Here is a 112,364-nt window from a genome sequence, read left to right on the forward strand (position 1 = left end):
CCGCGCCGAATTCGAAGTCTGAGTTCTCCATCCACATCCGATGCATGATGATTGCCAACTTGCGCGCAACCGCAACCAGCGCTTTCTTGGTGCCCACGCGCTTGGTGAGCTTTGCGCCCCAGGATCGCAGCGTGGACCATTTCTTAGTGAGGCGCATGTGTGCGTTAGCTGCCTCATAGAGCGAGTGACGCAGCAATCTGTCGCCGCATTTGCTGATATGCCCGGATCGATCTATCTCACCCGATTGATAGATCCGTGGCGTTAACCCGAGGTGCGCCGGCACGGCCTTCGACCGTTTGAAGCGGGATGGATCATCAATGGTGGCCTTGTATGCCAGGCTGATGATCGGACCGACGCCCGGGATTGTCATCAGCCGCTTGCAAACATCGTCCCTTCGTGCCCGTTTCCCCAGCTGACGGTCGAGCTCCTTGGCCTGCTTGCGCATCATGTTGCGCGCTTCAACCAGTGGCCAAATCGCAGCGCGAAGCTCTGGCAGGTCCGCAACCAGCTCTTCCACCTTCGCGGCGAAGTTGCATCGATGTATCGCGCCGAGCTTCAAGCCATAGACCTTGAGAAATCCCCGGATCGCCTGCTCGATCTCGAGCATATGATCGATGAAGGTTTTTCGCGCAGCCAGCGTGGTGCGCAAGAGCTGCGACTCCCGGCTTTTGACGTGTACCGGCTTGAAGTGGTCCAGGCGCATCATATCGGCGATGCCACGCGCATCATTGCGATCCGTCTTATTCGGGCGCGATGACAAGAAGCGATGTGCGTGCCGGGCTTCGATGCATACCGCATTGAAGCGGCACTCCGTCAACGCCCCGTACAGCCATTCTGCCAATGGACATGCTTCGAGGCCCACGAGCTTGATCTTCTTTCGGTACGGGGTCAGTGCCTTGATCAGTGCCGCCGGCTCGGAGAGCGACTTACCTTCCCAAACCAAGGTTCCATCGGCCTCGACGATGCAGATCGAGATCGTCCTCAGCGATATGTCCAATCCTGCGAAGAGGGCCATGATCGGTCTCCTTGTTGCGATGAGCCAACCGAACCCCAGTTTCAGGGCGACCGAGAGACGGGGATCGGATTACCCCAGCTACCGCGGAGCCCGCGGCACGCGCATGCCCTCTACGGCGCTTGAGCGGGCGTTGCGGGCAAGAGGCCGCGTCGATGGCCTACATGGCGATACTGGCACCGCCGCTGGTGTCGACGCTCCTGCCGTCGGTCTGTTCGCGCCTCGGATACCGATCCGCCAGGACGCTCATCCTTGCCCTCTGACCGGAGACCCATTTCCCCGCCTAAGCTTCTGGGATCATGTGGCAGGCGTCGCCTTGGCGGCAACCCGCGCGAAGCGCGGGTCCTCCACTTCGTTCCGGCCCTGCGGGTGCCTCAGGCTCCAGCCCGCCACGATCCCCTGCGCGCCGGCGGGGGAATAGGCCTCCGCCGGATCAACGTAAGGATGAGCATCATGGCTACCATCGGATACGTGACGAAGCGCGAGGACGGACGCTACGAGGGCGAGCTCAAGACCCTCTCCGTTCGTGCCGACATCACGATCATGCCGGTCACCGACAAGGCCGCCGAAAGCCAGCCCGACTACCGGGTGCTCTCGCGCGGCATCGAGATCGGTGCCGGCTGGCTCCGTATCGGCCAGGTCTCGGGGAAGGAGTACGTGTCGCTGTCGATCTCGGCTCCCGAGTTCGGCTCGAAGACACTCTACGCCAACCTCGGGCGGGCCGCCGGCCAGGCGGACGCAAACACCTACGCGTTGATCTGGAACCCCTAGCGGGTTCCGCCTCCGCGCCGCTAACGCGGCGCGGAGGCTCCCTTCTTTATGTCGCCCGCCAGCCTCCCCCGCCCACCCACCCTCGGACGCTTCTGCTTCGTGCTCCAGGCCGGCCGCTGACGGTGATCCGCGAGCGTCCGGGCCACGCGTTCGCGCTCCATGATCGGTGCGTGCTCGGCCGTGATCGTCCGGTTGATCGCACACTGCGCGTCGCGGTGCTGTTGGCCGCCAGCCACATGACCCTGTCGCCCGCGAGCCACCATGATGCTGTGCGTCTGCTCGTCGTGTTGTCGTCGTCCGCAGTTCCTCGCATCCGACTCCGGCCTGTATCGCGAGCGGGCCTTCCAGGGACGCGCTTGCCTCCTTCGGCCCTGCGTCGAGACCAATCCACCCGGAGGAAGTTGCGGGAATTCTGAGAGCCCGTTTTCGGAGATCAGGATAAAGGACTGACGTCATCTAGGCGTCAGAGCCTTAGTTTCAGCGTGTTGCTCGACGTCATCGAAGTGCGCATGACGTCACCGCACGAAATTTTCCTGTGCATTCACCACACTGCTTGACGCTATATTGACGTTTGAGCCGTCCACGCCAACTCGTTCTCTTAGCATCGCAATTCGAGAGAGGCGATATGGCTGAGAACGACGTCGATCCCAAGCTCGGACGCATCCGCGATGCCCGCCGCTCGCGGGCCGAACGCCACGCCTCCCTCGTGTTCCGCAAGGCCGGGACATACGGCGCCCGCGCGCTTCGGCACAAAGGACACGTCGCGCCGGGCAGCCTCACGCGCGGCATGGGCACGGGGCTGCGTGCAGCTGCCGGCCTGATCGCCCCTGGCAGCCGGCGCGTCATCGTCAAGGCGCGCTACACGCGCATTCTCAATGGCGACCTTGGCGCGGCACGGGCTCATCTCAGGTACATCGTGCGCGACGGCGTCATGCGGGACGGAGCGCCCGGACAGCTCTATGACGCGAGCGGGGTCGATGTCGACGGCAACGCTTTTCTCGACCGCTCGGCCGACGACCCGCATCAGTTCCGCTTCGTCGTGTCGGCCGACGAAGGATCTCGGCTCGCGGACCTGAAGCCGTTCATCCGCGATCTCATGGGCCAGATGGAGCGCGACCTCGAGACCAAGCTCGACTGGGTCGCCGTCGACCACTTCAACACCGGGCACCCCCACACGCACGTCGTCATCCGCGGCCGTGACGATCAGGGGAAGGATCTCGTCATGGCGCGGGACTACATCGCCCATGGCGTGCGCGCCCGCGCGCAGGCGCTGATCACGCTCGAGCTCGGCCCCGAGACGGAGATCGAGCGCATCCAGAAGCTCTTCAACGAGGTCGGCCAGGAGCGCTGGACTCGTCTCGACCGCGCGCTCGTCACCCGCGCCAAGGACAACATCTTCGTCGTCACCTCCGATGTTGAGGAGGATCCGACGCAGCACACCTTGCGTGTCGGACGCCTCAAGACGCTGGAACGGCTCGGGCTCGCGGAGGAGCGCCGGCGCGGCGTGTGGGCGCTCGATCCCAAAATGGACGTCAAGCTGCGACAGCTCGGCGAGCGCGCCGATAAGTTCAAAATGATGCAGCGCGCGCTCACGGAGGCCGGCATCGAGCGCGGCGCCGCCGCCCTGGCACTGTTCGAGCGCGGGCCGCGCAAAGCGCCGCTGCTCGGCAAGGTTGTCGGCGTCGGCCTCGTCGACGAGATCTCCGACCAGACCTGGGTCGTGATCGATGCAGTCGACGGCCGCGTACACTATGCCGAGCTCGGGCGCTTGAAGCCGGCCGACGTGCCTGTCCGTGGTACTCTCGTGTCGCTCGCCGGCGACGGACTCGACGGCAAGCCGTCACCCGTGCCGAAAGTGCAGGAGCTATCGCCGGTCGGACTGCAGGAGCAGGTCGCCTACGACGGTCCGACCTGGCTCGATCAGGGGATCGTTGCCCGCTGGCAGCCGGAGCCCGGCCTGCCGGGTTTTGCCGCCGAGGTCCGAGCCGCCATCGCAACTCGGGGACGGTGGCTGGAGGAGCGCCAGCTCGCCAGCCACTCCCCCACCGGCCATATCCAGCCGGCCCAGAGCATGATGCGCACGCTGCGCCAGTCGGAGACCGAGCGCCTGGTACAGTTTATGTCGCGCCAGCTCAAAAGCAGCTACGCACCTGTCGAGCCGGGCACGCGAATCACTGGCGTCTACGAGCGCGCCATCACGACACCCAGCGGCAGATTGGCTGTTATCCAGCGCGAGGACACATTCACGCTCGCGCCGTGGCGGCCGGCGCTCGAGCCGTTCCGAGGCCAGGCAGTTGTTGGGATGATCGGTCCTAACCGGGTGACCTGGGGCTTGGATCGCGGGCGGGCGCTCCCAGGCCCGAATTGATAAGGCAACGCACTTGCAGTCGCTTCAAACCTGGTGCCACCGTATCGGACGTTCAATCGGGCCCGTAGAAGATTGCTGCCGAGGCGGGTAGGTTAACGAAGACTTGAGCGGACAGAGTCCACGCTCAGGCTGATGCGGCCTCGGGACCGCGTTGTGAGCTAAAGTGGAACAAATATCAGCGGCTGGCGGAGCGTCATGCAGTTCACGACCACACGCATCATTGTGAGCATGGTGAGCGTCTTCCAGGAGCCTTACCTGCAGCTCGGCGTACAAGCCAGCGATGTGATGGAGCAGTTTTATAGAGCAATCCAGACACCCGACCGTATCCCGTTGAGGGATCTGATCACATCGGGAGGGACCTCGTACGCAGATCTGAGACTGACACTCAACACCTTCAGAGGCGGCGGACGGATAGACATCACACCGGGCGCACTCATCGTGGAGTTGAAGGATGTAATCAGCGCAGCCGGGCACGCCGAGGTCGCCAAGGAGCACCTCCAACTCTGCGAAGACACCGCGCGAAAAGCGCTCAAGGGGCTCGAGATCTCCGAGCGACTTATGCGCGCCGGCATGTGGGTATCGTGCGAAGGTGGCCGGCCCGCCATGGAGGCATTCCTTGAGGAAAAAGGCAACGCGGCGTTGAAGCTCGAACAGCCGCCTTACAGCGCCTTAAAAAAAGAGTTCACACTTCAATTCAGCGGACTTGATGCCGCAAGAGCGACAAAGATCAGCCTTGCCTTGGAGCGATCGTCAGTCGCTGACGCGGACCTGTTTGTGCAGTTCGAGCACACGCGTTACGGTAGCCCGACACTTGCAACGACGGTAACGGAACAGTTCGAGGCTGCCGAGACAGAGCTGCAGGCTCTGATGGGTCACATGGGACTGGAGCCAAAGAAAGACGATGCAGCGCAGCCCTGAGGACAATCGGCAGGTTCGCAACGGTAAGGACGTATCGCTTCCGGTTACGCGACGTGGCGGTGGCCTCGCCAACACCAATCCCCTTGCGACCTGGGGCTCAAGCTCCTCCGAATCCGAGCTTGGTCCCTACGCCTTCGAGCGGGCGTCGCCATCCGCCTTCGTCGAAAAGGTGCAGGAGGGATATGAAAGGAGATATGCTCTATTCGAAGTGCACCCAGACCTCATGGTGCGGACGTCTGGGGCGATTTTTGCTCTACAGGTCAAGACCGCTCAGCCGAATGCAAGTCCGAGAGCAGCAGGCCAAGTCGTGCTGTTCAGAAAGACTATGGAAGAGTGGGGTTTTACTGGACAAGAGGCCGCAACACTGCTCGGCTTCGAGTCAGCTTCTGACATTCAAGACATTTATGAGGGTCGCAAGCCCGTTGGCCATCGCGATGCGAACGATCGTTTGCGAGCCGTCTTGCGCATCGCCGCGGATCTGGACGCGCTCTATCAGGACGCCGCTGTCATTCGGGACTGGTTGAGCGAGCCACAGAACGACCTGGACGGCGCAACGCCGCGCAGCTTGTTGCTCGAAGGCTCGATGGAGAACCTGCTGCAGGTCAAGTACTACGTCGCGCATTTGTCTGGGCGCTAGCGAATGCTGGAAAGCCTGGCGAGAGTCGCCGCAAGCCATCAAATCTTGCGCCTTGCGAACCTGACCCACGTTGCCGCCTTTGCAGCCAAGAAGGGGCTAACGATCGATGAGGTCACCGACGTCATAGCATTCGAGCGTGATGACGTGACCAAGGAGCTCATTGAGAGCCCATTTCAGAGAAAGGCTGTGCTCGGCAACAAATTCGCGCCGTCATCGCGGTTCTCGGATGGAGAGTGGCCAGTCTTCTACGCGGCTATTGAGCGTGATACGGCCGAGAAGGAGAGCAGTCATCACTATGGACGGAAGGCCGCCGGTGACGCGACGGCGCAGCGGCCGGTGCACTACTCGCTCGTGCGTTGCACCTTCGAAGGGGAAGTCATCGACTTGGTGGCGAAGCTCGGCGATTGGCCGGAGCTCGTCAGCGAGGACTACACCTTCTGCAATGGCCTCGGCAAAGAAGCGTGGGACATGGGGCTCGGGGCCTTCCTCGCTCCTTCGGCAAGACGGCCCGGCGGTACGACAGTGCCGGCATTTGTTGCCAAGGCACTCTCAAACCCAGTCATTGTATCGACTGTGACGCTCTCATACGACAATGGCGGCACGGTCGTCGAATACAAGAGCTTACCCGCCTCTTGACGGTCGGCGTGTCGTGTACGAGGTGTCTGCTCGGCGAACACCATTGGCGTACCGACATAAGTACTAATGTTGGGCGTCTTGCGGTTGCGGCCAAGCCCAACCGTGCGATCTCGACCCAGCCGGCGATAGCGCGATGGCCGTCTTGACTGCGCGCGCCGCGTTCGCCCAGATCGAGTTGACAGCGTTGTGGCCACACCTCGGCGATTTCAACGAGGATCTCGTTGCATTCGGCTACGACGCATTGTGGACGAGCCTTTGCCTCACTCGTCTCAGGAGGTCGCTGGCTATTTGGCGCTGTAGCTGCGTCACCCAGGCCCAGGGAGGATACGGCCCGGGCCGCCCCCCTTGGACTGTCCCGGGACCGCTGTAAAAGCCGCAGTTCTTAACCTTGATCCATAACTGTTCGACCATCGGTGGATAGTAGGGAATGATGGTGACAGAGAAGTATTGTCCACTGGCGCGATTAAAAGAGTTTGCCGGGGCGTTCCAATGAAGCAGATGACGCCGAAACAGCAGTCTCGAATTGCTGAGCAGTATGGGGCCATGGTCGCCGGGCTCACCGATGAACTGAAAACAAAACTGGCCAAGGCATCAGTAGCCGAAAGTAGCGAAGCCGCATTGTTCCGGACGGTGATGGCCAAGCGGGTTGTGGAGCCATCTGCCGAGCTCCCGCCTCTGCCCATGGAGGATGCCGTCGATGAGCGCATCATCGTGGTCACAGCCGGCGCCCGTCCCGTCGCGCGCATACGCGACAATCAGGTGACAACGGAGTTCATCGGACCGGATAGCAAGTCCTGGGGCAAGGTCATCGATGCAAGCAGGAACCTGATCAATCGTGCGATCCCTGCGGTCGGCCGAATTGAGCTCAACAACAGCGACTATCCCTGGGCCGGAACGGGTTGGATGATCGAACCCGGGATCATCGTGACCAACCGCCATGTCGCGGAGGTCTTTGCCAAGGTCGATCGGCGCACATCTCGGCTGATGTTCAAGCCGGGGCTCACAGGCGGGGAGGTGTCGGCCGATATCGATTTTCTCGAAGAAGAAAACCGTCTCGACAGTGCCGAGCATCCAATCACCTCGGTGCTCTGGATGGCGCCCTCGACCGAAGCGGACGTCGCATTCTTGCAGGTGACCAAGGCAGCCGGCCTGTCTCTTCCGGATCCCATCGAGCTTATCGACCATATTCGGCCTGACCAGATCATCGCCGCCATCGGGTATCCCGCAAGGGACCCGAGCATTCGCGACCAGGACCTCGTGCTGAGCATCTTCGGGTCCGATGTCTACGACAAGAAGCGGTTCTCGCCGGGTAGAGTCATGTCGGTCGATGGTCATCGCATCAAGCACGACTGCTCGACACTCGGCGGCAACTCCGGCTCGGTCTTGCTCGAGCTGGAGACCGGCCGCGCGATCGGGATTCATCGCGCCGGGCTGGTGGACGACTCGGCCAATCTTGGCGTGACCGCTTCCCATTTGCGGTCGCTGCTCGCCCGCATCCCGCGCGGAGGTCGTGTGCTCCCAAAGTCCCCGCCGCGTGTGCACGGCAGCGAGGAAACGCAAACGCCCCCACTGCCGCAGCCAATCCCTGAGGGCTTCCGGATGAAGCTCTACGTTCCGATCGAGATCATCGTCAATGTCGGATCGCCAGTACAGCACCCGACCGCACCAAGTGGCGCCGGAACGCTCCGCCAAATCATGCCCTGGCAAGGCGACAGCCTCGAAGCGGCGCTGCAGGAAGCAAGAATCCGGTTTGCGTCCTACCCCGGCGTCATCAGCATCCGGCCGGGCTATCGCTTCAAGAATCGCTGGATCACGGACGAACGCGTCGTAGTGATCGAGATGAAGGAGAAGCGCGCCTTTGGCGACCTCATGGCGACGGGCACAGCTCCCCTACCCCGCGAGATTCTTGGCGTCGGAGTAGATGTGCGGACGGCACGCTGCCGGATCAGCTGGAGGCGCTCGGCGTCGATCTGGCCGTCCTCGAACGTCCGGCTAGGCCGGCCGCCTATACCGAGCCTCCGGGCTACGACGACGAGGACTCGGAGATGGCCTTGGCGCCGGTGAAAGAGAAGATGTCCGCGATCTTCCACGTCAGTCCCGACGCCGGGTTCGCCAACCTCAAAGCTTTCCTGCAACGGGTCACCAAGAGCCTCACGGCGACGATCTACGAATGGCAGCCCAATCACATCAGCGACGTCCTTGAAGCCGCCATGAAACCGTCCGGGCGCTCGCTGCGCATGGTGACGCAAAAGAGAGGCGTTGGAAATTCGGACGCTACCGAGACGGCCGTAGAGGACATGAAAGATCGCCTCGGGCGCAAGTTCAAGCACGTGTGGGCGTCAGTTCGCGGTCCACAACGCCTCATCCCGGACTCCTATCACATCAAGGTCGCATCTCGGGACGGAACGGAGCTGTGGCTGTCGAGCGGGAACTGGAAAGAGTCAAACCAGCCGGTGAACCCGACGAGCGCCACAACACTGCGAAAATTCAATCGCGAGTGGCACGCCGTCGTGACGAATGAGCGGCTCGCCACGCTCTTCCAGAAATACATCGAGTACGACTTCCGCCAAGCGACTCGGTTTCCGTTGGAGGAGCGCGAAGCCGTGGGCGTTCCGGACATCGAGCTCTTCGTCCCGGACGATGCTCTTGCCGAGAGCCTGGAGCGGGTGCCCTTGGTCACCTATGATGATGAGCTCATCATCGACAACGAAGTGCTCGATATTCAACCCCTGCTGACACCGGACAGAGACAGCGAGGGGCAGCGCATGTTCATGCGGTTTGCTACCGATATGGTGCAGCGGGCGGCCCACAGTCTCTACATCCAGAACCAGTCATTCTCGCTGACGGACGCGAATAACCCAGAATTCGACGCCTTCTTCGAGGCGGTGAAGCAGAAGCAGAAGAGCATCGAGGACGTTCGCATCATCTTCAGGGACGCCCGCGATTACGGTCGCCCGAGCGACCTCGAAAGGCAGCAGGCCCTCTTAGAACGCCTGAAGGATGCCGGCTTCGACGTGTCTCCCGATGCCATGCGCCTCCAGCCGAAATGTCATACCAAGGGGATCATTGTCGATGGCAGAGAGGTGCTCCTCGGAAGCCAGAACCTGACCAACGGTGGCAGCCTCTTCAATCGGGATGCCAGCCTCCTCATCCGGTCGCCTAAGGTCGCGGCCTTCTTCGAAACGATCTTCCTCTACGATTGGGAGAATCTCGCTCACAATGAGGCCGACGAGCGCGTCGGCGGTATCCGCCGGGCTCTTCCCGGAGAGCCTACGCCACCCGGCTTCAGGCGAGTCAGGCTTTCCGATCTATTGGCTGGCGCGTGACACCTCGTGGGTTGCGCATCCGTAGTGAGCCCGAACTGTCCATCTGCGCGTTGAAGCTTCTCGGTCTCACGTTCGAGCGTGTCACGACATCGCCGAAAGTTAGTTAGTTCATTTGTTCTAACTGACAAATGCGCAGCGCACTTTCGCAAGCCGGCACACCTGCTCTTGGCTTATGCGCACGCTAGTCCGGATCGTGGATACGGACATTCGTAACCATACAATTGCGGCGTTCGTGTTTCTTTTGGGCGCCTTCGCGGCCGCCTATGGCGGCCGCTATCGGGCCCTACCTCGCGGTCTGCGGCCGCTCGCCCGAGCCCCGCACGGCGGGTCTCGGCCCTTCGGGTTACGGTCAGCCGGGCGCGGACCATGACGTCACGATGTTTCCGGTGCACAAAAATCCATGTCGTTGATCAACCGGCCGCGAACACAACGCGTTCATTCGACGGCCAGCGGCCGGCTGCCGCGGACAGAGTCAGAGGAAAGCTGCGGTCGGCGCGACGGGCTGAAGGGGTGAGAGAGAGGCTCTCGCCGGCCCGTCGCGGAGACCCGCGATGTCCAGATCGACCAAGCGTGCCCGTTCCAGCGACAACCGGACGAACTTCTACGACGACATTACCAACAAGATCATCGGCGAGCTCGAGAAGGGCCGCTTTCCCTGGGTGCAGCCCTGGGGAACGCCCTCGGCCAAGGCGCAGCTCGCCATGCCGAAGAACGCATCGACGAACCGAACTTACGCCGGCATTAATGTGCTGATCCTCTGGGGCGAGGTGATCGAGAAGGGTTACGCCGGCCAGAGCTGGCTGACCTACCGCCAGGCCTTGGCGCTTGGTGGTCACGTGCGTGAAGGAGAACACGGCACCACCGTCGTCTATGCCGACCGCTTCATTCCCGATGATGCGAAGCGGCATGCCGCGCGGAGCGGCGGAGAAGCACGGGCCATTCCGTTCTTGAAGCGCTTCACGGTCTTCAACACCGATCAGTGTGATAGCCTGCCAGAGAAGTTCGCAACGGCCGCACCGCCTCCGCCGCCGGGCACCATTGAGCCGCGCGTCGAGGCATTGATCAAGGCGACGGGCATCGACTTCCGCATAGGCGGCAATCGCGCCTTCTATGCGTCTTCCGCAGATTACGTGCAGGTGCCGCCGCCGGCTGCGTTCTTCGAGCCGATCAATTGGCACCGCACCGCGCTGCACGAGCTCGGTCACGCCTCGGGGCACAGCTCGCGACTCAACCGCGACCTCTCGGGTTCCTTCGGATCGCGCAAGTATGCCTTCGAGGAGCTCGTCGCCGAAATGAATGCTGCTTTCTGCTGCGCTTCGCTCGGCATCTCGCCAACGGTGCGGCACGCCGACTACCTCGGATCGTGGTTGGACGTCTTGCGCGAGGACTCGCGCGCGATCGTCCGTGCCGCCTCGCTCGCGAGCAAATCTTCGGACTACTTGCTCGCCTTCCTGCCGGAAGAGGACGATGTGTGCGTGTCTGGACGGAGGACCGCGGCATGATCCTCCTCACACCGGAATTGCGCGATCGCCTCTTGGCCAACGGCCGATTTCGCGACGCCAACCACGTACCGGTCGTCAAGTTCTTCAATCCTGTCGGTGCGGCCACGTGGCTCGCAACCGAGCTCGACGAGGACGGCGACACGCTCTTCGGCTTAGCGGACCTCGGCTTTGGGTGCCCGGAACTCGGCAGCTTTAGCCTCATCGAGATGGCGTCGGTTCGTCTTCCGTTCGAATTAGGCATCGAACGCGATCTGTACTTCGAGGGCGCGTTCCCGCTCTCGGTCTACGCCGAAGCAGCGCGGCTGGCTGAGCGTATCGTTTTCGATACGCACCGGCTGCAGGAAGCCCAGGCGGCACTGCGTGAACGCCGGTGACACGCCGCGCCATCCGTGACTAGCGGTTGATCAGCCACAGAATGAGCGACAGCACCAGGCTCACGAGAAGCCCCGTCGTGATCGGCGCGTAGAACGAGAAATTCTCGCGCTCGATCACGATCTCGCCGGGCAGCCGGCCAAGGCCCAGACGTGAGATCCAGGGCCAGAGGAGCCCGATCGCAACGATGGCGAGGCCGATGATGATCAGGGTTCGCGACATACCCGAGACCGTATCCGCGATACGATCATGCCGCGAGGAGAATTCACACTCTCACGGGTGCGGCCGCTGGCTGCCGTTCCCTGCGGCGGCCAGAGGGAGAGAGTGGTCGGGAGCTTCGTGGCGGGTTGGAGGTCGAGAGAGAGTCTCTCGGCCGCCCGCCGTGGAGAACGTCCATGACCAAGCCAAGATCGAAGATTGCGCTCAGCGCCTCTCGCGACATTCCGTTCAACAAGCTGGTCCTGAGCCAGGCCAATGTCCGGCGTGTCAAGGCCGGCATCGCCATCGAGGAGCTGGCCGAGGACATCGCGCGGCGCACGCTCCTGCAGAGCCTGACCGTGCGTCCCGTGCTCGATGACGACGGCAACGAGACCGGCGTGTACGAGATCCCGGCCGGCGGCCGCCGCTATCGCGCGCTGCAGCTGCTCGTCAAGCAGAAGCGCCTCCCGAAGACGGCGCCCATTCCCTGCATCGTTCGCGCCGTAGACACGGACGTTTCTGCCGAGGAAGACTCGCTCGCGGAAAATGTGCAGCGCGCGCCTCTGCATCCGCTCGATCAGTTCCGCGCCTTCATGGCCCTGCGCGAGAAGGGACAGTCCGAAGAGGAGATCGCGGCCGCCTTCTTCGTCTCGGTCAATGTCGTGCGTCAGAGGCTGCGGCTGGCCGCTGTCTCGCCGAAACTCCTCGACATCTATGGCGAGGACGGCATGACGCTCGACCAATTGATGGCCTTCACCGTCAATCCCGACCATGAGCGGCAAGAGCAAGTGTGGGACGCGCTTCAGCATTCCTACAACAAGGAACCCTTCCACATCCGCCGCCTGCTGACCGAGGGCGCCGTGCGCGCCTCCGACAAGCGTGCCCAGTTCGTCGGCACCGAAGCCTATGAGAAAGCCGGTGGCACCATCCTGCGCGATCTCTTCGAACCCGATGACGGCGGCTGGCTTCAGGAACCACCCCTGCTCGAGAAGCTCGTTGCCGAAAAGCTCGAACGGGAAGCCGACAGCGTCCGTGCCGAGGGCTGGAAGTGGATCGAGGTGGTGACCGAGCTCCCCTACGGCTACGGTCATGGCCTGCGCCAGCTCAGTGGTCGCGAGGTTCCCTTGACCGACGAGGAGGCCGCGCGCCGCGACAAGCTCCAGGCCGAGATCGATCAGCTTGAGGCAGAATATGCTGATGCTCCGGATATGCCCGAGGAGGTGGACCGGCGCCTCGGCGAGATCGAGACGGCGCTCGAGACCCTCGATGAACGCCCCCTCGTCTATGAGCCGGACGACATCGCGCGCGCCGGCGCGTTCGTCAGCATCGACAGTACCGGGACGCTGCGCGTGGAGCGCGGCTATGTTCGGCCAGAGGACGAGCCACCGGTCAAGGATGAGGAAGATGAAGACGTTCGCCCGCGCATGACGTCGACCGGAGTGGATGTTGACGAGGAAGACGATGCTGCCGTCGACGAGCCCGAGAAAGAGGACGGCAATCGCCCATTGTCGGATCGTCTCATGACCGAGCTGACTGCACATCGCACACTGGCACTGCGGGAAGCCGTCGCCAACGATCCCGACGTCGCGCTCCGCGCTGCACTCCATGCGCTGTGCCTCAAGCTCTTCTATCACTACGGCTTCGACACGTGCCTGGAGATCGAGGCGAAGAGTGTCCTGTTCGGCCACACGTCCGGGCTTGCGGACACACCGGCGGCCAAGGCGATCGACGCGCGGCACAAGGCCTGGGACGAGCAGATGCCCGAGGATACGAGCGATCTGTGGGATACGTTGGCCGAACTCGATACTGATAGCCGGCAGGCGCTGTTCGCCCATTGCGTCGGGCTCACGATCAATGCCGTGCATCAGCCCTATGACCGGCGCCCGAAGGCGCTGCGTCATGCCGGTCGCCTCGCGTCCGCGGTCGCGCTCGATATGGCAGCCGCCGGCTGGAAGCCGACTGTCGATGCGTTCCTCGGCCGCGTGACCAAGGCGCGCATTCTCGATGCCGTGCGCGAGGCCAAGGGCGAGAAGGCGGCCGAGCGCATGGTCCATCTCAAGAAGGCCGAGATGGCCAAGGAAGCCGAGCGGTTGCTTGACGGCACCGGCTGGTTGCCCGAGCCCTTGCGCACTGCTGGCGCAGGAAGCGCCGCGACGAAGGACGTCGAGCAAGCGTCGCATGTGATGGCGGCCGAATAGGACCGCTCACATTCCCATTCCATCCTTGCCCGGCCTCGTGCCGGGCATTTTCTTTCGGAGTACCGCCATGACCTATGGCACCTATCTGCGCCTCGAGATCACGGTTCATGCGAGTTGGCAGACTGTGGTTCGCGCGGCCGCCAGGAAACTGAAGCCGGAAGCACGCCGCGATCGGGCCAAGCGCGACATCCGGCATCGCTTCTACCGGCAGATGCTCGACTATCACCGCGAGGCGCAGGCGATCGTCTCGTATTGGCGCTTGTGACGCCCACATAGAGATGATCATGGGCTCTTCCGCCAACGATCTGGCACACCGCCTCGCGCGCGAGGCCGAGGCTGTGTGCCGCCAGTACCTCTCCAACGGTCGGCGCGTGGGGCGCTATTGGATCGTCGGCGACGTGCGCAATACATCAGGACGCTCCATGTATGTCCGGCTGTTCGGCCCGGAAAGCGGCAAGGGCGCAGTCGGACGCTGGACTGATGGCGCGACCGGGGAATATGGGGACCTGCTCGACGTGATCCGTGAGAGCTTAGGCCTCGTCGACTTCCGCGATGTGGCTGATGAGGCTCGACGGTTCCTGAGCCTGCCGCGCTTCGAACCCGATCGGCAGCCGCGGACCCATGTCGCCCCGGCACCGACCGGCTCACCGGAAGCGGCGCGGCGGCTGTTCGCCATTTCGCAGCCGATCGCCGGCACTCTGGCCGAGACCTATTTGCGCCATCGTGGCATCACAGGACTGCAGGACGCACGAGCGCTCCGCTTCCATGCACGCTGCTACTATCGTCCCGATGACGGTGGCCCGACCGAGACGCGGCCCGCGATGATCGCCTGCGTCACAGATCCGGACGGTTGGATCACCGGCGTGCAGCGCACCTGGATCGACCCATCCGGCCGGGGCAAGGCGGTGATCGAGACGCCGCGCCGGGCCATGGGGCAGCTCCTCGGCAATGCCGTGCGTTTCGGTCTGCCGGGTGGGGTGATGGTAACCGGCGAGGGTATCGAGACGGTGCTGTCGTTGCGGATGGCACTGCCGACGATGCCGATGCTGGTAGCCCTCTCCGCGGCTCACCTCTCCGCCGTCCAGTTTCCGGATGCGGTGCGCCGGCTCTATATCGCTCGCGATGCCGATGACGCCGGCAATGGCGCCGTGGCGACGCTGACGACCCGAGCGGGGGCTGCCGGGATCGAAGTGATCGCGCTGACGCCACGGCTCGGCGATTTCAACGAGGACCTCGTCGCCTTCGGGCTCGACGATCTGAGAGCGAGCTTGCGACCGCAACTTTCACCGGACGATGTCGTCCGCTTTCTTCTCGTGGTGACGCCTGGGCGCGTGTGACGCGCGGTGTGGGCAGGCACGGCTCCGGTCTCTCGGCGACACGGCCGCGCCCGGGCCTTCCTAAGGGGCGATCGGGCCAGAACCGGCCGCAGCCGGAACGGCTGCGCGCGGCCGGAGGCCGCGCTTGCGTCCTCCGCTGCGCTTTGGCCCTGCGGGCTGCGCCCTTGGGTCCTTACCGCGACCGGTCCCGGCTCCCTTACGCCGGAAGGCCGCGATGGGCGCGGCCTCGCTTCGAGAGGACATGATCCATGACCATCCATCACCTCACCGACGACACCGCGTCTCAGACAGCCCATCTGCTCGAAGAGCTCGCGCTCTATGGCTATAGACCGTTCAGCGATGAGCCCGATCCGCGTCCATTGCCTGAGCCGGCAAAGCTGCAGGGTGCCGTCGCCGATGTGTTCGACGCGTTGGCGGCGACCTTGTCCAATACGCGCCTGGAGCCGGACCTTGAGACCCTGCTGTGGGGCTTCGTCAATATCTTCCACCGTCGGATCGACAGGATCGAACGTGAGCTCGACAGCAACGAGGCTGCGCAACGTGCGAGCCAGCGCGAGCAGGACGGCTCCGAGGTCCGATCGGTAGAGCTGGAGCGCCTTATTGGTGAAGGCGTAACGCTGCTCGAGCGTCGCAGCAGCTTCGAGTTCCTGCGTGATACCGCAGCCGAGCTGTTCAGCGTCCACACGGGCTCAGTCTGGCGTCCCCGTGCCGGTTCGATGGTCAATCGCACAATGTTGACCGCGGCGATGATCGATAGCCGTGATTTCCTGGCAGCAAAGCGCCGAGCCGAAACCGAGGTCATGATGCCCAAGGGCCCCAAGGTTGCCCTGTCGGGCGGTCTCGATTTCAACGATCATCACGCAGTCTGGGACCGCCTCGACAAGGCATATGCGAAGCATCCCGACATGGTGCTTTTGCATGGTGGTGCACCACGCGGTGCAGAGAAAATCGCCGCGTGCTGGGCCGATACGCGCAAGGTGACGCAGATCGCCTTCAAGCCCGATTGGGTCAAGCATGCCAAGGCGGCGCCGTTCAAGCGCAACGACGCGATGCTCGCGGTGCTGCCGATCGGCGTCATGGTCTTTGGCGGCAACGGTATCCAGGCGAACCTGGCCGACAAGGCGAAGACGTTCGGCATCCCGGTCTGGCGGTTCGATCCGGGCGGCGCTTAAAGCGCCGCCTTTTCCATTTGCGTATTGTCGATTTCTCCGCGTGCCTGTTGCGTGCAAGGGCATCCGGCAACGTCTAGCGTGCGAAGAGGGTGCACTGATACGATAGTGGGCGGTAAAGGTGTGCAACGGCCCCTGTAATGACGGCAAAGATCATCAGGCTCGATCAGTATCGGATTGGCGTTCGCCATCACGTCAGCGATCAAGCATTTCCCCAACTCTACCGCATCCGAGGTTTCGATCACGACCTTGTCGACGAAGGGACTGCTCAGGAACGGCTTGTACCCAGCGAGCGGCTCGAACCACCCGTTTACGGGCTCAGCGATACAAGTCACCGTTCATTTGACCTTGCCAATCCAACAGCCGAGGCCATCACGGCGCTCACCCCCGAGATTGACAAGGGTGCATTGTCGTTCTCCACCGCACCACACCCGAGCGTGCGGAAGCCTACATCGATTGCGTTGCCGATCATCGCCCGCTGCCCTACGTGTCCGAGGGCCCGATGCGTTGGCAAACCGTAGAAGGCATCTTCACGCTCCTGCATCGTCCAGGCCTCGCCGACCGTCCGGACCACCTTCTCATCTACGTGACGAAACGGCCGATCGCAGAGGGGCCCTTCACCGGCATGCTGGAGGACGTCCACCACATCGTCTACTCGGATGGCACCGTCAGCATAGACTCTGACGTCCTCGTTCCACCCGACATGTGATGACCCACAGTCCCATGGGACAGCAGCGCGACGGCACTCTCGCCCAATGAAGAACCAATTATTTCGTACCCCGGTCTCCGTGGTCGCTTCCGCCGGATTTTGGGCACCGCAGTCGCGATCCCAGGTCCTGCTCATCCCACGATCAACGTCGCCATCAACTCCGATAGCGCCTGGCGCTTGCTGGCATCCTCGGACTCGTGACACCACTCGTGGATGACCTGCGACGATAATGTGGGCGTTGCCCCAAACTGTAAAAGCCTCTCGAGCGACACGCGGGCACCTGTCGGTGATCGCGCCGGTGCCGCATCGAGAGCAAGATACGTATCGTAGCCGTCGGCCAATGCATTCAGTGCTGTCGTCAATACATCATACTCGAGCCAGAACCCGGCGATGACGACGGCGGATCGGTTCTCGTTCTGCAGATCCTGTGTGAAAGCGCCGCTGCTCCAGAGCGAGGATAACGGGCCTGCTACGTAGCTACGGTGCTCTGGAAGATCAGATATAGTATAGTTTCGATCATCCGGGCTCACGGTTCGCATTAGAACGAAGATCGGTACTCCAGCGACCCCTGCTGCGGCGCTCAACGCGCGCAAGTTGCGCTGATAGCCGCTGCGCACATCCTCACTGAGCACACCATGATCGTCCTCGCGGCATGTGATCAACACAAGCGCGGTGACCGCCGGGTCGATCAGCGGTGTGTCGCCCTTGGATCTAAGTCGAGGGCGCTTTGACATGGTGAACCATCAGGTGAAGGACTCTACCCCAATCTGGAGGAGTTCTCGCGACTCAGGACAGGTAGCAAACGACCCAACTCTTGAAGCTTGTGTGCTCATGGCACCCAAGCAATTTGTGCATCGTCTGGACTACTGCAGGCATTCCTCGACTGAGCGGTACTCGAGACCTTGCGCTATTGCCACAGGCTCGCACGTCACCGCTCCGCCGATGACATTGACGCCTCGGCGAACATAAGCATCGTCCAGACAAGCTTGTTTCCAACCTTTGTTCGCAAGCGCCATCACGTAGGGAAAAGTCGCATTGTTGAGCGCCATCGTCGATGTTCTCGCGACTGCGCCGGGCATGTTGGCGACGCAATAGTGAACGATGCCATCAACAACATAGATTGGCTCTGCATGCGTCGTGGGGCGCGACGTCTCGCAGCATCCACCCTGATCGATGGAGACATCGACAATGACCGCTCCGGGCTTCATCATGCCGAGTATGCTACGAGTGATCAGCTTGGGGGCCGAAGCTCCCGGGATCAGCACGGTGCCGATGACGAGATCCGCGCTCTCGATCAGTTCCGAGATGGTCTGCGCGTTGGAAAAGGCCGTGCGGACCGCGCCACCGAAGCGCGTATCGATCCGCTTGAGTACGTCGTGAGAGCGATCGAGGATCGTGACGTTCGCCCCCATTCCCAGGGCGATCATCGCGGCATGCGAGCCGGAAACGCCGCCGCCGAGAATGAGCACGTTCGCCGGCAGCACACCCGGGACTCCGCCCAGCAGCACGCCGCGCCCGCCATTGGCCTTCTGGAGCGAGTGGGCGCCAACCTGCGGGGCAAGACGACCCGCGACTTCCGACATCGGCGCAAGCAAAGGCAATCCACCGCCCGGGGAGGTAACCGTTTCGTAGGCGATACAGACTGCTTTGGAACGTATGAGGTCTCGTGTCTGATCCGGGTCGGGCGCCAGATGGAGGTAGGTGAAGAGAATCTGGCCCTCGCGCAGGCGCCTGCGTTCCTCCGGTTGTGGCTCCTTGACCTTCACGATCATGTCGGATTGCGAGAACACTTCCTCGATATCCCCGGTCAACCGGGCGCCTGCTGCGGAATATTCAGCGTCGGAGAAGCCAGAACCAGTGCCTGCATTGTGTTGCACCACAACCCGATGACCAGTTCGGGTCAACTCGTTCACGGTCGAGGGGACAAGGCCGACCCGGTATTCGTGGTTCTTGATTTCCTGAGGAACGCCAACTTGCATTGCAGTGCCTTTCGCAGTGGAAAATAGTCCTTAAACAAGGCCTCACCCCATGGTGGGGATGACGAAGCTGGCGCCATCCTTGATGCCGGAAGGCCAGCGCGAGGTCACGGTCTTCGTCTTGGTATAGAAGCGGAAGGCATCTGGCCCGTGCTGGTTGAGATCGCCGAAGGACGAGCGCTTCCAGCCGCCGAAGGTGTAGTACGCCAGCGGCACTGGGATCGGCACGTTGACGCCTACCATCCCGACGTTGACTCGGCTTGCGAAATCGCGCGCGGCACCACCATCCCGGGTGAAGACGGCGACGCCGTTGGCATATTCATGGTCGTTGCAGAGCCGAAGCCCCTCCTCGTAATCCTTCGCGCGCACCACCGAGAGCACCGGGCCGAAGATCTCTTCCTTGTAGATGCGCATGTCGGGCGTCACCTGGTCGAACAGGCAGCCGCCGACATAGAAGCCCTTTTCATAGCCCTGCATGGTGAAGCTGCGCCCGTCGACGACGAGTTTCGCGCCTTCCTTGACGCCGATATCAACGTATTCCCGGATCTTCGCGGCGGCGGCAGCGGTCACGACAGGGCCGAAGTCGGCGGCGGCATCGGTCGAGGGGCCGATGCGGAGGCTCTCGACGCGGGGAACAAGGCGCTTAACCAGCTCGTCCGCCGTCTTCTGCCCCACTGGTACCGCGACCGAAATCGCCATGCAGCGCTCGCCAGCGGATCCATAACCGGCGCCGATCAGCGCATCGACCGCCTGATCCATGTCGGCATCCGGCATGATGACCATGTGGTTCTTGGCGCCACCGAAGCATTGCACGCGTTTGCCGTTCGAGCAGCCACGCCCATAGATGTATTCTGCGATCGGGGTCGAGCCGACGAAGCCGATCGCCTTGATGTCGGGATCGTCGATGATCGCATCAACCGCTTCCTTGTCACCGTTGACGACGTTGAAAATGCCCGGAGGCAGGCCCGCCTCGATGAAGAGCTCCGCTAGCCGCAACGGCACGCCGGGATCGCGTTCCGAGGGCTTGAGGATGAAGGCATTGCCAGCGGCGATGGCCGGGCCGGCCTTCCAGAGCGGGATCATCGCCGGGAAGTTGAACGGCGTGATGCCGGCGACGACGCCCAGCGGCTGGCGCATCGAGTAGATGTCTATGCCCGGTCCGGCGCCTTCCGTGTACTCCCCCTTCATCATCTGCGGTGCACCGATGCAGTATTCGATCACCTCTATGCCGCGCTGGATATCGCCCTTGGCATCCGCGACCGTCTTGCCATGCTCGCGCGCTAGGATATCGGCAAGTTCGCCATTCGCCTTCGCCGCGAGTTCGAGGAACCTCATCAGAACGCGCGCACGCCGCTGCGGGTTGGTGGCGCCCCAGGCGGGCTGCGCGACCTTCGCATTGATCACAGCTTCAGTCAGTTCGGCCTGCGAGGCCAAAGCGACCTTGCCCCGCATCGAGCCGTCCATCGGCTGGCAGACATCGGCGAAGCGCCCCGATTTTCCATCAACACGCTTGCCACCGATGAAATGTCCGTAGGTGATCATGCTGTAGCCGCCAATCCGTGAGTCAGGAGTTCACGCAGCGCGCGCCAGTGCGTCGCCGACTAGCGACGCCATCGTGTCGATGTGGGTACTTTCGACGATCAGCGGCGGAGAAAGAGCGATGATATCCCCAGTCACGCGGATCAGCAGCCCGCGCCTGAAACAATCGACAAACACATCATAGGCGCGTGCACCGGGTGCGCCGTCGCGCGGAAGCAATTCGATGCCTGCGACAAGACCGATGGTGCGGACATCGACGACATGCGGAGCCTCGGCGAGCGCATGCATGGCGTTGTGCCATACCTGTTCAAGCGTTGCTGCTCGTGTCAGAAGCCCTTCATGTTGGTAGAGATCGAGCGTCGCGATGCCGGCTGCGCATGCCGCCGGGTGGCCGGAATAGGTGTAGCCGTGGAAAAGCTCGATCTGGCTCTCAGGCCCGGACATGAGTGCGTCATGCACCTTGCGGCTCGCGAAGACCGCGCCCATCGGGACGGCGCCATTTGTCAATCCCTTGGCGGTCGTCATGATGTCCGGAATCACGCCGAAATGTTCGGCGGCGAAGGGCGATCCCAGGCGGCCGAACCCGGTGATCACTTCGTCGAAGATTAAGAGGATGCCGCGATGATCGCAGATCGAACGGAGCCGTTCGAGATAGCCCTTCGGAGGAATCAGAACGCCCGTGGATCCCGCCACGGGTTCGACAATGCAGGCCGCGATGGTCTCAGCGCCATGCAGGGCGACAAGCCTCTCGAGATCGTCGGCGAGTTCCGCGCCATGCTCAGGCATTCCGCGGACGAAGACGTTTCTCGCCGGATCGTGGGTGTGCCGGAGGTGGTCTGTTCCGCCAAGTTGCGGAAAAGCCCTGCGGTTGTTGACCATGCCGCCGACGGAGATGCCCCCGAAGCCCACACCATGATAGCCGCGCTCTCGCCCGATCAGCCGCGTGCGTGTGCCCTGACCAATGGCTCGCTGATAGGCGAGGGCAATCTTCAGGGCTGTATCGACCGATTCCGAACCGGAACCCGTGAAGAAAATCCGGTCGAGCTTGTCGGAATCGCGACCCGGAGCGATTCCAGTAAGGCGCTCTGCGAATTCGAAGGCAATCGGGTGGCCCATCTGGAACGACGGAGCATAGTCCATGGTCATGAGCTGGCGATGGACCGACTGCGCGATCTCGGGCCGTCCATGTCCAGCATTCACGCACCAGAGGCCGGCGGTGCCGTCGAGGATGGAGTGGCCGTCGAAATCTCGATAGTGCATCCCTGAGGCGGTCGAGAGCAGGCGAGGCGCCGCCTTGAATTGCCTATTTGCCGTGAACGGCATCCAGTAGCTCTCAAGGTGCGGTGCGTTGTTCAGGACGTGTGTGTTCATGTCGTCAGCCGATGATCAATAGGTCTTCGTATCGAGGGTGCCGACGGCACGATCGCTGCGCACGGAAGCAACGACGGCTTCCAGATCGCGGAGGTAGCGATCGGCGTTGTCAGCGTGAACCGGATTGATCATGAGATGGATTGCCGAGGGCTCCACCGATCGCCCAACGAACCAACCCTTTTCGCCTAGGCGTTCCGCCACGGCGTTGATGTCGAGATCAGGGTCGTTGGATCTGTAGAGGAAGAACGAGAGCTGGTTGGGCTCCACGACTTTGAGGCCGTTGATCCGGTTGATACCTGCGATCAGATGCTTCTTGGTCTCGAAGATTTTCCGCGCCGCTTCGAGATAACCCGTCTTGCCGAGAAACTTCATCACCGCCCAGGCGGATGCGACTGGTGCACCGGCGCGAGTGCCGAGGAAGCTTTCGGTCGCATAGTATCCCCGTGGCCAATTGGCGAACTCGAAGATCTGATGCTGCTTCATCTCCCCGGAGCGATAGAGAACGAGAGAGGCACCTTTCGAAGCATATCCGTATTTGTGAAGGTCAACGGACATGCTCGATACGCCCGGCAGCGTAAAATCGAAGGTGGGAATATCGTCGCCTAGTTCGCGCAGGAAGGGACCGAGCATTCCACCCACACAGGCATCGACATGCAGCCAGAGGTCGTGCTGCTGCGCGATGCGACTCAATCCTTCGATGTTGTCGTAAATGCCGTGTGGGAAAGAAGGCGCCGAACCGACGATCAGGATCGTGGATGGATCGATCTCCGCTTCAAGACGATTGAGATCGGCTCGGAAATCATTCCCAAGCGATACGCGTACGACATCGAGATCGAGGTAGGATGCGGCCTTGTCAAAGGCCGGATGCGCCGACCACGGCACGACGATCTTCTCCCGGCCCTTCACCGTGCGGCCGCGTGATCGGGAATACCCCCGTGCTGCCTTCACCGCCTGGAAGATGCTCTCCGTACCACCGGTAGTGAAACTGCCAGCCGCGCCTTCGGGCGCATTCAGCAAGTCCATCACCATGTCGATCACGTCGCGTTCAAGCTGCTGGACGCTCGGGAAAGCCTTTCTGGCCAAGCCGTTCTCGACGAAAAAGCTCTGATAGGCCTTCTTCGAGACTTCATGGGCTTCCTCGCTTGCCCAATACACATAGAGCGGGAGCGTGCCCCTGCGCCAATCGTAGTCGCCACGTTTTGCCTGCTCCATCTGGCCCGAAAGCGTCTCCCAATCTGAACTATTCGGGGGAAACAGGGTTCTTGGCCTGCTGGCGGGCGTTTGGAAGGGGGAGGGCACATCCAGCTTCTCGGCCATATTTTATGTCCTTTTCGTTCATATGATATCACAAAAATTACAGCATATGATCACATAACGCAAGCAGGAATCGGCCGTCGGCGCGGTCTGCTTCTTGTCCGAGCCACGAGAAAGCTGATGTGCGCGCCGATGCGCTCGCCGGCGCGCAGCAAGATCCGGTCTAGGTAGCCGGTGACCGGGAGGACCGATTCGTTCTCGTGCATGGAAGCCGCTCGTCTGCGGTCAATCGCTGAAATCATCCAGCGGCCAAATCGGCCGCCGCACATTGCAATAGGGAATCCGGCTGACATTTACCGTGCAGACGACGACCCGCTGTGCCTTGCCCTCGATGCCGAACAGCTTGAACTGCCCTCGTTCCTCGGTCTGATTCGCGATCGAGCAAAGGATGATGTCGATCCCGCCTGCCCGAAACATCACGCTGGGCCGAGGCTTGCCGAAGTGCCGGTAAAATAGGGGCCGCGCCGCGCATATAGCGCCCATCCGAGATCGCGACGACTTCTCCCTTGAGTTTGAGCGGCTGCGTTTGCGGGCGAACCCCGCGCCGAGACTAAGGCCAAGCCTAGGAGGGCCCCCGGCTGCCCCGCCAGTCGAAATCGTTCTGCTTGAGTTCTCGCAATTCCTGCAGGATCACTTTGCGCGAAATCGCTAACGACTGCTCGATATCACGTCGGCACGAGGAAAGCGACCAGGCGAACGATTTCGCACTCTCTTCTCGGGATAGCCAACCCATAGCTGCTGCATGAGCTTGATCGTGATGTAATATATTACTAAATGAGATGACATTATGCGCCAAAATTGATGTATCCTGGGCGCAGATCTTCCGCTATTTCGGATCGCAGGGGACCAATTTCGGCTCGACTCCTGAGCTGGACCACAGGAAGGACGTCATGACGATGAAGCAGGTTGTGGAGGTCCAGGGCGATGTCCTGAGAGACAAAGTCTATTTCCACCTCTGCGAACTGATCCGGGGAGGGCATTTTTCTCCTGGCGAGAAACTCACCATCCGGAGCCTGGCCAATGAGCAGGGAATAAGCCCGACGCCGGTGCGCGAGGCACTCTACCGGCTCATCTCAGAAGGGGTTCTTGACGGCGAGGCGAACCGCTCCGCGCGCATACCGCTGCTCAATGCTGAGCAGATCAAGGAAATCAAGGAGATCCGCATCCTGGTGGAGTGCTTGGCTGCGGAAAAAGCGGCCATGAACGGCACGCCGCAACTGGCGAAGACCCTGCGAGCCCTCGCGGGCAAGCTGAAAATGGCTCGGGCATCCGGAGATCGCCGGGCTGATCTGTCGCTCGTGTATCGCTTTCAGACGGAACTGTATTCCGCCTGCGAAATGCCCAATCTTATCAAGATCATCGGCTCCCTGTGGCTCAAAACCGGTCCGTATCTCAATCTTCTCTTCCCTGATTACATTAACTTAATCGCCAAATCGCGCGGAGATTGGCGGGAACGTATCTGTGTCGGGGTCGAGGAGCGCAATCCGGCGATCGTCCGCAGTGAAGTAGAGCGGGATCTCGACGACACCCTGAGCTACATCGCCAATGTCGTCTCCGCCGCGGCTTTTCTGCGCCGAGCTGGCGCCGATCGCTGAAAGAGCCAACTCGGCGCGCCGACCTGTCACCCTACTCGCGATGGCATCGTTCTCTTGAAAGTAGCCGTGCGTCGGCTCGCGCCGACGTGAGGTCGCGGTACGCGGGTCGCCGATGCCCCGCGCCAGCATTCGCTCGCGGACTTTGATTTGTCTGCCGCCGCGCGGATGGGGCGGCCTCCGGCGAGCGGGGCGACACGCGCACAAACGCTATTGACATTCAATCGATGATGATTTGTGATATCAAAATGACGAAAACAGGATTACATGTGGCGCTGTCGTGCATTCCGTCTGCTAGCGTTGCTGCCGGGCCGCTCTCCTTCAGCCAGCAGGCCCATCTGCGGCCGGCTGGAGAGCACGGCCCCGCCTTGGCTCGTGATCCGGTGGTGCGCTACGCGGGCGTATCTCGGTCGTTCGTGCCGGGGCTCTTCGTGGTCGACAATCTCGATCTCGATGTCGAGCGCGGGGAGTTCATCACGTTCCTAGGCCCTTCCGGCTCCGGCAAGACGACCACATTGATGCTGCTCGCTGGATTCGAACTGCCGGATGCGGGGCGCATCCATCTTGATGGCCGCGAAATCCAGTCGGTTCCCCCGCATCGCCGGAACATCGGTGTCGTTTTCCAGAACTATTCGCTCTTTCCGCATCTAACGATCAACGAGAACATTGCCTATCCGCTGCGCGTACGGCGGATGCCTGCCGCCGAGATCGAGGACCGCGTGCGTCGGGCGCTCGACATGGTGAAGATGTCGGGTTTCGGCACCCGCCTGCCGAGTATGCTGTCCGGCGGCCAGCAGCAGCGCGTGGCGCTCGCACGAGCGCTCGTCTTCGATCCGCCTGTGATCCTCATGGACGAGCCGCTAGGCGCATTGGACAAGAACCTGCGTGAACATATGCAGCTCGAGATCAAGGCGATCCACGAGCGGCTCGGCGCCACGTTCATCTATGTGACGCATGATCAGTCTGAAGCGCTGACCATGTCGGACCGCATCGCGGTGTTTGACAGTGGGCGGCTCTCGCAGATCGCGCGACCGGAAACCCTGTACAACAATCCCGCCAATCTTTTCGTCGCGGATTTCATGGGCGACAACAACAAGATAGCCGGCCGCGTGACGCGGATCGAGGCGGGAGCGGCGCAGATAGTGGCTGGAGACGGCACCGAGCTGTGCTGTCAGGTCGGCCCCGGCATCGCGCAGGACGCCGCCGTCGTCGTCTGCATTCGCCCGGAACGCCTCGCCATCGCCGCGCCGGGCGAAGTCGCACCCAATGTGCTTCCGGTCACCGTCTCGAAGCTCTCGTTTTTGGGGGATCATTACCGGCTCTACGCCGCCAACCGCGCCGGCGAGGATGTCGTCCTCAAGCTCGGCAGCCGGAACCGGCCGGACGACTGCGCCCCGGGATGTCAGATCGCAATCCAGTTCAGTCCGCGGGATTGCCTCGTCTTCCCCGCATGACGCGCGGAGGCGAAATTTTTGTGCGGCTCGAAAGGAGGAAGGCATGGATAAGATAACAGGAATGAGCCGTCCGGCGGCGATGCTCGGCGCGATGCTCCTCGCGGCCACGCTTGCACATCCGGCAGCCGCACAGCAGCAGCTGACCGTGGTCGGCCAAGGCGGCGCGTTGCAGGATGCGGAGCGCAAGGCGTTCTTCGAGCCCTTCGCCAGCGCCACCGGAACGAAGATCATCGAGGATTCCTACACTGGCGAGCTCGCGAAAGTCCGTGCCATGGTCAAATCCGGCAACGTGACCTGGGATGTGCTGCAACTCGACAACAATGCCCTGCTGATGGGATGCGACGAGGGCATCCTCGAGAAGATTCGTTATCCTCAGGTCGTCAACTCCTCCGATTTTCTCGAGGTTGGAACGCACGAATGCGGCGTCGGCGCATTTGCCTGGTCGAAGGTTATCGCCTTCGACAGCAAGCGGACCCCTCAGGGCCCAAAAACCTGGGCCGACTTTTGGGATGTGACGAAGTTTCCGGGCAAGCGCGGCCTGCGATCCACCGCGCGACTGACCCTGGAAATCGCGCTTTTGGCAGACGGTGTCAAACCGCTTGAGATGTACAAGGTGCTTTCCACGCCCGCTGGCCTCGATCGCGCGTTCAGGAAGATGGACGAGTTGAAGCCGCACATCGTCTGGTGGCGTACCGGGGCGGAGCCGATTGAGCGACTGGTGGCAGGCGATATTGCCTATACTTCTGGCTTCAACGGGAGAGTCGAGGCGGCGAACGCTTCCGGCCAGAACCTGAAGATGGAATGGGATGGGCAGGTCCTCGGCATCGACTACTGGGGAATAGTGAAGGGATCGCCTCGGAAGGCCGTAGCCGAGCAGTTCATTACCTTCGCCAGCAGGCCGGAAGTCGCCAGCAAGCTTCCTGAATTCATCCGCTACGGCGTTTTGAACAAAGGGGCGATAGGGCTAGTGAGGGCGGAGATCAGGGATGATCTGCCGACATCTCCCAAGAACCTCGCCAATGCCCTCCGAACCGATGCCGCGTTCTGGGCCGAACGGGGCGAGGAAATCGAAGCGCGCTTCAAGGTCTGGCAGGCGAAATAGAGTCCTCAGCGAGTTCTCCTGCCCGTCGGCCTCCCTGTCGGGCAGGAGTTTGCTTCGGTCCGCGATGCAGCGAGCATGAATATGTCGAGCATAGCCTTGGTCGAATATCGTCGGTTGGCTTCTGCGCGGGTATTTCGCCGCCTCGCTTCGTTTGGTCTGCTCCTACCGGCGCTGCTGCTGCTCTTCCTATTCTTCTTCATCCCGATCGGCTACATCCTATTCAACTCGGTGAATAATTCCGAGGTGCGCACCGCGTTCCCGCGTGCCTCGGTCGAGGCAGCCAGGATCGTGACCGGTAAACCGGCGCACCCGGCCTTCTACGACGCGCTTGCCGAGGATTTTTCAACGTTGAAGGATACGCGGGCTTTGGGCGAGGCCGCGCGGCGTCTCAACTACGAGGTAGTGGGGTATCGCACGGTTGTACTCAAGACAGGCCGGACCTTCGGTAGTCGGCCGGCGGGCCGCGGCGACAATGCGGCCCGTTTCGCGGAGATCGACGAGCGCTGGACCCAGCCCGACTTCATTGCGGGGTTCACGCGCGCCACGCGCCTGCTGACTCCTTATTATTTTCTCCGCGCACTGGACATGCGCGAGGACGACAGTGGCGACGTCGTTCGCGTGGGAGAGGATGTCCGCGTCTTCGTGGCGACGCTTCTGAGAACCCTTGAGATAAGCGGCTCGGTGACGATCCTCTGTCTCCTGATCGGATACCCGCTCGCGGGCTGCCTCGTCATCCTGCCACGCGGCTTGTCGGCCCTTCTGCTGTTCTCGGTGCTCGTTCCCTTCTGGACCTCCATCCTCGTGCGGACGAGTTCGTGGATTGTTGTGCTCTCCAAGGAGGGCATCATCAATTCAACGCTGCTGAAGCTCGGCATCATCACCGAACCCATGCAGCTCGTCTTCAACCGGACAGGGCTTTACATCACCATGGTGCATGTCATGCTGCCTTTCATGGTGTTGCCGATCTACAGTGTGATGCGGTCGGTGCCCAAGACTTATCTTCGAGCCTCGCTCTCTCTAGGCGCGCACCCGATTCTGGGATTCTGGAAGGTTTTCGTACCGCTCACGATGCCCGGCATAGCCTCGGGTTGCCTCATGACTTTCATCATCACGGTTGGGTACTACATAACGCCGACACTGGTAGGTGGGCCGAAGGAGAACATGATCACCTACTTCATCGCGTTCTTCGTCAACGATACCATCAACTGGGGGATGGCCGCCGCGCTAGGAACGATGCTGCTGGGCATTGTGATGGCGCTGTATTTCACGATCGGAAAGGTTGTCGGAATTCACCGCATTGTTGGACTGAAATAGGATCCAGCCCAGATGCTCCGTACCGTGGCGACCATCTATGCCATTGTGATGATGGTGTTCTTTCTCGGACCCATTCTCATCGCACTGCCACTTTCCTTCAATGGCGCGGGGTTCCTTTCCTACCCCATCAATCCGTTTTCGCTCGTCTGGTACGAAAAGATCCTGGCACCGGTTCCCTGGCTAAGGGCTTTCGCAAACAGCCTTTTCGTGGGGTTGAGCGCGACACTGATTGCCACCGTCCTCGGCGTCGGAGCCGCGCTCGCTCTTTCGCGAAAGGATCTGCCCGCGAAACGCCTGTTCCTTGCAATCATCATCGCGCCGATGATCGTGCCGAGCATCATCCTGGGGCTCGGGCTCTATTTCGTGTTCAGCCAATTACAGCTCAACTCTACTTATCTCGGCGTCATCATCGCCCATTCCGTCGTTTGTCTGCCTTTCGTGGTCATCGCCGTGAGCGCGCAGCTCCAGACCTTCGACGTAGGCCTCGTTCGGGCATCCCAGAGCCTCGGCGCGGACAATTGGAAAACCTTGCGCAGCGTCGTGCTGCCCATCATCGCGCCCGGCGTAATTTCGGGTGCGATCCTTGCCTTCGTCCATTCCTTCGATGAGGTGGTGATGGTGCTGTTCATAGCGGGGCCGCAGCAGCGGACACTGCCCCGGCAGATGTTCGACGGCATCAAGGACAACATCGACCCTTCGATCTTCGCGGTCTCAACGGTCCTGTTCGTCTTTACGACGACACTGATGATCCTGGTGAACCGGCTGTCAGCCCGCAAGCCATAGCAGTCGGGCTGAAGGGCCAAGCTGGAGGACGTTCACCACATCGTCTACTCGGATGGCACCGTCAGCATAGACTCTGACGTCCTCGTTCCATCAGACATGTGATGAACCACAATCCCATGGGACAGCAGCGCGGCGGCACCAGACGGGACGAACGCGGATGAGCACACAACGACTGATGCGCAGCGCGCCCGTGCCAATGCGGGGCACCGCATACTCATTGCCTTTGATCGTGCACCCGGCGAGCGCGAAGGTACCGTAGACCGCCAAGACCTTGATCGGTGGGTCGACGGCATGATCTAGGAGGCGCGGAAGGCGCGACGAATGAATGTCGTCTATTCCTACATCGGGCGCTCTCTTGCGCATTCCGCCGCCAAAGACGGCCTGTGGCCGCAGATCGCCATTGCCGAAGTCCTGGAGCGCCTCAAGTCGAGCGCGAGCTCGCGGTCGAACGCTCCAATATGCGCGGCGTCTACACGAAGGCCATGTACGAAGGTGGTAAGCAGGAGCGCGAACTCGCACAGCAATACCGCGACTGGGCGGCACGGCAACCCGGCGCGCATGTACGCACCCGAGCACTGCTGAACGCCATCGCGAACGATTGGGAGCGCGAGGCGAAGCAGGCGGACGACGCCGCCAAAAGAGACAAACTTCGCTTCGACTAGCAACGCTCGGGTTTTTGATCTGTGAGTTGACTGGGGAGCCACATCTACATGTCGCCGTGGTTTTTACCCGCTCGACGTTGCTCTGCGCGAGGTTCCTCCGCGTTCCTCATTCTTCCTTCCAGCTCCTGCATTTCCCTTGCTTTCCCCGTTGAGGTCGACGCATGCCGCCGAGATGTTGTTGACCCATGCCCCGCGCCGTTCGCGGTGATCGCAACCGAGGCTAAGACCCTAAGACGGAGGACTTGTTCGTGTCGCGTGACCGGGAGACCGAAGCCCTGCAGCGCATCAATCCGGACACAACGGCTTACGCGACTGTTGCGGGTGAGATCGGACCGGCAGAGTTCGAAGCCTATCTCGCCCATCTGGTGCATCTCGATCTTCCGCTTCCGGCAAAGATCGAATTGATCCGCGCGTTGCAGAAAATCATGCAGAGCTTTGTCGACCGCGCCTTCGGCGACGATCCAGCACAGCTTGCGCGCGAATCCAAAGGTGATGCGAACTAAGCCAATATTCGTTCGAGCTCTGACGTGGTAGAATTGGCTGAAGGGAACTCCCGCAAATTGGACCTACTCGCTGGCTACTTCCGGCGTGATGCCGAAGTACCAAGTCGGAAGGAGATCGAGGAATGAGTACCTCCTCAGCCCCAACAAGAGCTCTCATCTATTGCCGCGTATCGAGCGCGAAGCAGGCGAGCGAAGGGCACGGCCTGGATTCGCAAGAGATGCGGTGCCGGCAGCATGCCGAGCAGTCCGGGTATGAGGTCGAGGCGGTCTTTCCGGACGATGTGTCTGGCGGCGGCGACTTCATGAAGCGGCCCGGCATGGTCGCTTTGCTCAGCTATCTCGATGCGCAACGCGAGCGCAAGGACTACGTCGTTATCTTCGATGACCTGAAGCGGTTTGCGCGCGATACCGAGTTCCACATCCAGCTGCGGCGCGCATTCCAAAAGCGCCGCGCTCGCGTCGAGTGCCTGAACTTCCGTTTCGACGACACGCCGGAAGGCAAGTTCGTCGAAACGATCTTCGCCGCACAGGGCGAGCTCGAGCGTGAGCAGAACCGCCGCCAAGTGATCCAGAAGATGCAGGCGCGTGCCGCTCGTGGCTATTGGGTGTTCTATCCACCGATCGGCTATCGCTACGAACGGGTCGCTGGTCACGGCAAGCTGCTGGTACGCGTCGAGCCATTGGCAGCGATCGCCAAGGAGGCGCTTGAGGCTTATGCCAGCGGCAGGCTCGAGACCCAGTCAGAGGTGCAGCGGTTTCTCGAAGATCAACCGGCATGGCCCAAGGATCGGCACGGCGGCGTGCATCCTGAGCGCGTCGCCGAATTGCTCGCACGCTCTGTCTATGCCGGATATATCGACTATCCGAAATGGGGATTGAACTACGTCCCTGCTCACCACGAGCGACTGATCTCGTTTGAGACCTGGCAGGCCATTCAGGATCGGCGGCGTGGCGCGGCAAGAGCGCCGGCGCGCAAAGACCTCAGTCGCGACTTTCCTCTGCGAGGCTTTGTTGCCTGCGCCTGCTGCGGCGAGGCGATGACGGCTTGCTGGTCCAAAGGACGGAGCCGCAGCTACGGGTACTACCTGTGTGATTCGAAGGGTTGTCCTGAATCGCGGAAATCTTTTCGTAAAGAAGCCGTCGAGGGCCAGTTCGAGGCCATGTTCACAGTGCTCGTTCCCACTCGGGAGCTGCTCGATCTGGCGCTCACGATGCTGCGCAATTGTTGGGACGCCCGCGTCGCCAAGGGGCGTCAGCAGCTCGCGTCGCTGCAGGAGAGCTTGCGCGACATCGAGCGCAAGATCGATCAGTTGCTCGATCGGCTGATGGAATCGAGCGGTGCGTCTGTGATCGCCGCTTGCGAGCGCCGTGTGCGCGAACTCGAATCGCAGAAGGCGATGATCAGCGACCGCATCGCTGCATGTGGTAAGCCCCAGGCTTCGTTCGAGGAGACTTATCGAACCGCCCTGAGATTTCTGAGAAACCCCTGGAAACTCTGGCATTCCGAACGCATTGAGGACCGCCGCGCGCTGCTGCGACTGGTGTTCGCCGAGCGTCTGGTATATGCCCGTGAAGAGGGCTATCGAACCGCCAAAATCTCTATGCCATTCAGGCTGTTAGGCAAAGTAAATTTGGGCAAAACCGGAGTGGTGGAGCCGAGGGGAATCGAACCCCTGACCTCTTGAATGCCATTCAAGCGCTCTCCCAACTGAGCTACGGCCCCGCCGCGCGATCGCGCCGCTCCCATGGGGTTGCGGCTTGGGTAGGTGGCGATCGGCTCGGCTTAACTAGTGCGCTCCGCCCCCGGGCGCAAGCAAAACTTGGGCTCCCTCGGGAAGTGCCCCGAACGCCCTTCAGCGTACCCCCAGCTTCTTCTGCAGACTGGAGGAGGACGTCGTGTACTGGAAGAGCAGCTTCTTGTCGGGATAGACGATCCGGTGGGCCGCCTGGGACATGAGGGCGGCCTCGTGGAAGCCCGAAAGGATGAGCTTGAGCTTGCCCGGGTACGCGTTGATGTCGCCGATGGCGAAGATGCCCGGCACGCTCGTCTCGAACTTCTCGGTATCGACCGGGATCAGGTTCTCCTCGAGGTTCAGGCCCCAGTCCGCGACAGGCCCGAGCTTCATCGTCAGGCCGAAGAACGGCAGCATCCGCGTGCAGGCGACCTGCTCCTCGCCTTCCTTGGTCTTGACCGTGACGCGCTCGAGGCGGCCGTCCGCACCGTGGAGCGCGGTCGCCTGGCCGATCAGCAGGCGCATGGCGCCGCTCGCGACGAGCGCGCGCATCTTGTCGACGGAGTGCGGGGCCCCGCGGAAGTCGTCGCGACGATGCAGCAGCGTCAGGCTGCGTGCGATCGGCTGAAGGTTGAGCGTCCAGTCGAGGGCGCTGTCGCCGCCGCCGACGATCAGCACGTCCTGATCGGCGAAGTCCTTCATCCGGCGGACAGAGTAGAAGACCGATGCCCCCTCGTAGGCCTCGATGCCCTCGAGTGGCGGACGCTTCGGCGTGAAAGAGCCGCCACCCGCAGCAATGACCACCACCTTGGCAACGAAGACCTGCCCGCGGTCGGTCGTGAGGCGGAAGCGGCCATCTGTCTCGCGCGAAAGGGCATCAATGCGCTGGCCGAGGTGGAAGGTCGGGCCGAACGGCTTGATCTGCTCCATGAGCCGGTCGGTCAGCTCCTGACCCGTGACCACCGGAAGCGCGGGAATGTCGTAGATGGGCTTCTCGGGATAGAGCTCGGCGCACTGCCCGCCGACCTTGTCGAGGATGTCGACGACATGGGACTTGATATCGAGAAGCCCGAGCTCGAACACGGCAAAGAGGCCGCAGGGGCCGGCGCCGATGATCAGCGCGTCGGTCTCGATGAGGGCGCCGGTCTCGTCGTCGCCCGCCTGGAGGGGATTGGTGTCGCTCATCACATCCTCGCGTTCATGCCGAAGCGGCGGACCCTGCCGCCGACAATCGACCTCATTCTCAACAGCTCGAACGGCGACGCGTAAGCGCCCTGGGCGCCGTCGCCGTCCTCAGAACTGCTTGCTCGGCACCTTGACGACGAGCCCGTCGAGCTTCTCCGAGATGCGGATCTGGCAGCTCAGCCGGCTCTCCTCGCGGACGTCGAAGGCGAAGTCGAGCATGTCCTCTTCCATTTCCGAAGGCGGGCCAACGGCCTCGCGCCACTCCGGCTCCACATACACGTGGCAGGTCGCGCAGGCGCAGGCGCCGCCGCATTCAGCCTCGATGCCGGGCACGTCCTCGGTCTTGGCGGCCTCCATGACCGTCAGCCCCGGCTGGGCCTCGACCTCCTGACGCGTGCCATCCTCTTGAACGAATGTGATTTTGACCATCGTCTGTGCTGGCTCCTGACGCCAGCCCTTCTGGCGCGCGGTTGGTGGTCATTCAGGCCGAACCCCGCACAAATAGCCTCTGAAGACGAGGGATCGCCTTGACTTCGAGCACGTCACGCCGGGGGAGACTGGGCGGACATAGCCGCTCGCGACCGCGATTTCAAGCCAAGCCGGGGCCTGATGGTTGCCTGCAGCCGCGAGCCTGGGTTGCATGGGCCGGCCAGAGATCCAGCCAGAGAAAAGCCCCGGAAAAAGCCCGTCAAGTTGCCGACTTCGCTACTTCCCGCTCCGTACGCGGTACTCCTGGTAGAAGGTAATCAGCATCGTGACGAGCATGAAACCGACGGCCGCAAGAAAAATACCGCGATAGAAGCCGTGGTCGAGCAGCCAGGCATAGAACATCGGCCCCAAAAGCCCGGCGAAATTGAAACCCGTCGAAACAATGCCGAACACCCGCCCCTCGGCGCCGGCGGGCGAAGCGGCCCGCACCAGCATGTCCCGCGATGGCGCGATGATGCCGAAAAGGAAGCCGGCCGCCGTCATCACGCCGACCAGCACGACCTGCGGCAGATTGACCAGGGCCACCAATGACACGAGCACCGCCGACATCAGGAGCGCCAGTGACGCGACGATGCCGTGCCGCCGCGTGCGATCGGCCAGGATGCCACCCGCGAGCACACCGAGTGAGCTCGCCAGCAGGAAGCCGGTCAGCGCCGCGCTGGCCATGGGGAGGCCAATGCCGAAGCCGGCCGTGAGCGCGGAAACCGAGAAATTCTGGATGCCGCCGGTGCAGAGGTTGAGCAGCACGAAGAGCAGCATCAGCGAGAGCACGGTGGGCGTCACCAGCCCCCTGAGCCCGCCAACGGGTGCGACGCCGGCCGTCTTCGTCGTGCGGGCGGGCGACGGCTGCCCCTCCTCGGCAGGGCTGAGCGCCAGCAGTCCTGCTACGACAAACGCGAGGCCCCCCGACATCGCGAACGCCAGCGGCACGCCCCCGAATGCGGCCGCCGTCAGCAGTATTGCCGGGGCGACAGCACCGCCGATGAACCCCGCAAATGTATGGAAGGAGAAGGCGCGCCCCATCTTCTCGCCGCGAATGCCGCGCGAGAGCATGGCGTAGTCCGCGGGATGATAGACGCCGTTGGCAAGGCCCGCGCTCATCATCGAGAGGATCAGGAAGACGTACGACTTCGTGAACGCCAGGGCCACGAAGCTCGCGCCGCCGAGCATCAGGCCAGCCACCAGCATACGCGGCGCCCCCAGTCGGTCCGTCAGGAAGCCGAGCGGCGTCTGCACGAGCAGCGAGACGAGATTGAAGGCCGTAATCGCAAAGCCGAGCTCGATGAAGCTCACGCCGAGATGGCCCGGCAGCAACGGGATCAGCGCCGGCAGCGTCATGATGTGAAAATGGCTGACGAAATGAGCGGCCGCTACTTGCCCGAGCAGCGTTGCCTCATGCCGTTCCCATTTGCGTGCCGATGCGACTGCGGTCACGGTTCAGCTCGATCCGGTTGCCAGGTCCCATGATGGGAAGCGGACCACGACGCGCGAACAGCAATACCTCGAGGCGCGAAGGCAGGCCCGAGCGGGTCGCAATTGAGGTCCGACGCTCTAGTGCATCGTATACAATCCTCTCCCGGTCAAGATGATGCACGGCCGCGTCCGAGGCTTGCCCCGCCTGCCTCGGCGCTCTGGCGATGATCACGAGGAGATGGATTGTCGGCCTTGCGCGCGGCGAAGCCTTTCAGCCGTAGGCCGCCGCAGGCCACGTCTCAGGCATAGGGGGAAGCGACACCGAACAGGGGATGGCGCACCGGAGCGGGCGACCGATGCGGCGCACCGGCAAAATCCGCCAACTGCTGCCCGATCGGCACGGTCATGAGGCCGCGCCGCTGGAGCTCGGGAATGATCAGGTGCAGGCTGGCCGCGGCCGCTCTTCCGGCCCCCTTGGAGATGGCCCCTCCGACGCCTGACAATCCATCGTGCAAAAGGATGATCGAGCCCGGCCTCACCCGCTCGAGCACATAGTCGGCAATGATCTCGGGGTCGCTCTCCGCATAGGGAGGCGCAACGTCCCATCCGACGAGCGCCTCTATCGAGCCCAATCTCGCCCGGTCGCGCATGTCCCATCTGAAATGACCGTAGGGCGCCCGAAAAAGTTTGGGCCGCGCGCCAAGGATCTCCTGCAAGGTCCGCTGGCACTGCAGGATCTCCCGGGCGAGGAGCCGCGGCGAAACCCGATGCAGATCCCGATGGTGCTGAGTGTGGTTCCCGATCTCGTGCCCGTCCGCCTGGATCTTTCGCACGATATCCGGATAGCGGCGCGCATGATCGCCGATCACGAAGAAGGTGGCTTTGGTGTTGTATTGGGCGAGCGCCTCGAGAAGCTCGAACGTCGTGTCGGGCCGAGGGCTATCGTCGAAGCTGATGCTCACATGAGGCGATGCATCGAAGCGACGAACGACGCTGCATCCGAGGCACATCAGCTCGTCGAACTCGATGCCGAACGCGCGCCTCGCGATCCCCCGGACGGGGCGCACCAACGCACTCCACGCCAAATCATTCATGACGACCCAATCTACAAACGCGGAAACAAACAATCGTCGCCCAGTGTCCCGATTCCGAAGTTCGCCCCACCTCGATGCTGGCGTCCCGAGCGAACTTCGGAATCAAAAGGGACACTGGAAGCATCTTCTTGCTGGTGTGATTCAGATCGAGAAATTCGCTCGATGCGGTGCCACGAAAGGTGGCGAATTTCTCAATCATCACACCAGCCGGACAAAAACCGTCCGGAAGAGTGGATCTACAATGCTATCGCAAGCCCGACACGGGCCCAAGCCGCTTTGCCATGCACACCCCATCGCGGCGCCCACGCGTGGCAGGAAAGTAACAGCCGAGATCAGCCATGCGCACCATTGGCCTTGGCGTGGCAGCTCGCGGCGTTGACCTCGGGCGCGAGGTTGATGGCCGGATTGCCGTCGAAGAACCCGAACGGCATGAGCTTGAAGCCCGTCATGACGCAGGGCTGCACGGGAAAGTCCTCGACCCGCACCGGATGGTGGAGACCGAAGACGTGCCAGAGCACGATGTCCGTGTTCTCGATCGGGCGATCTTTGGCCACGAAGGAGCGAATATCTCCCGAGCCATCGGAGTGATTGACGAAGTCGCCGGACGGGTAGCGCTCCTCGCTGTCGAACGCCGTCACCCAGACGTGGTTCTGCGTGAAGCCCATGCGCTGTCCCGAAGGCGAGTCCGGATGCACGAACGGCGTCACGCAGTGCGGGGCGTGCAGCTTGTAGCCGACCGGCGTGCCGGCGCGATTGCGCTTGTTCGGATTGATGACCTTCCAGTAGCGCATTGACGCGGGCTCGGAACGTCGCGCCGCCGCGCTCTCGCGCTTCAGAACCGTCTCTTCCTCATAGAAGGCATTTCCATACGGATTGGCCGGCCCGAGCGGTTCCGCGTACGTGTTGCACTCGACGAAGCTGTTGCGATCCCCATCGACGGCCATGTCGAGCCGCGCGCAGAGAATGTGCTGGTGGATATGGCCCATGAGCCCCGGCGCCACTTCGCGCGCATACTTCCCGGGCTGGCCGGGAACGCAGGCCGCCGTGTTGATGACGCCCGTCGCCTTCACCTCATGCTCGATCGTGCCGTCGAGGTAGAGATACCAATAGAAGCCGTACTCGTAGTTGCCGACCGTGCAGATCGTCGAGACCACGAGGCGGCTGCCGCGGCGGGACTCGACCCGCTCGGTGCGGAAGTCGGTGTGCTTCCAGACGAGCCCCGCATCCTCCTCGTGCACGCAGATGGCGTTCTCGATCGTCCAGGGCTCGCCGTCGATCTTGTTGAGGTGCGCATCGATGTAGTGAATGACGCCGAGGCAATCGCATCCGAGCCGCAGCGAGTTGGCGAGCTTGCCGACGCCGTACTCGCCGACATCGAACACGTTCTTTCGGAAATGCCCGCCCTCCGGCGTACCGTAAGGCACCGTCATCTCGACGATCGAAGCGCGGTGAACGACCGGACGGCCGTTGAACCGCACATCATGCAGCGTCAGTGCCTCGCGCGCATTGAAGCCCACGACGAGCGACCAGTTGCGCCATTTCAGGCTCGGGCCGTCGAAGGAGAAATTGACGCCCTCGGGCTGCACCACGTTGATCGGCTTCGCCGGCGGCTGGAACTCGGTCAGGAACTCGCGCTCGTAGTTGTACTCGGTCATCGGGATCGGCGTGACGCCGTAGTCGTCGATGCGAATGACCTTGCCGCTGTTGAGATCGATGACGGCATTGAGGCCCTCGATCGGGTGCGCATAGAAGGCCTCGTTCTTCCTCAAGCGCAGCCAACAGAAGACGTGGCACAGAAAGCGCCCCTCCTCGCCGGGTATGCTGAACGAGCCCGCCGACCAGGGATCGACGCAGACCTGCTCCATATCCGTGATGCCGCGCTTGGCGCACGCCGCGATGAATCCGGGATCGGCGCGGACAAGGCCCTCGATGACCAGGAACTGCTCGAGCTGGATCATGGGGCGCTGACCGTCCAGCACCTTGCGCGAGAGCACTTCGCCGCTCGCGAGATCGACCGTCATCTTGGTCACGCTGACCTTGCGCGCGCTCGAGACGTTCACGCGGGCACGGCGACGTATCGGGCTTCCCGGTTTGAAAGCGCGGACCTCCTCCTTGCTCGGCTCGAGCAGCTCGATGGTCTCGAAGCGGATCGCATCCTCGTAGGACGGATTTCGGCGGACGATGTCCGCGACGCGGCGGATCTCGTCGGGGCTCAGCGGTTGGAGCGGGTGCCTGATTTCAGACCCCGTGGGGCGGGCGGACGTCGAGCAGCAACTCTGCGATGCCGTTTGCAGGTCGGACATAGTACGCACCTCCTCGATCAGCACTTCCCGAGTGCCTTGCGGATCCTCCGGTAGCTGAGGGCAGTGTGCGGGCCAGGAGAGCCAGAGGCAAGCGCAAGGAACTGGCCGACGCTGCCGAATTTGGAGGCGGCCCTCCTTCGCTGAAGCTTCGGAGGGCATCCTGCTTCGCCCCAGAAGACGCCCCAATCCTGCGAAGCTCGGAGAGCGAAGCAGGATGGCCTGCCACCCGAAGCCCGAAGGGCGTTAGGGTGGCTCGCCCATCGATTTGCGCATCTGCGTCCCGAGGTCTACCACTGTATGAAAGGCATTCAGCGGCTGGTGATTGCGGCATGGGTTTCACGAGTAGTCGTCCGGGACTGACACCGGAGGAGGCCGTCGATCGGCTGGAGCGCGATCACGCTGCCGCGTGCAGGGCACTCCGCGATGCGCTCTCCCGCTACGCCACGAGCGGCGTCGTTCCGACCTCCGATGAGCGCGCTTCCTTCCGCTATCCGGAGCTGCGCGTGGATTGGCAGCCGAGCGAGGCCGTTCCCTTTACCCGGCGCGCATGGGCAAAGTTCCAGGTCCCCGGCATCTACGCCACCACCGTCACGCAGCCGGGCTTTTTCCGAGGCTATCTGCTCGAGCAGCTCCGGCCGCTCGTTGCCGAATTCGGCGCGCATATCGACGTGCGCTCGAGCGATCAGGAGATCCCCTATCCTTTCGTGACCGAGGCCGGCGACGAGTTCGTTCACGGCAAGCTGTCCGTCGCCGAGCTCGCACGACATTTCCCGACGCCGCTGCTGGCCAACGTCGGCGACGAGATCGCGGACGGACTATGGCAGTTCGAAACGGGGCGCCCGCGCCCGCTCGCCTTGTTCGATGCCGTGCGTGTCGATTTCTCCCTGCGCCGCCTCACGCACTACACCGGCACCGATTGGCGCACGATCCAGCCTTGGATCCTCTTCACCAACTACCAGCGGTACGTCGACCAGTTCGTGGACTGGAGCCTGAGCGAGCTCCGCCGGCCGGACAGCCCCTATGCCGAGCTGGTGTTGCCAGGCGGCAGCAGCATTCGCCGCGGCGCAGACGCGCAGTCATCCATCGCGGCCGCGGCGGCCACACCTTGGCACCGCTACCAGATGCCCGCCTACAATCTGCTGCGCGCCGACACGGCGGGCGGCATCACGCTGATCAATATCGGCGTAGGCCCTTCGAACGCCAAAACCGCGACCGACCATCTCGCAGTGCTGCGGCCCCACTGCTGGCTCATGATCGGCCATTGCGGCGGCCTGCGGCAGTCGCAGACCATCGGCGACTATGTCCTCGCCCACGGCTATCTGCGGCGTGACCGCATTCTCGACGATCAGGTGCCGCTCGAAGTTCCGGTGCCGGCGCTCGCCGAGGTGCAGGTGGCTTTGCAGGAGGCCGCGGCGCACGTCACCGGCGAGCGCGGGGAAGCATTGAAGCGGCGCCTGCGCACCGGCACGGTGGTCAGCTACGACGACCGCAATTGGGAGCTCCGCTGGTCACAGGAGCGCCGCCGCATCAATCTCGGCCGCGCCATTGCCGTCGACATGGAGAGCTCAGCCCTCGCGACGCAGGGCTATCGGCTGCGCGTACCCTACGGCACGCTGCTGTGCGTCTCGGACAAGCCGCTGCATGGCGAGATCAAGCTGCCGGGCGCGGCGACGAGCTTCTATCAGCGCGCGGTCGGCGAGCATCTGAAGATCGGGCTCGCGGCCGTCGATCTCCTGCGCGGGCAGCTCAATACGCTGCACTCCCGCAAGCTCCGCAGCTTCGACGAGCCCCCATTCCGGTAGGTTTCAATCCTGCGAAGCTCGAAGAGCGAAGCAGGATGGCCTGCCACCCGAAGCCCAAAGGGCAGTCTCCCTGCGCTGCTGCGCAGCTTCGGGAGATCACCCTACGCCCAATCCATGTTTTTGCGTGGCGTGCCACCCGAAGCCCGAAGGGCGCAGGGTGGCGGATGGGGAGGGATTCGAACCCCCGGTGGGCGTGAACCCACGGCGGTTTTCAAGACCGCTGCCTTAAACCACTCGGCCACCCATCCGTCGGGGCGCACTCTAGTCGAAGCGCCCGACAGGCGAAATCGCGAACCGCCATCAGCACCAAACCGCACTGGAAAACCTGGCGATGCCGCAAGCCGCCTTCAGTTGTGATCTTCGGGAAGAACGGGCACGGGATAGACCTCGACGCCCTCCTCCTTGAGCTCGGCCACCTCTTCGGGTGTCGCCTCGCCATGGATGCCCCGCGCCGGCGCTTCCTCGTTGTGGATGCGCCGTGCCTCCTCCGCAAAGCGCGGTCCGACATAGTCGGATTTCGACAGCATCTCGTCACGGAGCTGACGCATCTGCGCGAGGAGCTTGCGCTGCTCGCCATTGAGCATGTGCTGCGGCTCGCGCGCAGGAACGGGCACAGGCGCTGCAGGTGCTTCGACAGGGACGGAAGCCTTGCGGCTCCGCGAGCGGGCGACGCGCGGCGCCATGATGGCCTTCTTGACCTCCGCCGTACCGCAGAACGGGCAGGTCACCTGCTTGCGCCGCACCTGGGCGTCATACCCCTTGCTGGAGCTGAACCAGGCCTCGAAGGTGTGTCCCTCGGCGCAATTGAGTTGATAGCGGATCATCATCACCTCTCGAGCCGGGTCTCGCAGCACCCAATGGCGCGCGCCCTCGGCTACGTACTGAACTCCCCGCGCAGGCTGGCACCCGCACGCGCGCCGACCGGCACGAACGTCATAGAAGAACACCAGTTTCCGTCAAGAGTGGACCAACAAAGCATCAATTCCTGGGAGCGTGGTTTACGATCCCATAAGAGCATATTACACCGCCCGGCATGGGGTCCGCAGGCCTCAAATGGCCGCAATCTGCGTGCTTCCCCTTGCCGCTCGGGCATCAAATCGCTAATTGACGGCAGCGCTTCGCAGGCCGACATGGCGATTCATGTTGCCGGGATAAGCGCGCCGACCCTCCAGGGGAACCGACATGGGCTACAAGGTCGCCATCATTGGTGCCACCGGCAATGTAGGCCGGGAAATGCTGAACGTGCTCGCCGAACGGGAATTCCCCGTCGACGAGGTCTATGCGCTTGCCTCGCGCCGCTCGGTCGGCGTCGAAGTGACGTTCGGCGAGAAAACGCTCAAATGCCAGGATCTGGAGACGTTCGACTTCTCGAAGGTCGACTTCGCCCTGATGTCGGCCGGCGGTACCGTCTCCAAGGAGTGGAGCCCGCGCATCGGCGCAACGGGCTGCATCGTCATCGATAATTCCTCGGCGTGGCGCTACGACGTCGACGTGCCGTTGATCGTGCCCGAGTGCAACGCCGACGTGCTCGTCGAGTACATGGCGCGCAAGAACCGCAAGAACATCATCGCCAATCCGAACTGCTCGACGGCGCAGATGGTGGTGGCCCTCAAGCCGCTGCACGATGCCGCGCGGATCAAGCGCGTCGTCGTCTCGACGTATCAGTCGGTTTCCGGCGCCGGCAAGGAGGCCATGGACGAGCTTTGGGCCCAGACCAAGGGCAAGTACGTCCCCGGCCAGGAATATGAGCCGAAGAAGTTCCCGAAGCAGATTGCCTTCAACTGCATTCCTCAGATCGACGTCTTCATGGAGGACGGCTACACGAAAGAGGAATGGAAGATGCTGGCCGAGACCAAGAAGATCCTCGATCCCAAGATCAAGGTGACGGCCACCTGCGTGCGCGTGCCCGTCTTCGTCGGCCACTCCGAGGCCGTGAACCTCGAATTCGAGCGGCAGATGACGGTCGCCGAGGCGCGCTCCATCCTGCGCGAGGCTCCGGGGATCATGGTCGTCGACAAGCGCGAGCCGGGCGGCTACGTGACGCCGGTCGAGGCGGCAGGCGAGTTCGCGACCTACGTCTCGCGCATCCGCGAGGATGCGACCGTCGAGAACGGTCTCGCCATGTGGATCGTGTCGGACAACCTGCTCAAGGGGGCGGCGCTCAACACGGTCCAGATCGCCGAGACGCTGGTGAACCGCAAACTGCTCGCCAAAGCAGCCTGAGCCTGAAGCATCTTTGGATCTCGAATGCGACTTTGAGCCCGCATCAAACCGGGGGTCGCATTCGAGGTCCGACGCTTCAGCTACTCGCGCCGGTCCGCTTCCTTGTTGCTCGGCGTGAGGAGCGCACTCACGATCGACTTGAGATCCTCGACCAGCGTCGCCTGCTGCCCTGCCGAGAGTACGGCCAGGATGCGCGCGTCGACGGCCTCGACCTTGGGGCGTGCCGCCGCGAGAATGCGCGTGCCCTCGTCGGTGAGCTTCACGGCATAGGCACGGGCGTCCTCACGCGTCCGGCGGCGCTGCAGCAGCCCCTTCTTAAGCATCCGGCGAACGATGTCGGCGAGCGTCGAGCGGTCGATGCCCGTCAGCTCGACGAGGTCCGTCTGGCTCAGCCCCTCGTTCTGGGCGACCGTCAGCAGGACGGCGAACTGGCGCGGCGTCAGGTCGAGATTGGCCATCTCGCTGGCAAAAATATCGCCGGCGCACTGGCCGGCCCTGTGCAGCAGATGGATAGGCGATCGCACGAGAGCCGCGGGCTCGGCCATCGGAGCATTCTGACGCGTTTTTTGTTTCATCTGAGTGATCGCCGTCATCGTGAAGGTCCCTTTGAACGGACTCGCTGCATTGCCCGAAGCCATCGGTGTGAGCGGACACCGCTGGTAGATTATTGTTACGGAACAAGCACTCGCGCCTCGTCCACGCCAAATGCGCGCCGGAGAGGTCCCGATGGGCGAATCCATCGCACAGGATAGAAACAGATCTATCCGATCAGATCAAATACGAACTGCTGTCATACAGGGACTAGGTCTGCGACCCGTCGTCCTGCGTGTCGAGGCCGTGGCGATGAATGAGGCCGACCTGCAGCATGGCGAAGATGACTGTGATGGGCAGAATGCCGAAGACCTTGAAGCTCGCCCAGGTCCCCTCGCTGAAGTTGCGCCAGACGATCTCGTTGAGCACGGCCATGGCGAGGAAAAAGCCGATCCAGCGGTACGTGAGCTTGCGCCAGCCGTCCTCCGTCAGCCGGAATGCCTGGCCGAGCAGGAGCTGAAGGAAGTTCCGACCCGTGAGCAATCCGCCGCCCAGCGCGATGGCGAACAGCAGATTGACCATCGTCGGCTTCATCTTGATGAAACGGGCATCGTTGAGCCAGAGCGTCAGCGCGCCGAAACCCACGACCAGAACGGTGGTCAGCACCAGCGTCGCCGAGATATGGCCGAGCCAGACCCGCGAGACGATCATCGAGACGACCGTCGCCGCCATGAGCACCGCCGTCGCGACGTAGATCCCCGCGGCCATGTAGGCGGCAAAAAACAGGAGCAGCGGCGCCAGATCGACAAGGAGCTTGGCGAACTGCTTGCTGTCGGTTGCCGGGGGCGAAGCGCCATGGCCATCGCGGGGAGCATCGACGCTCATCGTGTATCTCCTCAGCCGTTCAGCGGCGCATGAAGGCGTCGCCGGCGCACGGGCGGGCCATATAGTCGGCCCCTATGGCCCCGGCACGCCATCACAGCACGCTACTGGTTGCCGGGCTTGTTCTCCACGGGGATGCGATAGCGCTGCAGCACGCGCACCTGCCACCAGAGATAGATCGCCGTCATGGGCATCACGACGAACAGCTTGAACAGGATCCAGACATCGACGCCGGTAAAGAGCCGATTGAGAGCCCAGAACTGAGTGTGCTCGAACCCGATGCGCACCGCCTCGTTGCAGGCGGCCGTCGCGAGGAAGAACCAGGCGAGGTTGGCCGTCAGCTTGTTCCAGCCTTCCTGGGTGTAGTGGAACGTCGTCCCGAAGACGAAGCGGAAGAAGTTGCGGTCGGTCTTGAGGCCCCACCAGAGGAGCGCCGCGACGAGCGTATTGAAGAGCGTGACCTTGATCTGTACCCACTTGGGGTCGCCCGTGATCAGCGTCAGCACGCCGAACGTGATGCTCACCGCGCCCGCTATGAACGGCATGACCGGCGGACGGCCCAGGATGGCCAATGTCGCAATGAGTGCGATGAGCGTCGTGCCGATCAGCGCCCAGGTGCCGGCCGCGATACCCCAGATGCCGTTGACGAGAAACATCGCCACCAGCGGTCCCATCTCACCGAGGATGTTGACGGTCTGGATTCGGTTGAATGGATAATGCTTCGTCAACCACCCCATGAACCGCGTCCTAGCCCTTGCTTCCTCGCTCAGATGGCGCCCCAGAAGATGGCAGCCACCGTTGTCATTGTCGCCGCGACTGATTAACCGACCGCAATAGCCCGCGCAAATTCCTTGGGATCGAAGGGTTGGAGATCGTCCGCGGCTTCGCCGACACCGACGGCGTGCACGGGCAAGCCGAAACGCGCCGAGATGGCGACGAGGATGCCACCCCGCGCCGTGCCGTCGAGCTTCGTCATGACGAGCCCGGTCACGCCTGCTCTGTCCTTGAATACCTCGACTTGGGAGAGCGCATTCTGCCCCGTTGTCGCATCGAGCACCAGGAGGACCGTGTGCGGTGCAGTAGGGTCGATCTTGCGCAGAACACGGACGACCTTCTCGAGCTCGTCCATGAGCCCCTGCTTGTTCTGCAGCCGCCCGGCCGTATCGATGAGAAGGACGTCGCTCTTGGCCTCCTGCGCCGCCTTGAGCGCGTCGAAGGCAAGACCCGCGGCATCGGCGCCGACCTTGTGGGCGACGACGGGCGAGCCCGTACGCTCGCCCCAGATCTTGAGCTGGTCGATGGCGGCCGCGCGGAAGGTATCTCCCGCCGCCATCATCACCGAGCGCCCCGCACGCTTGAACTGCTGCGCGAGCTTGCCGATCGTCGTCGTCTTGCCGGCGCCGTTGACGCCGACGACGAGGATGACGTGCGGTTTGTGTGACGTATCGAGCACGAGCGGCTTGGCCACCGGCACGAGAACGCGCTCGACCTCCTCGGCCAGAACGGTGCGCACGTCCTCCTGCGAGATGCCCTTGGCATAGCGACCCTGGGAGAGCGTCGTCGTAATGCGCGACGCCGTCTCGACACCGAGGTCGGCCTGGATGAGCACATCCTCGAGATCATCGAGCGTATCGATATCGAGGCGGCTCTTCGTGAAGAGGCCGGTGATGCCCTCGGAGAGCTTCGACGATGTCTTGGTGAGGCCGGCCTTGAGGCGCGAGAACCAACCGCCCTTCTGCGCGGGGGCGGGTTCCGCTTTCGCATTACTGTCGGGAGACGGGGCTTCGACGACAACCACGGAAGCCGCCGCGGCCGGCTCTACGCGCGCATCTGCGGCTGCAGGCTCGGGTTTGGCCTCAGGTTTGAGCTCTGGCTTCGTCTCGACTTCAGGAGCGGGCTGAGGCGCAGGCGTTTGCGCGCCGCCGAACAGGCGCCCGAACAAGCCGCGCTTCTTCTCTTCCGGTGCGCTCACGATCCACCTTTCGCCCAGAGCCGCCGACCGTCATGGCCGCCTGCGCGTACCTGAACGATATGGCCAACCGGGTGCGTATCGGCAAGGCGCACCTCGGTGAAATCCTCCGCGCGGCCGAGCCCCGGCTTCTCGATAAGTACCGATAATTCACGGCCGATCTGTGATCCGAGGTGGCGCTCTGTGGCGCATTGTCCCGCAGCCCGCAGGCGCTCGGCGCGCGCCTTCACCATCGCCCGATCCACCTGCGGCATGCGCGCCGCCGGCGTCCCCGTGCGCGGCGAGAATGGAAAGGCATGGATGCCCGCGAGACCACAGCGCTCGACGAGATCGAGCGTGTTGGCGAACATGGTCTCCGTCTCGGTCGGGAAGCCGGCGATCAGGTCGGCGGTGATCGCGATGTCGGGCCGCAAACGCCGCACTTCATCACAGAAGCGGATGGCATCATCGCGCAGGTGGCGGCGCTTCATGCGCTTGAGGATCATGTCGTCGCCGGCCTGCAGCGAGAGATGCAGATGCGGCATGAGGCGCGGCTCGCTCGCGATGGCCTCGATCAGCTCGGCATCGGCCTCGATGCTGTCGATCGACGAGATGCGCAGGCGCTTGAGCTCGGGCACGAGGCGCAGAATGCGCCGCACGAGACTGCCGAGCCGCGGCGTCGCCGGCAGGTCCGAGCCCCAGGACGTAAGATCGACGCCCGTCAGCACGACCTCGGCATGGCCTGCCGCAACCAGCGAGCGGATCTCGGAGACCACAGCGCCCGCCGGCACCGAGCGTGAGGGCCCGCGCCCATAAGGAATGATGCAGAACGTGCAGCGGTGATCACAGCCGTTCTGGATCTGCACGAAGGCGCGCGCGCGGCTGCCGAAGCCCGTCTCCAGATGCCCCGCCGTCTCACGCACGGACATGATGTCGTTGACGGCGACGCGCGGGCTGTCGCCGGTCGCGAGCGCCGTCCATGTCTGCGCGGCAACCTTCTCGCCATTGCCGATCACATGATCGACCTCGGGCATGGCGGCGAAATTCTGCGGCTCGATCTGCGCCGCACATCCCGTGACGACAATGCGCGCCGAAGGATTTGAACGCCGCGCCTTGCGGATGGCCTGACGCGCCTGGCGCACGGCCTCGGCCGTCACCGCGCACGTGTTGATGATGATGGCATCGCCGAGGCCCGCCGCAGCCGCATGGCCCCGCATGACCTCGGACTCATAGGCATTGAGCCGGCAGCCGAGCGTGATGATCTCGACACCATCGACCGAACTGCGCGCAGGCTCGCTGTCGAATGCCTCCACGGCATCCTCGATCGGCGCGGCGATGGCGGTGGTGTCCTCCATGCCCGGCTCAGCCCGCTGCCATGAGCGGGATCTGATCGAGCGTCCCCTCGTGCTCGAGCTCGGCCGGGCCGGTCATGATGATGTGGTTGTCCGCGCGCCACTCGATGACGAGTGGGCCACCGGGCAGCGTCACCGTCACCTTGCGATCCGTGAGACCGATACGCGCCGCAGATACCGCCGCCGCGCACGCCGCCGAGCCGCAGGCGCGCGTGAGGCCCGTGCCCCGCTCCCATGTGCGCAGCGTAATGGCCTCGCGGCTGTCGATTCGGGCAATGGAGATGTTGGCGCGCTCGGGAAAGAGCGGGTGGTACTCCAGCATGGGCCCGATCCGGCCGATATCGATCACCGCGGGATCATCCACCCAGAACACGGCGTGCGGATTGCCGACATTCACGACGGCCGGCGAATGGATGATCGGCTTGTCGGCCGGCCCGACCTGCAGCTCGATGCGGCGCGTATCGTGAAAGGGCTCGGAGAGCGGAATATCCTGCCAGCCAAAGCGCGGCTGGCCCATATCGACCGAGATCGACCCAGGGTTCGTCACGTGCACGTCGAGCAGTCCGCCGGCCGTCTCGTACTTGAAGTCGGACCGCCCCGTATCGCGCGCAGCCAGCAGGCCCACGCACCGCGTGCCGTTCCCGCAGGCCTGCGCCAAGGAACCGTCCGTGTTGTAGATCAGGATCTGGGCGTCGAGCCCCGTCAGCGGCGGATCGTGCAGGACCATCATCTGGTCGAAGTGCGTCTCGGGCCGGGCGGCGATGGCGGCCGCTTCCTCGGCCTTGAAGCGCTTGGACGATCCGCGCAGATCGACGACCACGATCTCGTTGCCGAGGCCGTTCATCTTTGCATAGCGGATTGCCGAGGGCGCGCTCATGCGCCCATATATGGGAAAATCAGGCGCCGGCACAATCGCCTTGCCGGTGCGCACGGGGCCGCATGGGCCCATTTCCACGCCTGTTCAGTTCCTGTCCACCGCCCGATGCCCCCATCTCAGCCTGAGCCCGCACACCACGTCCCGCCCTCGCCCTGGGTTGCCCATTTCCTGGCCGGGGCTCCCCCAGACAGCCGCGTGCTCGACCTCGCCTGCGGGACCGGGCGGCACACCCGCCTGGCGCTCCAGCGCGGGCTCACCGTCACCGCCATCGATCGGGATACCTCACGCCTCGGCGATCTGGCCGGACATCCGAACGTCGAGGTCATCACGGCCGATCTGGAGGACGGATCGCCCTTTCCGCTGACAGGCCGCCAGTTCGGCGCCGTCATCGTCACGAACTACCTCTGGCGGCCGATCCTGCCGGCCATCTGCGCCGCGGTCGCGCTGGACGGCCTGCTCATCTACGAGACGTTCGCCCTCGGGCATGAGCAGCTCGGCGGCCGGCCGTCCAAGCCCGCCTTCCTCCTCAGGCCGAACGAGCTGGCCGAGACCGCGGTCGCCGCCGGGCTGCCCCTCATTGCCTTCGAGCAGGTTCGCGAGGACCACCCATGGCCACGCATCGTCCAGCGCATAGCCGCCGTCGGGCCGGCCCATCCATGGACCACCACCCCGCCGACCCGCTTCATGCCCTGACGAACTGCTCGCCTTGCCGGGCGCGTCGTCTATGATCACGCGAACGAACACAAACGCAGGAATAGGCAGCATGATACGGCTCGATGGCCCCCTCGTCCTCGCAGGTGCCGGCAATATGGGCGGCGCCATGCTCGCAGGCTGGCTGGCGCGCGGGCTCGCACCGTCCGACATCATCGTGCAGGATCCGGGTCCGCCGCCGGCCACGGCCGAGCTGCTGGCCAAGCACGGCGTTCGCTCTGTCCAGACGATCGAGAGCCTGCCAAAGCCGCCGTCCGTGCTGCTCATGGCCGTGAAGCCGCAGGTCATGGATCAGGTCTTTCCGCCGCTCGCCAAGCTGGCCGGGCCGAACAGCGTCGTGCTGTCCATCGCGGCGGGCCGCACCATCGCAAGCTTCGAAAAGTATCTGCCGGCGGGCTCGGCCGTCGTGCGCTCGATCCCGAACACGCCCGCTGCCGTCGGCCGCGGCATCACGGTCGCGGCCGCCAACACGCATGTCACTGCCCAACACAAGCAGACCGTGACGGAGCTTCTTTCCACGATCGGCGAGGTCGCCTGGGTGGACGACGAAGCGCTCATCGATCCCGTAACGGCCGTGTCGGGCTCCGGTCCTGCCTATGTCTTCTACATGGTCGAGGCGATGGCAGCCGCCGGCGTGGCCGCCGGACTCAAACCGGATCTCGCCATGCAGCTTGCCCGCGCGACCGTCACAGGCGCCGGCGAGCTGCTGCATCAGTCGCCGCTCGATGCCGCGACGCTTCGCCAGAATGTCACCTCACCCAATGGCACGACATTCGCCGCCCTGCAGGTGCTCATGGCCAAGGACGGCCTCGAACCGTTGATGACCGCCGCCGTCGCCGCCGCAACCAAGCGCTCGCGCGAGCTGGCGCAGTAGCCACGCCGACCTTGTGCGCCGGCCGCCAGTTCTTATCTCTGTTGCAGAAGTTTCATTCAGCGAGGTGCATCGATGATCGACACCACCACACCCAAGGGCCGCATACTCGCCGCCGCCCTGGATCTCGCCGCGGAGCGGCCGTGGCGCGACATCTCGCTCGCCGACATTGCCGAGAAGGCGGAAATCCCCCTCGTCGATCTCAAGGCCTCCTTCGACAGCAAGGCCGAGATGCTCGTCGCCTTCAGCGGCCTCGTCGATGACGAGATGCTGCGCCGAGCGCCGCGCCGCGCACCCGACCAGAGCACGCGCGATGCGCTCTTCGAGGTCATCATGAGCCGCTTCGATGCGCTCGGCCCCTACCGCGCGGCATTGAAGTCCATCGCAGGCAGCGGCTTTGCCGACATCGCCCACCTGCGCGCGGTCATGAATGCGCAGCACTGGATGCTTGCAGCGGCGGGCGTCAACGCGGAAGGTCCTGCGGGTGTCGCGCGCGCAGCCGGCCTCGCCACTGTCTACGCAAGCGTCTTCCGCACGTGGCTCGACGATGAGGATCCGGGCCTTGCCCGCACGATGGCCGCACTCGACCGCCGCCTGCGCCGTGGCGAGAGCGCGCTCAATCGCATGGATGAAGTGTGCAGCGGCGCCCAGCGCCTCGCCTCGGCCATCCTGCCGAGCATCTTCGGGCGCCGGACAAAACCGCGGCCTCAGCCCGAGGCGCCTGCGCCCACGCCGCCACCCGGGGTGTAAGAATATCTTCGGTCACTGATCATAGCACTGCAACCGGGCGCGCATTTTTCGAAGGTTTTATTGGGCATGAAAGGCATTGGCGGCCTTTTCTTCATTTTGTCCACGGTGCTCTGCTTCGGCTCGGGAGCCGTTAATTTGTTCCATGAGCTGAGGCTTCGGCGTGCCAAGGACGAAGCCAGCGCTGCGAAACTCGCCCTCATCCGACAGTGGCATTTCAAGTTTCGACTGTTCTTTGTGATCTTGGGTTTGCTCGGCTTCTGGGGTTCGGTCATCTTCGGCGGCAAGAGTGGCAGCTAACAGGCTCCGCCCCTAGACCGCGCGCTCGACGCCAATACCGCGGCAATCCATCTCGTACTCGAGCTCGACGACGGGCGGACGCGCGAAGTGCCACGTGAGGCCGCAGCGGGCCGCCCCTCGCCGCACGATCTCGCTTGCAAGGAAGGGATGCGGATCGTGGACCGTGTAGAGCTGCGCCGCCGTCGACTGCGCCCAGGTGAAGCCGAGCAGCCCCATGCGCCGCTCCATCTCGGTCAGCACGAAGCGCGCTTTTTCCGTGAGACCCGCAGGCGAGAGGTCGCCGCGCCGCGTGATGTGATCGCGGTAGTTGGCCTTGCCCTCCGGCGCCTCGCCGCTGCCGGCCACATGGAAGGAGGGAGCCGCGTCCGCATCGGGAACGGTGAAGACGAACGCATGGAATGACGGACCGGCCGGCTTCTCGATCTCCGGGCACACATTCGAGCGCGCCACCGGGTTCGTGCGCGTGGCAGGATCGAAGATGCCCCACTCGGCGAGCGTGCCGACGTAGATCTCGTTGAAGCTGCGGAAGCCCTCCTCGCTGAAGGGCTCGGGCGAGCGCAGCTCACAGGCCGCGAATGATGTGAGCGGACGGCCGGCCGCGCGGATGATCTCCGAGATGCGCGCGAAACCCTCCTTGAGCGGCACCGGGTTCTTGAACATGACGCGCTCGAGGCGATAGCCGGGCTCCGCCGCGACGCCGCCCGAGTACTGGAACACAGCCGGGATGTAGCGGTAGCTGCCAGGGCCGAAAGTAGCGGTGCCCATTGTGACGTCTCCTGATCTTTTGGATCTGCTTTGATCTCACACTAGTGTCCCGATTCCGAAGTTCGCTTACCCTTGATGCTGGCGTCCCGAGCGAACTTCGGAATCAAAAGGGACACTAGAATCATAGACTTGCTAGTGTGATTCAGATCGAGAAATTCGCTCCATACCATGCCGCGAGATAGGGCGAATTTCTCGATCATCACTCTAGCCGGAAAAGCAGGCGCGCGCGCCATTGCATAAGAAAACGGCCCGGACTTGCGTCCGGGCCGCCTGTTACAGAGCTGAAAGCCTGATCAGTTGGACTTCGAGAGAGCGGCGACTTCCGCCGCGAAGTCCGTCGTCTTCTTCTCGATGCCTTCGCCGAGAGCATAGCGAATGAAGCCCTCGACCTTGATCGGGCCGCCGACGGCCTTTTCCTCGCCCTTGAGGTACTGCGCGACGGTGATCTTGCCGTCGCCGCCGGGACCCATGAAGACCTGCTCGGTCAGCACGACCTGGCCGAAGAACTCCTTGCGCAGACGCCCCTCGACCATCTTCTCGACGATCTCCTTGGGCTTGCCGCTCGCCAGAGCCTGCTCCAGGTACACCCCGCGCTCGCGCTCGATGAGCGCCTTGTCGAGCTGCTCGATGGTGGCCGCCTGAGGGCTCGCCGCCGCGACGTGCAGCGCGACCTGCCGGCCGATCTCGGCGAGCTTCGCCTTGTCGCCGCCCGAGCTCAGCGCCACGAGCACGCCGATGCGGCCGACGTTGTCGGCAACGCGATTGTGGATGTAGCTCGCAACAGCACCGTTCGGCGACGAGAGCGAGGCCGTGCGGCGCACGCTCATGTTCTCGCCGATGGTGGCGATCGCCTCCTTGACGTGCTCGTCGACCGAATGCCCCTTGCCGGGGTAGGCCGTCGCGAGCAGCTTCTCGAGGCTGCCGTCAGCCTTGATCGCGAGCGCCGCGATCTGGCGCACCATCGCCTGGAAGGTCTCGTTGCGGGCGACGAAATCCGTCTCCGCGTTGACCTCGACGAGCGCGCCGGTCGAGCCCTCGAGAGCAACGCCGATGAGGCCGTCCGCAGCGACGCGGTCCGCCTTCTTGGCAGCCTTGGAAAGGCCCTTCTTGCGCAGCCAATCGACGGCCTGCTCGACGTCGCCGCTGGTTTCGGTCAGCGCCGTCTTGCAGTCCATCATCCCTGCGCCGGTCTTGTCGCGCAGCTCCTTGACCATGCTGGCGGTCACGTTTGCCATTGGCTGTCCTGTCTAGGTTCGGGCAGCGCGGGCTCGAGCCCTTCGCTGCGCTATAATGAGAGCACGCCGCATTTTGGGCGGCGTGCAAGCTGTTGCTTATATAGTGAGCCTGTCGCACGGCGACGACAGGCGGCTCGAAGTGGCGGATTGTTAAGCCGCCGCCTCATCGACAAACTTCTTGGCCTGCGCCACCCAATTGTCGCGGGCGACCCGGCCATTGAGCTTCAGCGCGCCATCGAGCGCCGCAATGCCGTTCGCGTCGAGGTCCGAGATCTGCCAGAAGTGATAGACGCCGAGATCGTTGAGGCTCTGCTCGAGCTTCGGGCTGATCCCGCTGATGCGCTTGAGGTCGTCCGCTTCGCCGCGCGGCGCGTCGATGCCGACGAACGCCGGAACGTCGGGCAGCTCCTCCTCTGGCGGCGCCTCGGAAGCACCGACGTCGATGCCCGCCGAGCTCTGGCTCCGGCCGAGACCGTCGATCGCGGCACGCGCGATGAGGTCGCAGTAGAGCGTGATCGCGCGGCCAGCGTCGTCATTGCCGGGGATCGGGAAATCGATGCCGTCGGGATCGCAGTTCGTGTCGACCACGGCGACGATCGGGATCTTGAGCTTGCGCGCTTCCTTGATCGCGATGTCCTCCTTGTTCGTGTCGATCACGAACAGGAGGTCCGGGAGGCCGCCCATGTCACGGATGCCGCCAAGACCCTGGTTGAGCTTGTCGCGCTCGCGCGTGAGGTTGAGCAGCTCCTTCTTGGTGCGGCCGTGGGTGTCGCCACCGAGCATGTCGTCGAGCTGGCGCAGGCGGCGGATCGACTGGGAGATGGTCTTCCAGTTGGTCAGCGTGCCGCCGAGCCAGCGGTGGTTGATGTAGTACTGCGCCGAGCGCTTGGCGGCGTCGGCAACGGCCTCGCCGGCCTGCCGCTTGGTGCCGACGAAGAGCACGCGGCCACCCTTGGCGACGACATCGCTCACCGCGACCAGCGCCTGATGGAACAGCGGCACGGTCTGCGCGAGGTCGACGATGTGGATGTTATTGCGGGCGCCGAAGATGAAGGGCGCCATTTTCGGGTTCCAGCGGTGGCTCTGGTGGCCGAAGTGAACGCCAGCTTCAAGGAGCTGACGCATATTGAATGCAGGCAGGGCCATGCGTAAGGGCTTCCTATTTTCCGGTTGATCCTCCGCCCACCTGAGAAGGCCCTCACCGATGGGATCAACCATCGGCAAAAAGCCCACCGGAGCGTCGGCCCGGGCTTTTGGTCGGGCGCGGCGCGCAAGGTGTGCGTGTGAGATGCGGGCTGTTTAGCCGCAGGAGCAGCTTTTGGCAAGGCCCCCGCGCTCTGTCACATTCCAGGCGCCCGACAGGCCCTGATGGAAAAGCAGGCAGTTTTCCTTCGTGACTTCGGTCAGGTCTTTGAATACAGAGAGCAAAAATCGCTGCCCGAGGGAGCCCGTGCCCCAGTCCGCCCGCAATCTGATCGCCGACCCCGTCGCCAAGACAACGACGCTGACGGACCTCGCCTATGCCCGGCTCGAGGAGATGATCGCGACGTTGCTGCTGGCGCCGGGGGAATTCCTCTCCGAGCAGGTGCTGGCGGAGACGGTCGGCCTTGGCCGCACGCCGATCCGGGAAGCGCTCCAGCGCCTCGCCCGTGAAGGGCTCGTCAGCATCCTCCCGCGCCGCGGCGTCCAGGTCACGCCGATCGATGCCGAGGAGCAGCTCCTCGTCGTCGAGGTGCGCCGCGAGCTCGAGCGTCTGATCAGCCGTAGCTCTGCGGCGCGCGCAACCGAAGAGCAGCGCGCCTCCTTCGCCGCCATTGCCGACGGGCTCGACCGCGCCGGCCGCGCCAACGATGCGCTGGAGTTCCTGCGGCTCGACCGCGAAATGAACCTTCTGATGCTGGACGCGGCCCACAACACGTTCGCCGTCCGCACCATGCAGCTCCTCGCAGGGCTTTCGCGGCGCTACTGGTATCAGCATCATCGCGATGCCGCCGACCTGCCGCTCTGCGCACGCCTTCATGCGGCGCAAGCCCGCGCCGTTGCTGCGGGCGATCCGGACGCAGCCGCCGCCGCCTCGGATGCACTCATGGATTATGTCGCGGCATTCACGAAGGCAGCGCAGCCCGAACAGGAGTGAGCCGGCGCGTCCCGCTGCTCACGCCGCAACGGCCCGCATCCGCTCGATCAGCTCGGCGCGCGTGACCTCGTCATAGATTGCGACGATGTCGAGCAGGATCGCATCCACGTCCTCGTCCGACATGGCGTTGACCGTCGCGAAGACGGCCGAACGCGTCGGCTCGTTGTAGGATCCCTGCAGCCGGCGGACGAGGCGCCCGATCCAATCTCTCAGCTCGGGATCGTTGACCTGGCTCCCAAGCTCCGCAACCACCAGCATCTGGCGCTCGGCGACGCCGAGGAGGCGCTGGCGCGGCGTCGCGCACCGTGTCGCGAGCTCGAGCACAGCCTCGTGAAGCTGTTCCCAGCAGGCCACGATGGCTCCTGGTGCGCTTGTCCTCATACCTGAGCAGTCCCTTCTGTTAGCCGGCGGCGCACCCCTCACATGTTTCATAGTCGTACGGCGATGTGGGGGGAATATTACCGAGAGGGAAACAGAGTTGCGCAAACGGTGCTCTGACTAATATCAATTTTCTGTTTCGCCTCCGGCTAGGCCCCCGAGCGCTCCTTGCTGATCATCCCGCGGGTATCCATGACGCCGGTGATCTCGTCGAGAATGGCCGGGTCGTCGATGGTCGCCGGCATCTTCCAGGCCTCGCCGTCGGCGATCGCGCGCATGGTGCCGCGCAGGATCTTTCCTGAACGCGTCTTCGGCAGGCGCGGAACGGTCATCACCTGCTTGAACGCGGCCACGGGACCGATCTCCTCGCGAACGAGCTTCACGACCTCGGACTCGATTTCCTTCGTATCGCGGTTCACGCCAGCATTGAGCACGATGAAGCCCATGGGGATCTGCCCCTTGAGCTCATCGGCAACGCCGATCACGGCGCATTCGCCGACATCCTTGTGCTTGGCGACGACCTCTTCCATCTGCCCGGTCGAGAGGCGGTGGCCGGCGACGTTGATCACGTCGTCCGTGCGCGCCATCACGAAGACGTAGCCGTCCTTGTCGATGTAGCCGGCGTCGGATGTCGTGTAGTAGCCCCTGAAGTCCGAGAGGTAGCTCTTGCGGAAACGCTCGTCGTTGTTCCAGAGCGTCGGCAGACAGCTCGGCGGCAGCGGCAGGCGGACGGCGAGCGTGCCTGTCTCGCCGCGGCGCACCTCGTTCCCTTCCGGATTGAGCACTTGCAGATCGTAGCCCGGCATGGGCACGGTCGGTGAGCCGTACTTGACCGGCAGCGTGCCGAGCCCGACGGGATTGCCCGCGATCGGCCAGCCCGTCTCGGTCTGCCACCAATGATCGAGCACGGGCACCTTGAGATGCTGCTCGGCCCACTTGATGGTCTCGGGATCGGCCCGCTCGCCGGCAAGAAAGAGCGTGCGGAATTTGCTGAGATCGTACTTCTTGATGAACTCGCCGTTCGGATCGTCCCGCTTGATGGCGCGGAACGCGGTCGGCGCGGTGAACATCGCCGCGACCTTGTGCTCGGAAATGACGCGCCAGAAAGCACCGGCATCGGGCGTACCGACGGGCTTGCCCTCGTAGAGGATGCTCGTCGCGCCGTGAAGAAGCGGCGCATAGACGATGTAGCTGTGCCCCACGACCCAGCCGACGTCGGATGCGGCCCAGAACACGTCGCCCGGATCGACGCCGTAGTGGTTCTTCATGGTCCACTTGAGCGCGACCATGTGCCCGCCGTTGTCGCGCACCACGCCTTTCGGCGCGCCGGTCGTGCCCGACGTGTAGAGGATGTAGAGCGGATCGGTCGCCGCGACCGTCACGCACTCGGACTTGTGCCCGCGCTTCTTCGCATCGGCGACGAGCGCTGCCCAATCATGATCACGGCCGGCGATGAGCGATGCCTTCTCCATCGGCCGTTGCAGGATGATGCAGTTCTTCGGCTTGTGCGCGGCGATCTCGATCGCCTTGTCGAGGAGCGGCTTGTAGGGAATGACGCGCGCCGTCTCGATGCCGCAGCTCGCGGTGAGCACGGCGACGGGCTGGCAGTCATCGAAACGCGTCGCGAGCTCGCTCGCCGCAAAGCCGCCGAAGACCACGGAATGGATGGCGCCGATGCGGGCGCACGCGAGCATGGCGATCGCGGCTTCCGGCACCATCGGCATGTAGATGATGACGCGATCGCCTTTCTGGACGCCGAGATCCTGGAGCACCGCACCGAGCGTCGCGACTTCGTCGGTCAGCTCCGCATAGGTGTACGACTTGACCGTCTTAGTTACCGGGCTGTCGTAGATCAGGGCCTTCTGCTTGCCGCGGCCGGCGGCGACATGGCGGTCGAGGCAGTTGTAGGCGGTGTTGCACTCGGCGCCGACGAACCACCGCCCGTACTCGCCGAGATGCGGATTGAAGACCTTGGTCGCCGGCTTCACCCAGTCTATCTCTGCCGCCGCTCTCGCCCAGAAGTTTTCCGGGCAACGTTTCCAGTCAGCATAGACCTCGGCGTAGCGGCTCACTGTACGGCCCTCCGTAGATTCCTGCAGTATGATCTGCCTTTTCACCACCGATCCGACGCCCGCCGCAATAGGAAAGGCGTAGGGTCCCGGCCACCCTCGGAATGGCCGCTATGAGCGTGCGGCAACCATGCCGCGGAATTTTTCGAGTGCTCCCGCCTCGATCTCGACGGCCAGCAGGCGGGCAGGATCCACCGGCCCGGGCAGCCTGATCTGGCCCGGCGGGACCCGAATAAACCCGAGCCGCCCGTAATAAGCCATGTCGCCAACGAGCAGGACGAGCGCCTCGCCCCTAGCACGCGCAGCATCGAGAACTTCAGCAACGAGGCGGCGCGCATAGCCCCGGCCTGCCAGCTCGGGGGTGACGGCCAGCGGCCCAAGCAGGAGCGCACCCGGACGGCCACCGATCGTGACTTCAGTCATGCGGACGGCAGCGATGAGCCGATCAGCCTGCACAGCGACGCGACAGTAGGGTGACAGATCCGGCGCCCCCTCACGTACGCGATAGGCCGTCCGCGCAAAGCGGCCGGGACTGAACGCGAGTGCCTGCAGGGCCACGATCGCTGGCAGATCCTCTGGCACGGCAGGCCGTGTCTCGACGGCAAGCACATCACTGGTCATCAGACAAAAGGCCCCGATGTATCCTGGCGCCACGCCACTCAGATGATAAAGCGCGCCCCGGCCGGCAGTCGGCCAAGGCGCGCCGGGAAGCACCTAGACCCGGCGATCTCCGGCGTCAATCAGACATATGGAGGGAGGCGGCAGCGCTATGCGCTTGGCGTCTCAAGAGATCGGGCGCAAGATCATCGCGAGGGTTGCGCTTGCACGTCGCGCATCGGGGCTGTAATGCAGCCCAGCTCTCTCAGGCCACGAGGACGCTCACCAGGTGTACAATTGCTCGAAGTGTCCCGGATTCTGCTGCTCATATCCGGTGATCGCCATCAACAAGCGAGATGTCGAGCGGCTCGCGCGCTATCACGAGGTCTCCTTTGACACGGCCGTGAAGCGCTTTACCAAGCGCGCGCATGGGCACAAGTACCTGCTGCGGCGCAAGGCCGATCCGCATTTCGGCAAGATCTGCCGCTTCTTCGACACCGAGGCGCGCCGCTGCACGATCTACAAGGCGCGGCCGTCGACGTGCCGCTCCTATCCGGGGCCGGGCCGCTGCGGCTATTACGACTTCCTGAGCTTCGAGCGCCGCGCCCAGAACGATCCCGAGCGCGTCGCGGTCACGGATCACAGCGAGAATTAAAGCCGACACGCGGACTGCGTGCTCCCTTCCCCTTCTCCCCGTGTTTACGGGGAGAAGGTCGGGATGAGGGGCGGGAACTTGTGCTGACGTTTGCGTATGCCGCCGCCCCTCACCCTAACCCTCTCCCCGTAAGCACGGGGAGAGGGGACTAGAGGGACACCGCTGCTCGGCCGCCTCGATTTCGCGCTGTCCGCATGGCCGCCGCGGGCATGGCACCACGGAAGAATGCGATAGCACCTCTTCCCAGCAGCCCGCGGCCAAGAATGGAGCTCCGCCGCGGGCATAGCACAACAGTGGAACGCGGCAGCACCTCTTCCCAGCAGCCCGCGGCACTTTCAATAAGACTTAGGCAGCCCCAACTGCCGCTCGGCCACATGCGAGAGAACGAGCTCGCGCGAGACCGGCGCGATGCGCGCGATGAGGATCTCGCGCAGGTAGCGTTCCACGTGGAACTCCTTCGCGTAGCCCATGCCGCCGTGCGTCATGATCGCGGTCTCGCAAGCCTCGAAGCCCGCTTCGCCCGCGAGATACTTCGCCGAATTCGACTCGATCCCGCACGGCAGGCCGCGGTCGTAGAGCGAGGCCGCCTTGAACACCATGAGATTTGCCGCCTCGAGGTTCATCCAGCAGCGCGCGAGCGGATGCTGAATGGCCTGGTTCTGGCCAATGGGCCGGCCGAACACGACGCGGTCCTTGGCGTACTGCGTCGCACGATCGATGGCCGCGCGACCGAGCCCCACGGCCTCCGAGGCGATCAGGATGCGCTCGGGGTTCATGCCGTGCAGGATGTACTGGAAGCCCTTGCCTTCCTCGCCGATGCGATCCTCGATCGGAATGTGAAAGCCGTCGAAGAACACCTGGTTGGAGTCGACGGCCTTGCGGCCCATCTTCTCGATCTCGCGCACCTCGACGGTCTTGCGGTCGATGGTCGTGTAGAAGAGCGAGAGGCCTTCCGTCGGCTTCTTCACCTCCTCGAGCGGCGTCGTACGCGCGAGCAGCAGCATCTTCTCGGCGACCTGCGCCGTCGAGATCCAGATCTTGGCGCCGTGGACCTTGTAGCCTGAGTTGCCATCGCGCACCGCGCGCGTCTTGAGGCGCGTCGTGTCCAGGCCGACGTTCGGCTCGGTGACGGCAAAGCAGCTCTTCTCCTTGCCGGCGATGAGCGGCGGCAGCATGCGCTGCTTCTGCTCATCATTGCCGAACACCACGACCGGGTTCAGGCCGAAGATGTTCATGTGGATCGCGGAGGCGCCCTGCATGCCGGCGCCCGACTCCGCAATGGCCTGCATCATGATCGCAGCTTCGGTGATGCCGAGACCTGCGCCGCCGTACTGCTCCGGCATGGCAATGCCGAGCCAGCCGTCAGTAGCCAATGCCTGATGCAGCTCCACGGGAAAGCCGCCGTGACGGTCTTTCTCGAGCCAGTAGCTGTCGCCGAACCGCGCGCAGACCTTGAAGATCGCATCGCGGATGCCCTGCTGCTCCTCGGTGAAGGAGAAATCCATGCGGGTGTTTCCTGCTCTTTGTTTCAGCGCGGCTTGCTGACGATACCGCGTTCGATGAACGATGCGATCTCGCTCGGTGAGTATCCTGCTGCCTTCAGCACGGCTTCGCTGTCGGTGCCGGCGGCCTTCGACGGCCCCGCGATCTCCGGCGGCGTGCGGCTGAAACGCGGACCCGGTGCCGGCTGCACGACGCCATCGCGCTCGACGAAAGTTGCGCGCGCCACATTGTGAGGATGCGCGCCGACTTCCTTCATCGCGAGCACGGGCGCGAAGCAGGCGTCGCTGTCAGCGAAGACCGCCGTCCACTCATCGCGCGTGCGCGTCTTGAAGACTTCGGCATAGCGCTTGGCGAGTGTCGGCCAGCCGGCGCGATCATGCTGCTTCGGCAAATTCTCACCCGCGATGCCGAGGCGCTCGAGAAGGTCGGCATAGAAGCGCTTTTCGATCGAGCCGATCGAGACCCATTTGCCGTCCTTCGTCTCGTAGACGCCGTACCAGGGCGCGCCGGTATCGAGGATATTCTCGCCGCGCTCGTCCTTCCACATGCCGCCGGCGAGGAAGCCGTAGATGCCCGCCATGAGCAGCGAGGCACCATCGACCATGGCCGCATCCACGACCTGCCCCTTGCCCGAATTCCGCGCTTCCAGAATGCCGCACAGCACGCCGAACGCGAGCAGCATACCGCCGCCGCCGAAATCGCCCACCAGATTGAGCGGCGGGATCGGCGGGCCATTCTTCTCGCCAATGGCGTGAAGCGCGCCGGACAACGCAATGTAGTTGATGTCGTGCCCCGCACGCGGCGCCATCGGGCCGTCCTGGCCAAAGCCCGTCATGCGGCCGAACACGAGCTTCGGATTGACCTCCCAGAGCACCTCCGGCCCAAGTCCGAGCCGCTCCATGACGCCCGGCCGGAAACCCTCGATCAGAGCATCGGCGCCCTTCACGAGCCGGCGGACGATGTTGCGGCCGGCCTCCGTCTTCACGTCCACCGCAACCGACTGCCGCCCGCGATGCAGCACCTCGAAGCGCGGCTCGCGCCCCGGCAGGCCCAGATCGGCGCCGTCCGAGCGATCGACGCGGACGACCTCCGCGCCCATGTCGGACAGCATCATGCCGCAGAACGGAGCCGGCCCGATGCCGGCCATCTCGATGATGCGGACACCCTTCAGCGGCCCCATCTGCGTCTCCTCTTGATGATTGTTCTGACCGGCTTATTCGAGCGATCGGCCCCGGGATGTTCAGTTCCCGCGGACGCTTCTTAACGTGTCATTCACTGTAGCCCAAGAGCGTAATCATTCAGCAAGGGGCCTTGTGGTTGGATGGCGTTCAACAAGAGGGACATCCGCGGAGTAAGCGTCCGGTGCCCGACCGCAACGATAAAAACGACGAGGCAGTGCCGTCGTCCGGCGCCGAAGGCGTGCCCGGCGAACGCCCTGCGCGCGGCCGAACACACGACGGGAGGGGCCCCTTCTCCGTTCACGATGGCTCGATCGTGTTGCGCCGGCTCGCGCGCCTCTTGCAGCGTCCGGGTGTCGCCGAGCGCATCGCGGAGCGCGCCCTGCGCGACCAGAGACGTCGCCGCCGGCAAGAGCCGGATCATCACGCGATCGCGCATCCAGGGCTCGAGCAGCTCAAGGACCTCGAGTGGGAGCTGCGCGACAACGAAGCGCGCTATCGCGATCTTCTCGACCGCCAGAGCCACGTCATCAGCCGTACGGACATGGATGGCCGGCTCACGTTCGTGAACCGCTCGTTCTGCCGGACATTCGGTGTCGATGCAGAGATCGTGCTCGGCACGAACTTCGCGCCTGTCGTCGTCGATGGCCATAGCTGGCCGCCCGCATCGAACGCACCGGCCGCGCCCTTCGAGCTTCGGCTGCTGACAGCGCACGGCCCACGGTGGTTCGCCTTCGAGCAGCAAACGGCTGCCACCATCGACGGCGTCGGCACCGAGATCCAGCGCGTCGGCCGCGACATCACGGATCAGCGCCGCATCGAGCAGGAGCTGGCGACAGCCCGCGATGCAGCCGAAACGGCCAACCGGGCGAAGTCGCGTTTCCTCGCGACCATGAGCCACGAGATCCGCACGCCGATGAACGGCATCCTCGGCATGTCGGCGCTTCTCGCAGAGACGGCACTCGACGCCGAGCAGCGGACCTACACGCACGCCATCGAGGAATCGGCGCGCACGCTGCTCGCGCTGATCGACGAAATCCTCGACTTCTCGCGCATCGAGGCCGGCAGGCTCGAGATTGCGGCCGATCCCTTCGAGCTCGACCAGTGTGTGGAATCCGCCGTCGAGCTTCTGCAGCCCAAAGCGAGCGAGAAGAAGCTCGATCTCGCCTGGTGGATCGAGCCCTCGCTGCCGAAGCTCGTCATCGGCGATGCCATGCGCTTGCGGCAGATCCTGCTGAACCTCATCGGCAACGCGATCAAGTTCACCGACCGCGGCGGCATCGCCGTCCGGATCGACGGCGATCTCGAGCCCTCGGGTTCGGCCGTGCGTCTGCGCATCCGCGTGACGGACACCGGCATCGGCATGGCCGAAAGCACGCTGCCGGCGCTCTTCAGCGAGTTCGAGCAGACCGACGAGGCTGTGCGGCGCCAGCGCGGCGGCACCGGTCTCGGGCTCGCGATCTCGCGCCGGCTCGCGCGGGGCATGGGCGGCGACATCGTCGTTACGAGCGCGCTCGGCATCGGCTCGACGTTCTCGCTCAGCCTTTCGGTCGGCATCAAGCCGCAGAACCGCCCTGTGCTCGAAGTGCCGTCGCGCATTGGCGAGCCGCAGCTCATCCTCGTCGCCCTCGACGGCCCTGTGGAGCGTCGCATCGTCGCGGAAATCCTGCGCTCGCTCGGCTTCGACGCCATCGAGAGCAACGTCGCCGATGCCCATCGCCTCGTGCGCGGCCCCCGTGCGCCGAGCCGCCCCTTCAGCACGCTGCTGGTCGGCGGCGAGAGCGGCGTGGACGGGGCACGTCACCTGCTCGAGGCCATGCGCCGTGGCGACAAGAGCGCCGTACGCGGCGTCGTCCTGATCGAACCGTCGAGCCGCCCGTCGCTCCCCGCCTTCAAGGCGAGCGGCTTCGATGCCTACCTAGTGCGCCCCGTGCGGCCGTCGTCCATTGTGACGCAGGTCGTCTCGCGCGGCGGCGCGCAGCCGCCGGCATCGGCAATAGCGCCGCATCGCGTGCCGGCCGCCGAGAGCGCCGACCCGGGACACAGCGGCATCCGAGTCCTGCTCGCCGAGGACAACGATATCAATGCGCTGCTCGCCACGCGCATGATCGAGCGTTCAGGCTGCAAGGTCGAGCGCGTGACCAATGGCCGCGAGGCCGTGGAGGCCCTCCGCGCGACGATCGACGGCGCCGCGGCACGCTATGATCTCGTGTTCATGGACATGCTCATGCCCGAGGTCGACGGCCTCGAAGCGACACGCCAGATCAAGGACATGTTCGAGACGGCGGGCGGGCGCCGCCCCCCGATCGTGGCGCTCACGGCCAATGCGTTCAGTGAGGATCGCCAGCGCTGCCTCGACGGCGGCATGGACGACTATCTGGCCAAGCCCTTCGAGCCCGACGATCTCGAGCTCGTTCTCAGCAACTGGTGCGGCAATGCCCATCCGCGCCAGCCGGACGGGGCCCTCGATACGGTCAGCGACCCCATTGCGGACACCGACGTGGCCCGCGTCGCGAGCTGAGATCTGCGCCACGACCACATTCTCGTCGGAATTCTCGATACCAGTGGCCCCGTCATCGGCGGGGCGCACCCTAACAGCCGAGTTCTGCACGCATTTTGCACGGGGGCGCGAAGCGGCTATCTTGAAGGCCCGGCGCAAGGAGCAGCCGGACGGTGCGTGCGCCCGAGAGGCAGGAGATCTTATGGTCCACATGCGAGCCGCACGGGCGCGTTTAGCCGCTGCTGTGCTTGCCGGTGCCGCGGCCTGCATTGGATCCGGCTCCGCACGCGCGCACCCGCACGTCTGGGTGACGACGGAGACGACCGTGCTCTACGAGAACGGCACGATCGTCGGCCTGCGCCAGAAGTGGTCGTTCGACGACTTCTATACGTCCATGGCCATCCAGGGCCTCGATACGAACAACGACGGCACCTATGACCGCAGCGAGCTCGCGGAGCTGGCCAAGGTCAACATGGATGGCCTCAAGGAGTTCGAGTACTTCACCGCCGCCAAGCTCGGATCCGAGAAGCTGAAGTTCGACGCGCCGAAGGACTTCTGGCTCGAGCACGCCGAGGCGCCCGAAGGCGCGGTGGAAGTCACGATGAAGACCGGCGATGCCGCCTTCGAGGGCACGGGCGCCGAGATCGTCAAGCCGCCGGAGCCGCCCAAGGGCATGTTCGCGCGCCTGTGGGACTGGCTGTTCGGCAGCTCGGCGAGCCAGCCGAAGACGGAGGCGGCGGCACCGCCCGAGCGGCCGAAAGTCCTGAGCCTCCACTTTACGCTGCCGCTCGCCCAGCCGGTGCTGGCGGAAGCGCCGGGCTTCTCCTTCACGATCGCCGACCCGAGCTTCTTCATCGCTTTCCAGCCGGCGGAGAAAGACCCCGTGGCGCTCGGTCAGGGCGCGCCGCAAGGCTGCCGGATCTCCATCGGCGATGCGCCGCCTGAAAAGACGACGCCACCAACGGCCGAAGACGTTGCGAAGGCCCTCAAGGAGCCCGATCCCGCCGCTGACGCGAGCCGGCTCGGCGATGCTTTCACCCAGCAGTTCGGCGGTCAATCAGTCGGCTTCGGCTTTGTCAGGCCGGCCACGATCTCGTGCGGTCCACCCTCATGATCTCAGCCCGTTTCAGGCATCTCGCCGCGACCTGGCGTACCCTCGCCTGTGCCCTCCTGGTTGCCGTGTTCCTGGCACCGGCCACAGCCGCGCTCGCGCAAGCGCCAAGCGCGCCGCCAGCAGCGCCGAAGAGCTTTCTTCCGCCTGCCAAGGCCGCCGAGCCCCCTCAAGGCATCGCCGCCCGCGCCTATGCCTGGCTCATGAGCAAGCAGTCGGAGGTCAACCGCCGGCTCGCGGCCGCCGTGCGCGAGATCCGCACCGGCGACCCGTGGTTCGCGACGCTCGTTCTCGCCGGTCTCAGCTTTGCCTATGGCGTGCTCCATGCGGCGGGGCCTGGGCACGGCAAGGCTGTCATCTCATCCTATGTGCTCGCCAATGAGCAGACGGTCCGCCGCGGCATCGCACTCTCGTTCCTTGCGGCAGCCTTCCAGGGTCTCTCCGCGCTGGTGATCGTCGGCATCTTGATCGTGCTGCTCAGTGCCACCGGCATGACCATGAAATCGACCGAGGCCTGGCTCGAAACCTTGAGCTGGGGGCTCGTCGCCGTGGTCGGTGCCTGGCTGCTCTACACGCAGATCAAGGCCGCGCGGGCAAAGCCGGCAGCCGCTGCGTCCCACGCGCACGATCATGATCACGCGCACCATGCGCACGACCATCATCACCACGATGGGCATCAGCATCACCGCGGGCACGATCACGGTCACCACCATCATGACCATGATCACGGGCACCATGACCACGGCCATGGGCACGCCCACGCTCACGTCCATCACGACCACGCACACGAGCACGCCGCCGACGGAAGCTGCTGCAATCACGCCCACATGCCCGATCCGAGCCAGCTCCAGGGCCCCTGGTCGTGGCGGCAGGCCTTCGCGATCGCCTTCGCCGTCGGCATTCGCCCCTGCACGGGCGCCATTCTCGTGCTCGTCTTCGCGATCAGCCAGGGCCTCATGTGGGCCGGCGTGTTTGCCACCTTCGCCATGGCGATCGGCACCGCGATCACCGTCTCGGCACTGGCCGCGCTGGCCGTCGGCTCGCGCGAGCTCGCCATGCGGCTCGGCGGCGGCGCGGAGAGCGTGTGGGGGGCGCGCGTGCGGACGGCGGCCGGCATCGGCGGCGCCGGCCTCGTCCTCGGGCTCGGGCTCGTCCTGATGGTCGGCTCGCTCCAGAACGTGAGCGTTTTCTGACGCGCGTGTTCTTTGGCTGGCACCGGCGCACGCTCGTGCTAAGAAGGCACCCGCCATCATCAACTTCAGCGTGAGGAAGCCAGTCACCATGGCCATTGTCAGACACGAGTCCGCCGGCATTCTTTCCAAGGCCGTCGAGGCGAACGGGTTTGTCTTCACCGCCGGCATCACGGCGAACGATCGCAACAAGGACGTCGGCGGTCAGACGAAGGAAATCCTGGACGAGATCGATCGGATTCTCGCGCTCGCCGGCTCCGACAAGTCGAAGGTCGTCTCGGCGACGATCTGGGTCACCGACATCCGCAATCGCGATGCCATGAACGTCCATTGGAACGAGTGGACGGGCGGCAAGAACCTTCCCGGCCGCGCCTGCATCGAGGCCCGCCTCGCCGACCCGAAGCTGCTCGTCGAGATCGCTGTCATCGCGACGAAGTAATCGATGATCATCCGCCGCGAGCTCGAGCCCCTCCTCGCCAACGTGGTCGAGGCAGGGGACATGATCTTCACGGCCGGCTGCATCGCCGACGACGAGAGCCTCGACGTCGGCGGGCAGACGCGGCAGGCGCTCGGCGATCTCGACCGCTGGCTCGCCATGTGCGGCAGCGACCGCTCGCACATCCTGCAGGTCGTGATCTGGCTCTCGGACATCCGCTTTCGCGACGCCATGAACGCGGTGTGGCTCGAGTGGGTCGATCCGGCCAATCTCCCCGCGCGCGCCTGCATCGAAGCGCGCATGGCGACGCCCGGCTGCCTCGTCGAGATCATGGCGATTGCCGTCAAACCTGCTGCCGGTGGAAAACAGAAGGCCGGATCATGAGCAACGCCCGCCCCGAGGGCCGTCCCGAGCCTGGCCGCCGCAGCCAGTATGCCCAGTTCATGCCGGTGCAGACGCGCTGGATGGACAACGACGTCTATGGCCACGTGAACAACGTGGTCTACTACTCGTACTTCGACACGGTCGTGAACCGCTACCTGATCGATCCCGGCGGCCTCGACTTCCACAACGCGCCGATCGTCGGCATCATGGCTGAGACCATGTGCCGCTTCCACCGCTCCTTCGCCTATCCGGAAGCGATCGACGCGGGTCTCAGAGTCGGTCGGCTCGGCACGTCGTCCGTTCGCTACGAAATTGGTCTCTTCGGCGAAGGCGAGGATCTGGCTCGCGTTGAGGGCCATCTCGTGCACGTGTTCGTCGAGCGCGCGACCAACAAGCCGGTGCCCATCCCGGCCGGCATTCGCGCAGCCCTCGAACGGCTAATTGTCGACTAGTACGGTAGAGATTTCCGGCTGAATGCCGCGCACTGTAGCTTTCGGGCCATAGCGGGCGCCCAACCAAATCAGGCATGGTCTCGGCGGACATACTTGAGTGAGTCCGCACGCATGGGGCTATTCGCGGACCGCTCCAAAGGGGCTGGGAACCACGATGAAGCGCACATGCTTGGTGGCCGCTGGAGCGGCGCTGCTGATAGGTCTTGGGCTCACTCCGGCGCTGGTTCACGCGCAGGAGACCGGGCTCGCATCAATCCACGCCTGGGTTCCGGCCGGCCGCACCAAGACCTGCCTGGCGACCCACTTCCACGACGGCTCCGGCGCCGGCAAGACGAAGAAGGACGCCGAGCGCGCCGCCATTCAGAGCTGGGAGTCGTTCACGATCTGGGAGTACGGCCCGTCCTGGGGCCGCTGGAACCTGTCCGAGACGAAGACCATTAACTGCGATCGGAAGACGACGTCCGAGTTCAGTTGCCAAGTGTCCAGCCGTCCGTGCATTAGCAAGGTCGCGAGAAAGACGGCAAAGACGGCAAAGAGCTCAAAGGCGGCCAAGGGTGAGAAGCGCTGAGTTGCAGGCGCGGCCCTGACGTCGTTCGGCGACGGGGACCCTCGTGATCCAGTTCCGCCCGATCCTGCTGGCTCTCGGCCTGATGGCCTGCCTTATGGGCGTGGCGATGCTGGTCCCCATGGCTGTCGACTATGCCGACAGCCACTCGAGCTGGCGCACATTCGCCGTCTCGGCCATGGTCACGCTGTTCGTCGGCGTGCTCATGGTTCTGTTCGCCTATGACAACCGCCCGGTGAAGACCGGGCTGCGCGAAGCATTTCTGCTGACCACGCTCTGCTGGGTATTGGTGTGCGTCTTCGCGGCGATCCCCTTTGCAGGCCTTGGTCTGCCAATCGCAGATGCTTTCTTCGAGGCGGTATCGGCGCTGACGACGACCGGCGCCACGGTGATCACCAATCTGAGCGGCCAGCCCCGCGGCATTCTGCTTTGGCGGGCTTTGCTGCAGGGGATCGGCGGCCTCGGGATCATCGTCGTCGCGATCCTCGTCCTCCCCTTCCTGCGCATCGGCGGGATGCAGCTCTTCCAGACGGAGAGCTCGGATCGCTCGGAGAAGATCGTACCGCGCGCCAGCCAGCTCGTTGCCGCCATCTGCGGCGTGTTCGTTGCGCTGCTGCTCGCGTGCATGATCGTTTTCATGCTGCTCGGCATGACGCCGTTCGACGCGATCTGCCATGCGCTGGCAACGGTCTCGACGGGCGGGCTCTCCACGCACGATCAGAGCTTCGGTTACTTCAAATCGCCCGCCCTGCACTGGGCCGCAATCTTCTTCATGATCTGCGGTGCGCTGCCGTTCGTCCTGTACATCAGGGCCATGCGCGGCGACACGCAGGTGCTCTGGCGCGATGTGCAGGTGCGCGGCTTCCTGATGCTCATATTGGTCGCCTCGGCGGTCATGACCGCATGGCTGACCATCGCCCGCGGCGTGGAGTTCAGCGACGCCCTCCACCTCGCGGCCTTCAATGTCGTTTCCGTCATCACGACCACGGGCTTCACCGCGGGAGACTTCGCCGCCTGGGGACCGTTCGCAGTCGGGGTTTTCTTTCTGCTGCTCTTCATCGGCGGCTGCTCGGGATCGACGTCGGGCGGCATCAAGATCTACCGCCTGCAGGTCGCCTCACTGCTGACGCGCAGCCACCTTCAGCACCTCATCAGCCCCAACCGCATCGTTCCGCTGACGTACAACGGCCGGCGCCTTCCCGAGGACGTACCGTTCTCGGTCGTCGCTTTCTTCGCCGTCTACATGGCCACGATCGGGCTGTTCACCGTCGTTCTCTGTGCCATGGGGCTGGACCTGGTCACGGCGTTGTCGGGGGCCGCGTCAGCCGTCTCGAACGTCGGACCGGGACTCGGCTCGATCATCGGCCCCTCGGGCAGCTACGCCGACCTGCCGGCGGGCGCGAAATGGGTGCTTTCGGGCGCCATGCTGCTCGGCCGCCTCGAGCTCTTCACGGTGCTCGTGCTCTTCCGGCCGGAGTTCTGGCGGGGCTGAGCGCCTGAGCCCAATGCCCCGCCAGATTACTGTCGAACGTCAGGCCGTAGCTGGCGCCACGGTGCGCGTTCGCTGCATGGTGTGCGCGGCCAGGAAGAGCAGCACCGCCAACACGACATTGTACCCGACGTGCACGCCAAGCTGCGGGAAGAGCGGCATGTAGCCGGAGATGTCGATCCCGATGATCGGCTTCAGGATGGCGGTAACGATCGTCGGCAGCACCAGCAGAAGACCCGCAACGCTGAACAGCGCCGTCTCCACGCCGTTCGTGCGGACGCGATAGTAGCGCTGGAAGGCGAATGCGAGCAGCGCGATGCCGGCGCCGACCTGGAGTGTGATCTCCAGGATGTCGAACCACGTAGCTCCATCGGGGAACTTGAGCAGCAGGCCGATGCCGAGCGGATCGAGGACGAACACGAACGGCACCAGGAAGGCCGGCATCGTGTACTTCCAGGATTGCAGCGTGGTCGCGTAGGGATTGCCGCCCGTGATGGCCGCCGCCGCAAAGGGCGAGAGCGCCGTCGGCGGCGAAACCTCGGACAGCACCGCGTAGTAGAAGATGAACATGTGCGCGGCGAAGTCCGGCACGCCGAGCTTGATCAGCGCCGGCGCCGCAATGACGGCGCACAGGATGTAGGAGGCCGTCACCGGCACGGCGAGACCAACGATCCACACGATCAGCGAGGTATAGATCGCCGTGAGGATCAGACTGCCGCCCGCATAGGTGATGATGATGTCGGCGAACTTCTGCGCGAGGCCGGTGAGCGTCACGCTGCCGACGATGATGCCGGCCGCGGCGCACGTCGGCGCCACATTGAGAACGCCCGTCGTGCCCTCGGTCAGGGCCTTGGCGAGCTTGCGCGGCCAGAGCGCCGTATCCCAGCGGAAGTAGCTGACCAGGATCGCCATGATGGTCGCCCAGAACACGGCGAGCACGGGCGAGAAGCCCATCAGCATGAATACGACGATCGAGATGAGCGAGAGGAAGTGGAACCAGTAGCCCTTGGTGAGCTTCCAGAGCGTTCCCTTCTCGATCAGCAGGTCGCTGCCGCCGGCGCCGTACTTCTTCGCGTCGAGCTCTACCATCACGTAGATGCCGAAGTAGTAGAGCAGCGTCGGGATGATCGCCATCCAGATGACTTCGATGTACGAAATCTTCAGGTACTCGGCGATGAGGAAGGCCGCGGCACCGAGCACGGGCGGCGAGATGATCGCGCCGAGACCGCCGGCCGCAAGCAGGCCGCCCGCAGCATTCTTGTCGTAGCCGGATTTGGCGAGCATCGGATGCGCGACGGTGCCGATGGTCACGGTCGTCGCGACGCCCGAGCCGGAAGGGCCTCCCATCAGGAAGGACGAGAGAACGACGGCGCGCCCTGCGGAGTTGCGGCGCCCGCCCATGGCGGCGAACGAGAAATCGATGAAGAACTTGCCGGCGCCGGATGCCTGCAGCACCGCGCCGAAGATCGTGAAGAGGATGATGAGGCTGGACGAGACATCGACGGCCGAGCCGAAGATGCCTTCAAGCGTCATGTAGAGATGGGCGACGAGACGGTCGACGTCATAGCCGCGGTGCGTCCACGGCGCCGGAAGGTGCTGCCCGTAGATCGCGTAGAGCACGAAGGCCATCGCGACGATCGGCATGATGATGCCGGTCGTGCGCCGCGTCGCCTCGAGAACGAGCGCGATGAAGACGATGCCGACCCACACTTGAATTTCCGTCGGTGCGGTCGCGTAGTCGCCGAAATCGGCGCCCTGATAGAGGATGTAGCCGACCGTGCCGGCGCCGGCTGCGGCGAAGAGCCAGTCCCACCAGCGGATCTGGTCGCGAAAGCGGCTCGCGATCGGGAACAGCAGGAACGTCAGCACGAGCACGATGCCGACGTGACCGGGCCGCAGGACGTGCGTCGGGATGATGTCGTAGGCCGCGTAGAGATGGAACAGCGTCGAGCCGATCGCGAGGGCAGCTATGAGGTAGCCGATCCAGCCGCCGACGCGATTGAGGGCGCCTTCATCCTCCTCGATGAACTTCTCGGCGGCCTTGAGCGCGTCCTCGCTGATTTCACCGGCATTCGACGCCGTGGCAGCCGGCGCGCCCCCCAATTCCTGGCTCATACTGTGTTCCTACTTGGTGACAATCCGAGCGCGAGCGGGCGCCGGGTAACAGGCAAAACCGCCGGAGCGTGGGCTCCGGCGGCTGGTGACTTATAGAGAGCGGGGCTCAGTCGACCTTGATGCCCTTCTCGGCGAAGTACTTGAGAGCACCAGGATGGAAGGGGATGCCCGACTTCTTCTTGGTCTGGTTCTCCGCCTTGATGTTGAGGCCTTCCTTGTGGACGATGCCGAGCTCCTCGCGCTTCTCGAGCATCAGCTTCGTGAGCTGATAGGCGAGGTCCTCAGGCATGTTCGCGTTGACCGCCATGACGTTCCAGACGGCGACGTTGTGGTTGTCCGCATCCTGGCCGCCGTACGTGCCCTTGGGAATGACCGTCGCCGCGTAGATCTCGCCGTACTTGGCAACCATCTTGCCGACGTTCTGTGCGATGTCGATCATGCGGAGCTTGGTGCCGGGCGTCGCGCCGAGGTCGGTCACCGCCGCCGTCGGAAGGCCGCCGACCCAGAAGAAGGCGTCGATCTTCTTGTCCTTGATCGCGTTGACGCTCTCGGCGACGCCGAGGCGCTCACGCTTCATGTCCTTGTCCTTGTCGAGACCGGCCGCCTCGATGACGCGGAATGCGAACACCTCGGTGGCGCTGCCGGGCGAACCCGTGGAGACGCGCTTGCCCTTGAGATCCTCGATCTTGGTGACGCCGGTGCCGTCGATGGTCACGACGTGCATGTGGTTCGGATACATGACGACGAGCGACTGGACCGGCAGCTTGCCGCTCTTGAACTTGTCGAGACCGCTGACGGCATCCCACGCGGCATCGACCTGCGTGAAGGCGATGTCGGCGCGGCCGGAGCCGATGAGCTGCAGGTTGGCAACCGAGCCGCCGGTCACTTCCGCCGCTGCCGTCGTGTTCGGGATGTTCTTGCCGATGATGCTCGCGAACCCGCCGCCGAGCGGATAGTACACGCCGCCCGTGCCACCCGTGGTGATCGAGAGCTGCTTCGTCTGCGCGATGGCGGCAGCCGCGGTGAGGGCCACAGCAATGCCGGCCGTGAGCGCAAGTAGTCGCTTCATTTCCTCATTCCTCCCAGGGATCCAGTTTCATTCCGAGGCGCGATCGGGACGAGCCGTAACGACGCTTGCCGTTCGGGCCGCCCTGAACAAAAGGCCGATCGGTGTCTAGCGGACAACCATCCCTGGAACCAAGAAAAAATCGCTGCTCATGCTTATTTTCTCGGGTGCGCCCCCCCGCCGCTCCTGTGCGGAAATGCGGGCCGGATCGCTGCGGCAAAGTGGCACTCAAACGCATACGGCCGCCCTTGTGACAGGGCGGCCGTGAGATCCTGGAATTTGTGGCGGGCGGCCTGCGTAGTGCGCGCTGGCGCTACTTCCACTCGATCTTGGTGATCTCGTAGGACTTGGCACCCTTGGGCGTCGTCACCTCGGCGGTGTCGCCCTTGCCCTTGCCGATCAGCGCACGCGCAATCGGCGAGCTGATCGAAATCTTGCCCTCGCGCACGTCCGCCTCCATCTCGCCGACGATCTTGTATTTGACCTTCTCGTCGGTGTCCTCGTCGATGAGGCTGACCGTGGCGCCGAACTTGATCTTGTCGCCGGACATTTTGGTCGTGTCGATGACCTCGGCGCGCGAAAGCTTATCCTCCAGCTCGGCGACCTTGGACTCGTTCAGCCCCTGGGCCTCCTTGGCGGCGTGATATTCCGCATTCTCGCTCAGGTCCCCGTGCGCACGTGCCTCGGCGATGGCCTGGATGATCCGTGGACGTTCCACGGCCTTCAGGCGGTGCAGCTCCGTCTCGAGCTTCTGAAAGCCCTCGATTGTCATCGGAACCTTTTCCATCGCCATATCCAAGTCTCCCAACCGGCTCGGCTGATGTGCCGATACCGCCGAATCAGTCGCAACAGTCCACGGGAAAACGCCAGCTTCCCCCGTCCGGGGCCCGTTTGCAAGGGCCTCAGGCGGTCCGGCTAATATAGGCCTGAAGTGGCGCCACTTTAAGGTGACCGCGCCTCAAAGCCTTGATGGCCTCGGTCACTGCGATCGCTCCGGCGAGAGTCGTACAATACGGAATGCGGTTGAGCAAGGCCGTGCGCCGGATGTCCTTGGAGTCGGCGAGCGCCTTGGCACCTTCAGTTGTATTGAACACCAGATCCACATCGCCATTCTTCATGGCATCGACAATGTGCGGCCGACCTTCCAGAACTTTGTTCACCAGCTCGCAGGGAATGCCGTGCTGCTCAAGGTGCCGCTTGGTCCCCCGCGTCGCGAGAATGCGGAAGCCCATGTCGACGAGGTCCCGCGTCGCCCCCAGAATCCCGTCCTTGTCCGCCTCGCGCAGCGAGATGAAAACCGTGCCCTTGTCGGGCAGCGACTGACCGGCGCCGAGCTGGCTCTTGGCAAAGGCCAGGCCGAAGTCGGTATCGATGCCCATGACCTCGCCCGTCGAGCGCATCTCGGGGCCGAGGATCGGATCCACGCCCGGGAAGCGGGCGAACGGAAAGACCGCCTCCTTGACGGCGATGTGGTCGAGCTTCGGCGTCTTGAGAGCGAAGCTCTTGAGCGACGCGCCGCCCATGATGCGCGCGGCAATGCTCGCGACCGGAAGCCCGATGGCCTTGGCGACGAACGGCACCGTGCGGCTTGCCCGTGGGTTCACCTCGATGACGTAGATCTGCTTGTCCTTGATCGCGTACTGCACGTTCATGAGACCGACCACGTTCAGCGCCAGCGCCAGATCGCGGGTCTGCTTTTCGAGGCGAACGACGATCGCGCTGTCGAGCGAATGAACCGGAAGCGAGCAGGCGGAGTCGCCGGAATGAACGCCCGCCTCCTCGATATGCTCCATGATGCCGGCAACGAACGTGTCCTTGCCGTCGCTCAGGCAATCCACATCCACCTCGATCGCGCCGGAGAGATAGCGGTCGATCAGCAGCGGCCGGCTCTCGGAGACGATGAGCTCCGACGGCCGGTCCAGCGTCGCGGAAAGGCGCTGGATGTAGCGGTCCACCTCGCCGCCGTCGGCGACGATCTCCATGGCGCGCCCGCCGAGAACGTAGGACGGACGGATCACGATCGGATAGCCGATCTTGTCGGCGACGGCGCGCGCTTCGGCAGGTGAGCGCGCAATGCCGCTCTCGGGCTGCAGGAGCCCGAGCTTGTCGATGAGCGCCTTGAAGCGATCGCGGTCCTCGGCGAGGTCGATCGCATCGGGCGACGTGCCGAGGATCGGCACGCCGGCATCTTCCAGCGCCTGGGCGAGCTTCAGCGGCGTCTGGCCGCCGAACTGCACGATCACGCCCGCAAGCGTGCCGTTCGATTGCTCGACGCGGATGATCTCCAGCACATCCTCGGCCGTCAGCGGCTCGAAGTAGAGGCGGTCCGACGTGTCGTAGTCCGTCGAGACGGTTTCCGGGTTGCAGTTGACCATAATGGTCTCGAACCCGGCGGCGGTCAGCGCGAAGCAGGCGTGACAGCAGCAGTAGTCGAACTCGATGCCCTGGCCGATCCGGTTCGGCCCGCCGCCGAGAATGATGACCTTCTTGGCTGCAGTCGGCTGCGCCTCGCACACAGGCTTGTCCACCAGACCGCGCTCGTAGGTCGAATACATGTACGGCGTCGGCGAGGCGAACTCGGCGGCGCAGGTGTCGATGCGCTTGAAGACCGGCGCAAGGCCGAACTTCTTCCTCAGCGCGCGCACGTCCGCTTCCTTCTTGCCCGCGAGCTTGGCGAGCCGCGCATCCGAGAAGCCCATGGCCTTCAGGTCGCGCAGTGCTTCCGCATTCTCGGGAAGGCCGTGCGCAATGACGCGCGCTTCCTCGTCGATGATTTCCTGCATACGCGCGAGGAACCACGGGTCGATGCGGCAGGAGGCGTGGATCTGCTCGTGATCGACGCCCATGCGCATGGCCTGCGCGACCTTCAGCAGACGGTCCGGCGTCGGATGGGCAAGAGCCGCGCGCACGACGTTCTTGTCGTCGCTGCCGCCGAGGCCCTCGAAGGTCACGTCGTCGAGGCCGGTGAGGCCGGTCTCGAGCCCGCGCAGCGCCTTCTGCAGGCTTTCCGCGAACGTGCGGCCGATGGCCATGACCTCGCCGACGGACTTCATCGCCGTCGTCAGCGTGGGATCGGAGCCCGGGAACTTCTCGAAGGCAAAGCGCGGGATCTTCGTGACGACATAGTCGATCGTCGGCTCGAAGGAAGCCGGCGTCGCGCCGCCCGTGATGTCGTTCTCGAGCTCGTCGAGCGTGTAGCCGACCGCCAGCTTGGCCGCGACCTTCGCAATCGGGAAGCCCGTTGCCTTCGACGCGAGCGCGGACGAGCGCGACACGCGCGGGTTCATCTCGATGACGACGAGGCGCCCGTCGGCCGGATTGACCGCAAACTGGACGTTGGAGCCGCCGGTCTCGACCCCGATCTCGCGCAGCACCGCGATCGAGGCATTGCGCATGATCTGGTATTCTTTGTCGGTCAGCGTGAGCGCGGGCGCGACCGTGATCGAGTCACCCGTATGCACGCCCATGGGATCGACGTTCTCGATGGAGCAAATGATGATGCAGTTGTCCGCCTTGTCGCGGACGACCTCCATCTCGTACTCCTTCCAGCCGAGCAGGCTCTCGTCGATCAGGATCTGGCCGACCGGCGACGCATCGATGCCCGAGCGGGCGATCTGCTCGAACTCCTCACGATTGTAGGCGACGCCGCCGCCCGTGCCGCCGAGCGTGAAGGCCGGGCGGATGATGGCCGGCAAGCCGACCGTATCGAGGAGCCGCATGGCCTCGGCGAAGCCCGTCGCCGTGTCATAGCGAACGATATTGCCGCTTTCGTCGCGGATGGGCGGCGAAGAGGCGATGGCCGCGCGGGGGCTTTCGAGGCCGATCCGGTCCATGGCCTCGCGGAAGAGCTTGCGGTCCTCGGCCTTGTCGATGGCCTCGGCGCGGGCGCCGATCATCTCGACGCCGAATTTTTCGAGCACGCCCATGCGCTCGAGCGCCAGCGCCGTATTGAGCGCCGTCTGCCCGCCCATGGTCGGCAGAAGCGCATCGGGGCGCTCCTTCTCGATGATCTTGGCGACGACATCGGGCGTGATCGGCTCAATGTAGGTCGCGTCCGCCAGCTCCGGGTCCGTCATGATCGTCGCCGGATTGGAGTTGACGAGGATGATGCGGTACCCCTCGGCCCGCAGCGCCTTGCACGCCTGGGTCCCGGAATAATCGAACTCGCACGCCTGGCCGATGACGATCGGACCGGCGCCGATGATGAGAATCGATTTGATGTCTGTACGCTTGGGCATGGGGCCGCTTTCTATTGCAGCGCGCCACGCTTGGCTATAGGGCGCGGCAAAGAGGCGGGGAGAGTGGCCGGCAGGTCTCCGGGCGTGCCATGCGCGCCTCGCCGGACGCCCTCCCGGCTCCGTCTTCCGTCTTGACGGTATTGCCCCGGCCGCGCTCCCATGAGCCGAGCCATATCAGGCGCCATGGGCCGTGACGGCTGCCGGCTCGGGCGGGCCAACAGGAACAACGAGGAAACAACCAGGAGACGAAAATGCAGATCAAGTTCCACCACGTTAACCTGTGCACCCGCGACGTCCCCGGCCTCGACACCTTCTACCGCGAGGTCCTCGACATGAAGACCGAGCCGGGCCTCGCCGGAAACCGTGACAAGGACCAGGGTTACTCGGGCAATGTGTCATTCCTGACGGACGGGCGCGCCGACGCGGCGCAGTTCCACCTCGCCGAGCAGGACATGAAGATCGGCTTCAAGACCGGGCAGGCGGTCAATCCGCTCGAGCGCGGGCACCTCGCCTTCCGCACCGACGACATTGCGGCCTTCAAAAAGCGCCTGGAGGAGAAAGGCATTCCCTATTCGGACTTCGGCGCCTGGGCCATGAAGGGTTGGGAGCAGATCTTCTTCTACGACCCCGCCGGCAACATCATCGAGGTCCACCAGGTCCGCGAATGAGCACCGAGACCAACTACCTCTTCGTCTACGGCACCCTGCTGACGCGCGCCCACGGCGAGCTCGGGGCGGACATGCGGACCCGCCTCGGGCAGGAGAGCGCGAGCCTCGGCGAGGCGACCATCCCCGGCCGCCTCTTCAGTCTCGGCACGTTTCCCGTCATGCTGGAGCCCGCCGCCGCCTCGGACACGGTTCATGGCGAGGTCCTGCGCCTCGACGATCCCGAGAGCGTCTTCGTCTGGCTCGACCCCTATGAGGGCATCACCCCCGGCCACAAGCGGGAAGGCGAGTACGAGCGCGCACGCCGGTCCGTGCGCCTCGCAAGCGGCGAGGAGCTGGTCGCATGGGTCTACCTCTATGTGGCGGATCCAGTCGACGCACCGCCCATACCAAGCGGCCGGTGGCAAGCCTGAGCCTAGAGTCTGTTCGATCAAAATGGCATCGCAATCCCCCTCCCCCAGCGCCGAAGGCGCGCCTTCGGCGCGGTCGCGCGGGACGCGCGCCTCTGGCGCGACGGGGAGGGGATAGGGGTGGGGGGAATCCCCGTCGCGAATGTTCTGCAATCCCCCCTCCTAACCTCCCCCACAAGGGGGGAGGAATAAGCGCGGAGCGCGATGCGAAGTGATGCCGTATGAAATGAACACGCTCTAGAGCGCGGGCTCAGCCGATTTGTGCCCGCGCACGCTCCATCACGCGCACGAACTCGGCATCGAGGGCTGCATTGTTGCCGCGGCAGCCGATGGCGATCTGCTCGGCGAAGTCGATGTAGTCGTGCCTGCGGCTCCGCGACCAGCTCGCCGGCGGATTGCTTGCCGTATCGGCGACGTTGCAGATCTTGTCGGCCAGCTTGATCAGCTTCGCGCGCGGGCTCAGGTGAGGGGCGTGCTCGATCTCGAGCCGCTTGCGCTCTGATTGCGTCAGCGGCGGGTCCGTCACCTCGAGAACGAGCGCGACAACCGACGTCCCAAATTTCCGCTCGATCTCTTCCGCCTTGGTCTCGGTATCTTCAATGGTGTCGTGAAGAACGGCCGCGACCAGCACCTCGATGTCGTGAACACCGCCGACGCGCACGATGAGCTCGGCAACCTCGATCGGATGGTTGATGTAGGGCGTCTCGCGCACGCCCTTCCGCCGCTGGTCGCGATGGCGCTCGGCGGAAAAGAGGGCGGCCGCCAGCAATTGCGCCTCGACGGAAGATCCAGCGCGCGTCATTGCAGGCTCCGGTTCGCACGCCTCATGTCGGAGCGAGCTTGGCAAGATCAGGAATGGGCCGCGCCGTCTCCTTGTTCAAGGCGAGCATCTGCTCGAGCGCGTGCGCAACTTCGAGCACCATCGCATCCGAGCCGTTGGGCCCCGCAACCTGAATGCCGAAGGGCATTCCGAGATGATCGACGCCGCACGGAATGACCGCGACCGCCGGCAGCGCCGTTGTCAGCGCGTAGGAGAGCGCGAGCCAGCGCATGTAGGTCGGCATCTTCTCGCCGTTGATCGTTTCGACGTAGAGCTGTTCGTGCGGGAAGGGCGAGACCGCCGCCGCCGGGCAGATCAGCACGTCGCACTCGTCGAAGAATTCGAGATAGCGGTTGTAGATCTTCGTCTGCTCGACATTGGCCCATGACACGTCGCCGAGCGAGTACTTGAGACCCCGCTCCGTGTTGTCGATGACATTGGGCCCGAGCAGATCACGATGCTTTTCGAGGCGCTCGCGATGCATGCCGACGAACACCATGCCGCGCAGGATCTCGAAGACCTCGTGCACGTTCGTGAAATCGGGATGGCGGTTGCTCGTCTCGGCAAACACCGAGCGGAACGTGCGCGTGCGCTCCTCGAAGATGCCCGCGATGTCATTGTCGACCGGGCAGCAGCCGAGATCCGTCGAGAAGGCGGCGCGGATGGAGCCGAGGTCGATGTTGCCGAGCGCATCCGGAATGTCCTGGACATCGCTGCTGGCGAACGGATCGATCTTGTCGCTGTCGATCTGCGCCTTGAGGAGAAGGTGCAGGTCCTCGATCGTGCGGCCCATGGGCCCGATGACGGGGAACGGGCTCAGCGAGACCGGCCGCTCGGCAGGCACGAGGCCCGGCGAGGGCCGGAAGCCGGCAATGCCGCAGAAGGCGGCCGGCGTCCTGAGACTGCCGCCGTAGTCCGAGCCGGTCGCGATCGGCACCTGGCTCACGGCAAGCGCCGCCGCCGAGCCGCCGGACGAGCCGGCCGCGGTCTTCTCGGGATCGAAGGGGTTGCCCGTCGCGCCATAGACGCGGTTCTTGGTGTTGGCGCCCGCGCCGAACTCGGGTGTGTTCGTCTTGCCGACGATGATGGCGCCCGCCGCGCGAACGCGCGCGACCATGCCGCTGTCCTTGGCCGGCACATGATCCTTGTAGATCAGGCTGCCATAGGTGGTCTTGAGGCCGGCCGTGTCCGAGAGATCCTTCACGCCGACCGGCAGGCCGTGCAGGACGCCAAGGTCATCGCCCCGCATGACGGCCTTCTCGGCATCGCGCGCCGCCTTGCGCGCGACCTTCTCGTCGAGCGCGACCATGGCGTTGATCGCGCCGTCCGTCGCCCGGATGCGCATGAGGCAACTGTCGAGCAGCTCGATGGGCGAGACCTTCTTGCGGCCGATGAGGCGGCGCAGCTCGACTGCGGAAAGATCACAAAGCTCGCTCATGGCCGATAGCCCGTTTGTTTGTCGCCGAGGTCCCAATAAATGCCCGTCACGTGGCGCAGCCCTTCGCGCATGAGCGGCACCAGAATGTGCTCGTCGGGCGCGTGCTGCGAGCAGCCGGCGTAGCTCAGCGGCAGCCACGCGCAGGGCATGCCGATGCCATACTGCAGCATGTACGTCATGTTGGAGCCGCCGCCGTTCGGCAGCACGCCGCACGGCTGGTTCGAGTTGCGCTCCACGGCCCCCTTCACCCACTGCGCCCAGGGATGATTATGGTCCGTGCGGCTAGCCTCGAAGCGGCCGTTGTTGCCCGCAGGCGGCGGCTCGATCGTCACTTGGGTAAAGCCGCGCTCATCGAGATGGCGCCGCAGATTGCTCACGATGTTCTCGGCATCCGTGCCCACGACATAGCGCAGCGCACAGACGGCGCGCGCTTTCGGCGGCACGGCATTCACGGGCTTTGCCGGATTGCCGGTCTCGAAGGCCAGCACGTCGAACGAATTGAAGGCCGCGATCTTTTCGATGCGGCTGAGCCCGGGCTCGCCCCAGTAGTCGTCGATCTTCGGCGCGCGCGGCCCCGCATCGCGGTCGATGCCCTTCAGCACCTCGCGCACACCGCCGGGGATCTCGGGACGCCAGCCATCGACAAGAATGCGGCCCTTGGCATCGACGATGCTCGCGAGCGCGTGCGCGAGAATGATGCCTGGATTGGCGAGCAGGCCACCCCAGTTGCCCGAATGGTGACCACCCTCGCGCAGATCGACCGTAAGGATGAAGTTCGCGCAGCCGCGATTGCCGAGCGTGATGTTGGGCCGCCCGATCTCCGTGCGCGGGCCATCCGACGAGAGAAAGCCGTCAGCGGCAAAGTCCGCCTTGTTGGCGTCGATGATGTCCTTGAGGCCTTTCGAGCCGTTCTCCTCGCCCGTCTCGATGAGGAATTTGTGATTGAAGCCGAGCTTGCCGCCGCGCGCCTTCATGACCTCGCGCAGCGCCGCGACATGGACGAGCGTCTGCCCCTTGTTGTCGGCGACGCCGCGGCCATAGACGCGCTCGTCCTCGAAGGAGAGCTTCCACGGGTCGCGGTCATTGGCCCAGCGGCCTTCCATGCCGAGCACGACATCGCCGTGACCATAGGAGATGAACGTCGGCAGGCTCGGGTCCTCGATGCGCGTCCCGAGCAGCACCGGGCCACAGCCGGCGAGCGGATTGGGAAAGATCTTGATCGCGTAGCCGAGCGCCTCGAGCTCCGGCCGGATCACCGTCTGCAGATACTCGCCGAGGACGCCGACCCGCTCTGGGTTCTGGCTCTCCGTCGGCACGGCCACCCACCGCGCCAGGTCCGCGAAATAGCCGCTCCCGCGGTCGTCGTAGTACTTGAGGGCACTGGCTACGGCCGTTTCACGTGTCATGGTTCTTCCCTGGCTCTTTTTGGGCTTTGCCGTCCGGTGCGGCGATTGCTTGGCGCGGGACGTTAGAGCAAGAAGGGGGGAAGCCCAAGGGGGCCGGCGCGCATGGCTGAGGCGAGCCCCGGACGGCCTTGACCGGCCTCCCGGCCCAGAGGAGCAAGCCCATGTGCTCGCGGTACAATCTGACGGTGCAGGTGGAGGCCGTCAGGGCCTATTTCCAGGTCGAGAATGGCGAGCCGTACCCGCCCCGCTACAACATAGCGCCGAGCCAGCCCGTGCTGATCCTGCGCCTCGACCACGCCCGCGAGCGCGAGCTGGCGCTGGTCCGCTGGGGGCTCATCCCCTCCTGGGCCAAGGACCCGGCCCGCCTGTCGAATCTCTTCAATGCCCGGGCCGAGAGCGCCGCCGAAAAGGCCTCCTTCCGCGGGGCCATGCGCCATCGCCGCTGCCTCGTGCCGGCCAATGGCTTCTACGAGTGGACGGGCAAGGCCGGCGCCCGCCAGCCGCACCTCATCCGGCGGCCGGACAGCGGGCTCATGGCCTTCGCCGGGCTCTGGGAAAGCTGGCTCGGCGCCGATGGCAGCGAGATCGACACGATGGCCGTCCTCACGGTCGCCGCCAACAGCACCCTCTCCTCGCTGCACGAGCGGATGCCGGCGATCCTTCAGCCCGCGGACTTCGACGCCTGGCTCGACACCCGCGGCTTCTCCGCTGAAATGGCGGCAGAGATGCTGCGACCAGCACCGGCCGACCTCCTCGAGCATGTCACCGTCGATCCGCGCCTCAGCAACGCCCGCAACGAAGGGCCGGAGCTGATCGCGCCCTATCGCGGCACGCTGCTGTAGCCGCGCCTAGAGCACGTTCATTGCAGATGGAAGCGCTCGGCCCCACGAGCAGCCTCGTCCCTCCCCCCTTGTGGGGGAGGTTAGGAGGGGGGGATTGCAGAACATCAGCGGCAGGGATTCCCCCCACCCCTAGCCCCTCCCCACACTCGCGCCGAAGGCGCGCCTTCGGCGCTGGGGGAGGGGGATTGCGATTCTATTTTGATCGAACAAGTTCTAGCCGCCCGCTCAGCACTGCCATTGGAACTCGGCCGTCTTGTAGCCCGCGTGGATCTGGCGCAACACGAACAGGCAGGCGCGATCGCCGACATATGCCTCGGCCCTCTCGCCGATCGCCAGCCCCTTCTCCTCGCCCTGGATGCGCACGCCGACAAGATCGCGACGGCCGCGGTAGGGTGCCGCAACGAAAGTGACGAGGGCGCTGGCGCTGCCGATCTGGATCTCGCGGCTCGTTCCCCGCTCGAGGGTGATAACCTCGGCCAGAGGGGCCTTGTAGGGCAGAGCGACGGCGAGAGCTGCCCTGTCCAGCGGCGGATCGCCGAAAGCCGCTCCGCACAGCACCTGGAAATCGGCCTCTCGCGTCTTCAGGTTGATCTCGCGGAGGAAGATCCCGCACACTTCTTCCGGCCGGCTCAAGTGCACGAACTGGCCGACCCCTAGGCTCGCCGTTTCGCCGTTGACGCGGATCCCGACCAGGTCCCGCCGCCCCCGATATGGCGTTGCAATCATCGAGAACAGCACACGACCGTCGAGCAGATCGAGGCTCTTGTCTCCGGTGAGCGTCCACGGATCGCTCGGCAGGGAGCCGGGCTGCGGCGAATTTGCCCGCGCGTCGGGAGCTGATGGCGCAGGCGCGGACGGCGTTGCCGCCGCTTGCCTGCTCGAAAGCGTCTGCAGGCGCTCGCGCGCGAGCTCGGCATAGAACGAGCTGCCATAGCGCTTGATGAAAGCTTCCAGCACCGCCGGGCTCGTGCTCTCCCTGGCAGCCGCCCACGCCTCGGCGGCCTCGTCGCGCGGTGAAGCAACGGCGGCGCTCGGTGAGGCTGCGTTGGGCGCCCGGGGCGCGGCATCGAAATAAAAGCGGCCCGTGAGCGAGGAATGCTCCCAGGGCACCTGCTTGTTGCCCGTCGACTGCATGACGTCATTGCGCACGGCAATCAGCAGCGAGCTCAGATCCTCGCTGGACGCGCGCATGTTCCGCACGAGCGCGCCGGCGAACGGCGAGTTCCGACCGCCCCCATCGAGCGCGACGTTGCCGGGCTGCGTGGAGAAGCTGATCAGCGTCCCGACGCCCGCTTCGACACTCGCAAGGCCGCGGCCGATGCCGGCCGAGCGCGTCCCCATCGAACGCGCGAGGTTCTTCGCCAGCGGGTTATCGCGGCAGGCATCGAGGAACAGGATGTTCGTGCGCGCATGGCTCTCCATGGTGCGCTGAACGAGATCGAGGCGCACCATTTCGAAATCGAGCGCCGCCGCAGCCGAGAGCTCCGCATCGACCGGAACGAGATAGTTCTGTCCCTGCACCTGGATGCCGTGGCCGGCATAGAAGAACACGCCGACGTCGGCCCCCTGAAGCGCGGCGGCAAAGGCCCTGACCGTCCGGTCGAACGCGGCCTTGTCGAGGTCATAGCCTTCGACGATCTGGAATCCGAAGCTCGTGAGCGCGGCGGCGACATCACCGGCGTCGTTCCGCGGATTGGCGAGCGTCGGCGTGTGCGCGTAGGCCGAATTGCCGATCACGAGCGCGACGCGCTTCTGCGCGCTGGCCGTCTCTGCAAAGCAGAATGCACCGACGACGAAAGCAATCAATACATGCAGCAATGCGCGCATTCCAAAATGCTCCGGTCTTCGGAAATGAAGCAGGCCCCTGCGGCACGCGATCACTGCGGCGCCACGAGGCCTATCATGCGCGAGCGAAAGCCCGTCGACAATTACACTTCGCCGCGCTCGAAACGGCGCGAGAAATCCGTATGACCACCCGAGGCGAGAATGCGCGCCTGCTCGATCCAGTTCTCGCGCTCGATGCGGCCCTTGAACTCGAGCTTGGCATTGACCGTGCTCACGTCATCGGCCGTCCAGTTGGCGATCTGCTCGTAGCTCGAAATGCCGAGCGCATTGAGCTTGCGCTCGATGAGCAGGCCGATCCCGCGAATGCGCTTGAGATCATCCGGCGTCGCGGGCGAGGCCGCAGCCATGCTGTCCGGCGCGCGGAAGGCTTCCGAACGCACCGAACGCATACCGGAGAGGTCCGGCGCACGCTCCGCGGGCTCGCTCTCGACGGCCGCAGCCTCGACTTCAGGAGTGGTGGTGGGCGCCGCCACGACAGCGGGCGGTGCTTCTGTCGAAGGTGCTGCCGCGGCGACGGGCAGGACGGCCGTCGGCTCCGGCGGACCGCCGCGCTCGTCGAAGGCGCGCGAATAGGCGGTCGCGCCGCCGCGCGCGAGGATCTGCGCCTGCTCGATCCAGTTCTCGCGGCTGACCCGGCCGCTGAAGCCGAACAGTCCTTCCACGCGCGTGACGTCGTCCGCGCTCCAGCCCGCGATCTGCGAATAACGCGTCACATCGTGCGCGCTCAGCACATCCTCGATCTCTACGCTGATGCCGCCAATGCGCTGGAGATTGTCACGGCCGCTGACGCTCGCCGGCACCGGCGAAGGAGCTGCTGCCACGGCCCGCGGCTCGGCGAACGCCGCCCGCGTGGAAACCTCCGGTCCGCGCTCGGGCAGCGGCGAAGCGGCATCGGGGCCTTCAGCGCGCAGCGCCACGCTCGCGAGGCCGGTGGCATAGGACGTGGCACCGCCGCGGGCGAGGATCTGCGCCTGCTCGATCCAGTTCTCGCGCTCGATGCGGCCGCTGAAGCCGAGGGCCTCGCTGATCGTGCGTACATGGTTGCTGCTCCAGGCCGCGATATCCGCATACTGGGCAACCCCGAGCTCATTGAGTTTCGCCGCCAGCTCGCCGTCGATCCCGCGGATCCGCGTGAGATCATCGCCGGCGGAGTCTGCCGGCTCCGGGGCAATCGGCGGCGTCGGGACGGCCATTCTCTCAGCCACCGCCGCGGCAACGGCGGCCGCAGCCGAGACGGGCTCGCCGATCGTGGTCCGCGGCGGCGCATCTGCGGCCTTCGCAGGAGCGGGCCGCGGAGGCTCAGGCTCGGCCACGGGCTCCGCTGCTGCGGCATCGCCCGGCGCATCGACATCGGCGCGACGGAAGGCCTTCGGCGGCGGCGATCCGGGGACCACCCGCGGAGCAGTCTCCGGAGCCGATGCCGGAGCAGATGCAGGCACGAAGACGACCGGCGGCCGGGAATCACGTGCCGGCGGCGTCGCGGGAGCCGGCGCCGCGCCCTGCCATTCGGGCTCCTCGACTTTCGCGGCCCCCGCGCCGAACAGCTTGCGGGCGAGACAGCCGACGATACAGCCCGCGAAATACGCGATCGTCAGAATGAGCAGCGTCTGCCAGGTCAGCGCGATCATCCACGTGCACTCCGAACCACTGTCACCGCTCTGCTCATGACCTCAGCGATCCTCGCGCCGGGAGCACGTGCTCCAGCCGACGAACACGCCGAGCAGGAAGGCGCAGCCCACGTAAAAAATCAGGTGTTGCAGCAGGTAGTCCATCGCCGGATCCTCGCTGGTATCACTTCGCCTTGACGGTGAACTCGATGCGACGGTTACGGGCCATGCCCTCCCGCGTATCGTTCGGAGCAACCGGACGCGATGCGCCATAACCGATCGCCTTCATGCGCTCGGCCGGCACGCCCCTCTGAGCCAGATAGTCGGCGACCGCCTGCGCACGCCGCTCCGAGAGGGGCTGATTGCGTTCGTCGATGCCCTCCGCGTCGGTGTGGCCCTCGATTTCGATCGTGACATCAGGGCAAGCCTGCGCCGTTTGCGCGAGCCTGCGCAGTGTCGGCAGGCTGCGCCGATCGAGCTCCGCGCTCGCACGCGCAAACTGGATCACGCCTTCGCTGGAGGCCGTGCGCAGGGCCTTCTGACAGGCCTCGGCCTCCGCATCCTTGCGCGCCTGCTCTTCCGAGACCTTTCGCGTCTCGGCATCGCGGACTTTCCGCGCGGCCTCTTCCTCGGCACGCTGCTTGGCGTCGCTTTCGGCACGCTGGCGGGCTGCAGCCTCGGCCGCGCGGCGCGCTTCCTCCGCCGCCCGCTGACGCGCCTCGTCCTCGGCGCGCTGCTTGGTCTCCGCTTCGGCGCGCACACGAGCCTGCGCCGCTTCGGCCGCACGCCGTGCTTCATCCGCGGCGCGCTGGCGGGCTTCGTCCTCGGTCCGCCGCTTGTTCTCCGCTTCGGCGGCCGCGCGCTTCTTCGCGGATTCTTCCGCCGTGCGCCGCGCCAGCTCCTCGGCGGCGATCACCGCATCGGAACGCACGACGACGACATCGCGGGCCGTATAGCCTTCGGGGACATCGCGCCCGAGTGCATCGCGAATGGCCGCCTGCGCCGCGACATCGCGCGCCTCGCCTTCGAGACGCAGCGTCTGCTCGGCGATCTCTGCCCGTCCCAGTCTGAGGCGCGCCAACTGCGTCAGCCCGGCGAGCGCGGTGCGCGTCCACTTCTCGGAGGCCGCATCGACGATCTGCATCCGGTCGACGACATTGCGGCCATCGAAGAGGCGAGCCGCGGTCGACATCAACTGATCGCGCACGGCCGCGCCCGGTACCTGCCCCTCGAGAACGACATCGCCTTGGGCGCCGGCTTGCGCCGACCAGCGCAGCGCGGGCTCCGCGGGTGTCTTGCTCGCGAGCCGAACCTCTGCATCGCAGTCGCGCCCGGCCGCCGATTGAATTTCACCCGGCAGGCTCCGCGCCGCGTCGGCTTCGGCCGTACCCTCGACGAGCATCCGCCGATTGGTGAGATCGAGCCGCCCATTGCCGAGCTTTGCCAGTGCCGCAATGCCGATGTCGAGGCACCGCTGCCAGCCCGGCGCCGCCCCCGTCCCGAGCTCGAGCTGATCCACGACCCGCACACCCGAGAGGCGTGCCTGCGCGAGCCCGAGCAGCGCCGCGCGGGCTGCCTCGCTCGGGGCATAGCCTCTGAGCGTCACGGCGCCTCCCTCGATGGACAAGGACGTCCGATAGGGGCTGACCGGCTTGATCGTCGGCTCGCGGAAGGTGATCCGCTCCGCCAGGCGATAGGCGGCGGGAATGCCCTCTTTGAGCTTGGCGCGCACCTCTTCAGCAGTCGCCTCGCGGATGGCCACGCCGTTGAGCGTGATCGTCTGATCGCGCAGCTCGGCTGTGCCCTCTTCGAGCTGCAGGAGCTCCCGGAGCACGACCTGCGCCGCCGCCGCCCATCCATCCGGCTCGCCGCGCGCCGGCATCATGCCATCCGTCAGGCGTACCTGCGGCGAGAGCTGCCGGAGCGCCGCCAGGAGATCTCCACGCGCCTGATCGCTCGGCACGGCGCCGCGCACATCGAGCTGGCCGTCGGCGAGGCGCGCGGTCAACACATAGGGCGCCACGATCGGCGGCTCGACCCGATCGGCCTTGAGGCTGATGCCCGGCGGCAGGCCGGTCGCCAGTGAGCTCTTCAACGTGCGGTACGTGCCTGCGTCGACCGCCTCGCCGGTCACCGTCAGCTCGGTGCCTTCCAGGCGGATGGTTCCTGCTTTCAGAAGTGCGAGCTGCTTGAGCGCGAACCCGACGCCGCCGAGCCAGATATCCAGCGCGGGAGCGCCACGCGCGAGCGTCAACCGGTCGACGATCTCGTTGCTCGGGTAGGTCGCGCGCGCAATGCCGATGATTTCGCGGCGCGTCTTCTCGTTCGGCACGAGGCCGGTGAGGCGCACGCGGCCTTCGCGTTTGGTGGCGGACCAGTCGTAGCGCTCGACGGCGTCGATGAGGCGCGCATCATTGCGCACGATCCGCACGCCAAACGTCCGCGCCACGCCATCCGCCGCGCGGGCCGGCTCTGCTTCCTCGGCGGCGAGACCCGTGAGTATGGCGTCGCGTCCATCGAATGTTGCGTTCGCCCATCCAAGTCCGGCCGCATCGAGCGTCTGCCGGGCGCGATCGCTCAGATCCTTCTCGATGCGCCCGCGCTCGCCGATCACGGCTACGCCCGCGAGCAGAAGAATTGGGATGATCCCGAGAAGCCAGCGTAACGGATTACACTTCATACCGACCCCACTCCGAGCACCAGCGCCGCATCGGGCGCTTGTCCCGCCCCTGCGCGTCGATAGCTCCCCTTTGCCGGCCTTTCGTCCGATGGGCCCCCGCACACGTGTTGCAGGCGCCCGCCCGTGCTCCCTGCCGCGCCCCATTCCGTCGCGCAGCCTTGAGCCTTCGAGCGAGCCCGACCCCCGTCGTAAGCCTCGTTTTGCCGGCCACTATAGACAAGGCATACGCGCTTTCCAAGACAGACAGGAGGTCAATCTCGAACAGGGGTAAAGCCTGAACAAGACGGAATTTCAGTCATTTGGAGCCTAAAGCAGCGGCCTTGTATTCCGCCTCACGTCGATGCGGGCGGGGAGCGAACGGCAAGTCCAAAGCTGCTCTAGAACCATCAAGTCTAAAGCGTCTTTGGACCTCGAATGCGACATTGAGCCCGACCCGAACCGAGGGTCGCATTCGAGGTCCGACGCTTTAGGCGCCTACCCGTTGGGCGTTGGCGGTCGGCCGCTCGGAGGCGTCAGCCCTTCGCCTGCCGCGCGTTGACGCAGCCCCGCACGCACGCTATCGACGATGCAGCCGAAGACGAGCCGCAATTCCTGGAGCAGCGGGCCTTTCCATGGACAAATTCACGCAACTGACCGGCGTCGCCGCCCCGATGCCGGAGATCAATATCGACACCGACCGGATCATTCCGAAGAATTACCTGAAGACCATCAAGCGGACCGGTCTCGGCACGGCGGCGTTCGCCGAGGTGCGCTATGACGAAAACGGCAAGGAAAACCCGGATTTCGTTCTCAACAAGCCCGCCTATCGCAAGGCGCAGATCCTCGTCACGGGCGAGAACTTCGGCTGCGGCTCGAGCCGCGAGCACGCTCCGTGGGCGCTGCTCGACTTCGGCATCCGCTGCGTCATCTCGCCGTCATTCGCCGACATCTTCTACAACAACTGCTTCAAGAACGGCATTCTGCCCATCAAGCTGCCGCAGGAGGATGTCGACAAGCTGATGGACGACGCCGGGCGCGGCGCGAATGCAGTCATCACCGTCGACCTTGAGAAGCAGGAGATCCGCGGCCCCGATGGCGGCGTGGTCAAGTTCGACATCGATCCCTTCCGCAAGCATTGCCTGCTGAACGGCCTCGACGACATCGGCCTGACGCTTCAGCACGAGAAGCAGATCAGCGACTACGAGAGCCGCCAGAACGCCGACAAGCCCTGGCTCGCAGCTTAGTTTTCTGATTGCTGCGGCCTGCCGAGGGGAGAGGAGGGCCGGCTGTCCGGCCCCCTAAACTCAAAACTTGTAGTTCAATCCAAGTCGCGCGATCTGGGTTGTCAGGTCGACCGAATGCGCGAAGGGAATTGGCTGGCCACCGCCATCCCACGGCGTATCGGGATAGGTCGTGGTGCGAAACGAGCCCAGATCCGCGTACAGATACTCGGCTTTGATCGTCCAATTGCGATCCAAAGCGAATTCGGCTCCCGCGCCTACCGTCCAGCCTATCCGATGACTCGTTTCAGACGCATCATCGTTTGTCGGCAAAGATGCAAGCACCGTCGTTTGATTGAACGACACCTTCGAGTATGCGAGGCCGCCCGTGACGTAGAGCAGTCCGCCGCCCGCGGCGTACCCGAGCCGCGCGCGCAGCGTTGCGAGATTGTTCGCTTTGACGGTGGTCTCGGTGGTAAAATTGGAAGCGGCGCTCGGCAGCATTTGCGTGCTGGATGCCTGCCCTTTGAAGCCAAGCCGTCCGATATCTATCTCAGCGCCAAGCAGAAGGTTGCCGAATTGGACGCTGTATCCGGCTTGTCCCCCAATACTTAGCTCTCGATGCCTCCACCTTATGCTGCCAGCGGCGTTTATTGCCTCTGCGTCCGCAGGATAAAAATATGGAGGATTGCCGTCACCGATGGGCGTTCGAAGAGATTTGCGAACGTCGCTCCAAGCGGCTCCTAGATTGGGACCAACATAGAAGCCCGACCAATCGCGCTCGGCGGCCGATGCTTGAATTGATGTTGCGCCCCACACGCCCGCAGCGAGTGTCGCCGCGAACAGCACTGCTGCCGCTTTCGTCATCGTCCCCCCGTATCACAACAGGGAAAGGACCCACTCTCCCCGAAGAACCCGCGGGGGCATGGGTTAAACGCCTGATTCGCTCCACGCGGAATTCGATGGGAGCAGCGCGAGTGAATGCACGTTACTTGAAAGGCACACTACGAAGCTGGCGCGGGTGCGTCAGTTGCCAAGCCCCTTCAGCCCCTCGGCGAAGCCCTTGAGCGAGACCGGGATGCCGATGCCGGCCTCCTCGGTCTGGTAGATGATGAAGACCGCCGACTGCCCCTTCGACAGCCGCTCGATCAGCGTCGCGTCGGCGACGACCTGCGCATAGCAGGCGAAGTTGTGACAGCGTAGGAACGGCGCGCTGCCCACATCCTGACCATCGACCTTGAGGCCCAGCCCCGGCGGCAGCAGCACGCCGAGCGGCGAGAAGACGCGCAGCACCTGCTGGCCATTCGAGAAGCGCTGGAAATACACGGTGAGGCCGACGTTGTTGCGGTCCTCGGCGGCAACGCTCTGCACGAGCGCGCACGTCTCGTTCTTGGCCCCCGGCGGCGGCGGGCGGCACACGATCTGCCAGTCACCGTGCTGCGCCTTGACGGTGCCATCCTGCCCCGGCCCGAGTTGTGCCTGCGCCGCAAATGCGCCGGCAAGCAGCATCAGTGCAGCGGCCACGAGCCGACAGCTCAGTTCACGCCATTCCTTCACGCGATGGGTCCCCTCTACGTTCGGCGCTGCTCTGAGCGGTGAATCCGGCCGAAGTGCGACCAGCCCCAGGGCCGTGCGCCAGATGCCGGGGCCTTTCGATCCCTCGCGAAGGCTGTAATACTTGAAATGAATCATCCCCGCTGAACGGCCGGCAGCATAAGCACGCGTGGCCGGTCCGTACAACCGCACGCCAACAGGACTGGTGAAGGATCGCAAGCCATGAAAACACGCGCCGCCGTCGCTTTCGAGAAGGGCAAGCCCCTCGAGATCGTCGAGGTCGACCTCGAAGGCCCCAAGGCGGGCGAAGTGCTCGTCGAGGTGAAAGCCACCGGCATCTGCCACACCGACGAGTTCACCCTGTCCGGCGCCGATCCCGAGGGTCTCTTCCCGGCAATCCTCGGCCATGAAGGCGCGGGCGTGGTGGTCGATGTCGGCCCCGGCGTCACGAGCGTCGCCAAGGGTGACCACGTTATTCCGCTCTACACACCCGAGTGCCGTTCCTGCCCGTCGTGCCTCTCGCGCAAGACGAACCTCTGCACCGCGATCCGCTCGACACAGGGCCAGGGCCTCATGCCCGACGGCACGAGCCGCTTCTCGCTCGATGGCAAGCCGATCCACCACTACATGGGCTGCTCGACCTTCTCGAACTTCACGGTGCTCCCGGAGATCGCCGTCGCGAAAGTGCGCAAGGACGCACCCTTCGACAAGATCTGCTACATCGGCTGCGGCGTGACGACCGGCGTCGGCGCCGTCATCAACACGGCCAAGGTCGAGCCCGGCGCGACGGCCGTTGTCTTCGGCCTCGGCGGCATCGGCCTCAATGTCATCCAAGGGCTGCGGCTCGTCGGGGCCGACATGATCATCGGCGTCGATCTCAACAATTCGAAGAAGGAGTGGGGCGAGCGCTTTGGCATGACCCACTTCGTGAACCCGAAGGAAGTGGGCGGCGATCTCGTCGCGCACCTCGTGAACATGACAAAGCGCGGAGCCGACCAGATCGGCGGCGCCGACTACACCTTCGATTGCACGGGCAATGTCGAGGTCATGCGCACGGCCCTCGAATGCTCGCACCGCGGCTGGGGCCAGTCGATCATCATCGGCGTTGCCGGCGCCGGCCAGGAGATCAAGACGCGCCCCTTCCAGCTCGTCACCGGGCGCGTATGGAAGGGCACGGCCTTCGGCGGCGCGCGCGGGCGCACGGACGTGCCGCGCATCGTCGACTGGTACATGGACGGCAAGATCCAGATCGATCCCATGATCACGCACACGCTGCCGCTCGCCGACATCAACAAGGGTTTCGACCTCATGCACGCCGGCGAGAGCATCCGCAGCGTGGTGGTATTCTAATCTGCAGGCTGCCCATTGGCCCGGCCCTCGGCTGACCCAGCCGGGCCGGGCCAAGTTCGTCTTGACGGGCGAACGCCGCGGTGTCATGTGCAGAAAAATACGCTGCAATAGATGCTTGCGCATAAGACCGAGGACAAAAACTCGGCGACCGAGGTGCCGACAAGTGCACCGGACGAGGGAACGCACATGGTAATTTCGCATGCGGATTAGGAACCGCCAGGACTTCGCGACCGGGCTGTTCTTCATCGCCATCGGCCTCGGCGCCTACTGGATAGCTGCCGACTACCCCATGGGGACGGCCATGCGTCCGGACACGGGCGTGCTGCCGAAGGCGCTGGCGTGGCTGCTCGCCGGCACCGGGATCATCCTCGCGGGAAAATCCCTCGTTGCTGACGGCCCGCACCTCACCGAATGGGCGTGGCGTCCTGCCCTGATGATCACGCTCGCGACGATTGCGTTCGCCTTGCTCGTCGACCGCGTTGGCCTTGCGGTCACGATGCTCGTGTCGATGACGCTCGCCGCCTTCGGAACCCCCGAGACGCGCTGGCGCGAGTATGCGCTGTTCGCGATCTTCATGGTTGTGCTCGGCGTTGTCGTCTTCATCCTCGGGCTCGGCATGCCGATCCGCATCCTGCCGCAGGGGCTCTCATGGCGCTAGACGGCCTGCTGGCAAATCTGGCGCTCGGGCTGTCCGTCGCTGCCACGATGCAAAACCTGATGTGGTGCCTCATGGGCGCCGTCATCGGCACGGCCGTCGGCGTACTGCCGGGCGTCGGTCCGGTCGCCACCATGGCGCTGCTGCTGCCGGTGACGTACGTCCTGCCGGCCGACGGCGCGCTCATCATGCTCGCGGGCATCTACTACGGCGCGCAGTACGGCGGCTCGACGACCGCGATCCTCGTCAACCTGCCGGGTGAGTCGAGCTCCGTCGTGACGACGCTCGACGGCTACCAGATGGCCCGCCAGGGCCGCGCCGGACCGGCGCTTGCCATCGCGGCCATCGGCTCGTTCTTCGCCGGCTGCGTCGCGACCATCCTCATTGCCGCAGCAGCACCACCCCTCACGCGGCTGGCGCAGCAGTTCGCTCCCGCGGATTATTTCTCGCTGATGGTGCTCGGCCTCGTATTCTCCATCGTGCTCGCGCGGGGATCGATCATCAAAGCCTTCGGCATGGTCTTCCTCGGCATGCTGCTCGGGCTCGTCGGCACGGATGTGAACACGGGCAATCTGCGCTTCACCTTCGGCATCAGCGATCTCTTCGACGGGCTCGGCTTCGTGCCGCTCGCCATGGGGATCTTCGGCATTGCCGAGATCATCGCGAACCTGACGAACCCGGAGCGACGCGATCTGGTCAGCTCGAAGGTCAGCAATCTCTGGCCCTCGCGCGAGGACTTCCGAAGGAGCCGCGGTCCCATCCTGCGCGGCACGATCCTCGGCAGCGTCCTCGGGCTCCTGCCCGGTGGCGGCGCCGTGCTCGGCTCCTTCTCGGCCTACACGCTGGAAAAGAAAGTCTCGAAGACACCGGAAAAATTCGGCACGGGCATGATCGAGGGCGTCGCCGGCCCCGAGAGCGCCAACAACGCCGCCGCGCAGACCTCGTTCATTCCCATGCTCACGCTCGGCATCCCATCGAATGCGGTCATGGCCATGATGATCGGCGGCATGATGATCCACGGCATCATTCCCGGGCCGCAGGTCATGGAGCAGCGGCCGGGCCTCTTCTGGGGAATGATCGTCAGCATGTGGTTCGGCAACCTCATGCTCATCATCCTCAACCTGCCGATGATCGGACTCTGGGTGCGCCTGCTGCTCGTGCCTTACCGCCTGCTCGCGATCGCCGTGCTCTTCTTCTGCTGCATCGGCGTCTACAGCCTCAATAACTCCGCGAACGAGGTGCTGTTCATCGCGGGCTTCGGCCTGCTCGGCTATCTTCTCATCAAGCTCGACTGCGAGCCGGCGCCGCTGCTGCTCGGCTTCATCCTCGGCCCCATGATGGAAGTCTATATGCGCCGCGCCATGCTGCTCTCGCGCGGCGATCCGTGGGTGTTCTTCCAGCGGCCGCTCTCGTTCGCATTCCTGGTCCTGGCTGGAATTCTTCTCCTGCTCGTCGTCTTGCCGGCCATCCGCAAAGGCCGCGAAACGGCATTTCAGGAGTAATGCTGCCCCTCGAAAATGAGCTGATCAAAGTTTCAGAACGACTAGGAGGAAGCACTATGCGACGTCGTGAATTTCTGACCATGGCCGGCGCCGCGGCGGTCACCAGCTTTTCCATTCCGCGCGCAACGGCGCAGGTGGCGAACTGGCCGGAGCGCCCGGTCCGCTGCATCATTCCTTACGCGCCGGGCGGCGGCAGCGACCTGATCGGCCGCCCCTGGGCCGAGGCGCTGAGCCAGACATTCGGCCAGCAGTTCGTAGTCGAGAACCGCGGCGGTGCCGGCGGCATGATCGGCACGGAAGCGGTCGCCAAGGCGCCGCCCGATGGCTACACGCTTCTGGCCACGCCGGGCGCGACGCTCACCGTTCTGCCGCATCTGCGCAAAGCCCCCTACGATGCGACCAAGTTCGTGCCGTGCGGCCGCACCGGCGACTTCGTCACGGGCTTCTCGATCAACGCGCAGGTCGGACCGAAGACGTTCGCGGAGATGCTCGACTACGCCAAGAAGAACCCCGGCAAGCTCTCGTACGGCTCGGCGGGCCTCGCGACCGCGACCCATCTCCGCCTCGAGATGCTGAAGTTCAAGGCCGGCATCGACATCCTGCACGTGCCCTACCGCGGCAGCGCCGACGCGCTCAATGACCTGCTGCCGAACAACGTGCAGATGATGAACGAGATCAACAACATTCCGCACGTGAAGGCCGGCAAGCTGCATCTGCTCAACATCAACGACACGCAGCGCCATTGGGACTTCCCGGACATCCCGACGCTCACGGAGCTCGGCTATCCGGATTCGGACGTGCCGATCTGGTACTCGATCCAGGGCCCGCCAGGCATGCCGCAGGAAATCGCCGAGAAGCTCAACGCCGCAATGGTGAAGCTCGCCCAGACGGACGACATGAAGAGCAAGCTGCGCGCCGTCAGCGCCTCGCTGCCCGTCCAGTCCACCAAGCAGGTTGCGGAATTCTTCGCGGCCGACTCCCAGCGCAATGCCGACCTGATCAAGGCTGCGAAGGTCAAGCTGGAATAGCCCTCTTCCCAGAAGTATCAGGACAAACAGTTCGGCCAGCGATACGCTCGCTGGCCGAATTCATTTGAGCCGCACATGAGGCCCCGCACCGTCATGCCCAAGCACTCGGATCTCCTTTCGCTCTCCTCCGTCGAAATGCGCCGCCGCATCGGCTCGAAGGAAATCTCGCCCGTCGAGCTCCTCGAGGCGTGCATCGAGCGCATCGCCGAGATCAATCCGGCCGTGAATGCGGTCACGGCCACCTGCTATGCGCGGGCGCGGCGCGAGGCAAAGGCTGCGGAGAAGGCCGTTCGCGACGGCGAGGCGCTCGGCGCACTGCACGGCCTGCCGGTCGGCGTGAAGGACCTCGAGAACACCGGCGGGCTGCTCACGACCTACGGCTCGCCGCTCTACAAGGACAACATCCCTGAGAACGACACCGTGATGGTCGCGCGCATTCGTGCAGCCGGCGGTGTCGTGGTTGCCAAGACGAACGTGCCCGAGTTCGGCGCGGGCGCGAACAGCCGCAATCCCGTGTGGGGCGCGACGGGCAATCCCTTCGATCCGACGAAGAACGCCGGCGGCTCGTCGGGCGGCTCGGCAGTCGCACTCGCGACCGACATGCTGCCTGTGTGCACGGGCTCGGACACGGGTGGCTCACTGCGCATTCCGGGCGCGGTCAATGGCGTCGTCGGCTTCAGGCCCTCGCCGGGCGTCGTGCCGCACACCATGCGCCCCATGGGGTGGTCGGCGATCTCGGTGCTCGGCCCCATGGGCCGCACGGTCGCCGACACCTGCCAGCTCATGGCCGCGCAGGCCGGCCAGCACGCCATTGATCCGCTGAGCTACGATGTCGATATCGCCGGCCTCGCAGCACCAAAGCCAGTCGATCTCGGCGGACTCAAGGTGGCTTTCACCGAGGACTTCGGCACGAGCCCGGTCGACAAGCCCATTCGCAAGGTGTTCCGCGACCGCGTGAAGGCCATGCGCCATCTCTTCCGGCGCTGTGATGCCATCGAGCCGGATCTCGGCAAGGCCGACGAGTGCTTCGACGTCGTCCGCGCGATTGCCTTCGTCGGGCGCTATCGCGATGCTTACGAGAAGGATCCCTCGACGCTCGGCCCGAACATCCGCGCGAACTACGAGCTCGGCGCGAAGATGAGCATGGCCGACGTCGCCTGGGCCCATCTCGAGCAGACGCGCATCTACCGGAAGTTCCAGACGCTGTTCGATGAGTACGATCTCATTCTCGCGCCGACCGTGCCGGTCTCGCCCTTCCCGTGGACGCAGCTCTATCTCGCCGAGATGAATGGCAAGCCGCTGCGCAACTACTACCACTGGCTCTCGCTGACATACGTCGTCACGCTCGCGACCAATCCAGCGATCTCAATTCCCTGCGGCGTCGATCACGCGGGTTTCCCCTTCGGCCTCCAGGTCGTCGGCAAGGCGCGCGCGGATGCCTTCGTGCTCTCGGCAGCGCACGCCATGGAGCAGGCATTCAACGCGAGCGATGAGCTGAAGCGCCCGCTGCCGGACCTGGACAAGCTGATGAAGCCGACGCCGGCTCTCAAGTCGATCGTGACGGCGCCGCCGAAGCGCACGGACATGAAGTAACAGCGAGGGCGCACGCCCATGATCCTCTACACGCTCGCCATCGCATTCCTAATCGGGCTCGTGCGCTGGCGCGTGTGGACCGTGCCCCTGCTTACGGTCGCGGCCGTGGTCGTGAATATCGGAGTGGTGGCGAACTGGAATTTCGAAGTCTGGCGGCCCTTCAACAATCCAATCTTCATCGATCTCGTGCTGAAGCTCCTGCTGGTGAACTTCGTCGCGTCAGTGATCGGCTATGGCGTGGGGCGCCTCATCGCCTTCATCATGGGCTATCTCGCGCGGAACTTCCGAACGCCGATCGAGTAGAGCCTATCGCCGCACCACCGGCCGGCCCAGTGTCGCGCCGATGATCTCGAGCCCACCGTCGATCGCATCGCGCCATGTGAGCGGGCAGCGCGGATGGACGCCAAATGCCGGCCGCCGCTCCTCGACGAGCAGCGACGACGGCAGATGCACGAAACCGATGCGATGCTCGCGCGCGGATCGTCGCGCCATGTCGAGCGCCGTATAGAGCGTCGCGTTGCAGAGATAAGCCCCGGCATCGCGCGAGATGAAGGCCGGCAGCCCGCGACGGCGCAACCGCGCGACGATGGCGCTGACCGGCACCGTGCTCGCCAGGTACTCGTGCCCCTCGGCCCTCAGCACCGGCGACGCCGGAAAGACGCCGGCCGCATCGGGCAGGAAGCCGAGACGATTGCGCCCGCGCGCCTCGATCTCGAAACCTCGCGCGCGCGACGACACACCGAAATGCAATGCCACGGTCGGCGTCAGACCCTCATAGAGCCCGTAGAGGTGCTCGATACCAGCGGCCCACTCGGTCGGCAGCGTGCGCGTCTCGAAGACGATCCCCGGGAAGGCCGCGCGCGCTGCCTCGGCCAAGCGCGGGACGAGCAGCGATGTCGCATTGGCCGGCACGCTCGGAAAGGGCCCGAAGCCAGTGAGCAGCACGGTCGTGCGACCATTGAGCATGGCCGTCAGGTCTCCGACGATTTGCCAGCGCGATCCTCGCTGAGCAGCGTCATCACGCTCTCGACAGCCATGGCCGGCGTCAGGCGCCCGAGCCGCACCTCCGCTTCGAGCTGCCCCATGCGCTCCACGATGTGCGCGCGGCTGCGCACCTCGTCCATGAGGCGGTCGGCGAGCATGTCGTGCATCCAGGTCACGGCCTGCGTCTGACGGCGCGCGAGGAAGGCGCCGGTGCCGGTCATGATGCGCCGGTGCTCCTCGATCTTCTGCCAGAGCACGTCGAGGCCCTTGTTCTCCTGTGCCGACATGGTGAGCACGGGCGGGCTCCAGCTCGGCGAGACGGGCGTCAGCAGATTGAGCGCGCCCTGGTATTCGGCCGCCGAGCGCGAGGCCCGCGCGACATTGTCCCCATCGGCCTTGTTGATGACGATCATGTCGGCGATCTCGATGATGCCCTTCTTGATGCCCTGGAGATCGTCGCCGCCGCCGGCGAGCAGCAGCACGAGGAAGAAATCGACCATCTCGGCAACGGCCGTCTCGGACTGGCCGACGCCCACCGTCTCGACGATCACGACATCATAGCCCGCGGCCTCGACCACCAGCATGGTCTCGCGCGTGCGCCGCGCCACGCCACCGAGCGTGCCCGATGTGGGCGAGGGGCGGATGAAGGCATTCTCGCTCGACGAGAGGCGCTGCATGCGCGTCTTGTCGCCGAGAATGGAGCCGCCCGTGCGCCGGGAGGTCGGATCGACCGCCAGCACCGCCACGCGGTGTCCGGCATCGATCAGGTTCATACCGAGCTGATCGATCGTCGTCGACTTGCCGACGCCCGGCACGCCGGTAATGCCGATGCGGTGCGCCTTGCCGGTATTGGGGCCAGCCTCCGGCAGCAGGATCTGCAGCAATGCCTGCGCGCGCGTACGATGTGCGGGCTTGGTGCTTTCGATCAGCGTAATGGCGCGCGCGAGCGCTGCGCGGTTACGGGCGCGAATGCGCTCTGCGAGCGCCTCGAGCGAGAGTGCGTCGAAGCTCTGCCGGCCGAGCGCCGCGGCAGATCCCCCGGCCGGCTCGCCGTTGGCACCATCACCCACCATTCAGAAGCACCACAGGCGTTGCCCGAGCGTCGACAAATCGACGAGCAGCGCTTCGCCCCTGACGGCGACGAGATAGAGCGCGCCCATCATGAGCAGGGCGAGCGCCAAGGTCAGCCCGAGGCGCACCGCGCGCGGCATCCGCTCGGGCACTTCGGCCGCCGTCTGCGGCGCAACTTGCGGTTCACTGATCGAGGTCATGCGTGGCCTCCTCAGGTCGCGGGCTGTTCCCTGAGCCGTGCGACGGGACGCTCGCGGATCGGCCAGTGAATGAGCGCCGCAAACATCGCGAGCGCGATCGAAATCCACCACATGCTATCGTAGGATTTGGTGGAGTCATAGAGGGTTCCGGCAAGCCACAAACCCGCGAACGAGCCGAGCTGGTGCGACAGGAAGACGAAGCCGAAGAGCATCGACATCCATTGCGTGCCGAAGAAGATCCCGACCAGCGTCGAGGTCAGCGGCACGGTCGAGAGCCAGAAGAGCCCGAGCAGCGCCGAGATGGCGATGATCAGCCACGGCGTCAGCGGCAGGAAGAGCAGCCCCAGGAACGCGAACGAGCGCATGAAGTAGATGAAGCTCAGCCCGACGCGGCGCTCGACAAAGCGGGCCGACTGGCCGGCGGCGTACGTGCCGATGATATTGGCGACGCCGACCGCCATCAGCGCCCACACGCCAACCCACGACGGCATTCCGAGATCGGAAACGAATGCCGGCAGGTGAACGCCGTAGAAGGCAAGGTGGAAGCCGCAGACGAAGAAGCCTGATGTCAGCAGCCAGAAGCTCGGATGCCGGAAGGCTTCCTGGAAAGCCTCGACCAGCGTCTGGGATTTGGCGGCACCAACAGCGGACGGCGTCGGCTTGCCCGCCAGCGGCCAGGCCAGCGGAAGGATCAGCAGGCAGGTGGCCGAGATGACCATCAGGCTGGCTTTCCAGCCGATCGTTTCGATCAGCACATGGGCATAGGGAAATGCGATGAGTGTGCCGATGCCGCTCGCCATACCGAGCGACGCGATCGCGGCTGTGCGCCTTTCGGCCGGCGCTGCGCGGCCAACAGCACCGACAAGAGCGGGAACGCCCGTTCCCGCGACGCCGGCGCCCGCGAGAAGGCCCGCAATATAGAGGTCGAGCGGGTTCTGCGCAGTGGCCATGAGATAGAACGAACTGACGGTCGCGAGCCCGGAGACGATGAGGACGCGCCCGGCGCCGTATCTGTCGGCGACGGCGCCCGCCACGATCGTCAGCACGCCCCAAGTGAGGTTGGCGATTGCCATGGCATTGGAGAACGGCTCGCGCCCGATGCCGAGTTCTGTGGTCAGCGGCTTGAGATAAAGCCCCATGACCTGCCTGAGCCCCATGGCCAGGCCGACAATCGTACCGGCGGCAAGAATAACCAGCCACAGCGGGCGCGCGGGCCGCGCTGCGGCAATTGCTTGAGCTGACATTCTTCGGTCCAACCAGATGCTCGCCGGCTGACGCTGAAGAAAAGCGCGGGCCGCGAGGCAGGAAGCTGCAGCACTGTTTCGAGTGTCTTATGCCCTGCGCCGGGGCTCCATGTCGAGTTGCGGCGGAGACCCGCAAGGCTGCATTGCCGGCCGCACATTTCCTTGAGCCGCGGCAGTAGACCACCAGCGCGCGGGCGATCATCGACAATATAAGGCTAAGATGATCCGTTTACCGAGTTAATCGGAGAGCTTTGTCAGGTAACTCCCATCGAGATTAAGCTTTTCTTAGAGCCGCGAACCGGGACCGGCTGCCCAGCGGGCGTCGCTCAGGAGAGAGCCACATGTCGAAGACCGCACTTCTCACTGCCGCGACGGCGGCCTTGCTCGGTGCCCTGTCGTTTGCCGCAGCTCCGAGCGCCGAGGCAGGTGGCTACAAATACGGATACCGCTCCAGCGGCGTCATCGTTTTCGTCGGCACACCGCCCTACGTCTATGACGGCTATCGCCCGTACCGCGGCCCCTACTACTTCCGCCGCGAAGGCATCTACCAGCAGCCGGAAGGCATTTTCCGCCCCGCCGGCATCGTCTACAGGCCCTATTACGCCGCGCCGAGCCCCGTCTACTGCCGCGGTTGGGGTTTCAAGTACGACCGCCGCTGGGTAAAGCCCAAGAAGTGGCGCTGCATGGCCTGGTAGGCCCCTCAGGCCGCCGTCGCCGCATCACTGACAGTTCCAGCGCCCTCGATCCTCACCGGTCGGGGGCGCCGCCGTTTGGCGGCCCAATCCTCACAATGCCGACTAAATTGCTGGCGCCCGCTCAATCGAACAGTGAACTTTGTTCTGTACACCGATCCTGGAGACCAACCGAAGTCGCCGCCCGGGCGTCCACGCTCGGGTCCAGGAGAGAAAAACACATGTCCAATGTCGCCGTTTTCGCCGCAACCGCCGCCACGGCAATCGTAGCCCTGTCACTTGCCAGCGCCACGGGCGCGGAGGCGCGCAAGCACCGCCATCACCATCATCACCGCGGCGTGTCCGTCGTCATTGGCGCGCCGCTGGTCTACGGCGGCTACTACTACGGCAGCAGGCACTACGGATACGCCCCGTCGTCCTACTATCGCGGCGGCTTCGGCCCCGACTGCCTGCGCTGGCAAAGGTATCACTCCCGCAGCGGGAAGGTGAAATGGCGTTGCGTCGCCTGGTAAGCGTACTCCCCCACGCCAGTTGACGCTCCTCGCGCCCCCTTGACCCACGGGTCCTGGGGGCGCTCGCGTTGGAGCGCGCGATCGCTGAGCCTCAGCGGCAGACGAGCACCGGGATCGTCGTGTGCGTGAGGACTTTCTGGGTCTCGCTGCCGAGCAGCACGGCCGAGATGCCGCGGCGCCCGTGCGATGCCATCACGATCAGGTTGGCGGCCTTCTGCTTGGCCGTATCGATGATCGCCTGCCAGGGCTGGTCGTGCTCGACGTGCACGGTCTCCATGTCGACGCCAAGTGCCGTCGCCTTGCTCTTGAGAACCGTGAAGTGCTCGGCAACCCGCGCCGCGATCTCGGCGCGGATCTCCTCGGTCGGCAGCGCCACGACGACGCCCTCGTAGACCATCGGCGCCGGCATGCTGGTCACCCGCACGACGATGACCTTCGCGCCCACGGCCTTGGCCATGGCGAGACCTTGATCGACCGCCTTTTCGGCGAGTTCGCTGCCGTCAGTCGCAATCAGAATGCGGTCGTACATCAGTGCCTCTCCTTGTTCGATGCAGAATTCTCGATTGGCGGCAGGCCTAGTGTGATGATCGAGAAATTCGCCACTTGTCGCGGCACGCTATCGAGCGAATTTCTCGATCTGAACCACACTAGCAAGACTACAATTCCAGTGTCCCTTTTGATCCCGAAGCTCGCTCGGGACACTAGTGCGACATCAGCGTGGGCACGGTCATGTGCCGCAGGATATGGCGCGTGACGCCGCCGAACACCATCTCGCGCAGCCGCGAATAGCCGTAGGCACCCATGACCAGCAGGTCGGAGCCGTTGTCGGCGAGACGCGAGAGAATATCGTCGGCGACGCCGATCTCCTCGGCAACGGACTTCTGCACCGTAACCTTGACGCCGTGGCGCGACAGCGCCGCCGCGATCTGGGTGCCGGGCAATTCGCCCGGCTCGGGCTCGGCCCCACCGCCGACGACACAGAGCAGCGTGACCACCTCGGCGCCCTTCAGCAGGGGCAGGGCATCGAACACGGCGCGCGCGCCCTCCCGCTTCCCGGACCAGGCGACCGTAACGCGCTTGCCGATCTCGCCATAGGTGCCGGCATAGGGCACGAGCAGCACGGGCCGCCCGCCCTCCATCATGAGGCGCTCGGGAAAATCGAAGAGGCCTGAAAGCTCCCAGTCGGGATCGGTCTGGCTCGCGACAATGAGGTCCGAGGCGCGGGCGTGCTCGAGAACGGCGGACGGCAAATCGCCATCCTCGATCCTGAGCTCACGCCATTCGCTTACGAACGGCCGGTTGGCCACCGCAGTCTCGAACATTTCCTTGAGGTCCCTGACCCGCTGGCCTTCGGCTGCGATGATCGCCTCCACGTCGGCAGGCGCCATCATCGGTGCTGCAAACGAAAAGGTCGGGGTTGCATCGATGCCGATCAGGTGCGTGTTGAAACGCTCGGCAAGACGTCCGGCGACGCTCAGCAGCACCTTGGCGCGACCCGGATTGGAGATCTGCGTCGTAATGGTTTTCCAGGCCATGGGCCGACCTCTCCGCTTTTGTCGCAATTGCGCGTGACATGAACATTGAACGGCGCGCGTCCGGCCGCCTTGACACGCATCAAGGCAGTCCGACGCCAGTACGTATGTATGGAACATAGGAGCGCGCCGGCCAGTTCCAAGCCGGCGGCGCGCCTGCCAATGCACACGCCGAGGGGGCCCCGAATGCTTCGTCAAGCGAGAGCCGACGTCCTGGCGGCCATCGTGCTTTCACGCCCGCTCGGCATTTGCGCCATTGCCGTCGCCCTTCTTGTGCTCGGCACGACGATCGCGCGCACGACGGAGTCGTGGGAGGTCCTGCTGCGGCACCAGCTTCAGGAGCAGCAGCGCTGCGCCCTCGACAAGGTCCTCATGGTGCGCGAGGTGCCGGTCGGCAATATCGTCGGCCTTGAAGGCCGCATCCGCTGTGCGGATACGCGCGAGTTCGATTTCAAGCGCGAGCGCGAGAACGAGCGTTTCACGATCCGCCTCTGCGAGCCCGTCAACGTGTGCTGAGCGCACACGAAAGCGATCAAACCCGGAAGTGCTTCGAGAGCTTCAGGCCCTGCGCCTGATAGTGCGAGCCGAGATCCGTGCCGTACAGCACGCTCGGCACCGCCGTCATGCGCTCGTAGATGAGCCGGCCGATGATCTGCCCATCCTCGAGAATGAAGGGCACTTTGTGGCTGCGCACCTCGAGCACGACGCGCGCGCCCGCGCCGCCGGCCGGCGCGTGACCAAAGCCCGGATCCATGAAACCCGCATAGTGCACGCGGAACTCGCCGACGAGCGGATTGAAAGGCATCATCTCGGCCGCATGTGTCGGCGGCACGTGCACGGCTTCCTTGGAAGCGAGAATGTAGAACTGGTCAGGATCGAGGATCAGGCGCTGGCTGTCGCCGACGACGATCGGCTCCCAGTAGTCGGCGAGCGGACAGGAGCCCGGTGCGTCGACATCGACGAGGCCCGTGTGGCGCCGCGCACGATAGCCGATGAGACCCTTGCTCTCGCCGACGAGATCGACCGAGAGCGCGATGCCGCCGCGAACATCGGCCGCCGCACCGCCGCGCACGAGCGTGACCTTCTTGTGCAGGGCTTCGAGCGCATCGTCCGTCTCGACGGGATCGCCCGCGCGAAAGCGGATCTGGCTGAGCATGGAGCCGCGGCGCACGACAATCGGGAAAGTCTGCGGGCAGATCTCGGCATAGAGCTGGCCGGCATAGCCCGCAGGGATCGTGTCGAAGGACGAGACGCCATCCGCGATCACGCGCGTGAAGACATCGAGCCGGCCCGTCGAGCTTTTCGGATTGGCGGCGGCGGCGATGTCCGCCGGCAGTGCGAGGCGCTCCTGCAGCGGCACGACATAGACGCAGCCCGTTTCGAGGACGGCGCCGGAACTGAGGTCGATCTTGTGGAGCGACAGCTCCTTGAGGCGATCCATGACGTTCGTGCGGCCGCCCGGGCCACCAGGCAGAAAGCTCGCCCTGACGCGATAGGCGACGTCGCCGAGACGGAGATCGAGGCTCGCCGGCTGGATCTGGGTCGGCGCGAAGGCGCGCTCCGCATGGATCGCCCCCGACACGACCAGGGCGCGGATGTCCTGAATAGGCAGAATTCCTGCCCGCTGACTGGGCTTCGCGCGCGCTTTCGGCATAGGAGCTCCCTCACTAGTGTGGTGGTTCCGAAGTCCGCCATCCCCTTCGCGGCAGGTGTCGGAGGCGGACTTCGGAAGCTGAACCACACTAGAAGCATAGACTTGCTAGTGTCCTTTCGATCGCGAAGTTCGTTCGAGAGCCCGCCACAGATGGTGACGAACTTCGCGATCGGGACACTCGTGCCGCTCGCGCATAGCCCATCCACCCATTGACGCCAAGCCCGAGGATGCGATAATCCGCGTCTCAGACGTCGTGGTGATTTGGCCGGCCGGCTTGCAGCCACGTAAAACAACTCGCTAAAAGGGCCGTGCGGAACCGGTTTCCTGGTCGCGCCCGGCACATGCGGGTGACCACGAGGCCGGTTTTAGTTTTCTTGGGGGCGCCCCGCGTGTCCCGCCGACAGGAGACCCGCAGATGGCAGACCCCGTCCCCCCGTCCATCCCCGCCGAGTGGAGCCCCGAGACCGTCCTCGTCCATGGCGGCACGATGCGCTCCCCCTTCGGCGAGACCTCCGAAACGCTCTACCTGACACAGAGCTACATCTACGGGACGGCCGAGCAGGCCGAGGCCCGTTTCAAGGATGAGGAGCCGGGCTTCATCTACTCGCGCTTCTCGAACCCGACCGTGGCCATGCTGGAAGAGCGCATCCGCCTGCTCGAAGGCGCGGAAGCGGCGCGCGCGACGGCGACGGGCATGGCGGCGGTGACCTCCGCGCTGCTGAGCTATCTCAGTGCCGGCGATCACGTCGTCGCGGCAAAGGCGCTCTTCGGCTCCTGTCGCTATGTCGTCGAGGAGCTTTGTCCGCGCTTCGGCATTTCCTGCACGCTCGTCGACGGCACGGACCTCGCCGCATGGAAGAAGGCCATCACGCCGAAGACCAAAGCCGTCTTCTTCGAGACGCCGGCCAATCCGACGCTCGATCTGGTCGACATCCGCGCCGTCTCGGATCTCGCGCACGCCGTCGGCGCGCTCGTCTTCGTCGACAACGTCTTCGCGACGCCCCTCATGCAGAAGCCGCTCGCACTCGGCGCCGACGTCGTCGTCTACTCCGCGACCAAGCACATTGACGGCCAGGGCCGCTGCCTCGGCGGGCTCATTCTCTGCTCGGCGCAGTTCCTCAAGGACTATCTCCAGGTCTTCCTGCGCCAGACAGGGCCATCCATGAGCCCGTTCAATGCCTGGGTACTCCTGAAAAGCCTCGAGACGCTGCCCGTGCGCGTGCGCGCGCAGTGCACCGCCGCCGCCGAGATCGCGGCTACGCTCGAGACGAAACCCGGCATCACGCGCGTCCTCTACTGCGGCAGCAAGAACCATCCGCAGGCGGAGCTCGCCCGCAAGCAGATGAGCGGCGGCGGCCAGGTCGTGACCTTCGAGGTCGCGGGCGGCAAGGCGGCGGCATTCCGCTTCCTGAATGCGCTGAAGATCATGAAGATCTCGAACAATCTGGGGGACGCAAAAAGCATCGTCACGCATCCGGCGACCACGACGCACCAGCGTCTCAAGCCCGAAGCCCGTGCCGAGCTCGGCATCAGCGACGGCATGATCCGCCTCTCCGTGGGCCTCGAAGCGCCGGTCGATCTCCTCGCGGACCTCGATCGCGGTCTGGCAGCCATGCGCGCGGGGTGACGAAAGGCCTGATCGGTGGACAATGGCGGTCCGGTCTGCTCGAATATGACCGGACAAAGCCCGCCACTGAATCCAGGGAAATGATCATGAATGCGATCGATCCGCCGGCCACGGCGCAGGCGCGCGCGCTTGCCGCGCGCTACGGCACGGAGCCCAAGCCGGGCCAGCTTCCCTGGAACGATGTCATCGCGAGCCTGATGGGCCATCGCTCCGTGCGCGGCTATCAGACGACCCCGCCACCGCCCGGCACGCTCGAGATCCTGATCGCTGCCGCGCAGTCGGCTGCGACGAGCTCGAACCTGCAGACGTGGTCGGTGATGGAGGTCACGGATCCCGAGAAGCTGAAGGTGCTGGCCGAGGTCGCCAACGGGCAGAAGCACATCATCGAGTGCCCGATCTTCCTCGTGTTCATCGCCGATCTCTCGCGCAACGAGCGCCTCGGCAAGGCCGAGGGCGCGACGCTCGAGGTCCTCCCCTATCTCGATGCTTTCCTCGTCGCTTCGATCGACGCGGCCATGGCGGCCCAGAACGCCGTTATCGCGGCGGAGTCGCTCGGCCTCTCGACGGTCTACATCGGCGCGCTGCGCAACAACGTCACGCGGGTCGCGGAGCTGCTTGAGCTGCCCTCGGGCGCCGGCCCCGTGTTCGGCCTCTGCATCGGCTACGCGAAGCCCGAGTCGGCCGGCGAGGTGAAGCCGCGCCTGCCGCAGGAAGTCGTGCTGCACCATGACCGCTACTCGACGGCGGGCGAGACTGAAGCACGCGCCACCTACGACAAGCGGCTCGAAGCCTTCTCGCGCCGCCACGAGATGGCGGCCTACACGTGGACACAGCGCGTCATCAATCGCATGGCCAAGCTCAATGCGCTCACCGGCCGCGATCGGATGAAGGACGCCTTCAAGGCTCTCGGTTTCCCGCTGCGCTAAGAGCGCTCGCGGGACATAGCGGGGGCTCGCCCCATGACCACCACGACCGGGCATGATGTCCCGGCAATCGAGTTGACGGTCGCCCGGCGTCAGCTCGTGCTGTTCGTGGTGGTGCTGAGCTCGGCGGTCTACAACGCCGCGACCTTCACCGCGACGGCGATCCTGCCGCAAATGCAGGGCGCCATGGCCGCGACCCAGGACGAGATCTCCTGGGTGGTCACCTTCAACATCCTCGCGACGGCCGTCGTCACCCCCATGACGGGGTGGCTCGTCGCTTCGTTCGGCCGCCGCAATGTCATGTTCTGGAGCCTTGCGGGCTTCACCCTGGCCTCGCTGCTCTGCGGGCTGGCACGCGGGCTCGATGATCTCGTGCTCTGGCGCGTGCTTCAGGGCGCGGCCGGCGCACCGATGCTGCCGCTCGGCCAGACGCTCATTCTCGACGTCTTCCCCAGGCACCAGCATCCGAAAGCGATCGCCATCTTCGGCATGGCGAACACGGCGGGGCCGATCATCGGGCCGATGCTTGCCGGCGTCCTATCCGACTATTACGGCTGGCGGTGGGGCTTCTACATGATCGTGCCGGTGGCGCTCCTCGCAACCATCGGCGCGCGCCTGATCCTGCCCCAGGACGACTCGCGCCGGCCGACCTCGCTCGACTGGACGGGCTTTCTCTCGCTCTCCATCGCCATCGCGGCCATGCAGATCATCCTCGCGCGCGGCCAGCGCCTCGATTGGTTCGAGTCGACCGAGATCATCGTCGCAACCTTCATCGGCGTCGTCGCCTTCTACCTCTTCGTCGTCCACAGCCTCACGGCGCGGAAGCCTTTCCTCGACCTGCGCATCCTGCTCGACCGCAACTTCGCGATCGGGCTGCTGCTCGTCGGCATGTTCGGCATGGTGAACTTCACGCCGATGGTCCTGCTGCCGCCGCTGCTCCAGGCTCACCTCGGCTACACGGACCGTCTCATCGGCCTGATGGTCGGCTGGCGCGGCGTCGGCGTCGCAGCCGGCTTCTTCCTCGTCATGATGATGGGACGCCTCGACCCGCGCGTGACCATGATCATCGGCTTCGGCGTCCAGATCCTTTCGGGCCTGTGGCTCATGGCGATCACGCTCGACGCCGACTTCGCGACCTTTGCCCTCAACGCATTCCTCCAGGGCACGGCGGTGGGCCTAATCTGGGCCCCGATCGCGACGACGGCATTCTGGACGCTGCCCGCGGCCTCGCGCGCCGAGGCGACCTCGGTCTTTCATCTCACGCGCAACATCGCCTCGAGCTTTTTCATCTCGATCTGTGTTGCCGAGGTCGTTCGAGCCACGGGCGCCAACTACAGCCGCCTCGTCGAGAACGTCACACCCTACAGCAAGCAGCTCCTGCTCGGACCGGCCATGAGCGGATGGAACGTCGAGACACTCTCGGGCCTCGCCTCGCTCTCCAAGGAGATCAACCGACAGGCGGCGCTGATCGCCTACACGAACGTTTTCTACATCTACACGTTGATCTCGCTCACCGCGATCCCGCTCGCCCTGCTGGTGAGGCGGGCCCAGAGCCGGTGACAGAGGACGATGGGATGGTGAGGCATGTTGGCGGTGGACGCGGGACCTAGTGTCCCGATTCCGAAGTTCGCTTTACCTCGAAGCCGGTGTCGAGAGCGAACTTCGGAATCAAAAGGGACACTAGAATCATGGCTTTGCTAGTGTGATTCAGATCGAGAGGTTCGCTCAATACCGTGCCGCGACATCTGGCGAACTTCTCGACCATCACACTAGCGCGTTTAAGATCGCGCCCGGTGGGATCTGACGCGGCTCGAAAACAGAGAAAGCATGGGCCCATTCGATAGACTGCTCGATCGGTTCGGCCACTGGCTCGCAGGGCGCCTCGAAAGCGAGACGCCGGGCGAAGAGCCGTTCATTCCTACGGACCGGGAGGCGCTCCGGCGCACGCTGCGAACGGGTGACGTCCTTCTCGTCGCGGGCGGCAGCACGCTCTCGACGGCCATCAAGTACCTGACGCAATCGACATGGTCGCACGCCGCGCTCTACGTCGGCGACGTGCTCGACCAAACGGCGGGGAATGGCGAGCCGCACGTGCTGATCGAGGTCACCGCAACGGAAGGTTGCGCCTCGGCACCGCTCTCGAAGTACGAGCGCTTTCATACGCGCATTTGCCGGCCGATCGGCCTCACGGAGGCCGATCGCGAGGCGCTCGTCACGTTCATGATCTCGCGGCTCGGCGCCAAGTACGACATGCGCAACATCTTCGATCTTGCGCGCTATCTGCTGCCAACACCGCCGGTGCCGGCGCGCTTCCGCCGTCGCATGATCGCGCTCGGGTCCGGCGAACCAACGCGCACGATCTGCTCGACGCTCATTGCGGAGGCCTTCGGCCGCATCGCGTATCCCATCCTGCCGCGCGTCGAGCTCCTGATGGATGAAAAAGGTGGCATCACCCGTTTTCGCCAGCGCGAGATCCTGCACATCCGCCACTACAGCCTCTATGCCCCCGCCGATTTCGACCTCTCGCCCTATTTCGACATCGTGAAGCCCACGATCTCTGAAGGCTTCAACTACAAGGGCCTGAGATGGGCCAGCGACGACCAGGGCCCCGCCAAGATGACCGAGACCAGCCGCAGCCGCAGCGCCTAGACTGTCCCCGATCCTGCGCACCGACCGAAGGATGCCTGCCGATGACCACCACGCCCCCAAATGCCGCCGACAGCGATCCCATCAAGCTCGGCTGGATGACCGGCTTTCCGCCGCCGCCCGAGAAGGCCATCACCTTCGCCGATAGCCGCTTCCGCAGCTTCCCGGAGCTCCGCTGGGCGTGGAGCAACATCCGCCAGCTCGTGCCGACCGTGAATGTCTGGCGCGGTTCAGGCCCGGCATCCGTCCTCCCGCGTGACGAGCAGGATCTCGGCAAGGTCAAGGCGACGACCATGGATGGCCGCCCGATCACCTTCGATCAGGCGCTCGCGGAGACCTACGCGGACGGCATCGTCGTGCTCCACCGCGGCCGCCTCGTCTTCGAGCGCTACCTCGGCGCGCTGAAGCCGCACAAGCAGCACCTAGCCATGTCGGTGACGAAATCATTCACCGGCACGCTCGCGGGGATGCTGGTCGCGGAAGGCAAGATCGATCCGGCAGCGCCGGTGACGAAGTACGTGCCGGAGCTCGCCAAGAGCGCCTTCGGCGATGCGACCGTGAACCAGGTCATGGATATGACCACAGGCCTCAAGTACACGGAGGTCTACACGGACCCGAACTCCGACATCTGGCCCATGCGCCGCGCCAACGGCATGGCGCCGCCCGAGCCCGGCAAGCCGCCGACCTCACTGCTCGAGTATCTCACGACCCAGCAGAAGCAGGGCGAGCACGGCCAGGTCTTCGCCTACAAGACCATCAACACGGATGTGCTGGCGTGGATCCTCCGCCGCACGTCCGGCCAGTCGCTCTCCGAGCTGCTGTCGGAACGCATCTGGCAGCCCATGGGCGCCGAGGAAGACGCGCATTACACCGTCGACCGCCTCGGCATCGAGAGCGGCGGCGGCGGCCTCAACACGACGACGCGCGACCTTGCCCGCTTCGGCGAGATCATGCGCAACCGCGGCCAGTTCAACGGCCGCCAGATCGTGCCGGCGAGCGTCGTCGACGACATCGCCAAGGGCGCCGACCCGGAGAAGTTCGCGCCCGCCGGCTACCCGACGCTGCCCGGCTGGTCCTATCGCAACCAGTGGTGGGTGAGCCATGACCCGCATGGCGTGTACATGGCGCGCGGCATCCACGGCCAGTCGATCTACGTCGATCCCAAGGCCGAGGTCGTCATTGCCCGCTATGCCTCGCATCACGCGGCGGGCAACGTGAACAACGATCCTGTCACATTGCCGGCTTTCGCGGCCGTCGCGCGGGCGCTGATGGCCTAAATTCGGGGGCCGGGCTGACACGCCTGTGGCCATCCGACCACGGTATGGCTCCCTGCGAGCAATGCCGGGCTGTTCCACGGGCGACTTCATCGACTATGCTGGCGCCGCTTGATCGGAGGTG

At 64.6% G+C, this 112,364-nt stretch carries 103 protein-coding genes, 2 tRNA genes and 1 riboswitch (1 of these 106 cut by a window edge); of the genes, 56 read left to right on the plus strand and 49 right to left on the minus strand.

Annotation, left to right across the window (positions count from 1 at the left end; all coding sequences use genetic code 11):
* On the minus strand, positions 1-1,015 hold the 5' portion of the coding sequence (locus CS1BSM3_RS08505; RefSeq protein ID WP_072386554.1) for an IS110 family RNA-guided transposase. 26 nt of this gene lie to the left of the window's left edge; 1,015 of the gene's 1,041 nt are visible here — the first part of the coding sequence; it begins with the start codon at positions 1,013-1,015; its stop codon lies off the left edge, out of view.
* 450 nt (positions 1,016-1,465) lie between these two features.
* On the opposite strand from CS1BSM3_RS08505, the gene CS1BSM3_RS08510 reads away from it, so the two are divergent.
* The 9 genes from CS1BSM3_RS08510 to CS1BSM3_RS08560 all read left to right on the plus strand — a co-directional run bounded on the left by CS1BSM3_RS08510 (position 1,466) and on the right by CS1BSM3_RS08560 (position 11,544).
* The gene (locus CS1BSM3_RS08510; RefSeq protein ID WP_072386757.1) at positions 1,466-1,783 is read left to right on the plus strand and encodes a DUF736 domain-containing protein; all 318 of its coding nucleotides are present in this window, start codon (positions 1,466-1,468) and stop codon (positions 1,781-1,783) included.
* A gap of 625 nt (positions 1,784-2,408) precedes the next feature.
* On the plus strand, positions 2,409-4,151 hold the full coding sequence (locus CS1BSM3_RS08520; RefSeq protein ID WP_072386556.1) for a DUF3363 domain-containing protein: 1,743 nt from the start codon (positions 2,409-2,411) through the stop codon (positions 4,149-4,151).
* Between the two features lie 195 nt (positions 4,152-4,346).
* On the plus strand, positions 4,347-5,069 hold the full coding sequence (locus tag CS1BSM3_RS08525) for a hypothetical protein (protein ID WP_072386557.1): 723 nt from the start codon (positions 4,347-4,349) through the stop codon (positions 5,067-5,069).
* Positions 5,053-5,706 (plus strand): antitoxin Xre/MbcA/ParS toxin-binding domain-containing protein, encoded by a 654-nt coding sequence (locus CS1BSM3_RS08530; RefSeq protein WP_072386558.1) that lies wholly within the window; start codon positions 5,053-5,055, stop codon positions 5,704-5,706. Before CS1BSM3_RS08525 ends, CS1BSM3_RS08530 begins: the two co-directional genes overlap by 17 nt.
* A gap of 3 nt (positions 5,707-5,709) precedes the next feature.
* On the plus strand, positions 5,710-6,342 hold the full coding sequence (locus tag CS1BSM3_RS08535) for an RES family NAD+ phosphorylase (RefSeq protein WP_072386559.1): 633 nt from the start codon (positions 5,710-5,712) through the stop codon (positions 6,340-6,342).
* Positions 6,343-6,831: 489 nt separating this feature from the next.
* Positions 6,832-8,406 (plus strand): trypsin-like serine peptidase, encoded by a 1,575-nt coding sequence (locus CS1BSM3_RS27705; protein ID WP_083528440.1) that lies wholly within the window; start codon positions 6,832-6,834, stop codon positions 8,404-8,406.
* The gene (locus CS1BSM3_RS08550) at positions 8,388-9,668 is read left to right on the plus strand and encodes a phospholipase D-like domain-containing protein (RefSeq protein WP_083528441.1); all 1,281 of its coding nucleotides are present in this window, start codon (positions 8,388-8,390) and stop codon (positions 9,666-9,668) included. Before CS1BSM3_RS27705 ends, CS1BSM3_RS08550 begins: the two co-directional genes overlap by 19 nt.
* Before the next feature lie 551 nt (positions 9,669-10,219).
* Entirely contained in the window at positions 10,220-11,170 is a 951-nt protein-coding gene (locus CS1BSM3_RS08555) for an ArdC family protein (RefSeq protein ID WP_072386561.1), read from the plus strand.
* Entirely contained in the window at positions 11,167-11,544 is a 378-nt protein-coding gene (locus CS1BSM3_RS08560; RefSeq protein WP_072386562.1) for a DUF2958 domain-containing protein, read from the plus strand. The genes CS1BSM3_RS08555 and CS1BSM3_RS08560 overlap by 4 nt, the downstream gene beginning before the upstream one ends.
* A 19-nt stretch (positions 11,545-11,563) precedes the next feature.
* Here CS1BSM3_RS08560 and CS1BSM3_RS08565 read toward each other — a convergent pair whose 3' ends face one another.
* Positions 11,564-11,764, minus strand: coding sequence for a DUF2905 domain-containing protein (locus CS1BSM3_RS08565; protein WP_072386563.1), 201 nt, complete (start codon positions 11,762-11,764; stop codon positions 11,564-11,566).
* A gap of 173 nt (positions 11,765-11,937) precedes the next feature.
* Here CS1BSM3_RS08565 and CS1BSM3_RS08570 point away from each other — a divergent pair, with 173 nt between their 5' ends.
* The 5 genes from CS1BSM3_RS08570 (at position 11,938) to CS1BSM3_RS08590 (ending at position 17,153) form a co-directional block, all read left to right on the plus strand.
* Entirely contained in the window at positions 11,938-13,938 is a 2,001-nt protein-coding gene (locus CS1BSM3_RS08570) for a ParB/RepB/Spo0J family partition protein (RefSeq protein ID WP_072386564.1), read from the plus strand.
* A 67-nt stretch (positions 13,939-14,005) separates the two neighbouring features.
* Positions 14,006-14,203, plus strand: a complete 198-nt coding sequence (locus tag CS1BSM3_RS08575) for a hypothetical protein (protein WP_072386565.1) — start codon at positions 14,006-14,008, stop codon at positions 14,201-14,203.
* Between the two features lie 19 nt (positions 14,204-14,222).
* Positions 14,223-15,275 (plus strand): DUF7146 domain-containing protein, encoded by a 1,053-nt coding sequence (locus CS1BSM3_RS08580; RefSeq protein ID WP_072386758.1) that lies wholly within the window; start codon positions 14,223-14,225, stop codon positions 15,273-15,275.
* Between the two features lie 248 nt (positions 15,276-15,523).
* Positions 15,524-16,447, plus strand: a complete 924-nt coding sequence (locus CS1BSM3_RS08585; protein WP_072386566.1) for a DUF2493 domain-containing protein — start codon at positions 15,524-15,526, stop codon at positions 16,445-16,447.
* A gap of 499 nt (positions 16,448-16,946) precedes the next feature.
* Positions 16,947-17,153, plus strand: coding sequence for a hypothetical protein (locus CS1BSM3_RS08590; RefSeq protein WP_072386567.1), 207 nt, complete (start codon positions 16,947-16,949; stop codon positions 17,151-17,153).
* Between the two features lie 131 nt (positions 17,154-17,284).
* Here the strand turns inward: CS1BSM3_RS08590 and CS1BSM3_RS08595 are convergent, their stop codons facing one another.
* From CS1BSM3_RS08595 to CS1BSM3_RS08620, 6 genes are all read right to left on the minus strand, one after another.
* The gene (locus tag CS1BSM3_RS08595; RefSeq protein WP_072386568.1) at positions 17,285-17,887 is read right to left on the minus strand and encodes an isochorismatase family protein; all 603 of its coding nucleotides are present in this window, start codon (positions 17,885-17,887) and stop codon (positions 17,285-17,287) included.
* A gap of 129 nt (positions 17,888-18,016) precedes the next feature.
* Positions 18,017-19,132, minus strand: a complete 1,116-nt coding sequence (gene ald, locus CS1BSM3_RS08600) for an alanine dehydrogenase (protein WP_072386569.1) — start codon at positions 19,130-19,132, stop codon at positions 18,017-18,019.
* A 42-nt stretch (positions 19,133-19,174) separates the two neighbouring features.
* Positions 19,175-20,671: a CoA-acylating methylmalonate-semialdehyde dehydrogenase gene (locus CS1BSM3_RS08605; protein WP_072386570.1), complete on the minus strand. Its 1,497-nt coding sequence runs from the start codon at positions 20,669-20,671 to the stop codon at positions 19,175-19,177.
* A 30-nt stretch (positions 20,672-20,701) separates the two neighbouring features.
* Positions 20,702-22,039: an omega-aminotransferase AptA gene (locus CS1BSM3_RS08610; protein ID WP_072386571.1), complete on the minus strand. Its 1,338-nt coding sequence runs from the start codon at positions 22,037-22,039 to the stop codon at positions 20,702-20,704.
* Between the two features lie 15 nt (positions 22,040-22,054).
* Positions 22,055-23,356 (minus strand): pyridoxal phosphate-dependent decarboxylase family protein, encoded by a 1,302-nt coding sequence (locus tag CS1BSM3_RS08615; RefSeq protein WP_083528442.1) that lies wholly within the window; start codon positions 23,354-23,356, stop codon positions 22,055-22,057.
* A 222-nt stretch (positions 23,357-23,578) separates the two neighbouring features.
* Positions 23,579-23,836 carry a hypothetical protein gene (locus tag CS1BSM3_RS08620; protein ID WP_143149109.1) on the minus strand — a complete coding sequence of 86 codons (258 nt, stop codon included), beginning with the start codon at positions 23,834-23,836 and terminating at the stop codon, positions 23,579-23,581.
* A gap of 407 nt (positions 23,837-24,243) precedes the next feature.
* On the opposite strand from CS1BSM3_RS08620, the gene CS1BSM3_RS08625 reads away from it, so the two are divergent.
* The 8 genes from CS1BSM3_RS08625 (at position 24,244) to CS1BSM3_RS08660 (ending at position 32,448) form a co-directional block, all read left to right on the plus strand.
* Positions 24,244-24,948, plus strand: coding sequence for a GntR family transcriptional regulator (locus tag CS1BSM3_RS08625; RefSeq protein WP_072386760.1), 705 nt, complete (start codon positions 24,244-24,246; stop codon positions 24,946-24,948).
* A 245-nt stretch (positions 24,949-25,193) separates the two neighbouring features.
* A complete protein-coding gene (locus CS1BSM3_RS08630; protein ID WP_083528443.1) occupies positions 25,194-26,399 on the plus strand; it encodes an ABC transporter ATP-binding protein in 1,206 nt (401 codons plus the stop codon).
* Between the two features lie 43 nt (positions 26,400-26,442).
* The gene (locus CS1BSM3_RS08635) at positions 26,443-27,501 is read left to right on the plus strand and encodes an ABC transporter substrate-binding protein (RefSeq protein ID WP_174263653.1); all 1,059 of its coding nucleotides are present in this window, start codon (positions 26,443-26,445) and stop codon (positions 27,499-27,501) included.
* A gap of 81 nt (positions 27,502-27,582) precedes the next feature.
* Positions 27,583-28,815, plus strand: coding sequence for an ABC transporter permease (locus CS1BSM3_RS08640; RefSeq protein WP_174263654.1), 1,233 nt, complete (start codon positions 27,583-27,585; stop codon positions 28,813-28,815).
* A gap of 12 nt (positions 28,816-28,827) precedes the next feature.
* Positions 28,828-29,598, plus strand: a complete 771-nt coding sequence (locus CS1BSM3_RS08645) for an ABC transporter permease (protein ID WP_072386576.1) — start codon at positions 28,828-28,830, stop codon at positions 29,596-29,598.
* A gap of 458 nt (positions 29,599-30,056) precedes the next feature.
* Entirely contained in the window at positions 30,057-30,260 is a 204-nt protein-coding gene (locus CS1BSM3_RS08650; RefSeq protein WP_072386577.1) for a hypothetical protein, read from the plus strand.
* Between the two features lie 248 nt (positions 30,261-30,508).
* Positions 30,509-30,763: a hypothetical protein gene (locus CS1BSM3_RS08655; RefSeq protein ID WP_143149112.1), complete on the plus strand. Its 255-nt coding sequence runs from the start codon at positions 30,509-30,511 to the stop codon at positions 30,761-30,763.
* Between the two features lie 122 nt (positions 30,764-30,885).
* The gene (locus tag CS1BSM3_RS08660; RefSeq protein WP_072386761.1) at positions 30,886-32,448 is read left to right on the plus strand and encodes a recombinase family protein; all 1,563 of its coding nucleotides are present in this window, start codon (positions 30,886-30,888) and stop codon (positions 32,446-32,448) included.
* On the opposite strand, the gene CS1BSM3_RS08665 is transcribed toward CS1BSM3_RS08660, so the two are convergent.
* From CS1BSM3_RS08665 to CS1BSM3_RS08690, 6 genes are all read right to left on the minus strand, one after another.
* Positions 32,411-32,486, minus strand: a tRNA-Ala gene (locus CS1BSM3_RS08665). The two genes, CS1BSM3_RS08660 and CS1BSM3_RS08665, sit on opposite strands and share 38 nt — an antisense overlap.
* Before the next feature lie 130 nt (positions 32,487-32,616).
* Positions 32,617-33,681 carry an NAD(P)/FAD-dependent oxidoreductase gene (locus tag CS1BSM3_RS08670; protein WP_072386579.1) on the minus strand — a complete coding sequence of 355 codons (1,065 nt, stop codon included), beginning with the start codon at positions 33,679-33,681 and terminating at the stop codon, positions 32,617-32,619.
* 108 nt (positions 33,682-33,789) lie between these two features.
* On the minus strand, positions 33,790-34,110 hold the full coding sequence (locus CS1BSM3_RS08675; protein WP_072386580.1) for a 2Fe-2S iron-sulfur cluster-binding protein: 321 nt from the start codon (positions 34,108-34,110) through the stop codon (positions 33,790-33,792).
* A gap of 276 nt (positions 34,111-34,386) precedes the next feature.
* The gene (locus tag CS1BSM3_RS08680; protein WP_210188751.1) at positions 34,387-35,604 is read right to left on the minus strand and encodes an MFS transporter; all 1,218 of its coding nucleotides are present in this window, start codon (positions 35,602-35,604) and stop codon (positions 34,387-34,389) included.
* 278 nt (positions 35,605-35,882) lie between these two features.
* Positions 35,883-36,677 carry a polysaccharide deacetylase family protein gene (locus CS1BSM3_RS08685; protein WP_083528444.1) on the minus strand — a complete coding sequence of 265 codons (795 nt, stop codon included), beginning with the start codon at positions 36,675-36,677 and terminating at the stop codon, positions 35,883-35,885.
* 332 nt (positions 36,678-37,009) lie between these two features.
* Positions 37,010-38,980, minus strand: coding sequence for a primary-amine oxidase (locus tag CS1BSM3_RS08690; protein ID WP_083528445.1), 1,971 nt, complete (start codon positions 38,978-38,980; stop codon positions 37,010-37,012).
* 329 nt (positions 38,981-39,309) lie between these two features.
* Here CS1BSM3_RS08690 and CS1BSM3_RS08695 point away from each other — a divergent pair, with 329 nt between their 5' ends.
* Entirely contained in the window at positions 39,310-40,782 is a 1,473-nt protein-coding gene (locus CS1BSM3_RS08695) for an AMP nucleosidase (RefSeq protein ID WP_072386582.1), read from the plus strand.
* Positions 40,783-40,940: 158 nt separating this feature from the next.
* Here CS1BSM3_RS08695 and CS1BSM3_RS08700 read toward each other — a convergent pair.
* Both CS1BSM3_RS08700 and CS1BSM3_RS08705 read right to left on the minus strand, forming a co-directional pair.
* Positions 40,941-41,030 (minus strand) — tRNA-Ser (locus CS1BSM3_RS08700).
* 99 nt (positions 41,031-41,129) lie between these two features.
* Positions 41,130-41,609, minus strand: coding sequence for a DUF1178 family protein (locus tag CS1BSM3_RS08705; RefSeq protein ID WP_348532894.1), 480 nt, complete (start codon positions 41,607-41,609; stop codon positions 41,130-41,132).
* 355 nt (positions 41,610-41,964) lie between these two features.
* Here CS1BSM3_RS08705 and CS1BSM3_RS08710 point away from each other — a divergent pair, with 355 nt between their 5' ends.
* Positions 41,965-43,005 carry an aspartate-semialdehyde dehydrogenase gene (locus tag CS1BSM3_RS08710; protein WP_072386583.1) on the plus strand — a complete coding sequence of 347 codons (1,041 nt, stop codon included), beginning with the start codon at positions 41,965-41,967 and terminating at the stop codon, positions 43,003-43,005.
* Between the two features lie 80 nt (positions 43,006-43,085).
* On the opposite strand, the gene CS1BSM3_RS08715 is transcribed toward CS1BSM3_RS08710, so the two are convergent.
* The 6 genes from CS1BSM3_RS08715 to dapF form a co-directional block, all read right to left on the minus strand.
* Positions 43,086-43,550, minus strand: a complete 465-nt coding sequence (locus CS1BSM3_RS08715) for a MarR family winged helix-turn-helix transcriptional regulator (RefSeq protein WP_072386765.1) — start codon at positions 43,548-43,550, stop codon at positions 43,086-43,088.
* Between the two features lie 256 nt (positions 43,551-43,806).
* Positions 43,807-44,421, minus strand: coding sequence for a septation protein A (locus tag CS1BSM3_RS08720; protein ID WP_072386584.1), 615 nt, complete (start codon positions 44,419-44,421; stop codon positions 43,807-43,809).
* 101 nt (positions 44,422-44,522) lie between these two features.
* Entirely contained in the window at positions 44,523-45,155 is a 633-nt protein-coding gene (locus CS1BSM3_RS08725; RefSeq protein WP_072386585.1) for an inner membrane-spanning protein YciB, read from the minus strand.
* 83 nt (positions 45,156-45,238) lie between these two features.
* Complete coding sequence (gene ftsY / locus CS1BSM3_RS08730) at positions 45,239-46,390, minus strand: signal recognition particle-docking protein FtsY (protein ID WP_072386586.1); 1,152 nt, start codon at positions 46,388-46,390, stop codon at positions 45,239-45,241.
* Positions 46,387-47,721 (minus strand): tRNA (N(6)-L-threonylcarbamoyladenosine(37)-C(2))-methylthiotransferase MtaB, encoded by a 1,335-nt coding sequence (mtaB, locus tag CS1BSM3_RS08735; RefSeq protein WP_083528446.1) that lies wholly within the window; start codon positions 47,719-47,721, stop codon positions 46,387-46,389. The genes ftsY and mtaB overlap by 4 nt, the downstream gene beginning before the upstream one ends.
* A gap of 7 nt (positions 47,722-47,728) precedes the next feature.
* Positions 47,729-48,595 carry a diaminopimelate epimerase gene (dapF, locus tag CS1BSM3_RS08740; protein WP_072386767.1) on the minus strand — a complete coding sequence of 289 codons (867 nt, stop codon included), beginning with the start codon at positions 48,593-48,595 and terminating at the stop codon, positions 47,729-47,731.
* A 195-nt stretch (positions 48,596-48,790) separates the two neighbouring features.
* Between dapF and CS1BSM3_RS08745 the strand changes: the two genes are divergently transcribed.
* The 4 genes from CS1BSM3_RS08745 (at position 48,791) to CS1BSM3_RS08760 (ending at position 51,224) form a co-directional block, all read left to right on the plus strand.
* Positions 48,791-49,288 carry a class I SAM-dependent methyltransferase gene (locus CS1BSM3_RS08745; RefSeq protein WP_210188752.1) on the plus strand — a complete coding sequence of 166 codons (498 nt, stop codon included), beginning with the start codon at positions 48,791-48,793 and terminating at the stop codon, positions 49,286-49,288.
* Between the two features lie 70 nt (positions 49,289-49,358).
* Positions 49,359-50,180 carry a pyrroline-5-carboxylate reductase gene (gene proC, locus CS1BSM3_RS08750; protein WP_072386588.1) on the plus strand — a complete coding sequence of 274 codons (822 nt, stop codon included), beginning with the start codon at positions 49,359-49,361 and terminating at the stop codon, positions 50,178-50,180.
* Positions 50,181-50,252: 72 nt separating this feature from the next.
* Positions 50,253-50,927 (plus strand): ubiquinone biosynthesis protein COQ9, encoded by a 675-nt coding sequence (locus tag CS1BSM3_RS08755; protein ID WP_072386589.1) that lies wholly within the window; start codon positions 50,253-50,255, stop codon positions 50,925-50,927.
* A 66-nt stretch (positions 50,928-50,993) separates the two neighbouring features.
* Positions 50,994-51,224: a hypothetical protein gene (locus CS1BSM3_RS08760; RefSeq protein ID WP_072386590.1), complete on the plus strand. Its 231-nt coding sequence runs from the start codon at positions 50,994-50,996 to the stop codon at positions 51,222-51,224.
* Between the two features lie 12 nt (positions 51,225-51,236).
* Here CS1BSM3_RS08760 and CS1BSM3_RS08765 read toward each other — a convergent pair whose 3' ends face one another.
* The 3 genes from CS1BSM3_RS08765 to CS1BSM3_RS08775 all read right to left on the minus strand — a co-directional run bounded on the left by CS1BSM3_RS08765 (position 51,237) and on the right by CS1BSM3_RS08775 (position 54,370).
* Complete coding sequence (locus tag CS1BSM3_RS08765; RefSeq protein WP_072386591.1) at positions 51,237-51,989, minus strand: 2-amino-5-chloromuconate deaminase CnbZ; 753 nt, start codon at positions 51,987-51,989, stop codon at positions 51,237-51,239.
* 293 nt (positions 51,990-52,282) lie between these two features.
* Positions 52,283-53,224 (minus strand): translation elongation factor Ts, encoded by a 942-nt coding sequence (gene tsf, locus CS1BSM3_RS08770; RefSeq protein WP_072386592.1) that lies wholly within the window; start codon positions 53,222-53,224, stop codon positions 52,283-52,285.
* 150 nt (positions 53,225-53,374) lie between these two features.
* Entirely contained in the window at positions 53,375-54,370 is a 996-nt protein-coding gene (locus tag CS1BSM3_RS08775) for a 30S ribosomal protein S2 (protein WP_072386593.1), read from the minus strand.
* Positions 54,371-54,674: 304 nt separating this feature from the next.
* On the opposite strand from CS1BSM3_RS08775, the gene CS1BSM3_RS08780 reads away from it, so the two are divergent.
* The gene (locus CS1BSM3_RS08780; protein WP_072386594.1) at positions 54,675-55,361 is read left to right on the plus strand and encodes a GntR family transcriptional regulator; all 687 of its coding nucleotides are present in this window, start codon (positions 54,675-54,677) and stop codon (positions 55,359-55,361) included.
* 18 nt (positions 55,362-55,379) lie between these two features.
* On the opposite strand, the gene CS1BSM3_RS08785 is transcribed toward CS1BSM3_RS08780, so the two are convergent.
* The 3 genes from CS1BSM3_RS08785 to CS1BSM3_RS08795 form a co-directional block, all read right to left on the minus strand.
* Positions 55,380-55,715: a hypothetical protein gene (locus CS1BSM3_RS08785; protein WP_072386595.1), complete on the minus strand. Its 336-nt coding sequence runs from the start codon at positions 55,713-55,715 to the stop codon at positions 55,380-55,382.
* A 173-nt stretch (positions 55,716-55,888) separates the two neighbouring features.
* Positions 55,889-57,811, minus strand: a complete 1,923-nt coding sequence (locus CS1BSM3_RS08790; protein ID WP_072386596.1) for a propionyl-CoA synthetase — start codon at positions 57,809-57,811, stop codon at positions 55,889-55,891.
* Positions 57,812-57,919: 108 nt separating this feature from the next.
* Positions 57,920-58,429, minus strand: a complete 510-nt coding sequence (locus CS1BSM3_RS08795; RefSeq protein WP_072386597.1) for a GNAT family N-acetyltransferase — start codon at positions 58,427-58,429, stop codon at positions 57,920-57,922.
* 265 nt (positions 58,430-58,694) lie between these two features.
* Here CS1BSM3_RS08795 and CS1BSM3_RS08800 point away from each other — a divergent pair, with 265 nt between their 5' ends.
* Positions 58,695-59,060: a YkgJ family cysteine cluster protein gene (locus CS1BSM3_RS08800; protein WP_072386598.1), complete on the plus strand. Its 366-nt coding sequence runs from the start codon at positions 58,695-58,697 to the stop codon at positions 59,058-59,060.
* 335 nt (positions 59,061-59,395) lie between these two features.
* On the opposite strand, the gene CS1BSM3_RS08805 is transcribed toward CS1BSM3_RS08800, so the two are convergent.
* Positions 59,396-60,565 carry an acyl-CoA dehydrogenase family protein gene (locus tag CS1BSM3_RS08805; protein ID WP_072386599.1) on the minus strand — a complete coding sequence of 390 codons (1,170 nt, stop codon included), beginning with the start codon at positions 60,563-60,565 and terminating at the stop codon, positions 59,396-59,398.
* Positions 60,566-60,588: 23 nt separating this feature from the next.
* Positions 60,589-61,743 carry a CaiB/BaiF CoA transferase family protein gene (locus tag CS1BSM3_RS08810; protein ID WP_072386600.1) on the minus strand — a complete coding sequence of 385 codons (1,155 nt, stop codon included), beginning with the start codon at positions 61,741-61,743 and terminating at the stop codon, positions 60,589-60,591.
* Between the two features lie 182 nt (positions 61,744-61,925).
* Here CS1BSM3_RS08810 and CS1BSM3_RS08815 point away from each other — a divergent pair, with 182 nt between their 5' ends.
* From CS1BSM3_RS08815 to CS1BSM3_RS08850, 8 genes are all read left to right on the plus strand, one after another.
* Positions 61,926-64,262 carry a PAS domain-containing hybrid sensor histidine kinase/response regulator gene (locus CS1BSM3_RS08815; protein WP_072386601.1) on the plus strand — a complete coding sequence of 779 codons (2,337 nt, stop codon included), beginning with the start codon at positions 61,926-61,928 and terminating at the stop codon, positions 64,260-64,262.
* Between the two features lie 181 nt (positions 64,263-64,443).
* Positions 64,444-65,355, plus strand: coding sequence for a DUF1007 family protein (locus CS1BSM3_RS08820; protein WP_072386602.1), 912 nt, complete (start codon positions 64,444-64,446; stop codon positions 65,353-65,355).
* The gene (locus CS1BSM3_RS08825) at positions 65,352-66,545 is read left to right on the plus strand and encodes a nickel/cobalt transporter (protein ID WP_072386603.1); all 1,194 of its coding nucleotides are present in this window, start codon (positions 65,352-65,354) and stop codon (positions 66,543-66,545) included. Before CS1BSM3_RS08820 ends, CS1BSM3_RS08825 begins: the two co-directional genes overlap by 4 nt.
* A gap of 88 nt (positions 66,546-66,633) precedes the next feature.
* A complete protein-coding gene (locus CS1BSM3_RS08830) occupies positions 66,634-66,981 on the plus strand; it encodes a RidA family protein (protein WP_072386604.1) in 348 nt (115 codons plus the stop codon).
* A 3-nt stretch (positions 66,982-66,984) separates the two neighbouring features.
* Positions 66,985-67,362 (plus strand): RidA family protein, encoded by a 378-nt coding sequence (locus CS1BSM3_RS08835; protein WP_072386605.1) that lies wholly within the window; start codon positions 66,985-66,987, stop codon positions 67,360-67,362.
* A complete protein-coding gene (locus tag CS1BSM3_RS08840) occupies positions 67,359-67,814 on the plus strand; it encodes an acyl-CoA thioesterase (protein WP_072386606.1) in 456 nt (151 codons plus the stop codon). The genes CS1BSM3_RS08835 and CS1BSM3_RS08840 overlap by 4 nt, the downstream gene beginning before the upstream one ends.
* Positions 67,815-67,968: 154 nt before the next feature.
* The gene (locus CS1BSM3_RS08845) at positions 67,969-68,382 is read left to right on the plus strand and encodes a hypothetical protein (protein WP_072386607.1); all 414 of its coding nucleotides are present in this window, start codon (positions 67,969-67,971) and stop codon (positions 68,380-68,382) included.
* A gap of 43 nt (positions 68,383-68,425) precedes the next feature.
* Positions 68,426-69,871, plus strand: coding sequence for a TrkH family potassium uptake protein (locus CS1BSM3_RS08850; RefSeq protein WP_244540457.1), 1,446 nt, complete (start codon positions 68,426-68,428; stop codon positions 69,869-69,871).
* A gap of 39 nt (positions 69,872-69,910) precedes the next feature.
* On the opposite strand, the gene CS1BSM3_RS08855 is transcribed toward CS1BSM3_RS08850, so the two are convergent.
* From CS1BSM3_RS08855 to carB, 4 genes are all read right to left on the minus strand, one after another.
* Positions 69,911-71,983, minus strand: coding sequence for a TRAP transporter permease (locus tag CS1BSM3_RS08855; protein ID WP_072386608.1), 2,073 nt, complete (start codon positions 71,981-71,983; stop codon positions 69,911-69,913).
* Between the two features lie 106 nt (positions 71,984-72,089).
* Positions 72,090-73,052, minus strand: coding sequence for a TAXI family TRAP transporter solute-binding subunit (locus CS1BSM3_RS08860; protein WP_072386609.1), 963 nt, complete (start codon positions 73,050-73,052; stop codon positions 72,090-72,092).
* Between the two features lie 310 nt (positions 73,053-73,362).
* Positions 73,363-73,836, minus strand: a complete 474-nt coding sequence (gene greA, locus CS1BSM3_RS08865; RefSeq protein WP_072386769.1) for a transcription elongation factor GreA — start codon at positions 73,834-73,836, stop codon at positions 73,363-73,365.
* Between the two features lie 115 nt (positions 73,837-73,951).
* Positions 73,952-77,287: a carbamoyl-phosphate synthase large subunit gene (gene carB, locus CS1BSM3_RS08870; protein ID WP_072386610.1), complete on the minus strand. Its 3,336-nt coding sequence runs from the start codon at positions 77,285-77,287 to the stop codon at positions 73,952-73,954.
* Positions 77,288-77,538: 251 nt separating this feature from the next.
* Here carB and CS1BSM3_RS08875 point away from each other — a divergent pair, with 251 nt between their 5' ends.
* On the plus strand, positions 77,539-77,955 hold the full coding sequence (locus tag CS1BSM3_RS08875) for a VOC family protein (RefSeq protein WP_072386611.1): 417 nt from the start codon (positions 77,539-77,541) through the stop codon (positions 77,953-77,955).
* Positions 77,952-78,365: a gamma-glutamylcyclotransferase family protein gene (locus CS1BSM3_RS08880; protein WP_072386612.1), complete on the plus strand. Its 414-nt coding sequence runs from the start codon at positions 77,952-77,954 to the stop codon at positions 78,363-78,365. The genes CS1BSM3_RS08875 and CS1BSM3_RS08880 overlap by 4 nt, the downstream gene beginning before the upstream one ends.
* 247 nt (positions 78,366-78,612) lie before the next feature.
* Here CS1BSM3_RS08880 and CS1BSM3_RS08885 read toward each other — a convergent pair whose 3' ends face one another.
* From CS1BSM3_RS08885 to CS1BSM3_RS08895, 3 genes are read right to left on the minus strand one after another with little or no spacing between them, the layout of a single operon-like run.
* Entirely contained in the window at positions 78,613-79,164 is a 552-nt protein-coding gene (locus CS1BSM3_RS08885; protein ID WP_072386613.1) for an HD domain-containing protein, read from the minus strand.
* Positions 79,165-79,186: 22 nt separating this feature from the next.
* Positions 79,187-80,620 carry an amidase gene (locus CS1BSM3_RS08890; RefSeq protein WP_072386614.1) on the minus strand — a complete coding sequence of 478 codons (1,434 nt, stop codon included), beginning with the start codon at positions 80,618-80,620 and terminating at the stop codon, positions 79,187-79,189.
* Entirely contained in the window at positions 80,617-82,026 is a 1,410-nt protein-coding gene (locus CS1BSM3_RS08895; RefSeq protein WP_072386615.1) for a M20/M25/M40 family metallo-hydrolase, read from the minus strand. Before CS1BSM3_RS08895 ends, CS1BSM3_RS08890 begins: the two co-directional genes overlap by 4 nt.
* A gap of 161 nt (positions 82,027-82,187) precedes the next feature.
* Here CS1BSM3_RS08895 and CS1BSM3_RS08900 point away from each other — a divergent pair, with 161 nt between their 5' ends.
* The gene (locus CS1BSM3_RS08900; protein WP_072386616.1) at positions 82,188-82,868 is read left to right on the plus strand and encodes an SOS response-associated peptidase; all 681 of its coding nucleotides are present in this window, start codon (positions 82,188-82,190) and stop codon (positions 82,866-82,868) included.
* Positions 82,869-83,093: 225 nt separating this feature from the next.
* Here the strand turns inward: CS1BSM3_RS08900 and CS1BSM3_RS08905 are convergent, their stop codons facing one another.
* The 3 genes from CS1BSM3_RS08905 to CS1BSM3_RS08915 all read right to left on the minus strand — a co-directional run bounded on the left by CS1BSM3_RS08905 (position 83,094) and on the right by CS1BSM3_RS08915 (position 89,000).
* Positions 83,094-84,695, minus strand: coding sequence for a caspase family protein (locus tag CS1BSM3_RS08905; protein WP_072386617.1), 1,602 nt, complete (start codon positions 84,693-84,695; stop codon positions 83,094-83,096).
* A gap of 101 nt (positions 84,696-84,796) precedes the next feature.
* A complete protein-coding gene (locus CS1BSM3_RS08910) occupies positions 84,797-86,341 on the minus strand; it encodes a hypothetical protein (RefSeq protein ID WP_072386618.1) in 1,545 nt (514 codons plus the stop codon).
* Between the two features lie 163 nt (positions 86,342-86,504).
* Entirely contained in the window at positions 86,505-89,000 is a 2,496-nt protein-coding gene (locus CS1BSM3_RS08915; protein ID WP_072386619.1) for an OmpA family protein, read from the minus strand.
* Positions 89,001-89,611: 611 nt separating this feature from the next.
* Between CS1BSM3_RS08915 and leuD the strand changes: the two genes are divergently transcribed.
* Positions 89,612-90,223, plus strand: a complete 612-nt coding sequence (leuD, locus tag CS1BSM3_RS08920) for a 3-isopropylmalate dehydratase small subunit (RefSeq protein WP_072386620.1) — start codon at positions 89,612-89,614, stop codon at positions 90,221-90,223.
* Positions 90,224-90,283: 60 nt separating this feature from the next.
* On the opposite strand, the gene CS1BSM3_RS08925 is transcribed toward leuD, so the two are convergent.
* Entirely contained in the window at positions 90,284-91,066 is a 783-nt protein-coding gene (locus CS1BSM3_RS08925; protein ID WP_072386621.1) for an outer membrane protein, read from the minus strand.
* Between the two features lie 159 nt (positions 91,067-91,225).
* On the minus strand, positions 91,226-91,723 hold the full coding sequence (locus tag CS1BSM3_RS08930) for an invasion associated locus B family protein (protein WP_244540458.1): 498 nt from the start codon (positions 91,721-91,723) through the stop codon (positions 91,226-91,228).
* A gap of 252 nt (positions 91,724-91,975) precedes the next feature.
* Between CS1BSM3_RS08930 and CS1BSM3_RS08935 the strand changes: the two genes are divergently transcribed.
* The 6 genes from CS1BSM3_RS08935 (at position 91,976) to CS1BSM3_RS08960 (ending at position 98,184) form a co-directional block, all read left to right on the plus strand.
* The gene (locus CS1BSM3_RS08935; protein WP_072386622.1) at positions 91,976-93,103 is read left to right on the plus strand and encodes an S-(hydroxymethyl)glutathione dehydrogenase/class III alcohol dehydrogenase; all 1,128 of its coding nucleotides are present in this window, start codon (positions 91,976-91,978) and stop codon (positions 93,101-93,103) included.
* 199 nt (positions 93,104-93,302) lie between these two features.
* Positions 93,303-93,761 carry a tripartite tricarboxylate transporter TctB family protein gene (locus CS1BSM3_RS08940; protein WP_072386623.1) on the plus strand — a complete coding sequence of 153 codons (459 nt, stop codon included), beginning with the start codon at positions 93,303-93,305 and terminating at the stop codon, positions 93,759-93,761.
* Positions 93,752-95,260 carry a tripartite tricarboxylate transporter permease gene (locus tag CS1BSM3_RS08945; protein WP_072386624.1) on the plus strand — a complete coding sequence of 503 codons (1,509 nt, stop codon included), beginning with the start codon at positions 93,752-93,754 and terminating at the stop codon, positions 95,258-95,260. The genes CS1BSM3_RS08940 and CS1BSM3_RS08945 overlap by 10 nt, the downstream gene beginning before the upstream one ends.
* A gap of 56 nt (positions 95,261-95,316) precedes the next feature.
* Complete coding sequence (locus CS1BSM3_RS08950) at positions 95,317-96,288, plus strand: Bug family tripartite tricarboxylate transporter substrate binding protein (protein ID WP_174263655.1); 972 nt, start codon at positions 95,317-95,319, stop codon at positions 96,286-96,288.
* Between the two features lie 75 nt (positions 96,289-96,363).
* Positions 96,364-97,881 (plus strand): amidase, encoded by a 1,518-nt coding sequence (locus CS1BSM3_RS08955; RefSeq protein WP_244540459.1) that lies wholly within the window; start codon positions 96,364-96,366, stop codon positions 97,879-97,881.
* Positions 97,882-97,899: 18 nt separating this feature from the next.
* On the plus strand, positions 97,900-98,184 hold the full coding sequence (locus CS1BSM3_RS08960) for a hypothetical protein (protein ID WP_072386626.1): 285 nt from the start codon (positions 97,900-97,902) through the stop codon (positions 98,182-98,184).
* Between the two features lie 3 nt (positions 98,185-98,187).
* Here CS1BSM3_RS08960 and CS1BSM3_RS08965 read toward each other — a convergent pair whose 3' ends face one another.
* Genes CS1BSM3_RS08965 through CS1BSM3_RS08980 form a run of 4 tightly spaced genes read right to left on the minus strand, consistent with a single transcriptional unit; the run spans position 98,188 to position 101,380 of the window.
* On the minus strand, positions 98,188-98,847 hold the full coding sequence (locus CS1BSM3_RS08965; protein WP_072386627.1) for a pyroglutamyl-peptidase I: 660 nt from the start codon (positions 98,845-98,847) through the stop codon (positions 98,188-98,190).
* A gap of 5 nt (positions 98,848-98,852) precedes the next feature.
* Positions 98,853-99,938, minus strand: a complete 1,086-nt coding sequence (gene meaB / locus CS1BSM3_RS08970; RefSeq protein ID WP_083528451.1) for a methylmalonyl Co-A mutase-associated GTPase MeaB — start codon at positions 99,936-99,938, stop codon at positions 98,853-98,855.
* Entirely contained in the window at positions 99,939-100,136 is a 198-nt protein-coding gene (locus tag CS1BSM3_RS08975; protein ID WP_072386628.1) for a hypothetical protein, read from the minus strand.
* Positions 100,137-100,147: 11 nt separating this feature from the next.
* Positions 100,148-101,380 (minus strand): MFS transporter, encoded by a 1,233-nt coding sequence (locus CS1BSM3_RS08980; RefSeq protein ID WP_072386629.1) that lies wholly within the window; start codon positions 101,378-101,380, stop codon positions 100,148-100,150.
* A gap of 341 nt (positions 101,381-101,721) precedes the next feature.
* Between CS1BSM3_RS08980 and CS1BSM3_RS08985 the strand changes: the two genes are divergently transcribed.
* Complete coding sequence (locus CS1BSM3_RS08985) at positions 101,722-102,075, plus strand: hypothetical protein (RefSeq protein WP_072386630.1); 354 nt, start codon at positions 101,722-101,724, stop codon at positions 102,073-102,075.
* A gap of 218 nt (positions 102,076-102,293) precedes the next feature.
* Positions 102,294-102,584 carry a hypothetical protein gene (locus CS1BSM3_RS08990; protein ID WP_072386631.1) on the plus strand — a complete coding sequence of 97 codons (291 nt, stop codon included), beginning with the start codon at positions 102,294-102,296 and terminating at the stop codon, positions 102,582-102,584.
* 91 nt (positions 102,585-102,675) lie between these two features.
* On the opposite strand, the gene CS1BSM3_RS08995 is transcribed toward CS1BSM3_RS08990, so the two are convergent.
* The gene (locus CS1BSM3_RS08995) at positions 102,676-103,113 is read right to left on the minus strand and encodes a universal stress protein (RefSeq protein WP_072386632.1); all 438 of its coding nucleotides are present in this window, start codon (positions 103,111-103,113) and stop codon (positions 102,676-102,678) included.
* A gap of 172 nt (positions 103,114-103,285) precedes the next feature.
* On the minus strand, positions 103,286-104,119 hold the full coding sequence (locus CS1BSM3_RS09000; protein WP_072386633.1) for a universal stress protein: 834 nt from the start codon (positions 104,117-104,119) through the stop codon (positions 103,286-103,288).
* Between the two features lie 183 nt (positions 104,120-104,302).
* Between CS1BSM3_RS09000 and CS1BSM3_RS09005 the strand changes: the two genes are divergently transcribed.
* Positions 104,303-104,632, plus strand: a complete 330-nt coding sequence (locus tag CS1BSM3_RS09005) for a hypothetical protein (protein WP_072386634.1) — start codon at positions 104,303-104,305, stop codon at positions 104,630-104,632.
* 16 nt (positions 104,633-104,648) lie between these two features.
* On the opposite strand, the gene CS1BSM3_RS09010 is transcribed toward CS1BSM3_RS09005, so the two are convergent.
* Positions 104,649-105,770 (minus strand): 2'-deoxycytidine 5'-triphosphate deaminase, encoded by a 1,122-nt coding sequence (locus CS1BSM3_RS09010; protein ID WP_072386635.1) that lies wholly within the window; start codon positions 105,768-105,770, stop codon positions 104,649-104,651.
* A 243-nt stretch (positions 105,771-106,013) separates the two neighbouring features.
* Positions 106,014-106,092: riboswitch (SAM riboswitch) on the plus strand.
* 93 nt (positions 106,093-106,185) lie between these two features.
* Between CS1BSM3_RS09010 and metZ the strand changes: the two genes are divergently transcribed.
* The 5 genes from metZ (at position 106,186) to CS1BSM3_RS09035 (ending at position 112,243) form a co-directional block, all read left to right on the plus strand.
* Positions 106,186-107,397, plus strand: a complete 1,212-nt coding sequence (metZ, locus tag CS1BSM3_RS09015) for an O-succinylhomoserine sulfhydrylase (protein ID WP_072386636.1) — start codon at positions 106,186-106,188, stop codon at positions 107,395-107,397.
* A gap of 86 nt (positions 107,398-107,483) precedes the next feature.
* Positions 107,484-108,323: an NADPH-dependent oxidoreductase gene (locus CS1BSM3_RS09020; RefSeq protein WP_072386773.1), complete on the plus strand. Its 840-nt coding sequence runs from the start codon at positions 107,484-107,486 to the stop codon at positions 108,321-108,323.
* A gap of 33 nt (positions 108,324-108,356) precedes the next feature.
* A complete protein-coding gene (locus CS1BSM3_RS09025) occupies positions 108,357-109,880 on the plus strand; it encodes a DHA2 family efflux MFS transporter permease subunit (protein WP_072386637.1) in 1,524 nt (507 codons plus the stop codon).
* A 267-nt stretch (positions 109,881-110,147) separates the two neighbouring features.
* Positions 110,148-110,969 carry a YiiX/YebB-like N1pC/P60 family cysteine hydrolase gene (locus CS1BSM3_RS09030; RefSeq protein WP_072386638.1) on the plus strand — a complete coding sequence of 274 codons (822 nt, stop codon included), beginning with the start codon at positions 110,148-110,150 and terminating at the stop codon, positions 110,967-110,969.
* Between the two features lie 41 nt (positions 110,970-111,010).
* On the plus strand, positions 111,011-112,243 hold the full coding sequence (locus CS1BSM3_RS09035) for a serine hydrolase domain-containing protein (RefSeq protein WP_072386639.1): 1,233 nt from the start codon (positions 111,011-111,013) through the stop codon (positions 112,241-112,243).
* Positions 112,244-112,364 lie beyond the last annotated feature (121 nt).

The sequence above is a fragment of the Hyphomicrobium sp. CS1BSMeth3 genome (assembly GCF_900117415.1).
In the GTDB taxonomy this organism is placed as follows: Bacteria; Pseudomonadota; Alphaproteobacteria; order Rhizobiales; family Hyphomicrobiaceae.

What these genes read in the sequence shown, in the direction of transcription:
- CS1BSM3_RS08635 (WP_174263653.1), top strand. Translation starts at nt 26,443, where the DNA reads ATGGATAAGATAACAGGAATGAGCCGTCCGGCGGCGATGCTCGGCGCG.
- CS1BSM3_RS08825 (WP_072386603.1), top strand. Translation starts at nt 65,352, where the DNA reads ATGATCTCAGCCCGTTTCAGGCATCTCGCCGCGACCTGGCGTACCCTC.
- proC (WP_072386588.1), top strand. Translation starts at nt 49,359, where the DNA reads ATGATACGGCTCGATGGCCCCCTCGTCCTCGCAGGTGCCGGCAATATG.
- CS1BSM3_RS08940 (WP_072386623.1), top strand. Translation starts at nt 93,303, where the DNA reads ATGCGGATTAGGAACCGCCAGGACTTCGCGACCGGGCTGTTCTTCATC.
- CS1BSM3_RS08695 (WP_072386582.1), top strand. Translation starts at nt 39,310, where the DNA reads ATGGGTTTCACGAGTAGTCGTCCGGGACTGACACCGGAGGAGGCCGTC.
- CS1BSM3_RS08510 (WP_072386757.1), top strand. Translation starts at nt 1,466, where the DNA reads ATGGCTACCATCGGATACGTGACGAAGCGCGAGGACGGACGCTACGAG.
- CS1BSM3_RS08590 (WP_072386567.1), top strand. Translation starts at nt 16,947, where the DNA reads ATGCGTTGGCAAACCGTAGAAGGCATCTTCACGCTCCTGCATCGTCCA.
- CS1BSM3_RS08660 (WP_072386761.1), top strand. Translation starts at nt 30,886, where the DNA reads ATGAGTACCTCCTCAGCCCCAACAAGAGCTCTCATCTATTGCCGCGTA.
- CS1BSM3_RS08820 (WP_072386602.1), top strand. Translation starts at nt 64,444, where the DNA reads ATGGTCCACATGCGAGCCGCACGGGCGCGTTTAGCCGCTGCTGTGCTT.
- CS1BSM3_RS08975 (WP_072386628.1), bottom strand. Translation starts at nt 100,136, where the DNA reads ATGACCTCGATCAGTGAACCGCAAGTTGCGCCGCAGACGGCGGCCGAA.
- CS1BSM3_RS08855 (WP_072386608.1), bottom strand. Translation starts at nt 71,983, where the DNA reads ATGAGCCAGGAATTGGGGGGCGCGCCGGCTGCCACGGCGTCGAATGCC.
- CS1BSM3_RS08620 (WP_143149109.1), bottom strand. Translation starts at nt 23,836, where the DNA reads ATGGGCGCTATATGCGCGGCGCGGCCCCTATTTTACCGGCACTTCGGC.
- CS1BSM3_RS08985 (WP_072386630.1), top strand. Translation starts at nt 101,722, where the DNA reads ATGTCGAAGACCGCACTTCTCACTGCCGCGACGGCGGCCTTGCTCGGT.
- CS1BSM3_RS08670 (WP_072386579.1), bottom strand. Translation starts at nt 33,681, where the DNA reads ATGAGCGACACCAATCCCCTCCAGGCGGGCGACGACGAGACCGGCGCC.
- CS1BSM3_RS08650 (WP_072386577.1), top strand. Translation starts at nt 30,057, where the DNA reads ATGCGCGGCGTCTACACGAAGGCCATGTACGAAGGTGGTAAGCAGGAG.
- CS1BSM3_RS09005 (WP_072386634.1), top strand. Translation starts at nt 104,303, where the DNA reads ATGCTTCGTCAAGCGAGAGCCGACGTCCTGGCGGCCATCGTGCTTTCA.
- CS1BSM3_RS08755 (WP_072386589.1), top strand. Translation starts at nt 50,253, where the DNA reads ATGATCGACACCACCACACCCAAGGGCCGCATACTCGCCGCCGCCCTG.
- CS1BSM3_RS08965 (WP_072386627.1), bottom strand. Translation starts at nt 98,847, where the DNA reads ATGCTCAATGGTCGCACGACCGTGCTGCTCACTGGCTTCGGGCCCTTT.
- CS1BSM3_RS08535 (WP_072386559.1), top strand. Translation starts at nt 5,710, where the DNA reads ATGCTGGAAAGCCTGGCGAGAGTCGCCGCAAGCCATCAAATCTTGCGC.
- CS1BSM3_RS08900 (WP_072386616.1), top strand. Translation starts at nt 82,188, where the DNA reads ATGTGCTCGCGGTACAATCTGACGGTGCAGGTGGAGGCCGTCAGGGCC.
- CS1BSM3_RS08580 (WP_072386758.1), top strand. Translation starts at nt 14,223, where the DNA reads ATGGGCTCTTCCGCCAACGATCTGGCACACCGCCTCGCGCGCGAGGCC.
- CS1BSM3_RS08995 (WP_072386632.1), bottom strand. Translation starts at nt 103,113, where the DNA reads ATGTACGACCGCATTCTGATTGCGACTGACGGCAGCGAACTCGCCGAA.
- CS1BSM3_RS08895 (WP_072386615.1), bottom strand. Translation starts at nt 82,026, where the DNA reads ATGACACGTGAAACGGCCGTAGCCAGTGCCCTCAAGTACTACGACGAC.
- CS1BSM3_RS08605 (WP_072386570.1), bottom strand. Translation starts at nt 20,671, where the DNA reads ATGATCACCTACGGACATTTCATCGGTGGCAAGCGTGTTGATGGAAAA.
- CS1BSM3_RS08610 (WP_072386571.1), bottom strand. Translation starts at nt 22,039, where the DNA reads ATGAACACACACGTCCTGAACAACGCACCGCACCTTGAGAGCTACTGG.
- CS1BSM3_RS08905 (WP_072386617.1), bottom strand. Translation starts at nt 84,695, where the DNA reads ATGCGCGCATTGCTGCATGTATTGATTGCTTTCGTCGTCGGTGCATTC.
- meaB (WP_083528451.1), bottom strand. Translation starts at nt 99,938, where the DNA reads ATGGTGGGTGATGGTGCCAACGGCGAGCCGGCCGGGGGATCTGCCGCG.
- CS1BSM3_RS08935 (WP_072386622.1), top strand. Translation starts at nt 91,976, where the DNA reads ATGAAAACACGCGCCGCCGTCGCTTTCGAGAAGGGCAAGCCCCTCGAG.
- CS1BSM3_RS08765 (WP_072386591.1), bottom strand. Translation starts at nt 51,989, where the DNA reads ATGGGCACCGCTACTTTCGGCCCTGGCAGCTACCGCTACATCCCGGCT.
- CS1BSM3_RS08845 (WP_072386607.1), top strand. Translation starts at nt 67,969, where the DNA reads ATGAAGCGCACATGCTTGGTGGCCGCTGGAGCGGCGCTGCTGATAGGT.
- CS1BSM3_RS08805 (WP_072386599.1), bottom strand. Translation starts at nt 60,565, where the DNA reads ATGGATTTCTCCTTCACCGAGGAGCAGCAGGGCATCCGCGATGCGATC.
- CS1BSM3_RS08560 (WP_072386562.1), top strand. Translation starts at nt 11,167, where the DNA reads ATGATCCTCCTCACACCGGAATTGCGCGATCGCCTCTTGGCCAACGGC.
- CS1BSM3_RS08720 (WP_072386584.1), bottom strand. Translation starts at nt 44,421, where the DNA reads ATGAGCGTCGATGCTCCCCGCGATGGCCATGGCGCTTCGCCCCCGGCA.
- CS1BSM3_RS08915 (WP_072386619.1), bottom strand. Translation starts at nt 89,000, where the DNA reads ATGAAGTGTAATCCGTTACGCTGGCTTCTCGGGATCATCCCAATTCTT.
- CS1BSM3_RS08990 (WP_072386631.1), top strand. Translation starts at nt 102,294, where the DNA reads ATGTCCAATGTCGCCGTTTTCGCCGCAACCGCCGCCACGGCAATCGTA.
- CS1BSM3_RS08945 (WP_072386624.1), top strand. Translation starts at nt 93,752, where the DNA reads ATGGCGCTAGACGGCCTGCTGGCAAATCTGGCGCTCGGGCTGTCCGTC.
- mtaB (WP_083528446.1), bottom strand. Translation starts at nt 47,721, where the DNA reads ATGGAGGACACCACCGCCATCGCCGCGCCGATCGAGGATGCCGTGGAG.
- CS1BSM3_RS08910 (WP_072386618.1), bottom strand. Translation starts at nt 86,341, where the DNA reads ATGATCGCGCTGACCTGGCAGACGCTGCTCATTCTGACGATCGCGTAT.
- CS1BSM3_RS08685 (WP_083528444.1), bottom strand. Translation starts at nt 36,677, where the DNA reads ATGAATGATTTGGCGTGGAGTGCGTTGGTGCGCCCCGTCCGGGGGATC.
- dapF (WP_072386767.1), bottom strand. Translation starts at nt 48,595, where the DNA reads ATGAGCGCGCCCTCGGCAATCCGCTATGCAAAGATGAACGGCCTCGGC.
- CS1BSM3_RS08710 (WP_072386583.1), top strand. Translation starts at nt 41,965, where the DNA reads ATGGGCTACAAGGTCGCCATCATTGGTGCCACCGGCAATGTAGGCCGG.
- CS1BSM3_RS08840 (WP_072386606.1), top strand. Translation starts at nt 67,359, where the DNA reads ATGAGCAACGCCCGCCCCGAGGGCCGTCCCGAGCCTGGCCGCCGCAGC.
- CS1BSM3_RS08585 (WP_072386566.1), top strand. Translation starts at nt 15,524, where the DNA reads ATGACCATCCATCACCTCACCGACGACACCGCGTCTCAGACAGCCCAT.
- CS1BSM3_RS09000 (WP_072386633.1), bottom strand. Translation starts at nt 104,119, where the DNA reads ATGGCCTGGAAAACCATTACGACGCAGATCTCCAATCCGGGTCGCGCC.
- CS1BSM3_RS08570 (WP_072386564.1), top strand. Translation starts at nt 11,938, where the DNA reads ATGACCAAGCCAAGATCGAAGATTGCGCTCAGCGCCTCTCGCGACATT.
- CS1BSM3_RS08520 (WP_072386556.1), top strand. Translation starts at nt 2,409, where the DNA reads ATGGCTGAGAACGACGTCGATCCCAAGCTCGGACGCATCCGCGATGCC.
- CS1BSM3_RS08550 (WP_083528441.1), top strand. Translation starts at nt 8,388, where the DNA reads ATGGCCTTGGCGCCGGTGAAAGAGAAGATGTCCGCGATCTTCCACGTC.
- CS1BSM3_RS08875 (WP_072386611.1), top strand. Translation starts at nt 77,539, where the DNA reads ATGCAGATCAAGTTCCACCACGTTAACCTGTGCACCCGCGACGTCCCC.
- CS1BSM3_RS08575 (WP_072386565.1), top strand. Translation starts at nt 14,006, where the DNA reads ATGACCTATGGCACCTATCTGCGCCTCGAGATCACGGTTCATGCGAGT.
- CS1BSM3_RS08555 (WP_072386561.1), top strand. Translation starts at nt 10,220, where the DNA reads ATGTCCAGATCGACCAAGCGTGCCCGTTCCAGCGACAACCGGACGAAC.
- CS1BSM3_RS08775 (WP_072386593.1), bottom strand. Translation starts at nt 54,370, where the DNA reads ATGGCCCTGCCTGCATTCAATATGCGTCAGCTCCTTGAAGCTGGCGTT.
- carB (WP_072386610.1), bottom strand. Translation starts at nt 77,287, where the DNA reads ATGCCCAAGCGTACAGACATCAAATCGATTCTCATCATCGGCGCCGGT.
- CS1BSM3_RS08835 (WP_072386605.1), top strand. Translation starts at nt 66,985, where the DNA reads ATGATCATCCGCCGCGAGCTCGAGCCCCTCCTCGCCAACGTGGTCGAG.
- CS1BSM3_RS08595 (WP_072386568.1), bottom strand. Translation starts at nt 17,887, where the DNA reads ATGTCAAAGCGCCCTCGACTTAGATCCAAGGGCGACACACCGCTGATC.
- CS1BSM3_RS08675 (WP_072386580.1), bottom strand. Translation starts at nt 34,110, where the DNA reads ATGGTCAAAATCACATTCGTTCAAGAGGATGGCACGCGTCAGGAGGTC.
- CS1BSM3_RS09010 (WP_072386635.1), bottom strand. Translation starts at nt 105,770, where the DNA reads ATGCCGAAAGCGCGCGCGAAGCCCAGTCAGCGGGCAGGAATTCTGCCT.
- CS1BSM3_RS08530 (WP_072386558.1), top strand. Translation starts at nt 5,053, where the DNA reads ATGCAGCGCAGCCCTGAGGACAATCGGCAGGTTCGCAACGGTAAGGAC.
- CS1BSM3_RS08955 (WP_244540459.1), top strand. Translation starts at nt 96,364, where the DNA reads ATGAGGCCCCGCACCGTCATGCCCAAGCACTCGGATCTCCTTTCGCTC.
- CS1BSM3_RS08725 (WP_072386585.1), bottom strand. Translation starts at nt 45,155, where the DNA reads ATGGGGTGGTTGACGAAGCATTATCCATTCAACCGAATCCAGACCGTC.
- CS1BSM3_RS08950 (WP_174263655.1), top strand. Translation starts at nt 95,317, where the DNA reads ATGCGACGTCGTGAATTTCTGACCATGGCCGGCGCCGCGGCGGTCACC.
- greA (WP_072386769.1), bottom strand. Translation starts at nt 73,836, where the DNA reads ATGGAAAAGGTTCCGATGACAATCGAGGGCTTTCAGAAGCTCGAGACG.
- leuD (WP_072386620.1), top strand. Translation starts at nt 89,612, where the DNA reads ATGGACAAATTCACGCAACTGACCGGCGTCGCCGCCCCGATGCCGGAG.
- CS1BSM3_RS08630 (WP_083528443.1), top strand. Translation starts at nt 25,194, where the DNA reads ATGACGAAAACAGGATTACATGTGGCGCTGTCGTGCATTCCGTCTGCT.
- CS1BSM3_RS08795 (WP_072386597.1), bottom strand. Translation starts at nt 58,429, where the DNA reads ATGACCAGTGATGTGCTTGCCGTCGAGACACGGCCTGCCGTGCCAGAG.
- CS1BSM3_RS08880 (WP_072386612.1), top strand. Translation starts at nt 77,952, where the DNA reads ATGAGCACCGAGACCAACTACCTCTTCGTCTACGGCACCCTGCTGACG.
- CS1BSM3_RS08830 (WP_072386604.1), top strand. Translation starts at nt 66,634, where the DNA reads ATGGCCATTGTCAGACACGAGTCCGCCGGCATTCTTTCCAAGGCCGTC.
- CS1BSM3_RS08760 (WP_072386590.1), top strand. Translation starts at nt 50,994, where the DNA reads ATGAAAGGCATTGGCGGCCTTTTCTTCATTTTGTCCACGGTGCTCTGC.
- CS1BSM3_RS08715 (WP_072386765.1), bottom strand. Translation starts at nt 43,550, where the DNA reads ATGGCCGAGCCCGCGGCTCTCGTGCGATCGCCTATCCATCTGCTGCAC.
- CS1BSM3_RS08885 (WP_072386613.1), bottom strand. Translation starts at nt 79,164, where the DNA reads ATGACGCGCGCTGGATCTTCCGTCGAGGCGCAATTGCTGGCGGCCGCC.
- CS1BSM3_RS09020 (WP_072386773.1), top strand. Translation starts at nt 107,484, where the DNA reads ATGAATGCGATCGATCCGCCGGCCACGGCGCAGGCGCGCGCGCTTGCC.
- CS1BSM3_RS08810 (WP_072386600.1), bottom strand. Translation starts at nt 61,743, where the DNA reads ATGGGGCCGCTGAAGGGTGTCCGCATCATCGAGATGGCCGGCATCGGG.
- CS1BSM3_RS09030 (WP_072386638.1), top strand. Translation starts at nt 110,148, where the DNA reads ATGGGCCCATTCGATAGACTGCTCGATCGGTTCGGCCACTGGCTCGCA.
- CS1BSM3_RS08705 (WP_348532894.1), bottom strand. Translation starts at nt 41,609, where the DNA reads ATGATGATCCGCTATCAACTCAATTGCGCCGAGGGACACACCTTCGAG.
- CS1BSM3_RS08860 (WP_072386609.1), bottom strand. Translation starts at nt 73,052, where the DNA reads ATGAAGCGACTACTTGCGCTCACGGCCGGCATTGCTGTGGCCCTCACC.
- CS1BSM3_RS08615 (WP_083528442.1), bottom strand. Translation starts at nt 23,356, where the DNA reads ATGGCCGAGAAGCTGGATGTGCCCTCCCCCTTCCAAACGCCCGCCAGC.
- CS1BSM3_RS09025 (WP_072386637.1), top strand. Translation starts at nt 108,357, where the DNA reads ATGACCACCACGACCGGGCATGATGTCCCGGCAATCGAGTTGACGGTC.
- CS1BSM3_RS27705 (WP_083528440.1), top strand. Translation starts at nt 6,832, where the DNA reads ATGAAGCAGATGACGCCGAAACAGCAGTCTCGAATTGCTGAGCAGTAT.
- CS1BSM3_RS08525 (WP_072386557.1), top strand. Translation starts at nt 4,347, where the DNA reads ATGCAGTTCACGACCACACGCATCATTGTGAGCATGGTGAGCGTCTTC.
- CS1BSM3_RS08565 (WP_072386563.1), bottom strand. Translation starts at nt 11,764, where the DNA reads ATGTCGCGAACCCTGATCATCATCGGCCTCGCCATCGTTGCGATCGGG.
- CS1BSM3_RS08890 (WP_072386614.1), bottom strand. Translation starts at nt 80,620, where the DNA reads ATGAGCGAGCTTTGTGATCTTTCCGCAGTCGAGCTGCGCCGCCTCATC.
- CS1BSM3_RS08980 (WP_072386629.1), bottom strand. Translation starts at nt 101,380, where the DNA reads ATGTCAGCTCAAGCAATTGCCGCAGCGCGGCCCGCGCGCCCGCTGTGG.
- CS1BSM3_RS08960 (WP_072386626.1), top strand. Translation starts at nt 97,900, where the DNA reads ATGATCCTCTACACGCTCGCCATCGCATTCCTAATCGGGCTCGTGCGC.
- CS1BSM3_RS09035 (WP_072386639.1), top strand. Translation starts at nt 111,011, where the DNA reads ATGACCACCACGCCCCCAAATGCCGCCGACAGCGATCCCATCAAGCTC.
- CS1BSM3_RS08690 (WP_083528445.1), bottom strand. Translation starts at nt 38,980, where the DNA reads ATGTCCGACCTGCAAACGGCATCGCAGAGTTGCTGCTCGACGTCCGCC.
- CS1BSM3_RS08925 (WP_072386621.1), bottom strand. Translation starts at nt 91,066, where the DNA reads ATGACGAAAGCGGCAGCAGTGCTGTTCGCGGCGACACTCGCTGCGGGC.
- metZ (WP_072386636.1), top strand. Translation starts at nt 106,186, where the DNA reads ATGGCAGACCCCGTCCCCCCGTCCATCCCCGCCGAGTGGAGCCCCGAG.
- tsf (WP_072386592.1), bottom strand. Translation starts at nt 53,224, where the DNA reads ATGGCAAACGTGACCGCCAGCATGGTCAAGGAGCTGCGCGACAAGACC.
- CS1BSM3_RS08640 (WP_174263654.1), top strand. Translation starts at nt 27,583, where the DNA reads ATGTCGAGCATAGCCTTGGTCGAATATCGTCGGTTGGCTTCTGCGCGG.
- CS1BSM3_RS08645 (WP_072386576.1), top strand. Translation starts at nt 28,828, where the DNA reads ATGCTCCGTACCGTGGCGACCATCTATGCCATTGTGATGATGGTGTTC.
- CS1BSM3_RS08625 (WP_072386760.1), top strand. Translation starts at nt 24,244, where the DNA reads ATGACGATGAAGCAGGTTGTGGAGGTCCAGGGCGATGTCCTGAGAGAC.
- ald (WP_072386569.1), bottom strand. Translation starts at nt 19,132, where the DNA reads ATGCAAGTTGGCGTTCCTCAGGAAATCAAGAACCACGAATACCGGGTC.